A 108055-nucleotide genomic window follows, 5' to 3' on the forward strand; every position below is an offset into this window, starting at 1 on the left:
GCGCTTGAGCAGGATGCCGCCTACCCGCGGACGTATTTCAACCTCTTTGGCGCCTTCGGTCTGGGCCACCGCTTCCGCGCTGATTGGCACACTGGTCGGCTGAACCTCGACTACGCTTACAGGAAGCGGCATGCCCGCGGGAGGCTGGGCGGACGCATGTTCGTTTTTGCTGCATGCGCTTAGCGCAGCGCATATAATAATGACCCAAGTTGTCGCCCAGCGGGACCTGATTCGGCCACGGTGGTTATTTTTATATCGTCTGGCACCTGACATCTCGGCTCCATAATTAAAACTAAAACGAGCAATTCGAACAAACCTGTTGCATACATTCACGTATGTATGTAAATTATTAATCAAAAAATGGTACATGTAAATAGGAAGAGAAACTATCTCTGACGATGGTACGGAAAACAAAGGAAAATGCGGAATTAACCCGCCAGCGTCTCATCGACGCGGCGCGGCAGGTGTTCCTTGCCCGCGGAGTCAGCCGTACGACCATGGAACACGTGGCCCTTCAGGCGGGCGTTACGTGCGGTGCAATTTACTGGCATTTCAACAATAAACTCGATCTGTTTCAGGCGATGCGGCAGCAGGTATTTTTACCACTGATTGATCGCATGGACGATACGCTGTTGGTTGAGGGCTCCGGGGATCCGCTTACCTGTATCGAAAATTTTTTATGCGGGACTATACAAGTGCTGGCGGATAGTGTCGAAACGCGCGAAATCTACGAAATCATGATGATCAAGTGTGAATACGTGGACGAGTTCGGAACAGTTCTGCAGCAAATCCTTTCGAATTGCTCAGGTATTTTTCAAAAGCTGCGGCTGGTTTACGAGCGCGCCAAGGTTCAAAACCAGTTGCACCCTTCACACGATCCATCCCAGTTGGCGATAGACACACATCTCTTCTTTATTGGTCTGTTGCATATGTGGGTGAAAGACACGCGCGGAGATCAGTTTCGGTATCAGGCGATTGAACTGGTAAAAGCCCATATGGGGCTGCGTCGTCAGGACCGGCGCGATTCCGCAGCGCTGCGCTGAGCGCAATATATACCTCTTCCTGCAAGCAACGTTCCTGAGGGGATACTCTCCCGGCGTCCGCGGCTTCCGGCGTCTTTGCTCTCCCGACGACCCGTTATAGTTGACTAAATCTATCAAGTATCTTATAGTTGACTAAATCAGTCATGTATTGGTATTGGCGGAGCTGGTTTAGGACGATGTTCTCTATTTCAACGAAATCACGATAGTAAGAGGAAGGAGTTTATTATGAGGCTAACAACGAAAGGACGGTTTGCAGTAACGGCGCTGTTGGACCTGGCCATGCAACGGAGCACCCGTCCGGTGACACTGGCCGAAATCAGTCAGCGTCAGCAAATCTCGCTATCCTATCTTGAGCAACTGTTCGCCAAGTTGCGGCAGCGTGGGCTTGTCGACAGCGTGCGTGGCCCTGGCGGCGGGTATTACATCGCCAAGGATCTTGCGCAGGTATCTATCGCCGAGATCATCCTCGCCGTAGACGAGCCGATCGATTCAACCCAATGCAGTGGCAAGGAGAATTGCCACAACGACAAGAAATGCATGACGCACGATCTGTGGATAAAGCTAAACGATCTTATTTTCGATCATCTTGGTGCGGTGAGTTTGAGACAACTTGTCGACGAACAAAAAGCAAGACATGAGGAACGAAAAGCGAAGGAGAAGGGTGTCGTCCAGATGCTGGACATGCGAACAGTAATGTCAGACAAGACCTTGTCCGAAAAGGTTATGCCTGAACGTGAACGTGCGGTAATTTCAGCCTGAGAATCGAATAATTGGATCTGCGCAAAACTTTTACGTCATTTTGGTCGTCCTAATAAGGATGGAAACCGGGGAACAATGATGGCGATAACATTGACCGAAGCCGCGGCAAACCAAATCCGCAAACAACTTGCCAAACGAGGCAAGGGGCTGGCGTTACGAATCGGTGTGAAGAAGGTGGGGTGCTCAGGGTTCGCCTACACCTTCGATTATGCTGACGAGGTCCGTCAGGGTGATGAGATTTTTGCGTTTCATGATGCCAGTCTAGTGGTTGATGCCGATAGTCTGCCGTTTCTTGATGGCTCGCGTGTCGACTATATACGGGAAGGTCTGAACGATTCATTCCGACTTCATAATCCCAACGTTGGCGATACGTGTGGTTGTGGTGAAAGCTTCAGCTTGAAGGAGCCAGCAAAGGTTTAGCCATATCTGGAATAACAAAGGGCGAACTCGAAATGCTTTCAGATAAGGTACAGTTACCATAACCGTCTTCGACGTGAACGATATTGGAGCAAGCTAATGAGTGCAGTATTACAAAATCTGGTCAATCAGCCTTACAAACACGGTTTTGTCACTGAAATCGAGTCGGATATCGCGCCGAAAGGATTAAACGAAGATATCATAAAACTCATTTCGGCAAAAAAAGGCGAGCCCGCGTGGATGCTGGATTTTCGTCTCAAGGCCTATTACCAGTGGCTCAAGATGGATGAGCCGAAATGGCCCAATGTTAAATATCCGAAAATCGATTTTCAGGCAATCAGTTATTACGCAGCCCCAAAGCCAAAAAAGAAGCTGAGCAGCATGGATGAAGTCGACCCTGAGCTGCTGCGCACGTTCGAGAAACTCGGTGTGCCCATGCACGAGCGGGCCGCGCTTGCCGGAGTCGCGGTTGACGTGATCTTCGACAGTGTGTCAGTTGCAACGACTTACAAGCAAAAGCTGGCAGAGGTGGGTATTATCTTCTGCTCGATTTCCGAAGCGGTTCAGATGCATCCGGAACTGGTGAGGCAGTACCTGGGCACGGTCGTGCCAGTGGGGGATAATTATTACGCTGCGCTCAACTCGGCGGTCTTCACGGATGGGACGTTTTGTTTCATTCCCAAAGGCGTCCAGTGCCCGATGGATCTCTCCACCTATTTTCGCATCAACACCGAAGAATCGGGGCAGTTCGAGCGTACCTTGATCGTTGCCGAGGAGGGCGCGTCGGTGTCATACCTGGAAGGATGCACCGCCCCAAAATTCGACACGAATCAGCTCCACGCCGCGGTGGTCGAGCTGGTTGCGCTCGATAACGCTGATATCAAGTACTCGACGGTTCAGAACTGGTACGCCGGCGATGAAAACGGCCTGGGCGGAATCTATAACTTTGTTACCAAGCGCGGGCTTGCCAAAGGCACCAACTCACGTATTTCCTGGACCCAAGTCGAAACAGGTTCTGCAATTACGTGGAAGTACCCTTCCTGCATTCTGCAGGGAGACAACTCAGTCGGGGAGTTCTATTCGGTCGCGGTCACCAACAATTACCAGCAGGCGGACACCGGCACCAAAATGATCCATATCGGAAAAAACACGCGCAGCACGATCGTCAGCAAGGGTATTTCTTCCGGGCATTCGAATAACAGCTATCGGGGGCTCGTCAGGATTGCGCCGACCGCCGCAGGGGCACGTAATTATTCGCAATGCGACTCCATGTTGATCGGCGACAAATGTGGCGCGCACACATTTCCCTATATTCAGGTTCGCAACCAGGAGGCCAAGGTCGAGCATGAGGCATCCACGTCCAAGATTGGCGAGGACCAGCTGTTCTACTTTGCCCAGCGCGGTATCGGCAGTGAGGAAGCGGTATCGATGATCATCAATGGATTCTGCAAAGATGTATTTCAACAATTGCCGATGGAGTTCGCGGTCGAGGCGACCAAGCTGCTCGGATTCAAACTCGAAGGGAGCGTTGGATGATACGCGAGGGCAGCAGGATTTTGCTGGAAGTACGCGGGCTGCGTGCCGTAGTCAACGGCATTGAGATCCTCAAGGGTATTGACCTTACCGTGAGAAGCGGGGAGGTCCACGCCATCATGGGCACCAATGGTTCGGGCAAAAGCACTTTCGCCAAAGTGCTTGCCGGACACAGCGCCTATCAAGTGACCGGGGGCTCGGTATTATTCGAAGGCCGCGATCTGTTCGATCTCTCACCGGAAGAGCGTGCGCGCGCGGGAGTATTTTTGGCGTTTCAATATCCGATTGAAATACCGGGTGTTGCTAATAGTCATTTTTTGCGTCTTGCTTATAACACCGTGCAGGCGCAGCGTGGCAAGGAAGAGCTGGATCCGCTTGAGTTTGAAGATTTCGTGCGCGATAAAATGAAATTACTGGAAATGAATCCGGAATTTCTTGACCGGGGCGTGAATGAAGGTTTCTCCGGCGGTGAGAAAAAGCGTAACGAGATTTTGCAAATGGCGCTGCTGGAGCCAAGGCTGGCAATTCTCGACGAGACCGATTCCGGCCTCGACATTGATGCACTCCGAATCGTAACCACCGGGGTGAACAAGCTGTCGACGGCCGACAATGCAATCATATTGGTGACGCATTACCAGCGGATGCTTAACTATATTGTGCCGGATTTCGTGCACGTGATGCGCGCGGGTCAGATCATCAAGACGGGCGGCAAGGAGCTGGCGCTCGATCTCGAGACCCGCGGTTATGATTGGGTCGGCGCCGAGCAGCCAGCCATGGCTGGTGCATGAGCATGAGCATGGTGGTCAGCAACAGTTATCTCGACAGCATTCTTAAGGGGCAGCCGCAGCTGCCGCCCAGTTCAACGACGTGGTTTAACCAGTTGCGGGCCCATGCACTTGAGCAGGCCGGCACGCTACAGGTTCCGACCACTCGCGACGAGGAGTGGCGCTTTACTGACATATCTCCACTTACCAGGTTGCCGTTGCGCCCATCACACGCGATATCCGCCCCGCAAGTGACGGATGTCAAGCGTTTCCAGTTGGATGACACGACGATAAGGCTGGTGTTTGTCGACGGTGCGTTTATGCCGCACTTGTCTAGCCGACTCGAGGGAAGCGAACACGAAGGCCTGGTTGTTACCGATCTTTCCGTGGCTGTGGCGACGCATGCTTCTGTAATCGAGCCGCATCTCGGCCGACTGGCGGGTTTCGAGAACAACTTATTTGCTGCGCTCAATACTGCCTATCTGCATCACGGTGCACTGATCATTGTGTCGCGCAATGCGAAGATACAGAAGCCGGTGCACGTATTATTCATCGCCACGCAGGCGGGGACGGCAATACACCCCCGCTGCCTATTGATTGCCCAAGGGGGAAGCGAGGTAACACTGGTCGAGGATTACGTTGCCTTGCAGGACGAGGCTTATGTCACCAACGCGGTGACCGAGATTGCGCTTGAGAATAATGCCCGGGTCAACCATGTCCGGGTCCAGCGCGACAGCATGGAGGCATTTCATATCGCAAACTGCGCGGTATCGGTCGCGCACGCAAGCTGCTATCGCTCGGTTAGCGTCGCGCTTGGCGGGCGTATTTCGCGCTACGACCTGAATGCAAGGCTTGAGGCCGAGGGAGCGGAGTGCTTCATCGACGGGCTTGCCTTAATTAAAGGACGCCAACTTGCGGATACTCACACCTGTATCGATCATGCCAAACCGCCCGGGACCAGCCGTCAGTCACATAAGTGCATCGTGGACGGCGCCGCGCACGCGGTATTTAATGGCAAGATCCTTGTACGCGCAGGTGCTTTGCGTACTGATTCCGCGCAGTCGAGCCGCAACCTGCTCCTGAGTGCCAGGGCGCGTGTCGATACAAAGCCGCAGCTCGAAATTTTTGCGGATGACGTAAAATGTGCGCACGGCGCAACCGTGGGGCAACTGGATCACGAGGAATTGTTCTATCTCAGGAGCCGCGGCCTCGCCGAGACTGCGGCCCGGAATCTGCTGACTTATGCTTTTGGCGCGGAAATAATTGATCGGATTCCCATCGCGTCTCTTAAGTATCAGCTCGAGCAGATCGTGCTCGAACAAACTGAAAAAACTGGACCATGAAGCTCATCGACTCTGCTTTGAAACCGGAATTCACTTCAATGTTTGACGTTGAACACATCCGCGCTGATTTTCCGATTCTTAAGCTCCAGGTCGAAGGAAAGCCGCTGGTTTATCTTGATAACGCGGCGTCAAGCCAGATGCCGCAGCAAGTAATCGACCGGCTGGTGCGTTACCAGACGAGCGAACACGCGAATATCAATCGCGGCGTCCATTACTTATCTGAAACGGCTACAGCCGAATACGAGAGCGCGCGCCGCAGGTTGCAGCATTTCATTAATGCGCGCGAAGACCGGGAAGTCGTTTTTACTAGCGGGACAACCGATTCCATCAACCTAGTCATGCACGGTTACGGCCGCAAATATATCCGCGCAGGCGATGAAATCATTCTGACGACGCTTGAGCATCATTCGAATATCGTGCCCTGGCAGATGTTGGCTGAAGAGAAGGGCGCCAAGATTCGTGTAGTGCCTATCAGCGACGCCGGGGAACTTCTAGTCGACGAATACGAGAAGCTTTTTAATGCGCGTACCAAATTCGTCGGTGTGTTGCACGTCTCGAATGCTCTTGGCACCATTAACCCTGTCAAGGAAATGATTGCATTTGCGCACGCGCGGGGCGTGCCCGTACTGGTTGATGGCGCGCAGGCCGCACCCCACATGGCAGTGGACGTTCAGGATCTGGATTGTGATTTCTACGCTTTTTCGGGCCACAAGCTGTGCGGGCCCACGGGCATCGGCGTGCTTTACGGAAAGGCCGAGCTGCTTGAGCGAATGCAGCCGTTCAAGGGCGGCGGAGATATGATTTTGTCGGTAACGTTCGAAAAGACGACATACAATTCAATCCCGCACAAGTTCGAGGCTGGCACACCGCCAATAGCAGCCGCGATCGGCCTCGGTGCGGCGGTCGATTATCTGTCGGCAATCGGACTCGATACGATTTCCGCATATGAATTGAAGCTGCTGAACTACGCGACGGAACAAATATCCAATTTACCGGGTGTGCGCGTTATCGGGACCGCTGCAAGGAAAACAGCGGTACTTTCATTTGTGATGGAAGGAGTGCATCCACACGACATCGGCACGTTGTTGAATCATGAGGGCGTTGCTGTTCGTACGGGACACCACTGCGTACAACCCGTAATGCTGCGCCTCAGGGTTCCGGCGACGGCTCGCGCTTCGTTTGCGTTTTACAATACCATGGCAGAGGTCGACACATTAATCTCGGGCATTCGAACTGTGCAGAAGGTTTTTACGTAATGAACTCCAAATCTCTTTATCAAGAGGTCATTCTCGATCACAATAAAAAGCCGCGCAATTATGGCACGCTCGATAAGGCAAGCCATCACGCCGTCGGCCATAATCCGCTGTGTGGCGATCATCTCGACATCGAACTCAATCTGGATGGGGAACGTATCGACAACATCGCTTTCCACGGTGAATCATGCGCCATCTGCAAGGCGTCCGCCTCTATGATGACCACCGTCGTGAAGGGCAAGACCCGTGCCGACGCGGAGACATTGATAAAGGAATTTCGCGAGATGTCCACAGGTACGCTCAACCTTAATGAAGATCATCACTTGGGACGGCTCACGGTATTCGCCGGTGTGCGCGACCTGCCGACGCGCGTGAAATGCGCTATTTTACCGTGGCATACGCTGCATGCGGCGCTGAACTCGGTTACAACCACCTCGACCGAGGCGGAGGATGACCCCATGCACGCGGCGATAGGTGATGCCTAAAAATTTGTGACGAGTCCTGTAGCGCTTGTTCGGGCTCCTCTAAAGGAACGTGAAATGCCTAAAATCGCTGAAATCGAAGGTACTCCAAACCGGAACGCATTAAAATTCATTCTAAAGGAGCCGCTTACCTGGGGAGTGACGCGTTCGTATGACAATGCCGAGCAGGCGCAGGGCGATGCGCTTGCCGAGGCGCTGTTCGATATTGATCATGTCACGAATGTATTTTATGTTGATCGCTGGATTACAATCACCCAGGACGGAGAGGCAGACTGGCAGGATCTCGCCCGCGCAGTGGCCGATCCGATCCGTGCTGCCCCCGCAGCAGACGCGCACTCAGCCGCTACGGTCGCCGCGGCCGGCACCGCGATCGCGGGGTTGAGTCCCGAGGATCAGAAGCGCCTCGATGCAATAAACGAAATGCTCGACGACGAGATACGCCCCTACCTGCAAAACGATGGCGGTGATCTTCATGTGCTGGGTCTCGCCGGCAACAAGCTCAGCGTTCATTATCAGGGCGCGTGCGGCACCTGTCCAAGTTCGATTTCAGGCACCCTCAGGGGCATTCAGAATATGCTCAGGTCGATTGAGCCAGAAATCGAGGTTGAGGCGATGTAACTGCTGTTTCGCTGCCTGCTCGCGCCGCTCTATCGACTGCTCCCAGTGTTTTTTAAACTGGCCGGACATCACTGGATGAGTTGGCGGAGGCTGCAGAGCGCGGCATGAGCATTACCGAGCTTTGCCGCATGCTGCCCGGCCCAGCCGGCAAGCGTATAATTCCGATGTTGTTAGCCCTCCCACCCCTTCAGCTTTGATGGGTTAGCGGCTGACCGACGCGTACAGGTGCGCCTGAGCTCCGCTTGCCGGCGCTTCCGACAGGCAGTCGGATAAATTTACCAGTCTTGCTCACATAACCGGATGCTCTGGGTCAAATCCTTCCATATTATTTTTGTCGTGGCTTGGTTTGCGGGCCTGTTTTATTTACCACGGCTGTTTGTCTATCACGCGATGACCACGGATTTGCCAGGTATAGAGCGTTTCAAGGTAATGGAGCGCAAACTCTACTATGGCATAATGACGCCAAGTGCGGTCCTGGCGGTGATTTTTGGTCTGTGGCTATGGCTGGGTTATGGTATTACCGGTGGCTGGCTGCATGCCAAGCTCGTGCTGGTATTGATGCTTATTGCATATCACCTGTACTGCCAAAGACTGCTCGCCGATTTCAAGCATGATCGCAACCGCCATAGTCACGTTTATTACCGGTGGTTTAACGAAATACCGGTGCTGATTCTGATCGCGGTGGTGATATTGGTGGTGGTGAAGCCGTAAAAATTTTTTTTATCCATCCGGGCTTCGCCAAGCACCAACGCTGCGGAGCCAATCCGGTTCGCACCATGAAGACGATTACGGTTAACCTTACCCCCACCTTGAACGAGCGGAGCTACCCGATCCTTATCGGTAGCGGTCTGCTCAGTCACCCTGAATTTATCTTGCGCCATCTGACCCAGCAACGCGTAGCGATCATATCCAATACCACGGTTGCGCCCCTCTATATGGAAAAGCTACGCAGCAAGCTGGAGACAAAAGGGGTTGCGTCGTTTCCGATTATCCTTCCCGATGGGGAAGAATACAAAAACTGGCAAACGCTGAACCTCATATTTGACGCTCTTCTGGCGAATCGATGTGAGCGCAGCACTGCGGTCTTGGCTCTAGGCGGCGGTGTCGTCGGTGATTTGACCGGATTCGCCGCTGCAACATATCTGCGCGGTGTTCCCTTTATCCAGATCCCAACCACGCTTCTGGCGCAGGTTGACTCGTCGGTGGGGGGCAAGACGGGTATCAATCATCCGCTTGGCAAGAATATGATCGGCGCTTTTTATCAGCCGCGCACAGTCCTGGCAGACATCGAAACGCTGGATACCTTACCGGACCGGGAATTGCGGGCTGGCATTGCCGAGATCATCAAGTACGGCCTCATCCGCGACCTGGTCTTCCTGGATTGGATCGAGCGTAATATTCAAGGGATGTTAGCGCGGGATGCCGCGATTCTGACGGAAGCGATCGAGCGCAGCTGCGCGAACAAGGCCGACGTCGTGGCAGCGGATGAGCGTGAAAGCGGTGTCCGCGCATTACTGAACCTGGGGCATACCTTTGGCCATGCGGTCGAGAACGCGATGGGGTATGGTGTCTGGCTCCATGGCGAAGCCGTGGCTGCAGGCACAGTGCTTGCGGCGGACCTGTCGCATCGACTGGGCATGATCGGACGCGAAGATGTGCAGCGAATCAGGGACCTTTACGTTCGGGCCGGGCTTCCCGTGGCTGCCCCGAATCTGGGTGCGGAAACTTATCTACGTTTGATGGGGCTGGATAAGAAAGTAGAGGGAGGGAAGCTTCGTTTTGTGTTACTCAAGCACATCGGAGAGGCCGTGGTTCGGGCTGACGTTCCGCGGGACATGCTAATTGATACGCTTACTGAATGCACAGTCCATGCATGAGTTGGCGCCCTATGCAGTATCGGAGAAAAACTCGCGCGGTCGCCGTGTTTCGGAAGAGCTGTCTCCAGGACGGACATCTTTTCAACGTGATCGCGATCGTATCATTCATTCGACTGCCTTCCGCCGGCTTGAGTACAAGACCCAGGTTTTCGTCAATCACGAGGGAGATTTATTCCGCACGCGGCTGACGCACAGCCTGGAAGTGGCCCAGATTGGCCGCTCCATAGCCCGAAACTTACGCCTTAACGAGGATTTGGTGGAGGCCATCGCGCTCGCTCATGACCTTGGACACACTCCGTTCGGCCATGCGGGGCAGGACGCGCTGAACGAATGCATGAAAGAGCATGGAGGTTTTGAACACAACCTTCAGTCCCTGCGAGTGGTGGACGTGCTGGAAGAGCATTACGGGGGGTTCGACGGCTTGAATTTGTGCTTTGAAACCCGTGAAGGCATTCTTAAACATTGCGCCAGAAAAAAAGCCCGTCAGCTCGGCGACGTAGGTGAACGTTTTATCGCCGACCGGCGTCCGTCGCTTGAGGCGCAACTCGCCAATCTTGCGGACGAAATAGCGTACAACAATCACGACGTCGATGATGGTCTGCGCTCCGGCCTCATAACCCAGGAACAGCTCGGAGAAGTGGAAATATTCTCGCGCCATTTAGCCATGGCTAAAAATGCTTATCCTGGAATCTCGGGTCGGCGGCTCATACATGAGACCGTGCGGCGCATGATCAATACACTGGTTTCCGATCTGACCGGACAAAGCGCAAAAAATATTGAAGACGCTGCCCCGGTAACCTTGTCCATGGTGCGAGAAGCGCCCGCCCTGATTGGTTTCAGCAAGAAGATCCACCAGGAGCAGCAGGAATTGAAAAAATTCCTGCGCGACCATCTTTATCGGCACTATCAAGTGGCGCGCATGAGCGCAAAGGCGCGCCACACCATTGAAATGCTTTTTAAGGCATTTCATTCTGATACGCGGGTGCTTCCTCCCGCATTTCAATCGAAATATGCTCAGGATGGGTATCAGGCGATTGCGGACTATATTGCAGGCATGACCGACCGCTATGCCATCCGTGAATACCGAAAGCTGTTCATAATTGAAGAGCGCTGAACGCACGGATGCGGTGTCTGTGATTCGGATGGATTCCGAAAGAGGCCGGCGGCGCAGTTCAGGGGCAGCATGGATCGGGAATCGGCGTCGGCGTTGCCAGCCGATGAGCATATACCTGAGTGTCAATCGCTGGTAATATTGTAGGTTCGGCCCGTCCATCATGGTCGGTTTCCCTGCCCGGGTTACGATTCGGCGCAGCGCAAAGGGGAAAATGCCGAATCTCTTTCTCTGCGGTTGGATGAGCAAATGACAAAATTAAAAAACGATACGCTGTTGCGGGCCCTCCTGCGCCAGCCGACGGATTACACCCCTGTGTGGCTGATGCGCCAAGCCGGTCGCTATTTGCCCGAGTATAACCAGACCCGTAGCCGCGCTGGCAGTTTTCTCGCTCTGTGCAAGAATCCGGATTACGCTACCGAAGTTACGATGCAACCGCTGTCACGATTTCCGCTCGACGCCGCGATACTGTTCTCGGACATTCTAACGATACCCGATGCGATGGGGTTGGGTCTTTATTTTTCCGAAGGGGAAGGACCCAAGTTTGAGCGTCCCCTGCGCGAGGAATGGGAGATTCGCGCGCTCGCGGTACCAGATCCGGAGACGCATCTCCGCTATGTGCTGGACGCGGTGACCCAAATTCGCAGGACGCTGGATAACAGAATTCCCCTGATCGGGTTTTCGGGCAGTCCGTTTACCTTGGCCTGTTATATGGTGGAAGGCTGCGGCGGGACCGATTTTCGCCAGATCAAAACGATGCTGTATCAGCGACCTGATCTGCTGCATCACATCCTCAATATTAACGCACAGGCTGTCACCGCCTATCTGAATGCTCAGATCGAATGTGGGGCTCAAGCGGTAATGATCTTCGATACCTGGGGCGGAGCCTTGTCTCATGCCGCGTATCGGGAATTCTCCTTACGGTATATGAGCCAGATCCTGGCTGGATTAAAGCGCGAGCATGGCGGTGAGCGCATTCCAAACATTGTTTTTACCAAGGGCGGGGGGCTGTGGCTCGAAAGTATTGCTGACAGCGGATGTGATGCGGTTGGGCTCGACTGGACCGTGGATATTGCCGACGCCCGCCAGCGAATTGGCCATAAGGTTGCTCTGCAGGGAAATCTCGACCCGGCCGTGCTGTTCGCTTCGCCCGAGGTGATTACGGCTGAAGTGGAAAAAATCCTCTCAGGTTACGGTAATGGTAGCGGCCACATCTTCAATCTGGGGCATGGCATTTCGCAGTACACGCCTCCGGAGAATGCTCTGATGCTGGTCGAGGCGGTCCACAGTAACAGTCGGAAATATCACCAGCAGTAGAGCAGGTTTATAGCGCGATGTTAGTTGCGACAACCGATACAAAGATGTGCTAAATTCTCGTTTTAACCGAACAGGCCAGTTATGAAACCAGATACTGGCCCATCCTGAATATGGCCAACTTTTCGATGCAATTAGGTGAAAAACGGGTAAACTCAAGTGGTTCAGTTAGAACAAACCTAACGAAATTGCCAGTGCATATACTTATTATCGAAGACGATCCCGCGATCGCCACCAACCTCTACGATTTTCTCGAAGCACGCGGTCACAGTGTCGACGCTGCGGCGGATGGCATCACAGGTCTGCATCTTGCGGTAACGCAGAAATTCGATGGAATTCTGCTTGATCTCGGGCTGCCCGGCATGGATGGCATTACATTGTGCAGGAAACTTCGCAAGGAAGCCGATATCGATACGCCGGTACTGATGCTTACGGCGCGAGACACGCTGGACGATAAGCTTAAGGGGTTCGATTGCGGCGCCGACGATTATCTGGTCAAGCCATTTGCGCTTAAGGAAGTTGAGGCGCGCCTGGTCGCGATGCATAAGCGTCACGGCGGCAAAGTCACGAGCCGCATGCTCGAAACGGGTGATTTGTCTTTTGATCCAAAAACACTATCTATCCAGTTTGCCGGTGCAAGCGTCAAGCTGCCCCCCAAATGTATTCGGCTACTTGCCATTATGATGGGCGAACCGGGCCGGGTGTTCAGCCGCAGGGAATTGGAATCGGAAGTCTGGGGCGATGAGCAGGGCACGAGCGATACCTTGCGTAGCCATATGCACGAACTTCGCCGCGCGCTGAGCCGGGCCGGAGGATATGATCCAATCGAGACAGTTCACGGCCTTGGTTATCGCCTGATTTCTCGTGCCAGGAGTTAAGCGCGGTTTACGCCTGCGTGTTGCACTGGCATTTGCAATATTCTGCATTGTTGTCGTTGGAACCGTTGGTATCAGCCTCTACATCGCCTCGGATGATATTGAACAGGCGCATATCGAGCAGATTCTCGAAGCCGAGATGGATTATCTCGTGCAGCGCTATAGCGAGAGCAGCGATTTTGTTCCGCAGGTAGGTTCCAATCTCGAGAAATATATCGTCCGCGATGCTGCGGATGAATCGCATCTGCCAACATACCTCCAAGGATTGAATTACAGGCGCCATAAAGTGTTTCGTGGCCCGGAAGAAATCCGGGTCGCGGTACGGCACGCCAATGGCGTCAAGTTTCTCGTTGCATATGAGATTGGACTTCACGATCTGCGGCAGCAGGAACTCCGGCTCCTTATCGTTTTATCGCTCTTGTCGGTTGTTGGGGTAGCCTTGGTGGTTGGATATTTACTCGCCGGCGTGCTCGTCAGACAGGTCACTGATCTAGCCGAGCGGGTGCGGCATCTTGCGCCGGGCGACGTGCAAGGCGCCACAATGATACAGCCAGGGCAGGACGAGGAGGTCGCGCAGCTTGCGCATGCGTTGGACGACTACCAGAACCGCATTACGCGTATGTTGCGGCGCGAGCAGGAATTTACCGCCAACGTCAGCCATGAGTTGCGTACGCCAATCACCACCATTTTGACAAGCTGTGAGCTTCTGGCGACGGAGCCAAGCCTGCCAGAGCGGGCACGCGGAAGAATCGGGATGATCGAGAGTGCGGCCACCCGTATGGGTGAGCAATTACAGGCCTTGCTATTCCTCGCCCGTGAGCAGGCGCTAGGGATCATGGAGCCGGTCGCACTTGCGGAATGCGTTTACGACGCGGTGGAACCGGTATGTACGGAGATATATCGCAAGCGGCTTAATTTCGAGGTCGCAATCGAGCCAAAGGCGGTTCTTACGCTAAATCCACAGGCACTGCATACGGCTCTCGTGAATCTGCTCCGAAATGCGGTGCAGTATACCGAGCGCGGTTTCATTCGCGTCAGTTTTAACCGGAACCGTCTTTCGATCTCGGATTCGGGTATTGGCATCGAGCCGTTTTACCTGCCACTTCTCTATGAGCGTTTCTTCCGCGGAACATCTCAAGGCGAGGGTTTAGGCATAGGGCTTGCTATCGTCAAACGGATTTGCGATCACTACGGCTGGACCATTGATGTCGATAGTACCCCTGGAAAAGGTACCACGTTTCACATCACATTTCCTTGAAGGCCAAACTGAGCGGCTGGACAGTGTGCTTCTTCTGTACGCAGCCTATCCAAACTCACTTCCATAAAAAAATCTCCTGGCTCAACCTCTTCACGCTCTCAAAAATAGTGAGGCGATATCGTTCGCTGCTTGGTAGCTTGGTAGTAATGCCTGAGTGATGAACAGGCCTCACGCCGCGAACCCGTCCCCCGTTTCAAATCAGCCCTACCCCGGTCCCCTTGCGGTTTTGTTATACGATACGTAGGAAGGCCTGGTGATTGTGCTCTGTTGTCACCTTCACCTGTTGCCAAATTCCTAAGCCTCTCCGTCCACCCGCTCCTTTGGAGGCTGCTAAGCTGGCGGCCCGTTAGCGACACCTTATCCGTTTAACTCCACAGCTGCGCCAGATCGTTCGCCTCCTTCCAAGCTCAACGACCGCCTGTAAGAACTTCTGAACAGGTAAGCGTCCATCGGGGCAACAGGGATGTCTTGTGATTATCGCCATTTTTCGGTAGGCGATGCCCTGGCGGGGCCTATCTTGAAATTCTTTCGTTATGGTGATTCGCTCTGAGCCGCGACGGTCGTTTTCATGTCGACCGTATCGACTTGGATATTCTTGAAAAGCGCGCCGCGCCATAAACCCGGGAGCGATGCTAGTAATCCTCGCAGGGTGGGAAATAAATATTGCTCACTAAGATACTTTACTCAAATGAAATAGCGCTGGCTTGTTTTCAGGAAGAATTAAGACTTTTTTAAAATATTTTTATTTAGTTGGCCCGATTCACAAATTAATCACAGATACGAAATCTTTTCTTCACACCCACTGTGTTAATTTTTTATTAACACGCAATTCGAATCCCTTATAACACGCTTGTTTAATAATTATTAAAAATGATTAATATTAATCAACGCATTACAGAAATCTGTTTCTCAGTAGGCACCCGAGGGGGATTTAATTGAAAGCTAATTACTCGCGTAACCCCCGGCATGTGGAAGGAAGCGTGCTCGCGTTAAACTAATCAAAAATATGACGGCTGTGAATAGGGGTGGGTTTGTGGCGAAAGGCGTGGACTTAATTTGGATTCGGATAATTGTCCCCGTCTCAAAGAAAAATATGACCATGGATTATACAGGAATTAGAAGCTAATGAATGCGATCGCTTTTGGGGGTTGTTCTCCCGAAACGGCCAGAGTTGGAGCCAGAGCGATTGGCCCTCCAGTCCCTCGCGCTGAGCCAATGGAGCGAATTGAGACGCGTCCGCCGCGATAGAAATGACATGGCGTGCGCCAGGTAGATAAACGCTTTCTGGGGGGTAAAAAATGAATCAACAACTGAGGAGTATAAGGTTACACAGCAGGGACTGCAACACAACAGATCTAACGTGCACGTCGTTAGGACAACTAATAATCACAATAGGAGGATGACGCAATGTCCACCATACAACCTGTAGTGCTGTTCTTCGTTCTGGGGGTTTTGGCCGGAGTGATGAAATCCGACCTCAAGATCCCCGAGGCTTTATACAAGAGCCTGAGCATCTTCCTGTTGATTGCCATCGGCTTCAAGGGAGGGGTATCGATGGCCAAGTACGAAATCATGGAGGTGCTGCCCATCGCCCTGTCGATGGTTGTACTCGCGGCGCTGGTGCCACTGACAGCCTATCCGATATTGAGGAAGCTCGGAAAATTCAGTCAGGCCGATGCTGGCGCTATTTCCGCCCACTATGGTTCGGTGAGCGCGGTGACCTTTGCGGTAGGTATCGCCTTCCTGGAGGGGGTCAAGGAGACGTCCGAAGGCTACATGGTCCTCATCATGGCGCTGATGGAGATACCGGCGTTGGTAACCGGCACCGTTTTGGCGCGGGCTGGAGCAAAGGGTACGACCCAGTGGGGGAAGCTATTGCACGAGATCCTGACCGGCACCAGTATTTTCCTGATGGTGGGTGGGGTCATCGTCGGTTACTACGCCGGGATGGTAAAACTTGTATCGCCGCTGGATAAGATGTTCATGGACCTGTTCATGGGTGTGCTCGCGTTGTTCCTGCTGGAAATGGGCTTGCTCGCGTCAGCGCGGTTGCAGGTAATCAAGGCAAAAGGCCCGTTCCTGATCGGGTTTGGCATACTGTTTCCATTGACAGCCGGGGCTTTTGGCGCCTTTCTCGGCGCGGCATTCGGTTTATCCCTGGGCGGTGCCATGATGCTGGCCGTGCTGTACGCCAGTTGCTCTTACATCGCGGCCCCCGCGGCCATGCGCATCGCGGTACCCGAAGCCGACCCGGCGGTGTCGATCGGTGCCTCCCTGGGGATTACCTTCCCGTTTAACATCTTCGTCGGAGTGCCCATTTACTATGAGATGGCGAAGTTCTTTAAAGGCATGGTGGCATAAGGTTGCAGGAGAGGATAGACGTACTATCACCGGAGGGGTGGCGTTAAATAGCAAAGATCTTTTCCGAGGTGGCAGTACGTTTAATGAAGTCACATCAATAGCAAGTGCCGTTATCCGACAGTCTTCACTTTCTAGGGGGAAATCATGGATTCCGCAATCGCAATGAAGAGAATAGAAATCGTAATCGATGAGGAAAAACTCAAAGAACTGATTGGCATATTGAATGATTTAGGCGTACGGGGATACACGTTCATAAAGTCCGCTGGCGGCCTGGGGTCAAGGGGTACAAGGCGTCCTGACGACATCTTCTTCGAGCAAAACAATGCCATGCTGATTCTTGCTTGCCAGGAGTCTCAGGCACAGAAGGTGGCCACCGCACTTCGGCCCAAGCTGAAGGAGTTCGGCGGAATGTGTCTGGTTTCGGACTGCTACTGGATCGAGGGACCGCCAGTTTCGTATTAAACATCGATTCTATTTCCATGGGGACATTCCTTGGGTTGTGGCTGGTTCATTATAAACGCCCTGGAGCATACAGAATTTCACGGGTTCCAGCTTGTTTGCAGTCATGAGGGTTGATCACCGGTCACTTATCCAAGGAGTGGGCAATGTTACAACCCCATTTGTTTCACGATTCATTTTCGGCAGTGAGTTGCTGTTGATTTGTCATCGACACCGGCCGTACCTGCGGGCGCGAGCTAAGCGTGGTTTTCATCCAACCTCGCTTAGGGTCAGGCACCTGTCTCAGGCAAGCTGAAGCAAAAATTCTTTCGACGTAGAGAGAATGAAGCCTTGCCGAAGGTACGCTCGGACATTTAACGACATTTTTATGAATCGGTGCTCCTGAGTCCGGTATCAGGTGCTCTGAATAGATTTGACGGACGGGTATGACGACAATTGAGGTCAGCAGTCCGTTAACTTGGTCGGGCGTCCCATTCAGTCAAGTCGTTGACCTGAGTATGGGAGAAGGGGGCTCACTAAAAGACGGAAGAGATAGAGCCAGACGGGGGAGTTTAACGTTCAGTACGTATGTCTCATTAACCTAATTGAGAGCGCCATGGCAAGACCTGCGACGGGACGGGAGTTTGTGGAAACCGCAAAGGCAAGAATCGCATCGGCCAAAACCGTAGATGCATTGCGTGCCGCCCAGGCATTACTGCTTCCGCTGGAGTTTGGGCTCTCGCTCGAGCAAACAGCGATCGTGATTGGATTATCCAAGAGCCGGACGGGAAAACTGAGGACTCGATTTCAGCGAATTGAATGCGGCGTTGAGCAGGTTAAAACCAAGAAAGGATTACGTAACCATGCACGGATGAGCCTGGATGAAGAGGTAAAATTTCTTGCTCCCTTCATTGCGCAGGGTCACGATACAGGTGTGTTGCCGGTTCCTCAACTAAAAGCCGAGCTTGAGCGACGTATTGGAAGAAAAGTTTCAACGTCAACCGTTTATCAGTTACTGCGCCGCCATGGGTGGTCGAAGTTCGCACAGCAGCATCGCGCGGAGCAAAAGGGGGTAAAATCGAGCAGTCCCGCGAGGCAAAAAAAGGATGACAACTGATGGAGAGCGTCTTCGACGCTAATCGTTTATGAATACTCGCGCGGGGCAGGCGGTAAGGGAAAGGGTGGAAAGGGTGCTTTCGGAAAGTATTTCTGCTTTTCGACGCTGCTCGAACGAGCTGCGTTTTGTTTTTGTGTTATTCCCATCCAAGGATTTGCCGCCTCCTGGGTGAAACCATAGTTGCTATTTCCGCGGAGCGCCCTTGTTCGATGTAAGCCATCGCAGCGGGACGACGGCTTACATCAGATAGTACTCAATCTGCTTTGACTTCTTCCCAAGTGCCATCGAGCTTGATGTAAAACAGCTTAGGCTCAAACCCAAGTGAACGGGCTGTTTCTGCAGCCTTGAGCAGATCCTCCTTCTTGGCGCCGGCCCCGCAATCCTCATGCACGGAAAGCACCGCCGTGCTGCTATCATGCAGTTTTTTTGAAAGCCCCAAGTGTGTTTTAAGCTGGTCGGCATTTGCCGCGCCACCTGCGCACGTCACGCGGTCAAATGATCCTTGAGGAATATTCAGGTGCTCAAGCAAGTTGTCCACCGTTTTTTGTATCCGAAAGTCCATACATCCGACAACAGCGTGGCTACAGGTATGCATAAATTTGTCCTTTCTGGGTTATATGTCGTGTAAAGCCAATGTGATGATTCCATGATGATTGTGCCTCCCGCCGCCCCTACGCGTCAAGTAGAGTTTCAGACCGGCGGCGCCAGTGCGCAACAAGTACGAGTCGCGAATATCGCGCTTGAGTTGCTGTCACCGGATTATCGTGGTTGAAATGGCGCCGGGCGGGTAGAGACGACGTGGTCGATAAAAGCTTGTATTCGGGATCCACCGGTATTGCATCTTCAATTCGTGCTTGCCGTACTGTGATTTGGGTAAGAAGGGGCTCGTTTTGTTTCTCCCGTTCTAATCGGATCCCCGTCCGCCGCGGTACGCACCTCGCACTGCTACCCTTTATCTCCGATCTCCTCAACTCCGACAACAAGCGGTGGTGATGCAGCGGTTACTGCTGCGCCTTGCCTCTTCCATCTAACACAAAAACTTCACAAACGTCATTGTTATTTGAAAGAGGGTTTTTAAGCTAATCTCGAATAAACCTGCAATGTACAACATTATCCCTTGTATTTACGTGTAAATTATTAAAGTGACTCGTGGCAGGATATTTCCGTTACAAAAATGTGTGAAGAACTAATGATTAGACTTCACAATTTCTTCACATTTCCTAAACATCGACTTCACATTCCCAGTGGTATGTTAGCGCCGTCTTTAAAGCTTGAAGAAGTTAGGGATATTTTCGTGTCACAAACCCATGACCAGATGGTGTCCTGAGCTGCGGCTGGGGTGCTGTCGACGGGGCCGTGGATAAGCTTTTAAAGGGACGTGAAGTGACTCTATATAGCGATTTTTCATCATCCAGCATGAGGAACCACAGCGGGAGTTCCACATTTTGTGCATGGGGAAAATTTTTTATATCAAATTTTTAACAAGGAAGGACAAGCGACATGAGTTCATTAACTTCAGATAAGCCTATTTCACCCCCCGATGACCATGCACCGAGCAGTACACCGGAGCCGGTAGTTGCTCCTGGATCGGCGGGTTTTCAAGCCAAATACGTAGCCCGGGACATCCAGGCCGGAATTATATGCGGAGCGATGGCGATACCGCTCAGCACAGGTATTGCGATGATGTCGGAATACCCGATCAAGGTGGCGCTGGCCACGGTGGTGTTCGCGTGTTTTATCGGGTGGATCAACTCGTTCTTCAAGCCGGGTAACTACATTGGGGTGCCGGGCGTTGCCGCAGGTCTTGCGCCCGCTCTGGCCTTGGGCGTTCAGTCGTTCGGCGTTGAAAATATGGCGTTCTGTATTTTCCTTACCGCGGCCATACAGGCCGTGGTTTGGAAGTACAACTGGCAACGGTACATAATCCTTGCGGTGCCGGTATACCTGGTGGAAGGGCTGCTCGCCGGGATAGGGTTGAAAATCGCGCTTAAGTTCGTGACCTTTACTTATGAGCTCCCCGCTGGCGCGGAAGATGCTGACGCGTTCTGGAACGGCGCCCGGATACAGATAGTCCTTCTATCCTTGGTTGGGTTCGCCGGTTTTGTATATCTGTTCTCCAAGTTCAAGGATACAAAGCCAGCTGTGCCTTACTTCCTTTTAATAGCGGCAAGCGTAGTAGTTGCTCAGTTCGTGGCGGTTCCCATGCTGCATGTGGATGATGTGGATCTCCAGCTGGCCCTCCCAATACCCCATGTCGAAAACGCGATGATGTGGGTCTATATGATCGGGTTCTGCTTCATGCTTGCAACGATAGATGTGATTGAACAGGTAATGAGCAACGCTGCGATCGAAAAAATCGATCCCCTGGGTCGCAAGTGCAATACCAACAATAGCTTGTTCGCTATCTGGATCGCCAATATGGGTTCCAGTTTCTTTGGCGGCATGACAAACCTCGACGGCTTGGCCAAGAGCACCACCAACAAGCTGGCAGGGGCATATACAAAGTTTTCAAACCTCGTCGTAGGCTCGGTTATTGCCTTCTTCGTCTTGAATACTCATTACCTCGAGTTTCTGCCGAAGTTTTCGTTGGCGGCTATTATGATTTTCTCCGGCTGGAAGATGATCATGGGATTGTGGCATGTCGCGCACTACGGCCAATATGCATTGATACTCGCGACCGTTACCGGTTTACTGGTGTTTAAAATAGGTATCTTCGAGGGAATGATCGTTGCTCTCGCGGTGCATGGCCTCATTAATTACATTGTCTTCAAGCAGGCCGGCAAGATCCCTGGGAAGGTTATTGTCAAAAAGTATTTTGAGAAATTTTCCACGGGTGGGGGCGCTGATTAAAGTTTGGCGATAGACTCAAACCGGCGGGCGCCTTTACGCGCGCCCGCCATTTTTCATTGAATCACCACTCTAATACGGGAGTTCGCAATGTATAAGAAGGTCATGGCGGCTATCGCCGACGATGAGATTTCCTGGAATGCTCTGCAAGAAGCTATCCATATCGCCAGCGCAGATGGGGCCAAACTTTGCATCGTCCATGCGGTGGCAACAGCTAACGACGACGAGGAAAACCGCCGCAACAGGCAAGCCGGAACGGATTTGCTGGAGCGGGCCGGGGCCAGGGCTGCCGGAAAACTGGACGTCGAAAGCCGGTTGCTGGAAGCGGAGGGGGAATATGGTCTAAAGGGTATTTCAGAAGCAATCGCGCATGCTGCGGAAGAGTGGGGCGCTGACTTGCTGGTTGTTGGAACTAAAGGTCGCCGAGGCCTGGAGCGTTTGGTGATCGGATCTGTGGCCGAGCAGCTCGTCAGTACCGTAGCCGCCTCGGTTTTGCTTTCGCGTTTACGCTGACCTAACCGTTTAGTCGCAAAAATTTTTTGCCCCAAATGTGAAGAATATGTGTACAAAGCATGAAAAACTTGTGAAATTGTGAAAAATGTGTATAATCTATGTTAAGGAATTGTGAAGTACCTCTCACCCTACTCACAGGGTGGTTTTTTTTAAACGAACGTTTGGAGATCTACCGTGAAAACTATTTTCGCATTGGTCTTGCCGCTTAGTCTCGCTTTACTCTGGGCTGTGCCCATTTTTACGTCGGGCGAATTCAGTCTAGGTTGGGGTTGGTTCGTTGTCGATTTCCTGGTCGTCGCGGCAACATACCTTATGCTTGCTTACCCTGGCTTGTTTAAAGCAATAGCTCGTCGGCACAAATCCTTTTCTAGCCGCGCTTTGGCGTAATAGAGATTCGGGCGGAACGAATGATTCTGCTCCGCCCGTTTTCGAATTAGCTTGAATTGGTTTTTTGTGGTGTTAAGTAGCTCCCGAATAAAGAGTTTTGTTCAGGGTTCTCCGCTGTTCTGTTCGTGTATTGTGAAATCCAAATGAGAAATATCGTCATTCAAGTACTTCTGTCTATTAGCGTGCTACTTGCCAGTTCTTCTGTTTTTGCGCAGCAAGGGACCAGCAAGGCGCCGCGAGACGCAGATATCTCCTGCATTCAAAACATAATCGACGAACGCGACACGTCGCTGGCGAATATGACCACTGGCTGGTCGTCGTCCGTTAAAGGAGCACTTGAAGCACGGCGGGACGCGGAAAAGGCCAGTTGGAATATTTCTGACTACAAGGAACGGCGTGTCGCGCAAAGAAAGGCATGGAGCGACTATGACAAGATTCTTCGCACTGCGAACAAGGCAAAAACCAAAGAACGCGTTCAGGCATGGAAAAAGTTTGATAACGACCGGCAACAATGTGAGGTTTATTCCCCTGAGATGGTCGCAGGTAGCACACACGATAAAAATCTCTAAATAGGGAATGATTTTTCAACAATCGGTCGGGTATGGGGCAAGAGTAACTGCCCAAGCTTCACGGTTTAACTGAACCAAATAATTAAAAGTAGGGAAGAAATGTTAGGAAAGGTTACCTGAACGACGTTTCAGCGGATTGTGCGTTGAGTGGTTGATCGGGGCCAGGGGTGAAGGCGTAACCTTATTCTAATTTGGAAGCTGACTTAACTTACGTCCGGGCGTTACCAACATATATTTATCAACCTCTTTCTACCACTTACCTATCATGCTAAAAACATCTAATTCATCCAGCACCTTCCTGTATTTCGCGTACGGGGCAAATATGTTATCCAGGAGACTTACCGCTCCGAACAGAGCTCCCTCCGCTGTTGCCATAGACATTGGCTTCGTCGAGGGTCGGCGGTTTTCATTTGGCAAAGTGAGCCGCGATAAATCTGGCAAGTCCCATCTTGAAGCGACGGGCAATCCGTTGGATCGCGCTTATGGTGTTCTCTTTAAAGTAAATGTAAAAGATAAGCCAACTCTCGATATTGCCGAAGGACTCGGTATCGGGTATAGCGAGACGAATATCCAAGTTGTAACTGCAACTGGTGTCTACACGGCGCAAACCTATGTTGCCAGCTTTAGGGAAGATCCGCTTTTGCCGTATCAATGGTATAAAGCATCCGTCGTAGCAGGCGCCGTTGAGCATGATCTACCCTTTGAGTATATCGAATGGCTACGCACCTTCGAGTCTCAACCCGACGCGAATGCGAGGCGCGGCACCGAAAGGGAAGCGTTGATCTTCGGTGATCTGCCATTGCATCGGTTCGAGTTCGAAAGGGGCAGGCGCCCGGCGGCAGTTAACGAGGCCTAGGAAAAAAGTCAGGCTTTCCAGACTTAAATAACAGCGGGTGGAAATGAGGCAAATTCCGCCCGCTGTTATTCATCTCAATTAAGATCCAGGCCTATTAGAGCCTGCGACGGGCTCACGGAAGCCAGGACTGGCTACTGGGAACCGCCAATTTCTGATAAAAAGCAAAGCGGCGCGCATTAATCTTACCTTCTCGCATTGCCTGCGAGAGAGCGCAGCCAGGTTCGCACCCGTGGCGGCAATTGTTAAATTTGCATAGCCCAAGGTAAGGGCGAAACTCAATAAATCCCCACGCCAGTTCCTCGCAATTCAAGTGATGTAGACCAAACGCTTGCACGCCAGGGGAATCAATTAGCCCAGTATCCTCCTCGAGATAATAGAGCCGCGCATGAGTCGTGGTATGCCGTCCGGAGTCCAGCGCGAGGGAAATATCGGCCGTAGCACGCTCTGCAGCGGGAACGAGCGCATTAAGCAGAGTAGACTTACCCATGCCCGATTGACCAATGAGAATACTGAGATGGCCGTGCAGGTACGATAACAGCGGCGAGCTGTCGGTTTTTGCGCTGAGCTGCAATACGTTATAGCCTAGCTCCCGGTAAAGAGCCAGGGTGGCTAACGCCAGACGGGACGGCACCACCAAGTCGGACTTATTGCACACGAGCAGCACCTTGAGCTGCTGTTGTTCAGCCGCAGCAATGCAGCGATTAATCAATTCTTCGCTGAAAGTCGGTATCGCCGCGATGACGATAACCAGCTGGCTGACGTTGGCGGCGATGAGTTTTTGTCGAGCCGCGTCGCTGCGATACAGCAGCGAGGTGCGAGGCAGGATATCCTCGATTACCCCTTGGCCGTCCCCAGCCACGCTGATGTTTACCCTGTCACCGCATGCTGCCCCGCCTTTTTTGCCACGCATGACGCAAGATAAGTCGGTTCCATTAACCGTTTTAACGAGAAAATTTCTTCCAAACGCGGCAATTATCTGCCCCGAAATAAGCGGTACGGAGGAGGTAGGATGAAACCGGCTCAAATCTTAAATAGCGTATCTACTTTAGCGGCGCAGATAAAATCATTCTCCGATAACCCGCCGATCGCGTGCGTGGTGTACTCCACGGTGCAATGATTGTAGCCCACGGTCAAATCGGGATGATGATCTTCTCGATGCGAGATCCAGGCGACCGCATTGACAAAGGCGGTAGTCTGATAATAATTCTTGAATTGAAAGTCTTTCCGGATCATTTTCTCCAGGAACTCCCATCCTTCGAGCTGTTCCATCAGTATGGCCACTTCACTGGATGAGAGTGGTGGCATGACACCCTCGCAGGGTCTGCATTTCTTATGGGCAAGCTCACCGATATCGCTCATTTTCATTCCTCATGGTTATTAGAATAAGGTTCTGGGCGCGTATTCAAGCGTTATTTCGCGCAAGGCTCTGAAGGCGCGCTACTCTCTGCGCTGCTGGCGGATGTGAGTCGTAAAATGCCGAATGTAACGGATCTGGGGTAAGTGTCGATGCATTGTCCTGGTAGAGCTTTACCAGCGCCCGAGTGAGATCAGTAGCGGAAGCATTGCGCGCGGCGTACTCATCGGCTTCGAATTCATGTTTGCGGGAATATAGGCTCGACACCGGCTGGAACAGGAACGTGAACGCGGGCATGACGATAAAAAACAATAACAGGGCGATTGCCGGCGACGGGACCGATGAGACGGAAACCCCCAGGCCTTCGTAAAACCAGTTTTTCTGCATCAGGTAGCCGAGTCCCCATAAAAATAACAGGCTCATGGAAAAACTCAACGCGATGCGCTTGATAACGTGGTGGCGCTTGAAGTGCCCCAGCTCATGCGCAAGCACTGCTTCGATTTCCGAAATGTCCAGACGCGAAAGCAGCGTATCAAAAAAAACGATCCGTTTGGTTTTGCCGAAACCGGTGAAATAAGCGTTCCCGTGGTTGCTACGGCGCGAGCCATCCATCACAAAAAGACCACTGGATTTGAAACCACATTTTCGCATCAGCTGTTCAATGCGCGTTTTGAGCGACGGGTCAGCAAGGGGCGTAAATTTGTTGAAAATCGGCGCGATCCAGGTCGGGAATATTGCAAGTAATATGATATTGAACGCCATCCATGCAAGCCACGCATAAAACCACCAGTTCGCCCCCATTCCCTCCATCAGCCACAGCATGCCCAGGAGCAGCGGCATGCCAAGCAGGACCGCCAATATGCCCTGTTTAGCCAAGTCAAGAAAAAACATTTGGGGAGTCATTTTGTTGAACCCGAACTGCTCTTCAATAACGAATGTCCGGTAGTAACTTACAGGAATTCCAACAGCACTCATCAGCAAAACCGTACTGATAATGAGGGCCGCACCATGGGTGATAGGATCGCTAAACCAACTCGACCACAAACCGGCCAGCAAATTTAATCCCCCCCCTAAAGTAAGTATCATCAAAACGATGACTTCCAGGAACATACTGACATACCCCAGTCGCGTCCTGGCGCATGTGTAATCAGCGGCCTTCTGGTGGGCTTCCAGCGTAATCTGGGAAGAAAACTCCGTCGGCACGCGATCCCGATGGGCCTGAATATGGCGGATATGGCGCGTTGCCAGCCATATTCGGGTACCCAGGGTAAGGATCAGGGCGGCAAGAAAGATAGCGGTAAAAGGTTGCATGGTCAAAATGTGGGTTCGACGCTTTCTAGTCAAAAAGTGACGGCTCAGTAGCGTTATGACACAATTACATATTGAAAATTCCGCAAGGGATGGCCCATTATGGCACAAGATATCAACAACCTCATCTGGATAGATATGGAAATGAGCGGGCTTAGCCCGCAGACTGATCGTATTCTGGAAATTGCTTTGGTGATCACGAATTCCGAGCTGGATACCATCGCCGAGGCGCCGGTGCTGGTGATATTCCAGCCGGAGGCAGTGCTGGATGCCATGGACAGCTGGAATAAATCAACCCATTCAAAATCGGGCCTGATTGACAAGGTGAGATCCTCCGTCCTGGCGGAGGAGGCGGTGGAAGAACGCATGATCGCGTTCCTGCAAGATCACGTTCCCCCGGGGATTTCTCCCATGTGCGGCAATTCGATCTGCCAGGACCGCCGTTTTCTCGCGCGGTGGATGCCCCAACTGGAAGAATATTTCCATTATCGAAATCTGGACGTAAGTACGCTGAAGGAACTGGCGAAACGCTGGAAGCCCGATATTCTGGCCGGCCTCGTCAAACAGGGCAAGCATGAGGCGCTTGCGGACATATATGACTCCATTGCCGAAATGAAATATTATCGGCAAAAGTTTCTCAACGCATAGGCCGTTGAATAGCTCAACGTAGCACGAAATACACCCCGGTTGAGTTTGCTTCACTCCTACACGCTTTCAAGGAAAACTAACCCATGCCACACGCAACCCCATTCACCCTCGCGGTCAACCCCAAGATACCGCAGAGATTGGCTCGCCTTGAGGAACTCGCCAACGACCTCTGGTACAGCTGGGATCGCTCAACGCGTTCGCTGTTCTCGCGTCTGCACCCAGGACTTTGGGGCGCTGTCGGTCACAACCCCAAGGCTTTCCTTAAACGGGTGGATGAATCGTTGCTGTTGAAAGCCGCGGAGGATCAGGTGTTCCTCGCTAATTACAACAGCATCCTCTCTGCCTACGATTCCTATCATGGGGAACCCGTACGGACCGAGACGCCTGGGGGGTTAAACCCGTACGACGAGGTGGCGTATTTTTGTTTTGAGTTCGGGTTCCATGAAAGCTTCCCAATTTACTCGGGGGGGCTTGGCATCCTGGCAGGTGATCATTGCAAGGCCGCCAGCGATCTACGTTTGCCGCTGATCGGTGTTGGCCTGCTCTACCGTCAGGGATATTTCTTTCAGACTATCGATAATCATGGAAATCAGCAGGTCACGTATACCAGTTCGGATTTCGAAGACCTGCCCGTCGTACCCGTACTGAACGCCAATGGTTCGGAAGTCCGGATCGTGGTGGACCTGCCGCAACGTAAAGTGATGGTGAAAGTCTGGCGGGCCAAAATAGGCCACGTCACGCTTTATCTGCTGGATACCGATTTGCAGGAAAATTCAGCAGATGACCGCGATATTACTCATCAGCTATACGGTGGAGACGGGACAAATCGGATTGAGCAGGAAATCATTCTGGGCATTGGCGGCGTCCGGGCATTGCGTGAGCTTGGAATCAAGCCGACGATATGGCATATCAATGAGGGCCATGCGGCATTCATGATGCTGGAACGGATGCGTGGTCTGGTACAGCAAGGATTGGATTTCCCGAGTGCGCTGGAGGCAGTGGCGGCAAACACAGTATTCACTACGCATACGGCGGTTCCCGCAGGGCACGATCACTTCAGCGCGGACATGATGTCCACATATTTTTCCAGTTTCCATCATGAACTTGGAGCAACCCGGGAAGAGTTCATGGGGCTCGGCTGGGATCCCGATACCCACGATTTCAACATGACCGACCTGGCTGTCCGCGTTTCACGCTTTCATAATGGGGTGAGTAAAATCCACGGCAGCGTGTCCGCACACATATGCAGGGATCTATGGCCGCATATAGAGCCGGAAGAGAATCCGATGGCCTACATTACCAACGGCGTGCATGTTCCCACCTTTCTCGCGCAAGAATGGGCCGATTTATTCGACCGCTATCTTGGTTACGAATGGCGCAACAATATGAGCGACCCGGAGTTCTGGCTCCGCATCGACGCTATCCCGGACCATTTATTCTGGAGCGTGCGTCAGTCGCTGAAGTCGCAGATGCTTTATGGCATACGCGCGCGGCTCGCCAAACAGAATCTGCGCAACCGGGGCTCCGAAGCGCATCTCGACCGTTTGCTCAAATTTACCGATCCGCTTAACCCCAATATGCTGACGCTCGGGTTTGCCCGTCGCTTCGCTACCTACAAGCGCGCAACGCTGCTTTTCGAGGATCTCGACTGGCTGCGCAGGATCGTGCTCGATCAGGAACGTCCGGTGATGATCATCTTTTCGGGCAAAGCCCACCCCGCCGATGTACCGGGTCAGGATCTTATTCGGCGCATCAGCGAGGTGGAGCGCATGCCCGAGTTCGAAGGGCAGATTCTTCTGGTGGAGGATTATGACCTGCGGCTTGCCCGGCGACTGGTGGCCGGAGTGGACGTCTGGCTTAACAGCCCTGTTTATCCCTTGGAGGCGAGCGGTACCTCAGGCATGAAAGCCGGGATCAATGGGACCCTGAACCTGAGCGTACTCGACGGCTGGTGGGGAGAGGGCTATAACGGCAAAAATGGCTGGGCTATCAAGCCCGGACTGGAGAACATGGCTTCCGCACAACGCGATAAGGAAGAAAGCAAAGAATTCTACGAAACGCTGCAGGATCATGTGGTGCCCCTTTATTATGCCCGGGATAAGCTGGGTTATTCACCTGGTTGGGTGAAAATGGCCAAGAATTCCATGATGTCACTGCTGCCGCGCTACAATGCCGCTCGCATGGTGGGCGAGTATGCAGCCAAATTTTATGTGTCGGCCAGCAGACAGGGAACCCGTTATGCTGATAACGACTTTAACGGCGCTAAACGGGTGGCTGCCTGGAAGGCATACGTGAGGAAAGTCTGGGGGGGTGTCGCAATTCGCCGCCTGGATACGCCACTCAAACGCATCAGTTTTGGCGAGGGCTTAAAGTTGCAGGTCGCGGCCAAGCTGAACGGACTGCAGCCCGAGGACGTGGTGGTGGAACTCTTGATTTGCCGAAAGATAAAATCCGCCACGCTATGCGAGTTCAAGCATTTTCGCTTCGGGTTCACGGGCGTCACGCAATCCGATGAGCATCTGTTTGCGCTGGATCTCACTCCCGATTTATGCGGCAAGCTTGACTATTATATTCGCCTGTATCCGTATCAGCCGTTGCTGACGCATCCGTTTGAAATGGGGATGATGATATGGTTGTAAATTTCATCTGATTTCTTATCGGTCGCAGCATGATCGCTGCGCGTGGCATGATTCCGGAGGGATCAGGTCAGGAGCGAAAGATAGACGTTTCGATAGCCCGCAGCGCTGGCGCGCCAGCTGAAATCCTTCATCATGCCATTGTGCATCAGGCTGCGCCAGACCGGTTTATCTTGATACGCAGCCCTGACGCGGAGGATGGCATCGAGAAAACTGCTGGCAGTCATATCCGTGAACAAGAAACCACTCGCGCTGCCGTCTGCCAGCGTGGCGGGAGTGCAGTCCACTACCGTGTCCAACAGACCGCCGGTGGCGTGAACCACGGGAGGGGTGCCATAGCGCTGGCTATACATTTGATTAAGCCCGCAGGGTTCGAACCTGGAAGGCATTAAAAAGCTATCGGCGCCGGCTTCGATCAAGTGCGCGAGTTTTTCGTCAAAGCCAACACGAACCGAGACTTTACCTGGATGCTGCCGGGCTATACTGGTCAACTCCTGCTCCAGCGCAGGATCCCCGCTGCCCAGCACGATCAGCTGAGCGGGTAGATCAGTTAACCGAGTCGCGATTTGAAGCAACAGGTCGTAACCCTTCTGATAAGTAAATCGGCTGACAGCGCCAAATAACGGAATGTGAGGTGCCACGGCCAAACCCATACGCCGCTGCAGTGCCATTTTATTGGCAGCCTTTACCGATAGGCTGGCAGCAGCATAGTTGCGTACAAGCGCCCGATCGCTGGAGGGGTTCCATTCTGCAGTGTCGATGCCGTTGACAATGCCGCTGATATGCGCGCATCGTGCAGCCAGCAAGCCTTCCATGCCAAATCCAAGCGGCGCAGTCTGGATTTCCCTGGCGTAGGTCGGGCTTACGGTGGTGATATGGTCGGAATAATATAGTCCCGCCTTTAGAAAGGACAGGCCGCCAAAATATTCAACACCATTTATTCCAAAGCTTCGAAGCGGCAGGCCCAATTGAGCGACGGTATCCGGCGGGTAGAAGCCCTGGAAAGCGAGATTATGGATTGTCATCAGGGAAACCGCTTTCTCGCCCGGATGGAAGTGCAAGTATGCCGGTACGAGGCCGCTTTGCCAGTCATTGCAATGGGCAATTTCCGGGCGCCATGAAAGGGGGCTGGCATCACTCGCGAGGATCGCGCCGATTTTTGAGAGCAAGCCAAAACGTACGGCGTTATCGGGCCAGTCGCGTCCACGAGCATCGACATAAGGACTGCCGTCACGCTGGTAAAGCGCAGGGCAATCGACGATGAAGATTGGAACCGACGCAGGTGAGTTTGAAGATAGCAGCCTCGCCGCCGGGAACGGAGGCTGAGCAGCGAATTGCGCGATTGTTTGCTCGTCTCGGAGTCCGGCTAATACAGAAGGATATCCGGGAATAAGCACGCGAACATCCACATTCAATTCGCGTAACGCCCGGGGCAATGCTGCGCTGACGTCGCCAAGGCCGCCAGTTTTAATCAGAGGATGAAGTTCAGGTGTGATGAATAACACACGAGGGGTGGAATGCGGTGAAGCGGGCGCCATGAATAAACCGAATGTTGTTGTTTGTATCGTTCGCTCGGCTACTGCCAGCCTAGAGAGAATCAGCTTGAAAATTGATGGGCCCGGCTTCGCCACCGACCCTGACACATGCGGTAATCAGCATGATGTCAGGCGGACTGTGGAGAAAGAATAATTCCTGCAAGAGGCGGCAGCGTAATGACCACCGAATGGCTCCGCCCCATCCACGGGTGGTCGGTAGCATTTATATACCCCATGTTTCCAAGGTTGCTGCCGCCGTAGTGGTGGGAATCGCTATTGAATATCTCATGATAATTTCCGCCCTCAGGTACGCCGAGGCGGTAATGAGTACGGGGCACTGGCGTAAAATTCAGAACGACGAGCACAAACGAGCCATCGCATGCATAACGTAAATAGCTGATGACCGAGTTGTCCGCATCGTGGCAGTCCACCCAGGAGAAGCCGGTGGCCGCGAAATCGAGCTGATGTAATGCGGGCAGCATGCGGTAGAGACGGTTGAGATCGCGCGATGCGGTGTGTATGCCTCTGTGCTGTTCGTGTCCTAGTTGCTCCCAATTCAGTTCCCGTCCCGAGTTCCATTCGCGTCCCTGCGCAAACTCGTTGCCCATGAAATTGAGCTTCTTCCCGGGATACGTTATTTGATAAGTAACCAGGAGGCGCAGATTGGCGAACTGCTGCCACTCATCTCCCGGCATTTTCCCTAACAGGGACGCTTTGCCATGAACCACCTCATCGTGCGATAACGGCAACACAAAATTCTCTGTATACGCATACAATTGACCAAAGGTAAGCTGGTCTTGATGGAAGCGGCGGAATACAGGATCAATACTCATATAAGAAAGTGTATCGTTCATCCACCCCATGTTCCATTTCATGGAAAAGCCCAAGCCCCCGACATAAGTCGGGTGCGATACGGCTGGCCATGCCGTGGACTCTTCAGCCAGTGTCAGCGCGCCGGGAAACTCCTCGTGTACCATGATATTCAATTCGCGCAAAAAATCGATGGCTTCAAGATTTTCCCTGCCGCCAAATTTGTTCGGTAACCATTCGCCAGGATCGCGGGAGTAGTCGAGATAGAGCATGGAGGCGACGGCATCCACCCGCAATCCGTCCAGGTGAAATTCGGCAAGCCAGTAGTGGGCGCTCGACAGGAGAAACGATTTCACCTCGTTACGTCCATAGTTGAAAATGCACGTGCCCCAATCCCGATGGAGACCCAAACGGGGATCTTCATGTTCATACAGGGCACTGCCGTCGAATCGGGCCAGGGCGAACGCATCCTGTGGGAAGTGCGCCGGCACCCAGTCGAGAATGACGCCGATTCCTTCTCGATGACAGGCGTTAACGAAAAATTTCAAGTCATCCGGTGAACCATAACGACTGGTAGGGGCAAAATATCCGGTGGTTTGATAGCCCCACGATTCGTCCAGCGGGTGTTCTGAAACAGGGAGCAGTTCGACGTGGGTGTATCCCATTTCCTGTACATACGGGATCAGATGAAGGGCGAGTTCCCGATAGGAATAAAAACGGCCGTCACGATGCCGTTTCCACGAACCAGGGTGGATTTCGTAGATGTTGAGCGGGGCGTGCAACCAATCCCATATCGCCCTGCGCGCGATCCATTCGGAGTCCTGCCAGATCGCTTCGCTGCCGTGCGGGGTGAGGGCAGCGGTGTGCGGCCGTAATTCATATTGCATTGCATAAGGATCCGTCTTAAGCAGGATTTCGCCGCTGTCGCGGTTGCGGATTTCATATTTGTATAGCGAATTCGACGCTAGTCCCGGAATGAATAATTTCCAGACGCCGCTGAGGCCCTCCACTGCCATCTGATGTACTCGCCCATCCCATCGGTTAAATTCGCCGACCACGCTAACTCGCCCGGCATTAGGAGCCCATACGGAAAAAAGAACACCTGCAACTCCATTGATCTCCACGCTGTGAGAACCTAAAGTGCGATAAGCCTGTCTCAGCTTCCCTTCATTAAACAGATGAAGATCATACTCGGGAATTTGCGGCGCAAAGCCATACGCGTCATACGTTTCATGGATCAGAGGGGCGGGAAGTGCTGCACTGCTGTCCTCGACACGCAAAAGATAGGGCATGGGCGGCATGGAGCTGCCCCGCCATTCAAAAACCCCGGCGGGATGGATCCGCGTCATGGCGGTGAAAGTGCCGCCTGTATCTATCCACACCCGGCTGACGTAAGGATAGAAAACCCGTACCAGACTATAATCATATTCTGTGCGGGCCCCGAGATAGTTGAACGGATCGTGGAGCCTTGCTGTCAATAGTGCTTCAACAAGCAGGCTAGACCGTGAGGAAGTGTCGAGATTCAGGTTGGATGGCATGAAGGGGATTATAGCTTGCCCGGGGATACTCTGGGCAGCGTACATGAGTTGGTCAATGATTGCTGCGTAAAGGCTCAACAACTGCAATAATATATCCCGCGCAGCCTCTCAAGCTACCGACAAATCGGCCTTGCGTGCTACCTGTATAATCAGAGTGGCGTGGTACCCTTCTGAAGAGTGGGTGCAAGAGGGCTGCCAAGAGGGCTGCCAAGAGGGCTGCCAAGAGGGCTGCCAAGGGAGCTGCCTTAAGGCTCTCGTTCCTATGAGATTGGAAAACCCGGGGCTCAAGTTAGCTCGTGGCGCACGTTACCAGGCTCGTGAACGCATTCGCGTATGCGCGTGCATATTAAAAATATACTCGCTTCAGGCTCTATCTAGAGCAGCTGGAATTACAGAAAGGGTGGAATAAATGCGTGTTCCGAAATTTATAAAGAAGGATTTCCGATGAAGCGGGATGCTGACGCGCGTTTTTACAGCCATCTTACGCGTAATTCGATGGCTATCATACTCGCCGGCGGACGCGGCAGCCGGCTACGGCAGTTGACGGATTGGCGCGCAAAGCCAGCGGTCCCCTTCGGCGGCAAATTTAGGATAATAGATTTCCCGCTTTCCAACTGTGTTAATTCCGGCATCCGCCGTATTGGGGTCGCGACTCAATACAAATCACAGAGTCTGATCAGCCATATTCAGCAGGGATGGGGCTTTCTTGATGGGCGTTTTGAGGAATTTGTGGAATTGCTGCCGGCCCAGCAGCGTATCGAGGAAACCTGGTATCAGGGCACCGCTGATGCCGTGTATCAGAATATCGACATACTTCGAGTTTATAATCCCGATCACGTGCTCATCCTGGGCGGGGACCACGTGTATAAAATGGACTACAGCAAACTGCTCGCCTGGCACGTGGAGAAATCCGCAGACATGACTGTCGCGTGCGTTGGTGTCCCGGTAGGGGAAGCCAGCGGGTTTGGTGTCATGGGCGTAGACGAGGACTGGCGTGTCATCAGTTTTGACGAGAAACCAGCCCACCCTGCCTCGATGCCTGGCCAGCCTGGGTATGCGCTTTCAAACATGGGTGTCTATGTCTTCAACGCCCAATTCCTGTTCGAGCAGGTGATTCGCGATCATGACGACCCGCACTCGTCTCATGATTTTGGTAAGGATGTGATTCCACACCTGGTACCTCGCCGCCGGGTATTTGCTCACCGCTTTGCGGACAGCTGCGTCAACATGGTGTCAGGTGTGCCATACTGGCGGGACGTCGGGACGGTGGACGCATACTGGGAAGCGAATCTTGACCTTACCCACGTCACGCCGGACCTCAACCTATATGACAAGGATTGGCCAATCTGGACTCACCAGGAACAATTGCCTCCCGCCAAATTCGTTTTCGACGACGAGGATCGGCGGGGGCAGGCGCTGGATTCGATGGTTTCCGGCGGTTGTATTATCAGTGGGGCGACGGTACGCAGGTCATTATTATTCTCCAATGTGCAGGTACGCAGTTACAGCAGCATCGAAGACTCGGTGATACTGCCAAATGTGGATATTGGCCGCCATGTGCGCCTGAGACGGGTTGTGGTGGACAAGAGCTGCATCATTCCTCCCGGACTGGAGGTAGGATTTAATCTACAGGAAGACCAGAAGCGATTTTACGTCACCGATAATGGCGTTACGCTCATCACGCCGGAAATGCTGGGGCAAAAGATACATTATGTCAGATGAGAACGAATCCTAGCGAGGGAACACGGTAGCGCACGCGGCGTTTTTGGAGAGGGTTTCAGGCTCCTTTCATCAGGTTTGAATCGAAATGCAACAATTACACTTTGTCTTGCTTTGGCACATGCACCAGCCGGATTACCGAAACTACGAAACCGGTGAGTTCATGCTGCCCTGGGTTTACTTGCACGCCATCAAGGATTACAGTGATATGGCTGCCCATCTCGAAGCACATCCGTCGATTAAGGCGGTTGTTAATTTCGTGCCTGTCCTCCTGGACCAACTGGAGGATTACGCCGCACAGTTCGTGTCCGGGCAGTTGCGGGATCCGCTCCTGCGCATGCTCGCCACCCCCGATCTAGACAAGATTTCCACCGAGGATCGCCTGCGCACGTTCGATAGCTGCTTTCGCAGTAATCATTCGACCATGATGCAACCGTATCCGGCCTACAAGCGCCTGCATGAGATGCACGAAACGCTGCGCCAGCGGGGCGAGGCCGAGTTGACTTATCTTTCCGGGCAGTATCTGGCCGACTTGCTCGTGTGGTATCACTTGGCATGGACGGGTGAGAGCGTCCGCCGAAGCAATGAGACCGTGGTACGGTTAATGACGCAAGGTCGGGGTTTCAGTTATTCGGACCGGAGTCAGTTACTTGCCGTCATTGGGGAACTGATCCAAGGATTGATCCCCCGCTATCGCAAGTTGGCCGAGTCCGGCCAGATCGAATTGTCCACTACGCCGCATTACCATCCGCTGGCGCCATTACTAATCGATTTTTCTTCTGCGCGTGACAGCATGCCTAGCGCCAATTTGCCGGCGGAAAATAATTACCCGGGCGGCCGCAGTCGCGTTGCGTGGCACTTATCTTCCGCGATCGAGAGCCACACGCGGCGTTTTGGCATCAGGCCCAGCGGGGTATGGCCGGCCGAGGGCGCCATTTCAAGTCCGCTATTGGAAATTCTGGGTGAGCAACACTGCCACTGGAGCGCAAGCGGCGAAGGGGTGCTCGCCAACAGCCTGCGCAAATCGTTTCCGAGCGGCTCGTTGCCAGAAAGGAACCGTTATCTTTACCGGCCGTATCGGCTTGAAGGGCGGGCCGAAAGCGTTACCTGCTTCTTCCGCGATGAGAGACTTTCGGACATGATCGGCTTCGAGTATTCGAAATGGTTCGGCCGCGACGCCGCTGAGCATCTTGTACACTCGCTCGAAGATATTGGCCGGAATGCGGCTCCCGACGAGAATCCAGTTGTCAGCATCATACTTGATGGCGAAAATGCCTGGGAATACTATCCCTACAACGGATATTATTTTCTCAATGATCTCTACGAAATTCTGGAGAACCACCATTCAATTCGGGTCACCACTTACCGCGACTATATTTCTTCGCTCCATCCTGGAGAGATTACAGCTCTGCCTGTTCTCTCCGCGGGCAGCTGGGTCTACGGCACATTTTCCACCTGGATCGGCGATCCGGATAAAAACCGGGCGTGGGACCTGCTCTGCGCGGCCAAGCATAGCTATGATCTGGTAATGCAAAGCGGACGCCTGACTGACGAGGAAAAGCAGAAAGCTGAACGGCAGCTGGCCTCCTGCGAAAGCTCTGACTGGTTCTGGTGGCTGGGAGACTACAACTCTCCCTACGTGGTCGCGAGCTTTGACCGTTTGTTCCGTGATAACCTCGCCAATCTGTACAGCTTGCTCAGACTTCCGGTGCCGGAATCCGTACATGAGCCGATCAGTCAGGGTTGCGTCGAGGTATCTGAATCGGGGGGCACGATGAGACGGGCGTCCTAAGGAAGGACTTCATCGAGACACCGCCTCATAAGTGGCGGCTGGGTCGATATCTGCGGTCTCGCTTTCCTCACGCTGCTCCCACAGCCTCATGCTGCGATTCCGGCTGAGAAATCGGCCCAATTCAAATGGCCACTTCGAATAGTTGGGAGATGTGCCTGTTGTCTGGGACTTATCGAAGCGTTTTGACAAACGGACAGCGGCGGAGGTTAGACGCGCGAGTTTGCCGTTAAACGTTTTTCTTATTTCGCCGTTAAACGTTCTTCAACTTGAGGAACTTGATGTCCCAACCCGTTTCTCTGCTTTTCGGCGTTCACGCACACCAGCCCGTCGGCAATTTTCCCGAAGTGCTCGCAGATGCACATCGACGCTGTTACAAACCCTTTCTTGAAGTACTTTACCGCTATCCGCGGTTTCGTTTTGCGTTGCACATTTCCGGCTGGCTACTGGACTATCTGAGTGATCATTATCCCGAAGATATTGCGTTGCTGCGGGAAATGGTGACGCGGGATCAGGTCGAGTTATTCGGCGCAGGCGATACCGAGCCGGTCCTTGCGGCAATTCCGAACCGCGATCGCATCGGCCAAATTGAGACGTTTTCGAATAAGCTGGAAATGAAGCTCGGCAGGCGGCCAGAAGGCGCGTGGTTAACCGAGCGCGTATGGGAATCGACAGTCGTGCCGGCGTTGGCCGACTGCGGAATTCGCTACGTAATCGTGGACGATTATCATTTTCTCTGCGCCGGCAAAACTACAGCCGAATTGACCGGCTATTTCACTACCGAGGAGGATGGGCGCGTACTCGACCTTTTTCCTATTTCAGAAGCGTTGCGTTACAGGTTGCCGTTTTCTCCGCCTCATGAAGTCGTAGCCCACATCGAGTCCCAGGCTAACGCCATTGGAGGGGGCCGCAGTATGGCTGCCATTTATTTCGATGACATCGAGAAATTTGGCATCTGGCCGGAGACCTACCACTGGGTCTACGAAAAAGGCTGGCTCGACAATTTCATTCAAGGCGTTCTGGCCTCGCCCCTGATCCGCACCCAGCACTATAGAGACTATCACGCCGCCGAAAAAACGAGGGGCGTTGTATATCTGCCGACTACTTCCTATATTGAAATGAACGAGTGGACGCTTCCCGCCCAGCCGGCCAATATTTATGCCAGCCTCGTGCGGCAGGCAAAGACGGCAGGATGGTATGAGGGGAACCGGGCATTTCTGCGGGGCGGCATCTGGAAAAATTTCTTTTCCCGTTATCCTGAATCCAACTGGATGCACAAACGCATGCTGGGTCTTTCGTCGCGCCTGTCCATGCTCCGGGACCGGACGCATGATGAAACCATGACGCGCAAGCTCTACGAGGCGCAAGCCAATGATGCGTACTGGCACGGGTTGTTTGGCGGGCTATATTTACCCCATCTGCGGCGCGCGGTATTCAGGGCCATGATCGAATTGGAAGCGATGCTGGACGCATGTGAGGGACGCGCGGCACAATTCGTGGAAGATACCGATCTCGACGGCATCGAGGAGCTGTATCTCCAAAACGGCCTTATTCAGGCAGTGCTTAAACTGGACGGTAGCGGCAGTATCTTCGAACTGGATTCTTATGCGCTGAAGCATAATTTTGGCGATACGTTGAAGCGTCAGGTGGAGCATTATTACGAGCGGATTTTTCGAAGCGGAAGTGGATCGCAGCACAGTGGGGACGGCATCGCATCCGCCCACGAGAGGGTCAGTTTCAAGCATACAATTGGCGCCGCCGACCTGGAAGCTGATGATCATGCGCGAAGTTTATTTGTCGATCGGCTGAACGGCGGTTATGTAGCTTACCCGCATCCGAGCGTTCCTGCTGAGGGACGAGGATCGAGCGTGGAGCTGTTATCGGAGCATGTTGGGAAAAATATCGAGCTCGCCGGCAACGGAATTTATGTATCGTATCGCTTCCCCTCTGGAGCCAGCGGTGTATTTAGCACGGAAATCAATATCGCGATGCCTAGTTGCGACGGATGGGGTGGACGCTATATCCATGAGGGCGCAATCCTTTGCGGTTTCGGACAACTGCTTGAACTTTCGGCGATGGATGGTCTGACACTGGATGATAATGTGCTGGGGGGGAGTGTCAAGCTGACGACTTCATCTCCAGTGGCACTAATTGCCAAGCCGTGCTATTCGGTTTCGCAGTCTGAAGGAGGGTTTGAAAAAATCATGCAGGCTGTGACCCTCACTCTGGAGTGGCCACTAAGATCGGCTGACATGGTCGTTTCCCTTGAAGTTAGCACGAGTCAGGACATCGCCGTTCCCGTCTGACATGATGGGAACCATCTGCCCCACTTCAGCTCGAAGCAGCATGAGCGCACGATATCGAGGCCGGTCCTAGTCGTAGAGTTATAGCGGCGCTTTAGAAATTTCTGGTAAAATCGCAAATTCTCAAAAGAGCTCAGCAAGGATCTGTCATGACTTACGTAGTAACTGAAAGTTGTATCAAATGCAAATACACTGATTGTGTGGATGTGTGCCCGGTGGATTGTTTTCGTGAAGGGCCCAATTTTCTAGTGATTGATCCCGATGAATGCATTGATTGCACCCTATGCGTCGCTGAGTGTCCGGTAGAGGCGATTTTCTCCGAGGATGACGTGCCAGCAGACCAACAGCATTTTACCACGCTGAACGCCGAACTATCCAAGGCCTGGAAACCCATTATCGAGAAAAAGGACGCCCTGCCCGAGGCTGATGAATGGGCGAAAGTAACAGAGAAGCTGGAACAGCTGGAACGCTGACCGGACGACGATAGCCCACCGCCGCATGCGGTCCCTTCTGAATTTTCCGAAAGTCCTTCCTAACGAAGTTTTTATACACCTTGCCGCCGGCTTGAAGGCCGGCGTCTCGGTCATTACGCCCAATCGGCGACTCGCGACGGCGCTCAAGCGCGAGTTTGATGGATTTCAAGCTGCAAGAGGAGTATTGGTCTGGGATTCCGCCGACATCCTGCCGATCTCGGCCTTCATGGTTCGCCTCTATGAGGATGCGCTTTACTCCGATCAAGGAGGACATTTACCGACGCTCTTGACGTCTGCCCAGGAGCAGGTCGTGTGGGAGAACGTGATCTCGCATTCGGATGAGGGCGCAGCGCTGCTCTCAGTCCCGGAAACCGCACAGCTTGCGCGCGAGGCATGGGAGATTGCCCACGCATGGCGCCTCATCCCCAGGCTCCGGAATTCGCCCCTCAACGAAGACTGCAAGGCATTCCAGGATTGGTCCGGGCGCTATGAAAAAATTACCGGTGGCGGGCGGCAAATAGATATTGCGCGGCTTGGCGATCTCGCCGCAGGTTTCTATGCGAGCACAGAAGTAAGCAAACCCGCGCGACTGATCTGCTATGGGTTCGATATCGTTACACCACAACAGGCGCGGTTTTTGGTCTCCCTGGCCGAGACCGGTTGTGAGGTGATGCTGTCAGAACCTCAACCGCAACTCGAGTACTGGGGCCGCAACCTGCGGCGTGTCGAAAGCCCGGACCGCGAAGATGAGGTTTACCGGGCAGCGGTATGGGCACGCGCGCGCATCGAGGGCAACGGCGCCGCCCGTGTCGGAATCGTTGTTCCCGCATTGTCCGAGTATAGAAGTGTTGTCATGCGTGTCTTTGGTTCCGTAATGGAGCCTGACGTGCGCCAATCACTACCGGGAGCACCCAGGCGCACTTTACCCTTCAACGCGTCGCTTGGTCACCCTCTTCTCTCCTACCCGCTCGTCAGTGCTGTATTCCTGATACTCGAACTTGGCGCAGGGGAAGTTGAATTCGAACGGGTGAGCCTGCTGCTGCGATCGCCTTTCCTGGCTGGCGGGGAAACTGAAATGGGCGGTCGTGCCCGGCTTGATGCGAACTTGCGAAAACGCGCCGAGCCAACAATTTCGCTTGAAGCACTGCTCACCCTGCTCGAGCTGGAGGATGCGGGTAAACATTGCCCGGTTCTTGCGCAGAGCCTGTCAGCCTATGCGAAGTTCCGCAAAGCACAACTTTTACGCTCGCAAGCCCCTTCCCAGCTCGCGAGAGCAATTTCCGAAGCGCTGCGGGTGATCGGATTCCCAGGTGAGCGTGAGCTCGATTCCGCCGAATATCAGGCGTTGAAAAAGTGGCAGGAAGTGCTGGCAAATTTTGCCAGCCTCGACCTCGTGTTGTCCCGCAGCAGCTACAAGGCAGCGATACCCCGCCTTCGCCGCATGACGAGTGAAACGATGTTCCAGCCCGAGACGCCCGATGTTCCTATCCAGGTTCTGGGTGTCCTGGAGGCTGCCGGTATGACGTTCGATTGCCTGTGGGTCATGGGTTTATCGGCTGAAGTTTGGCCGCCCCAACCACGACCCAACCCTTTCCTCCCCGCTGAACTACAACGTGCCGCCGAGTTGCCGCAAGGTTCTGCCGCTGCCACATTCGCGCTTGCGCATCGTCTTACCAATGCATGGTTCTCGTCCGCGAACGAGGTTATTCTGAGCCACGCGCGACACTTTGGGGGCTCAGATGCGAGAGACTCCCCCCCCAGCCCGCTGATCGCAAATATCGCTATTGGCGAGCTTGCGTTACCCGATTATCCTGATTACGGCCGCCTTATTCATTACGCGCGCCAATTGGAGCGCATAGAAGATCATACCGCGCCGGCATACGTCCCCTTGCAAGGCGAAATTGAAGTGGCCGGGGGCATCGCGGTAATAAAAGATTACGTTACCTGCCCATTCCGCGCGTTATCTTTGCATCGTTTCGGTATTGAACGAATTCGTATGCCTCACGCGGGGCTCAATGCCATGGAGCGCGGCACATTGCTCCATTACATACTGGCGCAAGCATGGAGCCAGCTCAAGACTAAAAGCGGCCTCGATTCCATCAGTGAGAAAGACCTTGAAGCGATACTCATGCACGGCGCGGCAGAGGCGGTGGCGCGTATCCGGCGGCAGCGTCCGGGCCTGGCATGGGGACGATTCGCAGAAATAGAGCAGGGTCGACTCATCCGCTTAACGCTGGGATGGCTGAAGGAGGATAGAAAGCGGAGCAACTTCACGGTTGTTGCGATCGAGGCCAGGCGCAAGGTGGCAATTGGTGGGCTTACGTTGACGACGCGCCTTGACCGGGTCGACGAGCTCGATGATGGACGGCGCATTATTATCGATTACAAGACGAGAGCGCCTTCCGTAACCACCATGCTTGGCGATGGGCCAGAGGAACCGCAATTGCCTTTATATCTCGTCACGGCCGAGCCCGATGCTGTGGCCCTTGCGTTTGCCCAGGTCAAGGCCGGCGATATGCGTTTCGCGGCAGTTGCACGTGACAACGATTTACTCCCGGGGGGAAAGGCGCTGAGCGAGTCGCGTTACCGTGACTGGTACGGTTCATGGGAAGATCTGGTCGCCGCGTGGCGTATTAATCTGGAGCGATTCGTCGCTGGCTTCATGAGCGGGAGCGCGAAAATCGAGCCGAGAAAATACCCCGATACCTGTCGCAATTGTGATGCTAGACCGTTATGTCGGGTGTACGAGCGCATGGAGAGCGGGGTTGTGGACAAGGCGGGCGAAGATTGAGGAACGAATCGACATCGCCGGATAGGCCAACTGCCAAGACACCGTACACCGATACCCCGGACTTGGCCGAGCGCCTTCGTGTCCTTGATCCCGGCGAGTCTTTTATTGTTCAGGCACCCGCCGGGTCGGGAAAAACGGGACTTCTGATCCAACGCTATCTCAGGCTGCTCGCGTGCGTCAACGAACCCGAGGAAATTGTAGCGATCACATTCACACGCAAAGCCGCTGCGGAGATGCGCGAGCGCCTGATGAAGGCGCTGGTACAGTCCCGCATCACATCTCACCCGACCGGAATTGCTGAAACCGGATATGAAAAAACCACGCGCGAAGCGGCAAGCGCCGTGCTGCATCGCGACATCGAGGCAAGTTGGCATATCCTCGAAAACCCGGCCCGATTGCGCATTCAGACTTTTGATTCGTTATGCGCCTGGCTGACACGCCAGATGCCCGTGCTATCCGGGTTCGGCTCGCAGCCGGAAACCGTGGAGGATGCGACCGACTTATATCTTGAGGCGGCGCGCGCGATCGTTCGTCTTGTAGAGGGCGAAGCGGTCGAGGAGGGGGTGGCGCACGATACCGGGCGCTTGCTCGAGCATCTTGATAACGACGTCGAGCGGCTGGAAAAACTCCTCATTGGAATGCTGGCGCGCCGCGACCACTGGCTGCGCCATATCCACGGCAGGGAGCGGGACGAGCTGGAAGCGGCGTTGAGGAATACGCGGCATGAGGTACTCCGGCGCGTATGCGGATTGTATCCTGTCGCGGCCCGGGATGAACTGACCGCGCTGATACGATATGCAACCGATAACCTCGCTGCCGCTGGCAGAGACTCCCCTATCGTTGCGTATGAGCAATGTGGGGACCTCACGGCATTTCCGGGCGATGACGAGCAGGATACGTCCCGCTGGCAGGCAGTGGCCGCTCTGCTGCTTACAAGAGAAGGCGCCTGGCGCAAGCAGTTTACCGAGAGAGAGGGTTTTCCCTCCGAGCCCCCAGCTCGTAAAAACGTAGCTGCATCATGGAAGGAGCGGGCGCGCGTACTGGTTTCGCTATTGGCTGAAAAGGATACCGGTTCGCTGCGTGAGGCATTGGATGAGGTTCTTCACCTGCCGCCATCCACCTACACGGACGCCCAGTGGGAAGTACTCAGATCGATCACCCGGCTGCTGCCCCATGCCGTTGCGCAGCTCAAGCTTGTGTTTCAATCACGTAACCAAGTGGATTTCACGGAAGTCGCACAAGGCGCGTTGCGGGCGCTCGGTGACCTTCACGCGCCTACCGATCTTGCGCTTGCGCTCGATTATCGCATCCACCATTTACTCGTAGATGAGTTTCAGGATACGTCTATCAGCCAATATGAATTGATCGAAAAGTTGACTGCCGGATGGGAGTCAGGGGACGGGCGCAGTGTGCTGGCGGTGGGAGACCCCATGCAGTCCATCTATCGCTTTCGCGAGGCTGAGGTTGGTTTGTTTCTTCGCGCCCGTGCTGCGGGAATCGGAAACATTTCGTTGCAGCCGGTTACGCTTTCCGCCAATTTCCGGTCGCAACGAGGAGTCGTGGACTGGGTGAACGCTGCCTTCTCCCAGGTAATGCCAAGGCGAGAGAACATCACCATCGGTGCGGTATCCTATACTGATTCGATCGCCACGCATGACCTGCTGACGGGGAGCGCGGTCAGCTTGCATCCTTTTTTTAATGATGACCGCGTGGCGGAGGCAGCCAAAGTGGTGGAGATTGCCGCACAAGCGCGAAATGAACGGGCAGCGACCACGGCGATTCTGGTACGTAACCGTAGTCATCTCATAGACATCATCCCTCGGCTAAGAGAAGCAGGTTTGCGTTTTCGCGCAATCGAAATCGAGGGGCTGGGTCACAGGCCTGTGGTTCAGGATCTGCTGGCGCTGACCCGGGCACTAGCACATCCCGCAGACAGTTCAGCATGGCTCGCATTGCTGCGAGCGCCATGGTGCGGCCTTTTGCTGGCCGATATTTATGCGCTCGCCTCGCCGAACACCGTATTGAGTTCTGATCGCAGCGATGTGCTCCAGGAGGAAGGCGCAAGCGCGCCCGAAGGCAACCCATCTGTACGTGCTGGCATCGTCTGGGAGTGGCTCAGCGATGAGACTCGTCTGAACTCAATCTCGGCCGATGGCCGCCACCGGTTGCTGAGAGTGCGTGACGTGCTCCAGGCGTGCTTGAACAATCGCGGCCGGCAATCTTTACGGTCGACAGTTGAAGCAGCGTGGCTCGCGCTAGGTGGACCCGCCGCTATTGAAGATCCGACCGACTTTGAAGATGCGGCGGTTTATCTCGATTATCTTGAAAAGCAAGAGGATGCCGGCGATATTCCCAGCGTTGCGGCGCTGGAGGAAGGACTCGGCCACCTCTTTGCCTTGCCGGACGTGAAGGCGGACGACAGGCTACAAGTGATGACCATACACAAAGCAAAGGGACTCGAGTTTGATTGGGTAATCGTGCCCGGCCTGGGGCGGTCGCCCCGCAGTAACGATAAGAAACTGTTCATGTGGATGGAGACCGTTCGGTCGGCATCGGGAGTGCGCGGCGCAGGGGGCGGGAACGATCTGTTGCTGGCCCCAATCCAGGAAACGGGGGCGGATGAAGATTCGATCTATTTATGGCTGGAAAAACTCGAAGGCGAAAAAGAACGCCTGGAGGATGGGCGCCTGCTGTACGTTGCCGCCACTCGTGCGAGGCAGCGTCTGCATTTGCTTGGCAGCACCAGCGCCGCGCTGGCAAAAGACGGAGGACTTGAGCTGAAGCCGCCACCCAGCCGGTCGCTGCTGAGCAGGATTTGGCCAGTGGTGGCGCCGGAGTATGCGCAAGCCGCGGCACGGGCGATATCCTTGGGTTTCGTGTTTCAGCGCGGTGGCGGAGACGGAGCAGGAAATTGCATCGATCAGTCATTGCGTCGCTTCGTCTCCGGTTGGGTGTTACCGCCTCCGCCGCCACCAGTGCGGTGGCTGGCCCGGCCGCACACGGCTTCCGCACAGGGCAGCGTTGAATATTCCTGGGCGGGAGAAACTGCGCGTGTTATCGGCAATGTCGTGCACCGCTGGCTGCAGCGCATCGCAACCGAAGGTATTGAAAAATGGGATGTAGCGCGCATCCGGGTTTTTCGGAATACTTTCAGGCACCAACTGGTTGCATGCGGCATGATCCTCCACGGAGGGGAGATGGATATGGCTCTAGAACGCGTGTTAACGGCTCTTACCCACGCAGTGACCGATCCGCGCGGCCGCTGGCTGCTCGGGCCGCAGCAAGATGCCCGCAGCGAGTTGCGCATGACCACGGTTGCCGGCGGGGAATATTTCGATCATGTCATTGACCGTACTTTTCGTGATGCAAACGGACAACGCTGGGTTGTGGACTACAAAACCAGCAGTCATGAAGGCGCGGATATCGAGGGTTTTCTCAATCGTGAGCAAGAGCGTTATCATGTTCAACTCGATCGTTATGCAAATCTTATGCACTTGGTCGACGGCCAGGCGGTAAGGCGAGGTTTATACTTTCCACTACTGAAGGGTTGGCGGGAATGGGGCGATGACGGCTAAAGAACAAAGGCGTGTGCCTTTTCCTGATCGGAGGATTATGCGATTTCTCATGTATATGTTGGGCCTGCTTGCGCTTGCCGGATGTGCGTCAGCATCGACGACAGCGCCAGTGGCGCCGATGCGGCCCGACATTGAGGCCTTTATCGCCGAAATGGTGGAAAGGCATGGATTCGGGCGGGCCGAGCTTGAAGGCACCCTTCGCATGGCACAGTTTCAGCCGGCGATTATCAAAGCAATTTCACAGCCTGCTACGGCGAAGCCATGGTATGAGTTTCGTCCTCTCCTCGTCAGTCCGCAGCGCGTGGCAGATGGCGTCGCATTCTGGAATAATCATGCTGCCACGCTGGAGCGGGCACGCAGGGAGTTCGGCATCCCGGAGGAGATCGTAGCGGCGGTGATCGGGGTGGAAACGAATTACGGCATGCAGAGCGGCAGGCATCGCATCCTGGACGCGTTGACCACCTTGGCCTTCGACTATCCTAAGCGCGCGGGATTCTTTCGGGCGGAACTGGAGCAATATCTGTTGTTGAGTCGGGAGCAGGGTATGGATGTGCTCGGCGTCAGGGGATCGCATGCGGGGGCTATCGGCATACCCCAATTCATGCCCAGCAGTTACCGGCGGTACGCGATAGATTTTGACAGTGATGGCAAAGTCGACTTATCCGGGAGCCCAGCGGACGCGATCGGTAGTGTGGCGAATTATCTCAAGAGCTACGGCTGGGAAGCCGGCCAAGCGGCCGTCTTCCCAGCCCTGGTGAATGGTACCGACTACCGCGGTGCCTTGTTCACGGGGACGAAGTCGTTTTATCCCTTGAGCGAACTGCGGGAACGAGGCGTCATTCCCTACGGGGAATCGCCTGGTAATCTTCCGGCTACATTGATCGAACTGGAGAATGACGGCGGAAACGAGTATTGGCTGGGTTTCAATAATTTCTTCGTCATAACGCGTTACAATCGCAGTGTGAATTACGCGATGTCGGTATTGCAGCTGGCCGATGAAATCCGGGCAGCAAGAAATTCAAATTTCCAATAAGCACGAATCATCCTTTTTCCGCATCGACTGCGCAGATTGCGAGACTGCGGAACGGTTCTCTTAGCACAGATGCCGTCGCGGTGAGCTCAGACCTGCCGGCTGAATGCCACCACGTGATCTGCTTCCAGCCTGATGCCGATTTTCTCGCCGATAGGGTGATTGTGATGGCTGGGCACGAGCGATAGCGCGGTGCTTCCGCCGGGGAGGCGCAAAGTGTAGAGGATGTCAGCTCCCCGGAAGGCCTTTTGCATGACGACGGCTCTAACGGGGCTGGCGTCGTCATGCACGATATCATCCGGACGGATGAGCACGTCCACGCTACCACCGCTGCGGCACAGTTGGCACTCAGGACCGCAACGATGTGCAACCTCGCCCTGGAGAACGCCCAGTTCTATTTCCACCTGGTTGGGGCCAAGTATCTTGCCCGGGACAAATACGCCTTCGCCGATGAAATCCGCCACAAACCGGTTAGCGGGCTTATGGTACAAGTTATATGCGGTGTCCCACTGCTGGATTTGGCCTTGATGCATCACGCCAATCTCATCGGCGATGGCAAAAGCCTCTTCCTGGTCGTGCGTCACCAAGATAGCGGTAGCGTTTTGATTCTTGAGAATATCACGCACTTCGAGGCTTAAGCGCGCACGCAGGGTAACGTCTAGGTTCGAAAAAGGCTCATCCAGCAAAAGCAGATCGGGGCGGGGCGCCAGGGCACGCGCCAAGGCAACCCGCTGCTGCTGTCCGCCCGACAGTTGATGAGGATATTTTTCCGCATCATGTGTGAGACCCACCGTTTGGAGCATATCGGTGATGCGTTGGGCCCGCTCAGCCTTTCCCACCCGATGCAGACCAAAGCCCACATTGCCGCGAACGGTTAAATGAGGAAACAGCGCATAATCCTGGAATACCATGCCGATATGGCGTTGTTCCGGGGGAAGGCAGAAGCTCGGGCTGCTTATTACCACGCCGTTCAGCCAAATTTCACCGGCGGAAATGGGCTCGAATCCTGCGATGCTACGGAGTACCGTGGTTTTGCCGCATCCGCTTGGACCCAGCAGGCAGCCGATTGTCCCTTTTCTCAGGGTGAGTGAAAGATCCTCTACTACTGTTTGCTGCCCATAGGCATGCCGGATATTCTTGAGCTCAAGCAGCGTGTTCATGGAGCGGCATTCTATTATTTTTCAGCTTGCCGCATAAGAAAGATAATGGGAAGCAGGCCGGCGAGCACCAACGTCACCGCGGGAAGCGCGGCCTGTTCCCATTCACCCTCTGAAGTCATTTCGAATATCCTCACCGCCAGAGTGTCCCAGCCGAAGGGCCGGGTCATCAGGGTAATGGGCATTTCCTTCATCACGTCCACGAATACGAGCGATGCGGCGGTAAAAATTCCTCCTTTCAAAATAGGCAGGTGCACACGCCGCAGTGCCGCCCATCCGGTTAAGCCAAATCCCCTGACGGCTTCATCGATGCTGGGGGTGATACGGTGCATGGCACTATCTATCGGGTTATAACTGACCGCCAGGAAACGCGTCAGGTAAGCGATCAGCATGGTGAGAAGGGTGCCTTGCAGAATCAGCCCGCTATGGAAATCAAATAATCGCAGAGCCATTTCGCTCAACTGGTTATCCAGCCAGGCGACCGGAATGAAAATCCCAACTGCCAGCACTGCGCCAGGCAAGGCGTAGCCTATGGTGGAAATGCGAACCGCGGCGCCTGTAATCCGATCAGGATGGCGCCGGGCTGCATAAACCATGAGTAGTGCGACACCACAGGTAAGCGCGGCCGCCACAGCGGAAAGCAGCAATGAGTGCCAGAGAAATTCGAGGTAGCGCTGATCGAAATCACTGGCAAAAACACCCGCCGCCCAAATGCTCAACTGACTTACTGGCAAGATGAACGCAAGGAACAGGGTGCCTGATGCGAGGGCGGCGATAGACCATGCGCGCCACCCCGAGAGCGGAATGCGGTCAATTCTCGCGCTTTGCCTGCTTTCGGCATAACGCATACCGGACCGCATTCGCTGCTCTACTATGATTACGACGAAGACAATCACAATCAGTACCGAGGCAAGCTGGGAGGCCGCAGACAACGAAAACATGCCAAACCAGGCTTTGTAAATGGCGGTGGTGAAGGTATCGTAATTGAAGACGGCAACGGTGCCAAAATCTGCAAGCGTTTCCATCAACGCCAGCATCACGCCGCCTGCGATCCAAGGCCGGGCCATCGGCAGCGATAGTTTGACGAACCCATGGGTGCGGTCGAAACCCAACGATTGTGCCGCTTCAAGCGTACGTTTCCCCTGAGTGAGGAAGGCGTTTCGCGCCAGCAGATAGACATAGGGATAAAATGCCAGAATCATGACAACGATAACGCCCAGTCTGCCGCGCACGTTGGGAAACCAGGCCAAGTCCGATTGCAGCCACGCACGCAGCGCGGTTTGGACCGGACCGACATAATCAAACAGACCAAGTGCAACGAATGCGATGACATAAGCTGGGATGGCGAGCGGCAGAAGCAGGGCCCAGGAAAAAAATCCCCTTCCCGGAAAATCACATACCGCAGTAAACCATGCCAGGCTCACTCCCAACAACGCGGTGCCGAGAGACACCCCTAAAGCGAGCCAAAAGGTATTCGCAACTAGCTCGGCCAGTGTCGTTTCGACCAGATGTTGCCATACATCGCCCGCCGGCGCGAAAAGCGAGGAGACGACCGTACCGACGGGTATCAGTACAAGCGTGGCGATGAAAACAGGAATCAGGCGCCAGCCGACGGAAGTACGCACGGCGCGGATTGACGAGCTGTAGAAAGAGCTGCCGGTATTTACGTTCGAGTCAGTGCCGGCGGATTGCAGCGCCTCGCCATTCGAAGCCTTCATCCTTATCGATAGCCTGCCCGATCCATCAACTTGACTGCTTCGGCCTGCAACTCTCCGGCTTTGTTAACGTTTATGGTGTTCTGTTTGAACGTACCCCAGGCAGCGACAGCAGGGTCAGGTTTCACTCTGGGATTGACCGGGTATTCCATATTCACATCGGCAAACAGGTTTTGCGCTTTCTCCGATGACAGGAATTCCAGCAACCGGATCGCAGCTGGCGCATTGTGTGCATACCGGGTAACACCCCCCCCTGAGATGTTTACGTGAACCCCGTTGCTCTCCTGGTTGGGCCAGAAAATCCCAAGCGGCAGCGCAGGGTTTTTTTCCATCAGACGCCCGTAATAATATGTGTTGGCAATGGTGACATCACATTTTCCCGCCGCGACGAATTCCATCGCCCTGGTATCATCGGACAATGGATCAGTGGCCAGATTCGCAACCCAACCTTTCACAATTTTCTCGGCTGTGCTCTCGCCATGCTCGGCAATCATCATTGCTACAAGTGACTGGTTGTATACCTTCTTTGACGTGCGTAGACACAACCGTCCCTTCCACTTGGGGTCTGCGAGTGCTTCGTAGGTCGAAAGATCGGAGGGCTTTACTTTTTGTGTGTTATAAATGATAGTGCGGGCACGCACCGACAGACCGAACCATTGATTGCCGGGATCGCGAAGATGAGCGGGAACATTGGACTCCAGCGTTTTGGACTCGACCGGTCTTAATAGACCTTCGCGCGCGGCTTCCCATAAGTTGCCCGCATCGGCGGTAATAAGCACATCGGCAGGCGTGTTTTTTCCTTCCGCCTTCAGACGCGCGAGCAGCGCGCCTTCTTTGTCGGTAATGAATTTAACCGTTGTACCGGTCTCCTTAGAGAACGCGTCGAACATCGGCTTGATTAATTGCTCGATGCGGGCTGAATAGACGACGACCTGGTCGGCATGAGATGTGCTGGCGGCAAACAGCGTGACACAAGAGAACATTACGGTAAGATAGCGGTTAAGATCTTTCAGAATAGTGCCCTCTCGGGAATGATGGCCGAAGCGGGGAGCGGGACGGATGGGATGGGTAGCGGAAGACCGGAGCAACGGTTCAGCTCGCGGAGCTGCATTGTCAGCGGCTTGGCACTGCAACCGGCCTGTCACGCCCCTGAAGCCCCATCTCATACGGTTTGTTGTAAAATCAGCTACTCGCGTTGCACTCCTATGCAGCGCCCTGAACGTAGACGCGCAAACTAGGACCTTCGTCGTGCGGCTTGCGTTTACCCTGGTTTTGCCAGCTCGTTTTCGAACGGAGCACTCCACGGGGATGTTGTTCATCGGTTCCTTGACGCAGGAATTCAACATTTTATTCTCTCCGTATCTAAATAGCATGGCCGGTCGTCGCCATATTATAAATGATAACAATTATCAGTAAAGCTTCGTATTAATATATCATGGATAAACCAGAACCGATCCCGTCTTCCGGCAGACTGAAGGAGCTTCTCGCCATTCCTGAGAGACAGCGTACCGAAGCGCAATGGGACGAAATCAACGAGCTTGAAATTACACTGACGCCTGTAAATCGAGTTGTAACGCCCGACCGCACGGTCCGGCGGCAAGCCCCAGCTTCCCCCGATCAGCTCAAGCAGCGGGATCATACGCAGGGAAAGCGGTCTTTGAAGAAGTTGCGTAAAAGACCGAAACCGGGCGCTGTATGAGAAAATTACGCGGTTGAGCGGCGACAAAAGCCAAGGCATTGTGCATCGGATGAAGGACTCCCGCTGGCAAGGGGCTGTGACCGGTAGACGGCGAATATCAGGGGAATCATCCAATTTGTGTCTTATTAACCAACCGACAGCACAGGGGGAAGAATATGGAATTAACGACTACGCCAAACATAGAGGGAAAGCGCGTGACGAAGTACCTCGGCATCGTCGCGGGCGAGGCTATCCTGGGCGCCAATTTGTTCAAGGATCTTTTCGCCGGGATCCGTGACCTTGTGGGGGGCCGTTCGGCGACTTACGAGAAAGAGTTGCAGCGCGCACGCGATATTGCGCTTGAGGAGCTACGCCAGCGCGCGCAGGACCTGGGTGCAAATGCAGTCGTTGGGATCGATATCGATTACGAAATAATGGGTAAGGAGAACGGCATGCTGATGGTTTCTGCCAGCGGCACTGCCGTAACCGTTGAGTGAGAGGGCTGGTCGGGAGGAGATTCCGTCCCTTTCTACCACGGTATCGCTTTTCCATCAAAAGAGATGAACCTGCCCGAGTCTTCGATAGTGAGACGGCTGATGACCTCGCGCATTCCCGACACGCTCTGCATGCTTGAAATCAATGCGTGCGGTCCTCCCATATCAGTTTTCACCCATCCGGGATGTAATACCAGGGCGATGACACCCGCAGGTTTCAAGTCTATTGCCAGCGTCTTGACGACCATATTTACCGCCGCCTTGCTGGACCGGTACATATAGCTTCCACCGCTGCTGTTGTCCGCAATGCTGCCCATTTTGCTGCTGATCGTCACCACGGTTTTTTTATCGCTACGAACGATATGGGCACGAAATGCCCGAACCATTTTAAAGGTCGCCATTGTATTGACCAGAAAAGCGCGCATCCAGGCTTCATAATCGCTGTTATTTGAAGGGCCGGCATGAGGATCGGTATAAATACCCGCATTATTGATCAGCAGGTCGATCGATTGATCAGCAAGCGATACCGCTAGCTGATCAATCTCCGGATGATCGGCCACGTCCAGTCGATGTACCGAGAGTTGACCGGGATATTGGGCAGCCAGTGTATTGAGGGCATCAGATTTTTCCGGATTACGGGCGCACGCCAGCACACGCCAGCCATCCGCAGCATACTGTCTGGAGAATTCCAGTCCGATGCCGCGATTCGCTCCGGTGATCAATGTCGTGTTCATACCCTTCTCCTAATGGGAACGACGGTATTGCCCAAGCCTGACAATACCGTCGAGTATAAATGATCAGATCACGTTAATGCCAAGTTCTGCTTTTGCCAGCTTGCTCCGCAATTATGAATAAAAAGCGGGACGAAGTGAAACGATAAAAAGGAGCGAGACATGACTGAGCGAATTGCACTCGTAACCGGGGCATCCAGCGGTATTGGGAGGGCGACGGCTGAACTGCTTGCCCGGAACGGCTATTACGTATTCGCCGCAGCACGGCGTATGTATAGGCTGGAACAGATACGTTCCCATCACATTGAGCCTGTTGAACTGGATGTGACTGACGAGGAAGCCATTCACCGAGTGGTAGGCCATGTCATGTCAACGAAAGGGCGCATCGATGTACTGGTGAATAACGCCGCATACGCCCAGCTGGGTGCGATTGAATGTGTTTCGATGGAAGCTGCGCATCATCAGTTCGAGGTGAACGTATTCGGCTACGCCCGGTTCATGCAATCCGTCGTCCCGCACATGCGGACGCAGAAGTCGGGGTGCATTGTCAACATTACCTCGGCCCTGGGGAAGATGACGATACCGGGATTTGGCTGGTACACCGCTTCCAAACATGCCTTGGAGGCGCTCTCCGAAACCCTTCGTGGTGAGGTAATGGAGTTTGGGATCAACGTCGTGGTTATTGCGCCTGGATTGATAAAGACGGAATTCGTTCCCAACCAGTTGCGCTTACTGGATACAATCGCGCATCCAGCGGCCTATGAAAAGCTGGTCGCGGGCGCGCATCAGATTGTGTCGCACGAACCGAGATGTCCCGGACCGGAGATCATCGCCCAGGCCGTACTCGATGCCATCACAACCTCAAACCCGCCGTTGCGGCATGCGTTGCCGCTCGACTCGAAGATGGCCGTGGTGGCCAGGTGGCTGCTGGGCCCGCGTTTATTTGAGTGGGCGGTGCGGCAGCAGATGAAACCGTGGAAACCCTGAGACGTACGTTTCATCAACCCGCAGTTTCGTTTACACCTGTTCATTTTTGGAAGAGGAAAAGATATCCCAGGCAGCGATGAATAATGCTGCAATGACCGGGCCAATGACGAATCCGTTAAGACCGAAGAGAACCAGGCCGCCGAGAGTGGAGATGAGTACGACGTAATCGGGAATTTTTGTATCCCTGCCGACAAGTATGGGCCGAAGCACGTTATCCACCATCCCGATCACCAAGACACCAAACAGGATCAGGGTGATGCCCTGCACCAAAGCACCGGTAAGCAGGAAATAGATGGCTACCGGCGCCCAGATGAGGCCGGCGCCAATTGCTGGCAACAGAGAAAGCAGGGCCATCACCGATCCCCACAGCAATGCGCCTTGTATGCCCAGGAACGAAAACATCGCGCCACCCAGCGCTCCCTGTATCGCGGCCACAGCAATGTTGCCTTTTACAGTCGCGCGTACCACAGTAGTGAATTTGCTGAGCAGATGGCGCTTGTGCTCCAGGCTGAGCGGAATCGCCTGGTTTATCTTGGAGGTTAAGATTGTGCCATCCCTCAGCAGAAAAAACAGGAGGTAAAGCATGATACCGAAACTGATAATAAATTCGAATGTGTTCTGTCCAATATTGAGGGCCTCAGCTGCGATGAGCTGACTTCCCTGTAAGGCACTGTCTGAGAGCGCGTCCCTTATGCCGGAAATATCCGAGAGACCGAGACGGTCGAGGAGGTTGGCCAGCCATTGCGGCAACGCAGCCATGATTTGCTGGAAATAGGTGCCGAAATTCAGTTGCCCCGAGCGGATTCTCTCGTACACGGTCAGTCCCTCCTGTAGCAACGAACCCGCAAGGACCGTAAACGGCAGAATGACGATAAGCAGGCAGAACAACAGTGTCGTGAGCGCGGCGAGGTTGCGGCGCTGGTTCACCATCACCAATAACCGTCGGTGAAGAGGGGCAAATATGATCGCGAGCACAGACGCCCAAAATACCGTGCCATAGAAGGGCAGCAGTATCCATACAAACGCCACCGAAACGATGATCAACAGCAACAGGAAGGTCTTTTGTTGAAGCTCCGGGGAATTCATGTGATTCAGTATTCCAGAGGAAATGCAATAGGGCGACAGCCTCATCCTACCCTAACTCATCCCCAAGTGGGAGAGGCAGGAAGTTCAGGGCCACGGCAACAGATGACAGAAGCGCGAAGCTGAAACCGTTCAGGTGCGTAGACTGGGAAGGGGACAGGTCGAAAAAAGTGGGATGAACGCGGCGGCGTTAATGATTTCCGGAAACGTATTCTATGGTCTCTACTTCAACTGGATGAGGCCAAAAGTCAGAGATTCCCCGGCAAAGCATTCAGTCCGGCTTGTGCAACCTGCGCATCCTCATTCGACCTTACGCCGCTTACGCCCACGGCGCCAATGAACTCACCCTCCACTACAACAGGCAATCCGCCCTCGATCGGCAGTGTTCCAGGCAAGCCGAGATAGCGCAGCCGACCTTCACCCACGTGTTCATCCCATACTTTCGTAGGCCGGCGAAAGGCGATAGCTGCGCGGGCTTTCTGGATCGCTACTTCAATGCTGCCGAATTGGGTGTTGTCGCGGCGCAGAAGATGAATGAGGTGACCGCCTTCATCAACAATTGCAATGACAACTGCCCATCCGTTGCGACTGGCCTCCGCTTCCGCGGCAGCGGCAATATTTTTGGCATCGCTGAGCGTGAGTGAACGAGTGTTATTCATGACTATACGGGGAGCTAGTTACGAAATCGAAACAATGTGCCAGCCCATTCGCTTCGTTCAAAACGAAGCACGCCGGATAGTTCCGGCGTGCTTTGAACGTTCAGGATTTATATTAGCGGCACGATGAGCAGGGCAACAATATTCATGATCTTGATGAGCGGGTTGATCGCAGGGCCCGCCGTGTCTTTGTAAGGATCGCCGACCGTATCCCCGGTTACCGCAGCCTTATGCGCCTCCGAGCCCTTGCCGCCGAAATGGCCATCCTCGATGTATTTTTTAGCGTTATCCCAGGCCCCGCCCCCTGCGGTCATGGAGATGGCTACGAAAATGCCGGTGATGATGGCACCGATCAGGACGCCACCCAAGGCTACGGGCCCAAGGATAAGACCGACGAGTACGGGCACAGCCACCGGCAGCAATGAAGGAACAATCATCTCCTTGATGGCCGCCTTCGTTACCATATCCACTGCTCTGGAATAGTCCGGCTTGGCGGTGCCTTCCATGATACCCGGAATCTCCCTGAACTGGCGGCGCACTTCCACAACCACCGAACCCGCGGCGCGGCCGACGGCTTCCATCGCCATAGCGCCGAACAGATAGGGCACCATGCCCCCGAGAAACAAGCCGATGATTACCATATGATCGGATAAATCGAAGTTCACGATTTTTCCGCCGCTGGAAAGCGCGTGCGTGTAATCGGCAAACAGGACTAGCGCGGCGAGGCCAGCCGAGCCGATGGCATAACCTTTCGTCACTGCCTTTGTAGTGTTTCCCACCGCATCCAGCGGGTCGGTGATATCGCGCACCTCGGGTGGCAGGCCCGCCATTTCCGCGATCCCACCGGCGTTATCCGTGATCGGGCCATATGCATCAAGCGCCACGATGATGCCGGCCATTGACAGCATAGAGGTCGCAGCAATAGCAATGCCGTACAGTCCCGCCAGTTCAAATGTGCACCAGATCGAGAGGCAGACGACGATCACGGGCGCGGCGGTAGATTTCATGGAAACGCCGAGTCCGGCGATTACGTTGGTGCCATGACCGGTGCTCGACGCTTCGGCGATATGCTGCACGGGCTTATATTCAGTAGAGGTATAGTATTCGGTAATCCATACCATCGCGGCGGTCAGCACTAGACCTACCAATCCGGACAAGTATAGATTCATCGAGGACACCAGCTTGCCTTCAATCATTACGCCATCACCAAGCATAATGGTAGTGATGGGATAGAAGGCAACCGCCGCCAGTCCACCAGCAACCGCCAAACCACGGTAAAGCGCATTCATGATTTTGCCGCCTTCGCGCGCTTTTACGAAGTAGCAGCCGATAATGGACGCAATAATGGATATTCCGCCGAGTACCAGCGGATAGAGCACGGCATTAGGACCCGCATCGGTGATAAGCAGGCCGCCGAGCAACATCGTGGCGATTATGGTCACCGCGTAAGTTTCGAACAGGTCAGCTGCCATTCCGGCACAATCGCCTACGTTATCGCCCACATTGTCGGCTATGACTGCAGGGTTACGGGGGTCATCCTCGGGAATACCCGCTTCGACTTTTCCCACCAGATCGGCGCCAACGTCCGCGCCCTTCGTGAATATGCCGCCGCCAAGCCGGGCAAAAATGGAAATTAGCGAACTACCAAAGGCTACGCCTACGAGAGCATGCGTTGCTTCGGATTCGGTTGCGCCCATGCCGGTAAGAACAGCAAAGTAGCCGGCGACACCCAGCAGGCCCAACCCCACCACCAGCATGCCGGTGATGGCGCCGCCTCTAAAGGCCACATCCAGGGCGGCGTTAAGGCCATGTCTGGCAGCTTCCGCCGTGCGAACGTTGGCGCGCACCGACACGTTCATGCCGATGTAGCCGGTCAGACCCGATAGAAATGCGCCGAGAGCGAAGCCGACAGCGGTTTGCCAGCCCAAAGCCATGAAGATCGCTACCAGGAGGATAACGCCCACGATGCTGATCGTGGTGTATTGACGATTGAGGTAAGCGGAAGCGCCTTGCTGAATTGCGGCAGCGATCTCGCGCATGCGTTCGTTGCCTGTGGGCAACGCCACGATCCATTTTATCGAAATTACTCCGTACAGGAGTGCGGCCATTGCGCAACCGATTGCTATGATCAAACCAGTAGCCATTTAAATCTCCATTGAAGCGTTATTCACCCAAAAACGAAAACAATACGTTTGCATTAAATATCGGTTGGCAAACCCGAACGAAAATCAAGCCGCTACGACACCTCCATCTTCCAAGACGTCCGGGATGACCTCAAATCGTAAAATCGCTCAATTTTTTTGTGACTGCCAAATTTTTCAACCGTACGTAGGTCGGTAGACCATCCTTATACGGCGGATAGTCCTCGCCCATAATGAGCGGCGCAAGGTACTCGCGGCATTTATCAGTGATGCCGAAGCCGTCCTGGCTGATGAAATCCTTGGGCATCATTTTTTCCACATTTGCCACACTGGACAGTTGCGCCATGCCGACTTTCCATTGATAGGGCGCATCAGAAAGGCGCTCGATGGTGGGCATTACAGAGTTATGGCCTTGGACGGCAAACTCAACGGCGGCCTTACCCATCGCATACGCCTGCTCAACATCGGTTTTGGACGCGATGTGACGCGCTGCGCGCTGAAGGTAATCCGCAACCCCCCAATGATATTTAAGGCCGAGGCCCTCCCTGACGATATTTGCGACGACAGGCGCAACACCACCCAGCTGGGCGTGGCCAAAGGCATCGCGTATTCCCTGATCGGAGAGAAACTTGCCATCTTCCCCTTTTACGCCTTCCGATACCACAACCGAGCAATAGCCGAATTTCTGGACATTACTGTTCACCTTGGCGAGAAATTTCGCTTTGTTAAACGGGATCTCGGGAAACAGGATGACGATCGGGATTTCGCGGTCGCTCGTCGATGCGAGGCCACCCGCGGCCGCAATCCAGCCGGCATGTCGTCCCATCACTTCCAGAACGAACACCTTGGTGGATGTTTTTGACATGCTGGCGACGTCAAAGCTGGCTTCGAGCGTCGAAACGGCAATATATTTCGCCACCGAGCCATATCCCGGGCAGCAGTCGGTGATCGGAAGGTCATTATCCACTGTTTTCGGCACATGGATGGCCTGTATGGGATAGCCCAGCGTGTCGGCGAGTTGCGATACCTTCAGGCAGGTATCCGCGGAATCACCCCCTCCGTTGTAAAAGAAATAGCCGATGTTATGCGCTTTAAATACCTCGATCAGGCGCTCGTACTCACGCCGGTTTTGCTCGAGACTTTTCAATTTGTAGCGGCACGAACCAAACGCGCCAGATGGCGTGTAGCGCAAAGCCCTGATGGCCTCGATCGAGTCCTTGCCGGTATCGATCAGATCTTCCGTCAAGGCGCCGATGATTCCGTTACGGCCCGCATATATTTCTCCTATCGTTTCCTTTTGCTGGCGGGCGGTTTCAATTAGTCCGGCGGCTGATGCGTTGATGACGGCGGTGACACCGCCCGACTGAGCATAAAAAGCATTTTTTGCTGCCATGTATCTCCCCCTTGATTTTTCGAATCTTTTGTCAAATCTCCAGTGCACGTGGCGACCGGCGCCTCTAGACGCGTCCCCACCGATCTGGCGCACCATAGTACACCAGCAGTGGACAATGATGCCGCTGCGGTATTGCTCGGTTCTCGGATTAAAGCGGCGGCGATACCGTAATGCGTAAGCCGCCAGGGATCTTGACTGAGGTTATTTCAGCGACGCGAAAATGGCGTCCCGGATATTTTCCACTGATCCAGCTCCCGCGATTTTCACATACTTGGGAGCTCCCCTTCCGCCATAAGCTGACCATTTCGCATAGTATTCTACCAATGGTTTAGTCTGGGCGTGATAGATTTCGAGCCGTTTTTTCACGGTTTCCTCTTTATCATCATCGCGCTGTACCAGCGGTTCGCCAGTCACGTCATCCCTATTATCGATTTTAGGCGGGTTGAACATGACATGATAGACGCGGCCCGAAGCCGGGTGCAGGCGCCGGCCGGACAACCGTCGGATGATCTCTTCATCGGACACGTCAATTTCGACGACGAAGTTGATGGGTACACCAGCGGCCTTCATTGCGTCCGCTTGAGGAATGGTGCGGGGAAAACCGTCGAACAGGAAGCCTTTATTGCAGTCCGGCTGGGCGATGCGGGCCTTGACCAGATTGATGATAATGTCATCAGGGACCAGCCCGCCGGCATCCATGATTTTCTTTGCCATGATTCCCAGCTCGGTGCCAGCCTGGACCGCCGAACGCAGCATATCGCCGGTGGAAATCTGTGGAATGCCGAACCGTTCCTTGATGTAATTGGCCTGTGTGCCCTTTCCCGCCCCTGGGCCGCCTAACAATATAATAATGATTGTTCCTCCTTTTTTTCTAAACTCCGATCGTCGCCGCGCCGGAAGAGGATGTTATTCGCCCTTTTGGGCGATGATTATAGCGCAGCCTGACTGATGTTGGATTGTTTACTCCGATTCACGATTTCAGCTTGTGCAACTGCTCCTTCAGTTTATCCAGCGTTGCGCCGAAACCGGCAAGCCGGCATTTTTCCTGCTCGACCACGTTGCCAGGGGCGCGCTTGAGGAAATTATTATTCGCAAGCTTCGTTTCCGCTTTAGCGATCTCCGCTTCTATCCTCGCGATTTCCCTCCCAAGGCGCTCGCGTTCGGCAGCGATATCCACTTCAATTTTCAGCATCAACCTGAATTCCCCTACGATCGCCACTGGGGCTTCGGCATCAGGTAATCCCTCTGGCATAATTTCGACACCCGAAAGCTTGGCTAAGGCCACCAGATAGGGAGAAAAATCGGAAAGTGTTTCCGAATCACCTGTTGCGAGCAACGGAACTCTTATTGCGGGGGACAGATTCATTTCCCCTCTCAACGCGCGGCAGGCAGTGACGATGTCCCTGAGCGCATGGATGCGGCCGAGTGTGTTTTCGTTGATTTTTGCCGGATTGGCCTGGGGATACGGTTGTAGCATAATGCTGACCCCTTCCACCCCGGCGAGCGGTGCGACTTTCTGCCAAAGTTCCTCGGTAATGAAAGGGATAATGGGATGGGCGAGTCGTAGGGCAGCTTCCAGCACCCGTGTTAGCGTGCGACGGGTTGCGCGTTGTACTGCGTCGTCTCCATTGCTCAACTGTACTTTCGCGAACTCAAGGTACCAGTCGCAATACTCATCCCAGACAAATTCATAAATTTGACGCGCCGCCAGGTCAAAGCGATAGTCGTGAAAAGCCTGCTCTACAGCGCTTTCCGCCACTTGCAGGCGGCTGACGATCCACCTGTCCGCATCAGAATAGGCAAATGGCTGCGAATCATTCAACCCAGTGTCGTTTCCTTCGCAGTTAATCAGCACATAGCGAGTGGCATTCCACAGCTTGTTGCAGAAATTCCGGTATCCTTCACAGCGCTGCATATCAAACTTGATGTCGCGGCCGTGAGAGGCGAGACTGGCGAAAGTAAAACGCAACGCGTCGGCGCCGAACGCAGGAATGCCCGCAGGGAAATGCTTGCGAGTGTTTTTTGCGATGGACTCGGCCTGTCTCGGATTCATCAGGCCCGTGGTCCGCTTGGCGACGAGATCCGGTAGCGTGATGCCATCGATCAGATCCAGGGGGTCCAGCACGTTACCTTTCGATTTGCTCATCTTGTGCCCTTCGGCGTCGCGTATGAGCCCCGTGATGTAAACTTCGCGGAAGGGAATTCTGCCGGTGAAATGCAGCGACATCATTACCATGCGCGCCACCCAGAAAAAGATGATATCGAAGCCGGTGATCAGAACCGAAGTGGGCAGGAAGGTCTTGAGTTCCGGTGTGTCGTCCGGCCATCCCAATGTGGAAAATGGCCACAGCGCGGACGAGAACCAGGTGTCGAGAACGTCTTCGTCCTGAATCAGGATGCGCTCACCTGCGAGCTGTTGCGCCTCATCCAGACTATGTGCAACAAAGATATTGTTATCTTCATCGTACCAGGCCGGAATGCGGTGACCCCACCACAATTGGCGCGAAATGCACCAGTCCTGTATGTTTTCGAGCCACTGGTCATAGACGTGACGCCAGTTTTCCGGGGTGAATTTGATATCCCCGTTTGCTACTGCCTCAAGCCCGCGCTTGGCCAGGCCCTCCATCGCCACATACCACTGATCGGTCAGCATCGGTTCGATTACCGTATGCGTCCGGTCGCCTCTGGGCACCATCAGTTTATGCGGTTTGGTATCTACCAGAAGCCCCTGATACTCCAGCTCCGAGACGATTTTTTTCCTGGCGTCGAAACGGTCCAGACCCTGATACTCGGTAGGTCCGCACTCGTTTATTTTTCCATCCAACGCGAGAATACTGAGCGGGACGAGCTTGTGCCGCTGGCCTATCTGATAGTCGTTAAAATCATGCGCCGGAGTTATTTTGACGCAGCCGGTCCCGAACTGTGGATCGACAAAGGCATCGGCAATCACTGGAATGCGCCGCTCGCATATCGGTAGCCGCACGTGGCGCCCGATCAGATGGCGGTAACGCGCGTCGTCTGGATGCACGGCGACAGCCACATCGCCAAGCATTGTTTCCGGACGGGTGGTGGCGACGATGAGTCCGCCTGGGCTTTCTTCATCCACATTCCTTCCGTCTTCTTTTTCAAATGGGTAAAGAATGTGCCAGAGAAATCCTTCTTCTTCTACCGAGACCACTTCCAGGTCAGAAACAGCGGTTTGCAATACCGGATCCCAGTTCACCAGCCGTTTCCCGCGGTATATCAGGCCTTCGCGATAAAGCCGCACGAAAACTTCGGTAACTGCCCGGGACAACCCCGGGTCCATGGTAAAACGCTCGCGCGACCAGTCGCACGAAGCGCCCATTCGTCTCATCTGGCGGCTGATGATGGAGCCGGACTCTTCCTTCCATTGCCACACGCGCTGCACGAACACCTCGCGTCCGAGATCCCGCCGGTCGATATCTTGCTGATCCAGTTGTCTCTCGACCACGATCTGGGTAGCGATTCCAGCATGATCCGTGCCGGGTTGCCATAGCGTATTATCGCCTCGCATCCGTTGATAACGGGTGAGCGCGTCCATTAACGTGTGCTGGAAAGCGTGGCCCATATGCAGCGTACCGGTTACGTTCGGCGGTGGCAGCATGATGCAGTAGGCAGGGGTTGTTTCACTTGTGTCGCCAGGCGTGGGTCTGAAAAAACCCGACGATTCCCAGTACGCATACCAACGGCTTTCGATTTGGCGGGGGTTAAAGCTTTTTTCGAGTTCCATGAACAGAAGCCGTAGTGGCAAAAATGGGCAATTATAACGGAAGGCGTCGGTACAACGCCGGCTGTTACCAAAAGCGGGAGGCTTCTATCCGACCATGACCTTCGTGTCCCGAAATGGGTTCCTCCTCGGGTCCGTAGCGCACGGGAACAAGTGGGCCTATTGATGCTATCGGTTGAAGGACTACGCTCCGGGCAGGATCAGAGGCCGAATAACTTTGACTCCAGTGCTTGAACCAGGGCCGCGCGTGCTCGCGCATCGAGGGCGGTGCCCGCATCCTTGAGCGCGGAGTCCACGATTTGGCCTATAAGGGATGTGATGCTGCTGCATGGTGCGAGCATTGCGGGCGCAAGATGCACCGTCTCGGTGAGAGTGGGAATGTTATCGGCTGCCGTTAACGGTACCTGTTCTGATCTTCGGCCCAAGACCGAATTCGACAGGAAGTCCGCTGCCGCGTTTGCATCAGTTCGAGCTGAAACGGATGATTTGCCTTGATGCCTGCTTAACAAGGTGTCCAGCTTACGCAAGATTTCGTCGTACTCGGCTTCTGACGCTGTTTTATCGCGGATATTTGTCATAATAGCCCCCGGAGCGTGGGAAAGAGTGGATAGGTAGGCGGGAGAGAAGTGGGAAGGAGCTGGAATTGTTTCTGAATCGTTGATTAAACGGTTCCCAGCTTGTGATGGCGGATCTCATATCCGCGATCCTGATAAAAGCGGTAGCGCTTTCTGGCTGCCTGTGTGTCTTCTGACGTTGTTCCGGTGATTTCAATCAAACGGTGAAAGCGGCTGAAGAAGGCGGGGGTATCAACGTCCAGGTTTAGCAATACCTCGTCATGTGGCAGCTTATTTGCGCTATGGCTGAGTATGACAGGCGTTACGTCGGCCAGTTTATCGTCAGCGCGGCAGTGGGGAACGAAATCCGTGGGAGCGAACGTCCACAGCAGTTTGTCAATCCGGTCCATCATCGCCGCGTCTGAGGTATAGATCAGTACTTTCAGGCCTTTGCGGATTGCCTTTGCAACGAGGCGGCAGGCGATGGGCAACCTGTCGCCGCCCGAATAGAAGTCTATTTCAGTCATTCCTCTTTAGGTCGGCCGGGGATGTTTTCAACGCCCGTCCGATAATGAATTGTGTCAGCAATGGTATTGGACGGCCGGTGGCGCCTTTTTCCTTGCCAGACTTCCACGCCGTACCCGCTATGTCGAGGTGAGCCCATCGATATTTCTTGGTGAAACGCGACAGGAAGCAAGCGGCGGTGATGGTGCCAGCCGCACGTCCGCCAATATTAGCCATATCGGCAAAATTACTCTTCAACTGCTCCTGATATTCATCCCATAACGGCAGGCGCCAGGCGGGATCTGCCGCCCGTTCCGCCGCACCCAGCAATTCTGCAGCCAGACCGTCGTCATTGCTGAGCAAACCCGATGCGACATGTCCCAGCGCAATGACGCAGGCACCGGTCAAGGTCGCAATATCAACGATCGCTTCTGGCTGATAGCGTTCGGCATAAGTCAGCGCATCGCAAAGGATCAGCCGTCCCTCGGCATCTGTGTTAAGAATTTCTATTGTCTGTCCCGACATGCTTGTGATCACGTCCCCCGGCCTTGTAGCATTCCCGCCAGGCATATTTTCAGTAGTCGGTATGATGCCGATCAGGTTTACGGGAAGCCCCAATTTCGCGACTGCCGTTAGGGTGCCTAACACACTGGCTGCGCCACACATGTCATACTTCATCTCGTCCATTTCCGCTGCGGGCTTCAGTGAAATACCGCCAGTATCAAAGGTGATGCCCTTGCCCACCAGTACAACCGGCTTTTCTTTCTCCGCGCCCCCCCAGTATTCCAATGCGATCAGCTTGGCAGGCTGGCGACTGCCGCGCGCCACCGCCAGCAATGCGCCCATCCCGAGTTTTTCCATGTCCTTCTGCTCCAGGACGGTAACCTTGAGCTTATGCGCTTTGGCAATGTCACGAGCCTGCTCCGCGAGGTAGGTCGGGGTGCAGAGGTTGGGCGCAAGGTTGCCCAGATCTTTGGCGAGCTTCATGCCATCCGCGATGGCGAGACCCTGTTGCAGTGCTTCCTCTCCAGCAGCCAACTCCGGTTGCAGCCCGTTTAGGACGCCGAGCGTGACTTTGCGCAGATGCGGTTTTTTCTCCTCGGCCTTGCTTTTAAGCTGATCAAAGCGGTAGATGCTTTCCATCGCCACGATTGCGGTCTGGCTGACTTTCCAGGCGATATCACGGTTATTTACCGACACGTCATTTAAGAACACTGCCGCGTCGGCGGCGCCCGTTCCGTTCAGAACCTTGAAAGCGGCCCGGATGGAATCTCGGTACTCCTTGTCGCCGAGTTCTTTTTCCTTGCCGAGTCCCACCAGCAATATTCGCTCGCACAGGGTGTTGGGCACCTTGTGCAGCATCAGTGTCGTACCCGCCTTCCCCTCCATGTCGCCGTTCCGCAACAGGGTGCTGATATACCCTTCGGCGAGCTTGTCCATCGCTTTTGCGGCGTCTGTCAATCGACGAGGCTCAAATATGCCCACGACTAGGCAGGCGCTGCGCTGTTTCTCGGGATTTACGCTTTTTATGCTGAATTTCACTGCGCGCTCCTTTGCATGGGTCTTGCCGGCGGATTGCCGAGGCCGGATAATGCGGGGATTATCGCCGGACTTCACGCATAAAGTCAAAGCGGACGGCGCGCTTCAACGCCGTTTACATGATCCCGTCGTGCTCGGGATTTGGATGCGCAACGGCGACTGCGAGGGCGACGCGGCTGACCAGAAAATACTGCCATGAGCAAACAAAAGCTTGTTCGAAAACCGGGAGCAACAGTTGATTTTCAGGCAAAACTTGCCGCGCCCTTTGCGGTTCTTGGTATCCGCATAGAGGAAGACTGGTTGACAGATATCGAGTATTTGCCCCTTGACACGCCTACGCTTGCACCCCGAACTTCTCTTGCCAGGGAGGTATGCAATCAATTGCAAGCGTATCTCGCTGATCCTGACTTTATATTCGATTTGTCTTTGCACATTGGCGGCACCGTACACCAGAAACGTGTATGGCGTGCGATTCAGGATATTCCCAGCGGTAAAACGTGCAGTTACGCCGATATCGCGACCCAACTCCACTCCGCGCCACGCGCGGTGGGACAGGCCTGTGGCGCCAACCGGCTTCCCATAGTCATTCCTTGCCATCGCGTGATTGCGAAAAGCGGTGGGCTCGGCGGTTTTATGAACGCAAGCGATGGTATGCCGCTCGACATCAAGCGCTGGCTGCTAAGCCATGAGCGCGGCTGAGCTCAACGCAGGCTTGCTGGATGCTTTTTCTGACGCTTTATGGCTGGAGGACGGCCTGTCCCGTAACACGCTCGAAAGCTATCGTAGCGATCTGGAGCAATTCGGGGCCTGGCTGACAAAACACAGGCATCAGGACAATGGTCTCATCACGGCAACCCATTCCGATCTGCTGGCCTTTATTGCATATAAGTTTTCCGCCAGGGTCAAGGCCAGCACGACGTGTCGCGAGCTTTCGAGTTTAAAGCGGTTCTATCGTTTCCTGTTGCGCGAAGGCAAAATTCAAGTCGATCCCAGCCTAAATATTGATGCGCCCAAGCTTCCCCGAAGCTTGCCTGCAAGCCTGACGGAAGCCGATATCGAGGGTCTTCTTAACGCGCCCGATATTCACGTTCCGTTGGGATTGCGCGATCGCGCCATGCTCGAGGTCCTTTATGCCAGCGGTTTACGGGTGTCCGAGCTGGTCAGTTTGGACAGCGCCCAGATTAGCCTGAACATGGGCATAATCAGAGTGATGGGCAAGGGTGGCAAAGAGCGCCTGACGCCCTTGGGCGAGGAGGCGCTGGAATGGGTTTCGCGGTACGTCACGGGGGTTCGTCGGATACTGCTTGGCGAGAGCTCGAGCAACGCGCTATTCATCACTTCCCGTGGTTCAGCCATGACACGCCAGGCTTTCTGGTATCTGATCAAACGCTACGCGCGCCAAGCGGGAATAGCCAAGCCGCTCTCCCCGCATACTTTGCGCCATGCCTTCGCAACTCACTTGCTTAACCATGGCGCCGACTTGCGAGTCGTGCAATTGTTGCTCGGGCACGCCGATATTTCCACGACGCAAATTTATACGCATGTGGCACGCGAGCGACTGAAACGGCTTCATGCTCTGCATCATCCGAGAGGGTGATGGTGCCGCATTTCGGGAGCGTGGGCGCGGAAGTAAACCTAGCTTTTACCTATAACGCCGCGGGCGGTTAACGCGAGCCCGTGGCAGCGAATGACAATCCCGAAAATATTGCAAGAACGCCGCGTGGAAATCTTTGTGGCAGAACCAAAGGAGGAGGGGCCTTCGGTGAGGCTGCCCTCGGTAACCTGTTGGGCTCGTCTAGGCATCCGTCTCCTTGTCCCGTACAGGGATGCGCCAGATAAATGCAGCCAGAATAATGCCAAGCACACCCAGCATGACCTTCTGCCAAAGGGTTGGCATCATCAGGATAGAACTGCTGAACGACAGCGCCAGCAGGAAATATACCCAGCGTTTCACTTGGCGCCGAATGCTGCGGTATTGAACCCAGTCGCGAATAATAGGACCCGCAATACGGTGGGCAAGAAGTTTCTCGTGAAAGTGTTTAGAACTGCGCGCAAAGCAAGCCGCGGCCAGCAGCACAAAAGGTGTGGTCGGTAGAATCGGCAGCAGTACACCCGCCGCAGCCAGTATCAGGGCCACAAACCCGGCGGCCAGATACACGGACCGGACGAAACGGGAATCGTGCAACTGTACCGCCTGTCTCTGCGAGCACTCTTTGCCTAACTCTTCGTTCAGGTGTTCCTGCATCGCATAATCCTGTTCAAGGTAAACTGATGCGAAGGCGACGTTTTACCCGCTTCAGTCTGGGTGTATGTAATCGATGGAATCCGACAGTAATAGCGCCAATGAAAAACTCATGCACGGGTTCTATGCGTATAATAGGAAATTACGAAAGCGAGTGATCAGCAAGTCTATACCGATATTTGGGCTGCCTGCAGCGCCAGGCGAGGAGCAGGGCTAGCTTAAACCAAGATCAGCAGATGCAGCCGGAAGTTTGCGCCATCAGATAAATGTTCGTATTCCTGCCCAACCATCCTGGGGCGAGAACGGATAGTTGGAATTGGATAATAAAGTCAAATTTGAGGTAAACGATGTCTCCTGTAAAAACACTGTTCAGTGCCTTTATATTAGGCGCCATTTTATTACCCCAGCTAGCATTTTCCCAAACCGGGCAAGGACAAGCCAGCGTGAATGAACTGATAAAGAAAGATACCAAAGTGGGAGCCGGAGAGGAAGCGACTGTCGGCAAGGCCGTGGAAGTTCATTACACCGGCTGGCTTTACGATCCGAATGCTCCTGATAAAAAGGGAACGAAGTTCGATAGTTCTCGCGATCGCGCGGCCCCCTTCTCATTTCTGCTGGGGGCGGGGCGCGTCATCAAAGGCTGGGACCGCGGTGTTGCCGGCATGAAAGTCGGGGGGCAGCGAACGTTAATCATTCCGCCCGAAATGGCATATGGCGCGCAAGGCGCGGGTAAGGTCATTCCTCCGAACGCCACGTTAATTTTTGACGTTGAACTCCTGGGCTTACGTCAGGGATCGACACACTGACGTTTTGTGTAAGGAATCCCTGGAGAACGTCGGAACAAAATCCTGCCCTAGATGGCGCTCGAGTTTCGGCGGTCAGCAGGGGATGCAGCCTTGCCGCGATCTGCGTTGTCGTGCTATAGCAGGACCAGCGAATGGAGTCGTCGCCTCCTGTCGTTTATTCCATCCCGCGAAATCTACTGTGCTCCCGCGTGGACTTACTTGTTAACATATTCAGAGGTCCCTCAACTTCGGCAATAAAGCCGACTCTCACCGCTCCGTCGAATAAGTGCACACAGCCTTAAATGCACGTTGACTTATCGACGTAAAGCATTCACAATTAGCAGTTTCGTTTGGAGGGGTTCCCGAGCGGTCAAAGGGATCAGACTGTAAATCTGACGGCTCTGCCTTCGAAGGTTCGAATCCTTCCCCCTCCACCAAATCAGGCGGCTGTAAAAATCGGCTCGGCCATGGCCAGGCTGCTGGTGGCCGCGAATGGGTTTAGATGAGAGGTGTGGTGCGACGCGCTTGATGGCTTTTCTGTGATGAGTTGGCGGATCGTCTCGATCCCGATCGTCAGATGATGCGGGTGTAGCTCAATGGTAGAGCAGAAGCCTTCCAAGCTTACGACGAGGGTTCGATTCCCTTCACCCGCTCCAGTTCGCCGAAGAAAAGCTGGGCTTGAAGTATTGGTAAGGTCAAAGTTGTTGCAACGTGTTGTTTAGGCAGAACGCTGCCCATGTAGCTCAGTGGCAGAGCACTCCCTTGGTAAGGGAGAGGTCGCCAGTTCAATCCTGGCCATGGGCTCCATAGGGCATCGATTAAAAACCTGGATAGAAAAAAGTGCTTTAAAAAAGGGGACCCATCATGGCAAAGAGTAAATTTGAGCGGACGAAGCCGCACGTGAACGTTGGGACGATTGGGCATGTGGATCATGGCAAGACCACATTGACGGCGGCGATCACGATGGTATTGGCGAAGAAATTTGGAGGCGAAGCGAAGAGTTACGCGCAGATTGACTCGGCTCCGGAAGAGAAGGCGCGCGGGATCACGATCAACACGGCGCACGTTGAGTATGAGACCACTGCACGGCATTACGCGCACGTTGACTGTCCTGGGCACGCCGACTATGTAAAGAACATGATTACTGGTGCAGCGCAGATGGACGGGGCGATTCTGGTGGTATCAGCTGCGGATGGGCCGATGCCGCAGACCCGGGAGCACATATTGCTTGCGCGCCAGGTTGGGGTTCCCTACATCGTGGTGTACATGAACAAAGCGGACATGGTTGACGATGCCGAGCTGCTAGAGCTGGTGGAGATGGAAGTTCGCGAACTGCTGTCCAAATACAACTTTCCCGGGGATGACACTCCGATTGTGATTGGTTCTGCGCTGAAGGCGCTGGAAGGCGACCAGAGCGACATAGGCGAGCCGTCCATATTCAAGCTGGCGGATGCGCTGGACAGTTACATACCGGAGCCGGTACGCGCGGTGGATGGTACCTTCCTGATGCCGGTGGAAGACGTATTTTCCATATCCGGGCGTGGCACGGTCGTGACTGGTCGGGTTGAGCGGGGTGTAGTCAAGGTTGGGGAAGAAATCGAGATCGTGGGACTGAGGCCTACGATCAAGACCGTGTGCACCGGGGTTGAAATGTTTCGGAAGCTGCTGGATCAGGGGCAGGCTGGCGACAACGTTGGGGTGTTGCTGCGCGGCACCAAGCGCGAGGAAGTCGAGCGCGGACAGGTTCTGGCCAAGCCGGGGAGCATTACCCCGCACACGAAGTTCAGCGCGGAGATTTACGTTCTAAGCAAAGAAGAAGGTGGGCGGCACACCCCGTTTTTCCAGGGTTACCGGCCGCAATTCTACTTTCGCACCACTGACGTGACAGGTGCGATTGAACTGCCGGCAGGGACTGAGATGGTGATGCCGGGAGACAATGTTTCGGTGACGGTGAACCTGATTGCCCCGATTGCGATGGAAGAAGGGCTGCGTTTTGCCATCCGCGAGGGTGGAAGAACAGTCGGCGCCGGCGTCGTGGCAAAGGTTATTGAATAAACGCGGACGCTCCCCGGGAATTGAATAATTTCTCATTCTTGATATTCGGTGAGTCTCCTGCTTTTCTATCTGCTGTCTATGCTGTCTCAAAGGAAATACAGGCCAGTAGCTCAATTGGCAGAGCGTCGGTCTCCAAAACCGAAGGTTGGGGGTTCGATGCCCTCCTGGCCTGCCAAGATAGAAAATGTCGTTGAATCACTTACTAGCCAGCGGAAGCTAAGCTTCATCAATTAACTACCATACGTTGCGTTGAATTATGGGCTGAGGGTTGTGCTTGCATGAATCAGTCCCTGCACCGCTTCATTTACTGAAAAAGCATTAAAGGCAGAGTGGGATAAAGCAGTGGATAAGATCAAGTTGGGATTCGCGCTACTGCTGTTGATTGCGGGTATTGCCGGTTTTTATTACCTGCGGGAAAGCGCGATGGTTCTTCGCGTAATCTCGGTGCTCTCGGGCATTGTTCTGGCGGTGGTGGTGGTCTGGTTTACTTCTCCGGGAAAACAGTTTTATGCATTTGCCAGGGAATCATCTGACGAAACCCGAAAGGTGGTATGGCCGAGCCGCAAGGAGACACTGCAGACCACCGGCATCGTGTTTGCATTTGTTCTGGTGATGGCCATTTTTTTATGGATGGTCGATGCGGGATTATTGCTGGCAGTGAGGTATCTCATGGGACAGGAGGGGTGATGGAGAAGAAATGGTTTGTGGTTCACGCCTACTCCGGATTCGAAAAGAGCGTGCAGCGCGCGCTGAAGGAACGAATCAATCGCGCCGGAATGCAGGACAAGTTCGGGCAGATACTGGTTCCAGTTGAAGAAGTAATTGAAATGAAAGGTGGTCAGAAGAATCTTAGCGAGCGCAAGTTTTTTCCCGGTTATGTTCTGGTCGAAATGGAGATGACCGACGAAACTTGGCATTTGGTAAAAAACACCGCTAAGGTCACCGGCTTTATTGGTGGTTCGGCTACAAAGCCGACCCCGATCAGCGAGAAGGAAGTGCAGAATATTCTCCACCAGATACAGGAGGGGGTGGAGAAGCCCAAACCGAAGGTTCTTTTCGAGGCGGGCGAGGCTGTCCGGGTCAAGGAGGGTCCATTCACGGACTTTCATGGCAATGTGGAAGATGTCAATTATGACAAAAGCAAGATCAGGGTGTCGGTTTCCATTTTTGGCCGCCCCACCCCTGTGGAACTGGATTTTAGCCAGGTCGAAAAAGCTTGAAGGATAGAGGCGGGACCTTTTCAGTGTTGCGGGTCCCGTGTGTTGTCAACTGGGGAGAGCGCGGTAGCGTTCGCATGTACCCGAGAGGAGGACTATCGTGGCAAAAAAAATAGTCGGTTATATCAAGCTGCAGGTGCCGGCAGGCAAGGCCAACCCCAGCCCGCCAATTGGCCCCGCGCTGGGGCAGCGCGGACTCAACATCATGGAGTTCTGCAAGGCATTCAATGCCGCCACCCAGAAAATGGAGGTTGGGTTGCCGGTGCCGGTTGTCATTACCGCGTACGCCGACAAGAGCTTTACCTTCACCATGAAAACGACGCCTGCGACTGTGCTGATCAAGAAGGCGGCGGGCGTAGGCAAGGGCAGTCCCAAACCGCATACGGACAAAGTTGGGAGGTTGACACGCAAGCAGGCGGAAGAAATCGCCCAGTTAAAAATGCCGGATTTGACAGCGGCCGACATGGATGCGGCCGTTCGGACTGTTGCGGGCAGCGCCCGGAGCATGGGCGTAGAAGTGGAGGGGATGTAAATGGCGCATATTTCCAAGCGTCTTAAGGCGATAGCCAGCAAGGCGGACCGTAGCAAATTCTATCCACTTGCCGATGCTCTCAATATCATCAAGGAAACAGCTACGGCAAAATTCGATGAGTCGGTTGACGTGGCTGTCAATCTCGGGATTGATGCCAAAAAGTCCGATCAGGCGGTGCGTGGTTCTGTCGTTCTGCCCGCTGGTACGGGCAAATCTGCGCGGGTCGCAGTGTTTGCCCAAGGGGACAAGGCCAAGGAGGCGCTTGCAGCCGGCGCGGATATTGTGGGATTCGATGATCTCGCCGAACAGATCAAGGCAGGCAATATAGATTTTGACGTGGCTATCGCCAGCCCGGACGCCATGCGTATCGTTGGCCAGTTGGGCCAGATACTCGGCCCGCGTGGCCTGATGCCTAATCCCAAGGTTGGGACAGTTACGCCGGATGTTGCGGGAGCGGTAAGGAATGCCAAAGCGGGTCAGGTGCAATATCGGGCTGACAAGGGGGGCATTGTCCAGTGCACGATAGGCCGTGCATCGTTTGGCGTGGACGCACTGACGCAAAATTTAATGGCATTGATAGATGCGCTCAACAAGTCCAAGCCTGCCACTTCCAAAGGAATTTATCTGAGAAAAATCTCGGTCTCCAGCACGATGGGGATAGGGGTGCGGGTGGATCAGACGAGCATGCGGTAACAATTATGGATTTGTAAGACTTTGGGCCGCTGGAAAGACAGATCGTGTCGATCCGGCGGGTTATCAAAGACCGCTGGGGTTCTCGGCAATGCCGGACAGTAGAAGGATCGTTGTACAGGATTTATTTACTGAACGTACTGGGCCAGAGAACTTAATTGCAGAATAGTAGATATGGATGGAAAGGATGGGGCGAAGGATTCATGTCGCCTTGCCCTTGCTTTCGCTCTTCTCTTACCCAGCGCAGATGGCGTGCCCAAACCAGGAATGATTTTACTCCTGATTTAAGGTCGCCGGTTCGCGGTGCTTCGGTTTAGGTGGCGTGGTTTTAAGCTTTAAGTTTCGCTTCTCGCCACTGGTCGGTGCCGTATTTTAACTGATGGAGAATGCACCTTGAGTCTAAATTTGGAAGAAAAAAAAGCGGTGGTTGCCGAAGTCAGCGCCGAGTTGGCGACGGCTCAGGCGATTATCATCGCGGAGTACCGCGGGCTTGAGGTCGGACACATGACGCAGTTGCGGGCGAAGGCGCGCCAATCAGGGATCTATTTCCGGGTGCTCAAAAACACGCTTGCGCGCCGCGCTATTTCGGATACGCCGTTCACCGGCCTTTCCGAACATATGGTGGGTCCGCTGGCCTATGGAATCGGCAAGGACCCGGTTGCGGCGGCGAAAGTACTCTACGAGTTTTCGAAGGGCAACGACAAATTTGTGATCAAGGGCGGCGCGATGCCGAATTTGGTCATGTCGGGCAAGGAGATTGCAAGTCTTGCCGCGCTCCCGAGCCGTGAGGAGTTGCTTTCCAAATTGTTGGGTACGATGCAGGCGCCTATCGCAAGCTTTGTACGCACACTCAACGAAGTGCCGACCCGTTTTGCCCGCGGTCTCGCTGCTGTCCGCGATCAGAAAGCTACCTAGTTGGATTCAAGCGGTTGTTTGAATCCATAAATACAAATTAATTATCAGGAGAGAATCATGGCTGTAGCTAAAGCAGAAATTTTAGATGCGATCGCGAATATGACGGTACTCGAGCTTTCGCAACTGATCAAGGAAATGGAAGAAAAATTCGGTGTTTCGGCTGCGGCTGCCGCTGTCGCAGCGCCGGCGCCCGCGGCTGGTGCTGCCGCCGCTCCTGCCGAAGAGCAGACAGAATTCACCGTTATGCTGACGGCCGTGGGTGAAAGCAAGGTGAACGTCATCAAAGTGGTGCGAGCGATTACCGGGCTTGGTCTGAAAGAGGCAAAAGATCTCGTGGACGGGGCGCCGAAAGCGGTCAAGGAAGGCATTGCCAAAGCGGATGCCGAAGCTATTCAGAAGCAGCTTGCTGAAGCTGGGGCCACGGCCGAGGTCAAGTAACAGTAAGGCAGCAATACCGGCTGGCGGCGTGCAAGACGCCGCCAGTTTCCGGCTTTTTTTGACGTCGGATTCCCGCACCTTATGTGCGGCAGAACACTCAGCACGGTAGCTAAAATCAGGTACTCTGCTCCTATTTTCTGTCCTTCTGTCCTCTGACCTTCCGGAGAGATTCCATGAGCTATTCGTTTACCGAGAAAAAACGTATTCGTAAGAGTTTTGCAAAGCGCGCCAGCGTGCTGCCGATTCCATTTCTTCTCGCTACCCAAATCGAATCTTACGCCGCCTTCCTGCAAGCTCAGGTCGAGCCCGACCACCGTGCCAACGAGGGTTTGCAGGCAGCGTTCACGTCGATTTTTCCAATCGAGAGCCATTCCAAGAATGCGCGCCTCGACTTCGTCAATTATGTGCTGGGTTTACCTCCTTTCGATGTCAAGGAATGCCAGCAGCGCGGGTTGACTTATGCCTCCCCGTTGCGCGCAAAGGTGCGGCTGACGATCATGGACAAGGAAGCTTCCAAGCCGACGATTAGGGAAGTGAAGGAACAGGAAGTGTACATGGGGGAGATTCCCCTGATGACCAACACCGGCTCGTTTGTCATCAACGGCACCGAGCGTGTGATCGTGTCTCAGTTGCATCGCTCGCCCGGGGTATTTTTCGAGCACGATCGCGGCAAAACGCATTCTTCCGGTAAGCTGCTTTTCTCCGCCCGTATTATTCCTTATCGTGGTTCCTGGCTCGATTTCGAGTTCGATCCCAAGGATTATCTCTATTTCCGCGTTGACCGCCGCCGGAAGATGCCCATTACGGTATTGCTGAAAGCAATCGGTTACACGCCGGAACAGATTCTGAAGCAGTTTTTTTCATTCGATACGTTTCATCTGTCAAACACCGGCATTCTGTTTGAATTGATCCCGGAACGTTTGCGCGGTGACATGGCGCGTTTTGATATCGTAAATAAAAGCGGCAAGGTTATTGTCCAGAAAGATAAGCGGATAACGGTTAAGCATGTTCGCGAAATGCAACAGGCGGGGATAGATAAGCTCGAGGTGCCGGAAGACTTCCTGTTGGGGCGGGTGTTGGCCCACAACGTCGTGGACAAGGAAACCGGGGAAGTGCTGGCGTTGGCGAACGATGAGATTACCGAGGTGGTGCTCGCCAAACTGCGCGAAGCCAATATCGAACAGATCCAGACTATATACACCAACGATCTTGATCAGGGCGCATACATATCCCAAACCCTGAGAATTGACGAAACAGTCGACCAGATGGCGGCGCAGATCGCCATCTACCGCATGATGCGGCCGGGTGAACCGCCGACCGAGGAGGCAGTCAAAGCTTTGTTCAACGGGTTGTTCTACGCGCCCGAACGCTATGACCTTTCGGTCGTGGGCCGAATGAAATTCAATCGCCGCGTGGGTAAAACCGAATTGGGCGGCGAAACCACGCTTTCGAATGACGACATCATCGCGGTGATCCGGATTCTCGTCGAGCTGCGCAACGGCCGCGGAGAAATCGATGATATCGATCATTTGGGCAACCGCCGCGTCCGCTCGGTTGGAGAACTGGCGGAGAATCAGTTCCGTTCCGGGTTGGTGCGGGTTGAGAGAGCGGTGAAGGAGCGGCTCAGCCAGGCGGAGTCGGAGAATCTGATGCCGCATGACTTGATCAATGCAAAACCGGTGTCGGCCGCGGTGCGGGAGTTCTTCGGTTCCAGCCAGTTGTCGCAGTTCATGGATCAGACCAATCCGCTGTCCGAGATTACTCACAAGCGGCGTGTGTCCGCGCTCGGTCCCGGCGGCTTGACGCGCGAACGCGCAGGGTTCGAAGTGCGCGACGTGCACCCGACCCACTATGGTCGGGTCTGTCCAATTGAAACGCCGGAAGGCCCCAATATCGGGTTGATCAATTCGTTGGCCCTCTACGCCCGTACCAATGAATACGGTTTCATGGAAACGCCATACCGTAAGGTAAAAAACGGCCAGGTAACCGATGAAATTGATTATCTGTCGGCGATTGAGGAAGGGCAATACGTCATTGCCCAGGCAAATGCGGAGCTGGATCGCAGCGGCAAGTTTACTAACGAGATCGTGTCGTGTCGGCATAAAAATGAATTTACGTTGGCGACCCCTGATCGCATCGAGTATATGGATGTGGCCCCCGCACAGATCGTGTCGGTAGCGGCATCGCTGATTCCCTTCCTGGAGCACGATGATGCCAATCGCGCACTGATGGGTTCTAACATGCAACGTCAGGCGGTGCCGTGTCTTCGTGCCGAGAAGCCATTGGTTGGCACAGGTATCGAACGCGTTGTGGCCGTCGACTCGGGGACGGCCGTGCAGGCGGTGCGAGGCGGTATAGTTGATTACGTGGATTCAAGCCGTATCGTTGTCCGCGTTCACGATACTGAAACGCGCGCTGGCGAAGTGGGTGTGGATATTTACAACCTGATCAAATACACGCGTTCTAACCAGAACACCAATATCAATCAGCGTCCTCTGCTAGAAGTGGGCGACGTCATCGCGCGCGGGGATGTCGTGGCGGACGGAGCTTCCACGGACAAGGGCGAGCTGGCCCTGGGGCAAAACATGCTTGTAGCATTCATGCCCTGGAACGGATTCAATTTCGAAGATTCAATTCTCATTTCCGAGCGTATTGTTGCTGATGACCGTTTCACCTCTATCCACATTGAAGAGCTATCGGTAGTCAGTCGCGATACCAAGCTGGGAACGGAAGAGATAACCGGCGATATCTCCAACCTGTCAGAAGTGCAACTGGGACGGCTGGATGCCTCGGGTATTGTTCATATTGGCGCCGAGGTGGAAGCGGGCGATGTACTGGTCGGAAAAGTTACCCCGAAAGGGGAGACTCAGTTGACGCCAGAAGAAAAGCTTTTGCGGGCCATTTTTGGCGAGAAAGCCTCGGACGTGAAGGATACATCGCTACGCGTACCGTCCGGTATTTCGGGAACCGTAATTGATGTGCAGGTCTTTACGCGAGAAGGCATCGAGCGCGACAAGCGTGCCCAGCAGATCATTGACGATGAGCTAAAGCGCTACAAAAAAGACCTGACTGATCAAATGCGGATCGTGGAGTCCGATGCGTTTGAGCGTATCGAACGCTTGCTCAAGGGTAAAGTGGCGACCGGTGGGCCCAAGAAGCTCGCCAAAGGCGCCGAAATCACAAAGGAATACCTGGACAGTATTGACCCGCACCATTGGTTTGATATTCGGCTTTCCGATGAGGAAACGAGCGTGCAACTCGAACAAATCGAGGAAGGCTTGTCGCAGAAGCGTAAGGCCTTCGATGACGCTTTTGAGGAAAAGAAAAAGAAACTTACCCAGGGCGATGAGCTACCCCCGGGCGTTCAGAAAATGGTCAAGGTTTATGTTGCGGTGAAACGGCGTTTGCAGCCCGGGGATAAAATGGCGGGGCGTCACGGCAATAAGGGGGTGATCTCCAAGATTGTGCCTGTGGAAGACATGCCGTATATGGCGGATGGAACGCCGGTTGATGTCGTGTTGAATCCCTTGGGCGTACCCTCGCGCATGAACGTGGGCCAGATTCTGGAAACCCATCTCGGGTGGGCTGCAAAGGGGTTGGGAAAAAAGATTGGCGAACTGCTTCGTGCCCACCAGCAGTCAGCGGAAATTCGACAGTTGCTGGAAAACATATACAACACCAGTGGTAAACATGAGGATATCGTTTCGCTAAGCGATAAGGAAGTTCTGGATCTGGCCGAAAATCTAAAGGACGGCGTGCCTTTCGCGACGCCCGTGTTCGATGGAGCCACGGAGCACGAGATCAAGGATATGCTGGAGCTTGCCGGTCTTCCTCGTTCAGGCCAGGTGACGCTTTATGACGGACGAACTGGCGAGGCGTTCGATCGTCCCGTTACAGTCGGTTATATGCATGTGCTGAAGCTGCATCATCTGGTGGACGACAAGATGCATGCGCGTTCAACCGGTCCCTATAGCCTCGTGACTCAACAGCCTCTCGGAGGCAAGGCCCAGTTCGGCGGCCAGCGCTTCGGCGAAATGGAAGTGTGGGCATTGGAGGCCTACGGCGCCGCATACACGCTGCAGGAGATGTTGACAGTCAAGTCTGATGACGTCAACGGACGCACGAAAGTGTATGAAAGCATAGTCAAGGGTGATCACAAGATCGATGCGGGGATGCCGGAATCATTCAACGTGCTGGTGAAGGAAATCCGCTCACTCGCGATGGATATTGACCTGGACCGGCACTAAACGTGGCAACTTTATGTAGACGTGCGGAGGATGGGAATCTATTCGTTTCCGTGGTTTTGCCGGAAAACTTTTTGTATCGACCCCTGATCAACAGGAGTGACAAATGAAAGCACTGCTTGATTTATTCAAACAGGTTACACAGAAAGAAGAGTTCGACTCGATCAAGATCGGTTTGGCCTCTCCTGAAAAAATACGTTCCTGGTCCTACGGCGAAGTGAAGAAGCCGGAAACGATCAATTACCGTACCTTCAAACCTGAACGGGACGGCTTGTTCTGCGCAAAAATTTTCGGCCCGGTCAAGGATTATGAATGCCTGTGCGGAAAATATAAGCGCCTGAAGCACCGTGGTGTGATTTGTGAAAAATGCGGCGTTGAAGTCACACTGTCGAAGGTTCGGCGTGAGCGCATGGGGCACATCGAGCTCGCCTCACCGGTTGCCCACATCTGGTTTTTGAAATCGTTGCCGTCACGCCTGGGCATGGTACTGGACATGACCTTGCGTGATATTGAGCGTGTCCTTTATTTTGAAGCTTACGTCGTAACGGACCCCGGCATGACGCCGCTCCAGAGATGCCAGTTGCTGACCGATGATGACTATCGCGCTAAAACCGAAGAATACGGCGATGATTTCCGCGCCAGTATGGGAGCCGAAGGTATCCGCGACTTGTTGGGCAACCTGAACATCCGAGTAGAAATCGACAATCTACGGCGTGAGATGGGTACCACGGGTTCTGAAACAAAGATGAAAAAAATCGCCAAGCGCCTGAAGGTGCTGGAGGCGTTTAATAAGTCGGGGATCAAACCTGAGTGGATGGTATTAGCGGTGCTGCCGGTACTTCCACCCGAGTTGCGACCCCTGGTTCCGCTGGATGGCGGACGCTTCGCAACTTCCGATTTGAATGATTTGTATCGCCGCGTCATCAACCGGAACAACCGGCTGAAGCGGCTGCTTGAGCTGAAAGCGCCCGAGATCATCGTGCGTAACGAGAAGCGCATGCTGCAGGAAGCGGTGGATTCGCTGTTGGACAATGGCCGTCGTGGAAAAGCCATGACTGGCGCAAACAAGCGGCCCCTGAAGTCGCTTGCCGATATGATCAAAGGCAAGGGCGGACGGTTTCGCCAGAATCTGCTGGGGAAACGGGTCGACTATTCCGGGCGCTCAGTGATTGTGGTGGGCCCGCAGCTTAAGCTGCATCAGTGTGGCTTGCCAAAGAAAATGGCGCTGGAGTTATTCAAGCCGTTCATATTCAACAAGCTCGAAATCATGGGCATCGCCAGCACCATCAAGGCGGCCAAGCGCGAAGTCGAAAATGAAACCCCCGTGGTCTGGGACATCCTTGAGGATGTCATTCGCGAACATCCGGTAATGCTGAACCGGGCTCCGACGCTGCACCGACTTGGCATTCAGGCTTTTGAACCGGTGCTGATCGAAGGCAAAGCGATACAGCAGCATCCGCTGGTATGCGCGGCATTCAACGCCGACTTCGATGGTGACCAGATGGCGGTGCATGTGCCGTTGTCGCTCGAAGCGCAAATGGAGTGCCGGACGCTGATGATGTCCACGAATAACGTTTTGTCGCCAGCGAACGGAGAACCGATTATCGTTCCTTCGCAGGACATCGTTCTGGGGCTTTATTACACAACTCGTGAAAAAATCAACGCTCGCGGCGAGGGGTTGATGTTCGCCAACATTAGCGAGGTTTCCCGTGCTTATGAAAGCCGCATAATCGAGCTGAACGCGAAAATTACGGTAAGGATCAAGGAATATGACGTAGACGCCGATGGCGAACGCCGTGAAAAAATCACGCGATACGAAACTACGGTAGGGCGCGCCCTGCTGTCCGAGATTCTTCCCGCAGGCTTACCGTTTCCCCTAATCAACAAGGTGCTTAAGAAAAAGGAGATTTCTCGGCTCATAAACGCCAGTTTCCGCCGTTGCGGATTACGCGAGACCGTGATTTTTGCCGACAAGCTGATGTACGCGGGCTTCACCTATGCGACTCGTGCAGGGATTTCCATCTGCCTGGACGATATGCTCACGCCGGTACAGAAGGACGAGATTATTGGAGCATCTGAGAAGGAGGTGCAGGAAATCGAGATGCAATACACTTCCGGCCTGGTTACTCAAGGTGAACGTTACAACAAGGTTGTGGATATTTGGGGCCGTGCGGGCGACCAGGTAGCGAAGGCCATGATGGATCAACTTGGCGTCGAGCCGATACTTGACCCCGTGACCGGAGAAGTTACGAAGGACAAGAAAGGCAAAGCGTTGACGCAGGAATCGTTTAACTCGATTTACATGATGGCAGACTCAGGGGCGCGTGGCTCGGCCGCACAGATTCGTCAATTAGCCGGGATGCGTGGCCTGATGGCAAAGCCGGATGGATCTATCATCGAAACCCCTATCACGGCAAATTTTCGCGAGGGGTTGAACGTGCTGCAGTACTTTATCTCCACCCACGGAGCGCGGAAGGGTCTGGCGGATACAGCATTAAAAACTGCCAATTCCGGCTATCTGACGCGCCGTTTGGTCGATGTGACCCAGGATCTGGTGGTGACCCAGGATGATTGCGGTACGAGTAATGGCGTGCTAATGAAGGCCCTGATTGAAGGCGGAGAGGTGATTGAGGCGCTGCGCGAACGCATACTTGGACGCGTAGTGGCGAGTGATATCGTTAATCCGGAGCATCAGGAGGTTATCTATGAGGCTGGAGCTCTGCTTGACGAATACGCCGTCGATTCCATTGAAGCGCTAGGAATAGACGAAGTAAAAGTGCGTACGCCGCTCACCTGTGAAACGCGTTATGGTCTGTGCGCCAAGTGCTACGGGCGTGACCTGGGACGCGGTACGCCGGTAAACGTAGGCGAAGCCGTGGGCGTGATCGCCGCTCAGTCCATTGGTGAGCCAGGAACACAGCTAACGATGCGCACGTTCCATATTGGTGGCGCGGCCTCCAGAACGGCGGTGGCAAGCCAGGTTGAAAGCAAGTCCAATGGTATCGTGCATTATTCGGCGACCATGCGCTACGTAACCAATGCGCGAAGCGAACTCGTCGCCATCTCCCGCAGCGGTGAAGTCGTGATACACGACGATAACGGCCGCGAGCGCGAACGTCATAAAGCGCCGTACGGAGCCACGCTACTGATACGTGATGGTGAAGTCGTCAAGGCAGGTCAGATCCTGGCCACCTGGGATCCACATACTCGCCCCATCATCACAGAATATGCCGGCAGGGTACGCTTCGAAAACGTGGAAGAAGGCGTAACGGTAGCGAAGCAAATTGATGAGGTAACCGGTTTGTCCACGCTGGTCGTAATCGATCCAAAAAGGCGTGGCGTGGCGCAAACGAAGGGCTTGCGCCCTCTGGTAAAACTGCTGGATGACGAGGGTAAGGAAGTGCGCCTCGCAGGTAGCAATCTGCCCGTCAATATCACCTTCCAGGTTGGTTCCATTATTACCGTTAGGGATGGACAGCAGGTGAGCGTTGGGGAAGTACTGGCGCGGATTCCTCAGGAGACTTCGAAAACACGTGACATTACCGGTGGGTTGCCTCGTGTTGCTGAATTGTTTGAAGCCCGCTCTCCCAAGGACGCGGGTGTGCTGGCCGAGGTTACCGGTATCGTGTCGTTCGGCAAGGATACCAAAGGTAAGCAACGATTGGTGATTACCGATCTGGATGGCGTTTCGCATGAATATCTTATTCCAAAGGACAAGCACGTCACGGCACATGACGGCCAAGTCGTCAACAAGGGTGAGAGCATCGTCGATGGGCCGGCCGATCCACACGATATTCTACGTTTGTTGGGAGTGGAGGCGCTTGCACGCTACATAACTGACGAGGTCCAGGATGTGTACCGCCTCCAAGGTGTCAAGATCAATGACAAGCACATAGAGGTAATCGTGCGGCAGATGCTACGCCGTGTCCAAATCGTCGACCCGGGCCACACGCGGTTTATTCCGGGTGAGCAGGTGGAGCGCGCTGACTTGCTGGCTGAAAACGAACTGGTACTGGCCGAGGACAAAATCCCCGCGACCTATGAGTTCATGTTGTTGGGTATTACAAAAGCATCGCTGTCGACGGATTCCTTCATTTCCGCCGCTTCGTTCCAGGAAACCACCCGTGTATTGACCGAAGCAGCGATTATGGGCAAGAAGGATGATCTGCGTGGACTCAAAGAAAATGTTATTGTCGGACGGCTTATCCCCGCGGGGACCGGCCTGACTTTCCACACTACCCGGAAAAAACAGAGGTTGCTGTTGAACGCCGGCGAAACGGCCGTTGTTGGTGAGGAAGATGCGGGGGAAACACGCAACAGTGGCTATGCGGTCTGAAGCACCCATCGGGAAAATCTGAATTATGCCAATTGATATCAACGCCATCATTGCCGAGACTCGTGGCAAGAACTTCGAGCTCTACGAGGACCACGTCAATCCGGTGTTCGTCAAGGTTTTGCGGATGCTCGGTTTCAATCGCACCTGGGTTCGAGGCGAAGGCCCCTATCTTTGGGACGATACTGGCACCCGTTACCTGGATTTTCTTACCAACTGGGGTGTATTCAATTTCGGACGCCGTCATCCCGCTATTCGCGGGGCATTGCAGCAAGTCCTGGACTCCGATTTTCCTGGGTGGGTAGGTTTCGACGCACCCCCCCTCGCGGCGGCGCTGGCTCGTGAATTAGTCAAGCGCATGACGCCCGGCCTGGATACTGTTTACTTCAGTAATTCCGGTACCGAAGCTATCGAGGCTGCAATCAAGTTTGCCCGTGCGTATACCGGCCGACCTTCCACTGCACATCTCGCCAAAGCCTTCCATGGCCTCACCATGGGCTCTTTGTCGCTGAATGGAGAAGCCAGTTTTCGCCGGGGATTCGAGCCCATGCTCCCCGGCAGCTCAGAAGTGAAGCTCGGCGACCTGGATGGCCTGGAGGCGCGCCTGAAACTGGGCGATGTAGCCGCCTTTGTTTTTGAGCCTATCCAGGGTAAAGGCGTAAATATCGCCAGTGCAGAATATCTCCTAGGCGCGCAGGAATTGTGCCGAAAGTATGGCACGTTAATGGTCTGCGACGAGGTTCAATCGGGAATGGGGCGCACGGGGCGTTTCCTGGCTAGCCAATGGATCGAAGGCTTTCGACCTGATGTTATTTGCCTGTCGAAGGCACTTTCGGGTGGCTATATTCCTGTTGGCGCGACAATCACGCGGCGCGCGGTCTATGACAGCGTTTACGATAGCATGCACCGCGCGATCGTTCATGCCTCAACCTTTGGAATGGGTAACATGGCCATGGCTGCCGGACTAGCGTCCCTTAGCGTGCTCGATGACGAGAAACTGCCTGAGCGCGCTATTGAACTCGGCACCCGTTTCCGCAAGGGTATCGAGGCGATGGTGCCACGCTTCGAATTCCTCAAGGGGGTTCGCCAGCGTGGTCTGATGATTGCAATCGAATTTGGCCAGCCTGAGTCGATGACGCTGAGAGCAGCCTGGGCAATGGTCAACAAGATGGATGAAAATCTGTTCGCGCAGGCAATTGTTCTCCCGCTTCTTGACGATCACCATATCCTTACGCAGGTGGCGGGCCACGCCATGCCAATCGTGAAAATACTTCCACCCCTGAATATAAGTGAATCCGACGTGGATTGGTTCCTGGATGCGCTTGAGGATGTGATGATAAAACTCCACAAGTTTCCTGGCCCGGCTTGGGAGGTGTTGAAGAAGCTCGGTAACCACGCCCTGACCTCGAAGCGCCGCGAGGGGCGCGTCTCCACCGTCACATAAGCGTTATTCGTCCCCGCTGGCAAGGACGGAGCGCGGTAGCCGCGATGGGTTGCGCTGGGTCGCGTCGAGGCTGTTCCTTCAACGGAATCAGATCGTAGCGCTGCCTGAAGGCACGACTTGGCTTGACACAATCGATAGAACCCCCTAAAATTCGCTGTTTTTCAGCTCGCCCTCTTTAAATAATATAAGGAGGGTGCAGCGAATATCCAGATATTCACGTTGCCAGTGGGATGCTTTATCGCATCCCTGTTTTTTAGGAAATAAGATGCCGACAATCAGTCAGTTAGTTCGTAAGCCGCGCGCGGCAAAGCGAGTAAAGAGCAAGGTTCCGGCGCTGGGGAACAGTCCGCAGAAGCGGGGGGTTTGCACCCGTGTCTATACCACTACGCCAAAGAAACCGAACTCAGCTTTGCGAAAAGTCGCGCGCGTGCGCCTGACGAATGGTTTTGAGGTATCCAGTTATATTGGCGGGGAAGGTCATAACCTCCAGGAGCACTCCGTAGTGCTCATCCGCGGCGGTCGGGTAAAAGATCTGCCGGGTGTCCGCTATCATACGGTCCGCGGTAGTCTGGATACCGCCGGGGTAAAAGATCGCAAGCAGGCCCGTTCCAAGTACGGTGCAAAAAGGCCCAAATAGGGCTGAGCGCAGTTAAGCGCCACGATGCCGACCAAGATCTACCCAAATGTTTGTTACTTAAGCTAAATAATTACGCCAAGGTCAGAGAATGCCAAGACGGAGAGAAGTCCCAAAACGCGAAATATTGCCGGACCCGAAATACCATAACACCGAGGTGGCGAAATTCGTCAATGTACTGATGACACGTGGCAAGAAGTCAGTAGCCGAACGGATCATCTATGGTGCCATGACGCAGATTCAGAAGAAGACGGGTAAGGATCCGGTAGACGTGTTTACGCAGGCGCTGTCCAACGTGCGTCCCATGGTCGAAGTAAAAAGCCGACGTGTGGGCGGGGCCAACTACCAGGTTCCGGTGGAGGTGCGGTCGATTTGCCGGAATGCACTGGCGATGCGCTGGCTCCGCGATGCGGCGCGCAAAAGATCTGAAAAATCGATGGGTGCGCGTCTGGCAGGCGAATTGGCGGAGGCGGCAGAAGGCCGCGGGGGCGCAGTAAAGAAGCGTGAGGAAGTGCATCGTATGGCGGAGGCCAATAAGGCGTTCGCGCATTATCGGTTCTGATAGCAACCATGGGGGTTCGCTATTACGGCTTTGGGACTATTCGTCCGAACTGAAGAGTCGTATCTATCCGCGTCCCGCCCTTACCGGGCCGGACAGGTCAAATTTTAAGGTTTAACGACTGTGGCACGAAAAACACCTATCGAACGTTATCGGAATATCGGCGTGATGGCGCATATAGACGCCGGAAAAACCACGACCACCGAACGCATCCTGTTCTATACCGGCGTTTCGCATAAGCTTGGCGAAGTCCATGACGGTGCGGCGACCATGGACTGGATGGAGCAAGAGCAGGAGCGCGGTATTACGATTACTTCTGCTGCGACGACATGTTTTTGGAAAGGGATGGAAAATAACTATCCCGATCATCGCATCAACATTATTGATACCCCCGGCCACGTTGACTTTACCATCGAGGTCGAGCGCTCACTGCGGGTTCTGGACGGGGCTTGTACCGTATTCTGTGCGGTTGGCGGGGTGCAGCCTCAAACCGAAACCGTATGGCGCCAGGCGAACAAATACAAAGTTCCGCGTCTTGCTTTTGTCAACAAGATGGACCGGGCGGGCGCCAATTTCATGCGCGTCTACGAGCAGATTCAAAGTCGCCTGAAAGCTCATCCAGTGCCCATCCAATTACCGATTGGTGCGGAAGACAAGTTTGAGGGCGTAGTGGATCTGGTCAAGATGAGGGCCATCTATTGGGATGATGCCAGTCAGGGGATGAGATTCGAGGAGCGCGACATACCTGCGGACTTGGCCGACAGCGCAAAATCCTGGCGCGAGAAAATGGTCGAGACAGCGGCCGAGGCCAACGAAGAGCTGATGGACAAATACCTTGAAGAAGGTGATTTATCAGTCGCCGATATCAAGAAGGGTTTGCGCATCCGTACACTTGCTAACGAAATCGTTCCCATGCTTTGCGGGTCTGCATTCAAGAATAAAGGCGTCCAGGCGATGCTGGATGGCGTGCTCGATTATTTGCCCTCTCCTGTGGACATTAAGGCGATCAATGGCGAAAAGGAGAACGGTGAGCCTGACGAGCGCCATGCGAACGACGAGGAGCCTTTCGCGGGGTTGGCATTCAAGATTGCCACGGATCCCTATGTTGGCCAGCTGATCTTTTTCCGCGTTTACTCCGGAGTCGTGACGTCGGGTGACACCGTCTACAACCCTGTCAAGGGGCGGAAAGAACGGATTGGCCGCTTGCTGCAGATGCACGCAAATCAACGTGAAGAAATCAAGGAAGTCCGCGCGGGTGACATTGCCGCTGCGGTCGGGCTGAAAGAGGCCGTCACGGGCGACACGTTGTGTGATCCAAGTGATGTTATCACCCTGGAACGCATGATTTTCCCGGAGCCCGTTATTCACGTCGCGGTGGAGCCGAAGACCAAGGCAGATCAGGAAAAAATGGGCATCGCGCTTAATCGCCTGGCCCAGGAGGATCCTTCCTTTCGTGTACGTACAGACGAGGAGTCTGGACAAACCATTATTTCCGGTATGGGCGAACTTCATCTTGAAATTATCGTTGACCGGATGAAGCGGGAATTTGGCGTGGAAGCCAATGTCGGCGCTCCCCAGGTGGCCTATCGCGAGGCAATCAAGAAGCCGGTCGAGGTTGAGGGCAAGTTCATCAAGCAATCCGGCGGTCGAGGACAGTATGGGCATGTTTGGATCAAGATGGAGCCGAACGAAGCCGGAAAGGGTTTTCAGTTTGTGGACGCGATTAAAGGCGGAACTGTCCCGCGCGAATATATCCCCGCCGTGGAGAAGGGTTTGAACGAGACCCTCCCTAACGGTGTACTGGCGGGCTTCCCCGTGGTTGACGTCAAGGTGACCCTGTTCGACGGTTCTTACCATGATGTCGACTCTAACGAGAACGCATTCAAGATGGCAGCCTCAATCGCATTCAAGGACGGCATGCGCAAGGCCACTCCGGTTCTGTTGGAGCCGATGATGGCGGTGGAGGTGGAAACTCCGGCTGACTTCATGGGCAATGTCGTAGGGGATCTCTCTTCACGTCGCGGCATGATCCAGGGCATGGACGACCTGCCGGGACTCAAAGTGATACGGGCGGAAGTTCCGCTGGCGGAAATGTTTGGTTATGCAACCTCGTTACGTTCCGCAACCCAGGGGCGTGCGACATATACCATGGAATTCAAGCATTATTCCGAAGCACCAAAAAACGTAGCGGAAGCAATCATCAACAAAAAGTAATCGTCATCAAGTAAAGGACCATCATGGCAAAGAGTAAATTTGAGCGGACGAAGCCGCACGTGAACGTTGGGACGATTGGGCATGTGGATCATGGCAAGACCACATTGACGGCGGCGATCACGATGGTATTGGCGAAGAAATTTGGAGGCGAAGCGAAGAGTTACGCGCAGATTGACTCGGCTCCGGAAGAGAAGGCGCGCGGGATCACGATCAACACGGCGCACGTTGAGTATGAGACCACTGCACGGCATTACGCGCACGTTGACTGTCCTGGGCACGCCGACTATGTAAAGAACATGATTACTGGTGCAGCGCAGATGGACGGGGCGATTCTGGTGGTATCAGCTGCGGATGGGCCGATGCCGCAGACCCGGGAGCACATATTGCTTGCGCGCCAGGTTGGGGTTCCCTACATCGTGGTGTACATGAACAAAGCGGACATGGTTGACGATGCCGAGCTGCTAGAGCTGGTGGAGATGGAAGTTCGCGAACTGCTGTCCAAATACAACTTTCCCGGGGATGACACTCCGATTGTGATTGGTTCTGCGCTGAAGGCGCTGGAAGGCGACCAGAGCGACATAGGCGAGCCGTCCATATTCAAGCTGGCGGATGCGCTGGACAGTTACATACCGGAGCCGGTACGCGCGGTGGATGGTACCTTCCTGATGCCGGTGGAAGACGTATTTTCCATATCCGGGCGTGGCACGGTCGTGACTGGTCGGGTTGAGCGGGGTGTAGTCAAGGTTGGGGAAGAAATCGAGATCGTGGGACTGAGGCCTACGATCAAGACCGTGTGCACCGGGGTTGAAATGTTTCGGAAGCTGCTGGATCAGGGGCAGGCTGGCGACAACGTTGGGGTGTTGCTGCGCGGCACCAAGCGCGAGGAAGTCGAGCGCGGACAGGTTCTGGCCAAGCCGGGGAGCATTACCCCGCACACGAAGTTCAGCGCGGAGATTTACGTTCTAAGCAAAGAAGAAGGTGGGCGGCACACCCCGTTTTTCCAGGGTTACCGGCCGCAATTCTACTTTCGCACCACTGACGTGACAGGTGCGATTGAACTGCCGGCAGGGACTGAGATGGTGATGCCGGGAGACAATGTTTCGGTGACGGTGAACCTGATTGCCCCGATTGCGATGGAAGAAGGGCTGCGTTTTGCCATCCGCGAGGGTGGAAGAACAGTCGGCGCCGGCGTCGTGGCAAAGGTTATTGAATAAAAACAGGATCCAGGATAGGATTTAGGGTTTTTTGCCAACGGCATCAGATCATCAATTCGAAATCCAAATCCTCAACCTGAGGTTTGATTATGCAAAGCCAGAAAATTCGTATTCGCCTTAAGGCGTTTGATTATAGGTTGATAGACAAATCGGCCATGGAAATCGTTGAAACCGCCAAACGTACGGGTGCTGTTGTGAAGGGTCCCGTACCATTGCCGACGCGTATCGAGCGTTTCGATGTACTGCGCTCGCCGCATGTTAATAAAACCTCACGAGATCAATTCGAGATTCGGACCCATTTGCGGCTGATGGACATCATGGATCCCACCGATAAGACGGTGGACGCGCTGATGAAGCTCGACCTCCCCGCTGGCGTGGATGTGGAAATAAAATTGTAGGCCGTGCAGCGAAGCCTCGTTGTGCGTGTTGTGACGGATGACGCCGGTTTTCCTGATCAAAAAAACAGAGCGAACTGCCGGTCAATTGTAATCGGCGCCTTTTCATAAGGGTAACTAAAATGAGTTTAGGACTCGTCGGCCGAAAGGTCGGCATGACCCGTATTTTTACCGATGACGGCGATAGTCAACCGGTAACGGTGCTTGATGTATCGAACAATCGTGTCACGCAAATCAAAACGCCAGGCAAGGACGGATATTCGGCCGTACAGGTTACGTTTGGAAAGCGTCGCGCCATTCGCGTTAACAAGCCCTCAGCCGGACATTTCGCCAAGGCGGCGGTAGAAGCCGGTCATGTACTAAAAGAGTTTCGCGTAACCGAGGAAGCGCTCGACAGCCTCAAACCGGGGGTGGTCGTTGGCCTGGATCTTTTTCAGGTCGGACAGAAAGTGGACGTGACTGGCACCTCGATCGGCAAAGGCTACGCCGGAGTCATAAAACGCCACGGATTTTCCTCCAACCGGGCGAGTCACGGTAATTCCAAATCGCATAATGTACCAGGTTCCATCGGTATGGCGCAGGACCCGGGTCGCGTGTTCCCCGGCAAGCGCATGTCCGGGCATTTGGGGAACGTGCGGCGTACGACGCAGAATTTGGAAGTGCTACGCATCGATACGGAGCGTGGTCTGTTACTGATTAGAGGTGCGATCCCGGGGTCGAAAGGTGGTGACGTGGTGGTACAGCCGAGCGTCAAAACCAGCAGGAGTGCAAATTCTGCAGCCGGAAACAACGCCAAGACAGCGGCAAAAGGCGGTAAAAAGGCGGGGGCATAATGGAACTTAAGCTAATCGACGACAAAGGTCAGTCAGCCGCAAGCATACCCGCCGCGGATGCGTTGTTTGCACGCGAATATAACGAAGCGCTTGTGCATCAGGTGGTAACAGCGTACCTCGCCAATGCGCGCAGTGCGAATCGCGCTCAGAAGGGGCGCTCGGATGTCGCTAAAACGACTCACAAACCCTGGCGACAAAAGGGCACGGGCCGCGCGCGCGCGGGGATGGCATCCAGCCCATTGTGGCGGGGGGGTGGCAAAACCTTTCCAAATAGCCCGGAAGAAAATTTCAGTCACAAGGTCAATCGGAAGATGTACAGGGCCGGTATCGGCGCTATCCTGTCCCAGCTTGTTCGCGAAGACCGCCTCTCGGTGGTGGAAAATTTCAACGTGGATGGCCCGAAGACCAAGGTGCTGGCACAGAAACTGAAAGATATGGGACTTGCTGAGGTGATGATTATCACCGATGAGGTGGATGAGAACCTCTACCTGTCATCGCGTAATCTGCCGCTGGTAAAGGTAGTAGAAGCGGGTCATGCCGATCCGGTTAGTCTTATGCGCTTTGAGAAGGTGCTGGTCACGCGGGGCGCGTTGACGAAAATGGAGGAGATGCTGGTATGAGTGCGCAAACTTTCAACGCAGAACGTCTGATGCAGGTGATACTGGCGCCGCAGGTATCGGAAAAGGCCACTTATATAGCGGAGAAACATAATCACGTTATATTTCGTGTCGCTCAGGATGCAACCAAGTCCGAGATCAAAGCGGCTGTCGAGTTAATGTGGAAACCCCAAAACATCGAAGTAAAAAGTGTGCAGATTGCCAACGTCAAGGGAAAGAAAAAGCGTTTTGGCCGTTTCATCGGACGTCGCAGTAATTGGAAGAAGGCTTATGTCAGCATTCAGTCTGGTCAGGAAATCAATTTTTCTGATATCGCACAAGGAGAAGTCAAGTAATGGCACTGGTTAAAGTCAAACCAACTTCTCCCGGTCGTCGCGCGGTTGTCAAAGTCGTCAGTCGCGATTTGCACAAGGGCGCGCCGTACGCCAAGCTGATCGAAAAACAGAACCACTCGGCCGGGCGCAACAATAGAGGGATAATTACGACTCGTCACATGGGAGGCGGTCATAAACAGCACTATCGTATGGTCGATTTCCGGCGGAACAAAGATGGTGTCGTTGCCAAGGTCGAGCGACTGGAATACGACCCGAATCGAAGCGCGCATCTGGCACTGCTTTGCTACGCCGATGGAGAGCGGCGCTACATCATCGCCCCCAATGGCGTGAGCACCGGAGCCCAGTTGATGAGTGGTGCGGATGCGCCGATCAAGAATGGAAATGCGTTGCCCCTGCGCAACATCCCTGTAGGCAGCACGATCCATTGTGTGGAAATGATGCCCGGGAAAGGTGCGCAACTTGCCCGTTCTGCTGGCACGTCGGTACAGCTACTTGCAAGGGAAGGTGATTACGCGCAGTTGCGCCTGCGTTCCGGCGAGATCCGGAAAGTACATGTGAACTGCCGAGCCACGATAGGCGAGGTCGGAAACGAGGAGCATAACTTGCGGTCAATCGGTAAAGCCGGTGCACAGCGTTGGCGCGGTATCAGGCCAACCGTTCGCGGTGTCGTCATGAATCCAATAGATCATCCGCATGGTGGAGGAGAAGGCAAAACCGCAGCGGGACGTCATCCGGTGAGTCCATGGGGAACGCCCGCCAAGGGTTTCCGCACCCGGGCCAACAAACGTACGGATGGGATGATCGTGCGGCGTCGTTATTCAAATAAAGGATGATGAATCATGCCACGTTCTATTAAAAAAGGCCCATTTGTTGACTTGCACCTTATTGCCAAGGTGGAGGCCGCGCGGGCGACAAACGACAAGCGCCCGATTAAGACATGGTCGCGTCGCTCAACGGTGCTGCCGGATTTTATCGGTCTGACGATCGCCGTTCATAACGGGAAACAGCATATTCCTGTCTATGTTACCGAGAACATGGTAGGGCACAAGCTTGGGGAATTTTCCCACACTCGTACTTTCAAGGGGCACTCAGGCGACAGGAAGGCTGTGGCTGGGTCGAGGAAATAGGAATATCGAATATGCAAACAACAGCTATATTGCGCGGAGTCCGATTATCGGAGCAAAAAGGCCGCCTGGTAGCCGATCAAATTCGCGGGTTACCTGTCGATCGAGCGCTGAATCTGCTCGCATTCAGTCCCAAGAAAGCAGCCGTCATTATTCGCAAATTGCTTGAATCAGCCATTGCGAATGCAGAACATAATGATGGGGCGGACATAGACGAATTGAAGGTATCGACGATATATGTGGACAGGGGAACGTCCATGATGCGTACCAGTGCCCGGGCCAAGGGACGGGGTAATCGGATTGTCAAGCCGACCTGCCACATTCATCTTACCGTTGGCGACAAAGCCGGCAAGAAAAAGTAAAGGGCGTAGCAATATATGGGACAAAAAATAAATCCGACGGGTTTTCGACTTTCAGTATTAAAAAACTGGTCATCGAAATGGTATGCCAATAGCAAAAATTTTCCTGGAATGCTGAACGAGGATATCAAGGTTCGGGGATATCTGAAAAAGAAATTGGCGCATGCGTCCGTCGGCCGGGTAATCATCGAAAGGCCATCCAAGAATGCGCGCATCACGATTTATAGTTCCCGGCCCGGGGTGGTAATAGGAAAAAAAGGTGAAGATATTGAGGTTCTGCGTGGCGCGTTGCAGAAACTCATGGGTGTTCCGGTACATGTAAATATTGAAGAAATCCGCAAACCGGAAATTGATGCGCAACTGATCGCCGACAATATTGCGCAGCAGCTGGAGAAGCGCATCATGTTCCGTCGCGCGATGAAGCGTGCGATGCAGAACGCCATGCGTCTGGGCGCTCAGGGGATCAAGATCATGAGCTCGGGTCGGTTGAACGGTATTGAAATTGCTCGTACCGAATGGTACCGGGAAGGCCGCGTGCCACTCCATACGTTGCGTGCTGACCTCGATTACGGCGTTTCCGAGGCGAAGACGACTTATGGGGTAATCGGTATTAAGGTGTGGGTCTTCAAGGGCGAGGTGATCGGTCGAGGCGACCAGCCGGGTGTATCTCCGCAGATGCAACCCGCGGCGGGAGAACCGGAAGCCAAACGCCCGGCACGCAAGCCCGCGATAAAGACTGATTCCAGGGGCGACGTGAAACCCGGCGAAAGAAAAGCGCCGCGCAAGACCGAGGCCGGGGTTGAAGACGCCGCGGGCAAGCCAGCAGTCAAAAAGATAGTGACGCCAGGAGCGAACGATGCAGCAACCAGCTAGAACTAAATACCGTAAGCAACAAAAAGGCCGCAACAAGGGGGTTGCGACGCGCGGGGCCAAGGTCAGTTTTGGTGAATACGGGCTTAAGGCGGTGGGTCGCGGTCGCTTGACAGCGAGACAGATTGAGGCTGCCAGGCGCGCCATGACGCGGCATATAAAACGCGGAGGACGTATCTGGATTCGTATATTCCCCGATAAGCCGATTTCCCATAAGCCGGCTGAGGTGCGGATGGGTAACGGAAAGGGTAACCCGGAATACTTTGTGGCTGAAATCCAGCCAGGAAAGATGTTGTACGAAATGGACGGTGTTGATGAGGTGCTGGCGAGACAGGCGTTTCGGCTCGCCGCCGCCAAACTGCCGATCCAGACTACGTTTGTTATCCGACAAGTAGGCGCGTAATTATGAAATCGAAGGCGAAGGAATTAAGGACTAAGAATATCGCGGAACTGCAATCCGAGGTATTGGAGCTCGTGAAGGCAAAATTTGGTCTGCGCATGCAGCATGCGACCCAGCAGCTAGGTAACACAGCTCAATTACGGAACATCCGCCGCGATATTGCGCGCGCCAAAACTATTCTCGGCGAGAAGGTGAAACAGTCATGAGCGAATCCAGTCTAAACCGTATCCTAAGCGGCAAAGTGGTAAGCGATAAAATGGACAAGACGATCACCGTTCTGATCGAACGCAAGGTGAAACATCCGCTCTATGGAAAAATTGTCGTTCGCTCTAAAAAGTATCACGTCCATGACGAAAATAATGAGTTCCATACAGGCGATACCGTAACGATCGAGGAGTGCCGGCCTTATTCGAAAACGAAGGCTTGGCGAGTGGTCCAGGCTCTGGAGAAAGCTGAGCAGCTAGGCTGATCAGCGGGAAAAACAGGCAAAAAATTCTCTGCCTTGTTTTTATGGTCGAATTGCTCTATAATTTCGCCTTTTTGTTTTCAGCCTTTAATTTTCCTGCAGCCGGTTAGTTCCTGCTGCACCACAACCCAAACGGGTTCCAATACTATCCATGTCGCGGTCCGGGCTGGAAAAGTTGGAGAGAGTGAGTAAATAATGATTCAAATGCAATCTATCCTCCAAGTAGCCGACAACACGGGCGCACGTTCAATCATGTGCATAAAGGTATTGGGTGGCTCGAAGCGGCGTTATGCCGGCATTGGCGATGTTATCAAGGTCAGCGTAAAGGATGTGGCCCCACGGGGACGTGTGAAAAAAGGCGAGGTTTATAACGCGGTGGTGGTTCGCACCGCGAAAGGGGTTCGCCGTGCCGATGGCTCCATGATCAGGTTTGATAACAATGCCGCAGTACTGCTGAATGCGAAGCTGGAGCCCATTGGTACGCGTATTTTCGGACCGGTAACACGTGAATTACGCAATGCACGCTTCATGAAAATTGTTTCGCTTGCGCCAGAGGTTTTGTAAGCGCGCGCGCCAGGAGAGTCAGTATGCGAAAAATAAAGAAGGGCGATGATGTGATTGTCATCACCGGCAAGGATAAAGGTAAACGGGGAACCGTGTTGCGCATGGTCGATGACGCCTTGGTGGTCGTCGAGGGCGCTAATAAGGTCAAGAAGCATCAGCGGCCCAATCCGAATAAAGGTACAACCGGTGGAATCGTCGAGATGGAGATGCCCTTGCAAGTTTCAAATATAGCAATCTACAATCCGGCCACGCAGAAAGCCGACCGGGTAGGATTCAAAATTGTGGAAGGCAAGGGCAAAGTCCGTTATTTCAAATCGAACGGCGAGCTGCTCGACGCCTGAGAAGGGAAGACATATGGCTCGTTTACAAGAGTACTATCGCAATACCGTTGTGACTCAGTTGGTCGAGCAATTCGGCTACAAGTCTGTTATGGAAGTGCCTCGTATCAGCAAAATCACCCTGAATATGGGTGTAGGCGAAGCGGTGGCGGATAAAAAGATCATGGACCATGCTGTCGGCGACATGCAGAAGATAGCAGGACAAAAGCCAGTCGTAACCAAGGCAAAAAAATCGATTGCCACATTCAAGGTACGGGACGGTTATCCCGTAGGCTGCATGGTGACGTTGCGCAGCATACGCATGTACGAGTTCCTGGATAGGTTGGTTAACGTGGCGATCCCGCGTATTCGGGATTTTCGCGGTATTTCCGGCAAGGCTTTCGACGGACGGGGAAATTATAATATGGGTATAAAGGAGCAGATTATTTTCCCGGAAATAGAGTATGACAAGATCGATGCGCTGCGCGGAATGAATATTACGATTACGACCACGGCCAAAACGGATGCGGAGGCTAAGGCATTGCTCGCAGCATTTAAATTTCCATTTAAAAATTGAGAATAGTATGGCGAAAGTAGCTGTAATCAACCGCGATCTTAAGCGCCGCGAAACGGTCAAGAAATATGCGGCGCGGCGTGCTGAATTGATGGCAATCATCAATGACGCCAATCTAGGCGATGAAGATAGGCAGTCGGCCAGGATCAAGTTGCAGATGCTGCCGAGGAATTCAAGTCCGGTCCGGCTCCGTAACCGCTGTGCATTGACGGGCAGACCCCGCGGTGTCTACAGCAAATTTGGGCTCGGCCGTGGCAAGCTGCGCGACATCGCCATGAGCGGTGAAATTCCGGGCATGATCAAGGCGAGCTGGTGAACGCCACCTCATGTTTTCATCGGGCGTTTGAATTGGCGCGGACAAACGATGCTCAATGTTACTTGAGAGAGCAGGTCCAGTATGGTTAACGTAAGTGTTCTCGGAAATGGCTTGTTGACCTGTTCCGGAATTTGGATTTCCAGAGGTACCCTTAGATGAGTATGAGTGACCCTATCGCGGATATGTTGACGCGTATTCGTAATGCGCAGCTTTCAGAAAAAACATCCGTTGCGATGCCTGCTTCGAAGCTTAAAGCAGCTATCGCTCAAGTATTGAAGGATGAAGGTTATGTTGAAGATTTTGTTGTTCACCAATCGAACGGAAAGCCGGTACTGGACATCAGTCTTAAATATTACGCGGGACGTCCGGTAATCGAGAAAATCGAGCGTGTAAGCCGCCCGGGTTTGAGAATTTACAAAGCCAGCGACAAGCTTCCGAACGTTATGAACGGTCTAGGTGTGGCGATAGTTTCAACCTCCAAAGGGGTAATGACTGAACGTAAGGCACGCGCCAGTGGGGTGGGCGGTGAAGTGTTATGTATAGTGGCCTAAGGAAAAAAAATGTCTCGAGTAGGTAAAAATCCCGTGGCGGTGCCGGCGAATGTCGAAGTAGCGCTGTCAATGAACGAGGTATCAGTCAAAGGTCCGCTGGGCACCTTGCACCGCACTCTTGTTTCGGACATTCGTGTCGAACGGGAGGGTGATAGTTTATTGATAAACCCGTCGAACGGTTCAAAGCAGGCAAATGCGATGTCTGGTACGATGCGCGCCCTGCTGGCAAATATGGTTAAAGGTGTCACCAGCGGTTTCGAAAAAAAATTGACTCTGGTAGGAGTCGGTTATCGCGCGCAGGCAGCGGGCGATATTCTTAACCTGACGTTAGGATTCTCTCATCCTGTTGCTCACAAGATGCCGGAAGGCGTAAAAGTTGAAACGCCGACTCAAACCGAGATCATCATCAAGGGGATAGACAAGCAACAGGTGGGGCAGGTCGCTGCAGACGTACGCGCTTATCGCAAACCTGAGCCTTATAAGGGTAAAGGCGTGCGTTATGCAGACGAGAAGATTGTGTTGAAGGAAACCAAGAAGAAATAATCGGGGTACATATGCTGAAATCAACAAAATCCCGTTTGCGCCGAGCTCGCCAAACCCGTGCCAAAATCGCCGAGTTGAAAGTGGTGCGTTTAGCGGTGCATCGTAGCAACTGCCACATTTACGCACAACTGATAGACGGTGCTGGCGGCAAGGTGCTAACGAGTGCATCAACTTTGGAGCCGGATCTGCGCAAGGAATTACCCAACGGAGGCACCGTGGGCGCGGCGGCTGCAGTCGGCAAGCGGGTCGCGGAAAAGGCCAAAAGCCTGGGCATCGAGTCGGTAGCATTCGACCGTTCGGGTTTCAAATATCACGGGCGCGTGAAGGCATTGGCCGAGGCGGCACGTGAACATGGCCTCAAATTCTAAATGAGGAAAGATAATGGCTAAGATGCAGGGACGAATGCAGGGGAAGGTGCCCCAAGGCGATGATCGTGGTGATGGACTCAAGGAAAAAATGGTTGCCATCAACCGCGTCACCAAGGTGGTAAAAGGGGGGCGCATACTTGGATTCGCGGCCTTGACCGTGGTTGGGAACGGCGATGGCGGCGTGGGCATGGGCAAAGGAAAATCCCGTGAAGTGCCCGTAGCGGTGCAAAAAGCGATGGACGAAGCGCGGCGCAAGATGATCAAGGTCAGCCTCAAGAATGGAACGTTGCATCATCCGGTGATTGGCAGGCATGGCGCCGCTACGGTGTATATGCAGCCTGCCTCCGAAGGTACCGGCATCATCGCCGGCGGCCCGATGCGAGCGATATTTGAGGTGATGGGCGTGCATAACATTCTTGCGAAGTGTATCGGTTCAACGAATCCGTATAATGTTGTGCGTGCAACTCTGAACGGTTTGAAGGAAATGAACACCCCGGCTGAAATTGCGGCAAAGCGGGGCAAGAGCGTTGAAGATATCCTTGGGTTGGCGAAATGAACGATAACGGAAAAAGGATCAAGGTGACCTTGATCAAAAGCCTTATTGGCGCGAAACGATCGCATCGGGCGACGGTGCGGGGATTGGGGCTTCGCGGAATCAACAGCAGCGTGGAACTGGAAGATACGCCAGCGGTGCGAGGGATGATCAATCATGTTTATTACCTCGTAAAAAGTGAGGCATAGATGCAGCTGAATACTATTAAACCCCCCGCGGGTGCAAAGCACGCGAGAAGACGCGTGGGGCGTGGAATCGGCTCCGGTCTCGGCAAGACGGCCGGGCGGGGTCATAAGGGACAAAAATCCCGCGCCGGCGGTTTTCATAAAGTTGGGTTCGAGGGGGGGCAGATGCCCCTGCAGCGCCGATTGCCGAAGCGGGGTTTTGTTTCGCTTACCCGTAAGGGCGGTGTGGAAGTGCGATTGTCAGCGTTGAGCCGGTTATCGGAAGAAACGATCGATGTTCTGACATTAAAGCAGGCAGGAATCATCCCGAATTCTGCCGTAACCGTCAAAGTGATACTTTCCGGGGGGATCGAACGCGCGGTCAGGTTACAGGGCGTTGCGGTAACGAAGGGTGCCAAGGCGGCTATTGAAGCAGCCGGCGGCAGCGTTGAATAAGCTCAAAAGGAGATAGATTGGCCGCTAGCGATTCCCTACGGGGGCTCTCCGGGAAGCTTGGAGACTTGAAACGTCGGTTATGGTTTTTGCTGTTCGCGTTGATTGTCTATCGCATCGGTGCGCATGTTCCGGTACCCGGTATTGATCCGGTGGTGTTGAAAGACTTGTTTGAGTCTCAGCAAGGCGGCATTCTTGGGATGTTCAATATGTTTTCCGGGGGTGCGCTTTCGCGTTTTTCGATCTTCGCGCTCGGTATCATGCCGTATATTTCGGCGTCCATCATTATGCAATTGGGTACCGTCGCATTCCCGTATCTGGAGGCTCTCAAGAAGGAAGGCGAATCCGGGCGCAGGAAAATAACGCAGTACACCCGATACGGCACGTTGGGGCTTGCGCTGGTGCAGGGATATGGTATTTCGATCGCATTGCAGTCGCAGGCCGGGTTGGTAATAGAACCTGGACCCATGTTCCTGTTGACCACGGTGATAACGTTGGTTACAGGTACAATATTCCTGATGTGGTTGGGCGAACAGATCACGGAGCGGGGTATCGGCAACGGGATTTCTCTCATTATATTTGCAGGAATTGCTGCAGGTCTGCCAAGCGCGATTGGTGGCACACTCGAGCTGGTTCGGACCGGTGCGATGCATTTTCTGGTGGCGTTAGGAATTTTTATCGCCGCAACGGTGGTTACGGGTTTTGTCGTCTTTGTTGAGCGGGGCCAGCGAAAAATACTGGTCAACTACGCGAAGCGGCAGGTCGGACGAAAGGTGTATGGTGGCCAGAGCTCTCATCTTCCACTTAAGCTTAATATGGCCGGCGTTATTCCACCGATCTTTGCTTCCAGCATCATCCTGTTCCCGGCTACCTTGGCAGGCTGGTTTTCCAGCGGCGAATCCATGAGCTGGCTGAAGGATATCAGCGGCGCGTTATCGCCCGGCCAACCGATTTACGTCATGCTGTATGCGGCAATGATTGTGTTTTTCTGTTTCTTTTATACCGCGCTTGTATTTAATCCCAAGGAGACGGCGGAGAATCTGAAAAAAAGCGGTGCGTTCATACCTGGAATTCGACCAGGCGACCAAACTGCCCGCTATATCGAACGCATCATGTTAAGACTCACGTTGGCCGGAGCCATTTATGTGACCCTCGTATGCCTGTTGCCTGAGTTTCTGATTTTGAAGTGGAACGTACCATTTTATTTTGGTGGCACTTCACTGCTGATTATTGTGGTTGTAACCATGGACTTCATGGCGCAGGTACAGGCTTACATCATGTCGCATCAATACGAGAGTCTCTTGAAGAAAACGAACTTCAAGGGCGGTGGCGGGTTACCGGCCAGATAGTTCACCCAAGGATAGGATGGCTAAGGAAGAAACTATTCAAATGCAGGGCGAGATACTGGAGACGTTGCCTAACGCGACGTTCCGGGTCAAGTTGGAGAACGGGCACGTGGTGCTGGGGCATATTTCGGGCAAAATGCGGATGCATTACATCCGTATTTTGCCGGGTGATAAGGTTACAGTAGATCTTACGCCCTATGATTTAAGTAGAGCGCGCATTACATTCCGCGCGAAGTAGCGGGAAGGAGAAGATATGAAAGTGTTGGCATCAGTAAAAAAGATTTGCCGCAATTGCAAGATTATTCGGCGCAATCGTGTCGTGCGCGTAATTTGCACAGATCCGAGGCACAAGCAGCGGCAGGGTTAAGCGGATAAGCGTGGTATGAATGTTATAATCGAAAATTTTCGTAGGAAAAGCGTATGGCCCGTATCGCTGGAGTAAATATCCCAAATCATCAGCATGCCGAGATTGCGTTGACGTCTATTTATGGCATAGGCCGCACCAGGGCGCGCGAGATTTGTGCTGCGGCCGGGATTGGCGCCTCTACCAAGATCAAAGACGTGACCGACGCCGAGATGGACAAACTTCGGGATCAAGTCGCGAAGTTAGCGGTCGAAGGTGATCTTCGGCGCGAAGTCTCGATGAATATCAAGAGGCTGATGGATCTCGGCTGTTATCGCGGACTTCGTCATCGGCGCGGCTTACCGGTGCGGGGTCAGCGGACGCGGACAAATGCGAGGACGCGGAAGGGTCCAAGGAAGGCAGTTCGTGCCTCCAGCGGAAAAGCGGCGGGAAAATAACGGAACTGTTTCAGTAGCTAACTGAACAGAAGGTCAAAGGATAAAATAATGGTAAAAGCAGCCACTCGGGTACGAAAAAAAGTCAAGAAGAACGTGGCGGAGGGAATCGCCCACGTTCATGCTTCGTTTAATAACACAGTTGTGACGATTACGGATCGTCAGGGCAATGCTCTGTCGTGGGCGACTTCGGGTGGCGCAGGTTTCAAGGGGTCGCGTAAAAGCACACCATTCGCCGCTCAGGTGGCAGCCGAGCAGGCGAGCAAGGTCGCGCAGGAATGCGGGGTGAAAAATCTCGAAGTGCGCATCAAGGGTCCCGGACCGGGACGTGAATCCGCAGTTCGGGCTTTGAATGCAGCCGGCTTCAAAATTACCAGTATTTCAGATGTGACGCCGGTACCTCATAACGGTTGCCGTCCGCCAAAGAAACGTCGTATTTAAGGAGTAAGACCGTGGCTAGAAATCTTGATCCCAAATGTCGGCAATGCCGCCGGGAAGGCGAAAAATTATTCCTGAAGGGAGAGAAGTGCTTTACTGACAAATGCGCGATAGAACGCAGAAACTATGCACCGGGTCAGCACGGTCAGAAAAGCTCGCGCCTATCTGACTATGGCGTACAGTTGCGCGAAAAGCAGAAGCTGCGCCGCATATATGGAATATTGGAACGCCAGTTTCATAACAATTATCAATTGGCAGACAAGCAACGTGGTATTACCGGCGAAAATTTGCTCCAGTTATTGGAGTGCCGGCTGGATACCGTTTCTTACCGCATGGGCTTTGGTGCATCGCGGTCGGAAGCACGCCAAATCGTGCGTCATAACGGAATTCTGGTCAATGGCCATAGGGTCAATATTCCATCCTATCAAGTCAAGCCGGGGGACGTGATAGAGGTTGCTGAAAAAGCAAAAAGTCATTTGCGGATCAAGGCGGCGGTGGAAGCAGCCGAACAGCGGAGCTTTCCCGACTGGATAGACATGGATGTCAAGGCGATGAAAGGTATATTTAAAACCAAACCGGAACGATCCGACCTGCCATCGAGCATAAACGAATCTTTAGTAATCGAACTGTATTCCAAGTAATCAACGCCCAGGCTTTCCGCAAAAGGATCAGCTATGCAAAGTAACACTTTTCTTACCCCGCGCATTATTGACGTTCAGAACGTTTCGCCGCTGCACGCCAAGATCACCATGGAACCGTTCGAACGCGGTTATGGGCACACCTTGGGCAACGCATTACGTCGAATTCTTCTGTCTTCCATGCCCGGATTTGCTCCAACTGAAGTCCAGATCAGCGGCGTAGTGCACGAGTATTCCGCATTAGATGGGGTGCAGGAGGATGTGGTCGATATTCTGCTTAACCTCAAAGGTATTGTACTCAAACTGCACAACCGCCCCGACGCTATCCTGATACTTAAGAAGAAGGGAGAAGGCACGGTAACCGCGGGCGATATCGAAACCTCGCATGATGTGGAAATCATCAACCCCGACCATGTTATCGCCCATCTCACAGCGGGTGGAAAGCTGGATATGCAAATAAAGGTCGAACAGGGGCGTGGTTATGTGCCGGGAACCGTGCGGCAATTGGCGAATGAAAGCCGCGCCATCGGCAGTATATTGCTGGATGCTTCCTTCAGCCCGGTGCGGCGAGTAAGTTATGCGGTCGAGAGCGCGCGCGTCGAGCAGCGTACCGATCTTGACAAGCTTATCATGGATATTGAGACCAACGGCGTCGTCGATCCGGAGGAAGCGATCCGTTACGCCGCAAAAGTACTGGTGGAGCAGCTCTCGGTATTTGCCGATCTCAAGGGTACACCAATGCCGGTGGAACAGCCAAAGCTGCCACAGATTGATCCGGTATTGCTCCGACCGGTAGATGATCTTGAGCTTACCGTGCGTTCCGCCAACTGTCTCAAAGCGGAAAACATTTACTATATTGGCGACTTAATTCAACGCACAGAAACAGAGTTGCTGAAGACGCCGAATCTTGGCAGGAAATCTCTAAATGAAATTAAAGAGGTATTGGCCTCTCGCGGATTGACGCTGGGAATGAAACTTGAGAGCTGGCCTCCTTCCACTCTGGATAAAGGTAAAAAGGAATCAAACCATGCGGCACCATAATGGACTCAGAAAGCTAAATCGTACAAGTAGCCATCGGCTGGCGATGTTGCGTAACATGACAAACTCATTGCTGCAGCACGAGGTGATTAAAACCACGCTGCCGAAGGCGAAGGAGCTGCGCCGAGTGATCGAGCCAATGATAACCCTCGGTAAAAAGCCCTCGCTCGCGAATAGACGCTTGGCATTTGACCGCCTGCGTGACCGCGATATGGTTGGGAAGTTATTCAATGAGCTTGGTCCACGCTATCAAGCGCGTAATGGCGGGTATATCCGGATTCTAAAATTTGGCTTCCGCAAAGGTGATAACGCGCCCATGGCTTTGGTTGAGTTGATGGATCGCCCTGAACAGGTCGCCACGCCATCGACGGGTAAAGCCGATACGTAGGGCTTTATCGTTTCCGAAGTGAGAGAGCCGGGCGCCCCCCGGCTTTTTTATGGAAATAGGATTTATAATCCAAGCGAGCGTTTAGGAGAGTTCATCGCATGAAATCGCTTAACACTGCTATTAAGCAGAGCCGATGTTTCCGATTTCGAAAGAAATATGAGATGGTAGACATTGGCGAGGATTAAGTTCAAATGGAGCTGTCCCGATGGATTTAGAAAGCTGGACTGACGCCGAACTTATTTCGGTGCGTGGGGAACTGCATGCATGGTGTCTTAAACGCAAGGCCCCCACTTGGGGAAATCGTTTCTGGGGTTGGACAGGTTATCTTGGCGCCTTCGCTTTTCTTACCGGTCTTACGGATATGTTTTTCGGGGGACCGACGCCGCACAATGCGGGCCTAACAGCGCTCGGAATAATTACCTGTTTCTCATGGTATAAGGGCGACAAGCAGCGTAAAAAAAATACTGACTTTCTCGAAAGATTGGAACATGAGCTCACACGTCGCGGGCTTAAGTATTGATCAAGACGTTGGCACGTCTCGCGCGTAGCCTCTCCCGATTGTCGAACCGGAGGCCAACGGGGCGAGCTGGTCGAACCGAGTTAGGAAGAGATTATGGCTAGGCGCCAGCGACCCATCGATTCTTATCAGGCAATATTAGTCCTTATGTCTTCGGGACCAGAAATAAATATACCCATCGTTGATAAGCATGACGCTGGACTTTTCACATCCCTCAGCCAATTCATGTGGGTCCAGGGGGAGCCGCTTCTTTTAGTGTATGAAATAGGGCACGAAATCTACACTACCCAAGGTATCGATTTACCAGCGTTACAACGGCTCGAGGCAGCCGGTTTGCTTAGTATGGATGCCGCTGGGTATGTAAAAAAATGGTTTGGAAAACATACGCGCCTGTTTTATTTTGGTAAGCCCACCAAAATTCAATTTCCTCAGGACGCCAGCAACCAACTTGATCTCGGCCATGTTATCTTGACCGAACAGGGAAAAGCGTTGGCGCGGGGTTTCGGCGGGACACGCAATCAAAAGTTCTACGAATATACAATCGAAACCTGGATCCGTCAGGGACTGGTTACGTCATCGATAGTGCCACCGGGCCGATCCATTTGAGCATTATGCACGGCATGAATCAGGACTGCCTTAAAATCTAGCTGAAGAGCGAGCTCTCCTGTTTTTACCGACCGCTGCTCGGCGGCATTGCCAAAATGCTTCTTAAGTTCTCATAACACATAGGTGTCGATTCCCGTCAGTAACAAATCGTATTGGGCTTCTACTATTTCCTTGATCATCATTGCGGGGATCCCATTCACTACGTTACCTTCAAGCGCCAGCCATCCCACCGCGTCCGCTGGCCCCAGGCTGACGACATAACCTAAATCGCGATGGAAGTAGGGCTCAAGCAATTTAAAAGTACCTGAGTGACGCAAAATATTTCTCGCGGCAAGCATTCCTTTGCGGACCGCCGATTGCGCAGTCATGGAATTGGAGCCGAAGGAATGATAGATGGAGCAATCCCCAGCGGTAAAAATGTTCTGTAGTGGCTGCTGCTGAATAACAACCTGACCGAATACATTCGCAGAGAGCGCTGTTGGGAGCGTTTTGCCAAGGAACAGGAGTGAGATCGCGGACGGCAGGCTGAAGCGCTTGCCGGTATCGCGATTTTCCAACATGATTTCATCAGCTTCTTGCCCACGAAAACGGGTACTGGCGTAGAAATCGATATCCAGGTGGCCCATACGGGCTTGGGTATAGGTGGAGAACCCCGCTGGGAAATGGTTTAGCACCCGATCTTCGCCATGAATTAAGCGCAGCTTGTACCCAGCTTGCCGGCGCTGGAGGAAATGAGCAAGTTCAAACAGGAATTGAATCCCGGTGGCACCGCCGCCTACCACTGAAATGATTCGGTCCTTCGCGTCGACCGCATCGAGGCGAGATTCGAGTAATCCGGAGCCAGGGGTGGAAAAGAAGTCCTTCAAATCCAGGACGTTGGGAGATTTAACCATCTGCTCGATAGGAGCACCTGAAGCGATCAACAAGTAATCGAATTCCAGTATCTCATCGTCAACCGTCATAAATCCATCATCGTGCCATTGCTGAAGAAGGCCTTCTTCAATCCTCAATTCCGCACCGACGTGGCGGCACCCAAAGCGGTTTTCCAACGTGGAAAAGGGTACCAAAAAGTCTTCGAGGGGATATCTGAATGTTTCGTGAAGATGGGTGATCTTGATGTGATGGATTGCCGGATCGACGATCGTAACGGAAGCCTCGGGCATATGCCGCAACAAGGTCACCAGTGCCGCGACGCCAGCATAACCCCCTCCGGCAATGATAATTTTGAGGCGCTTATGGCCAGAGATGTAAAACGGCAGAAAAGGCACGGTTTTTCCTTCGTGAAGGCCAGGCAGTTCTAAAACCCTAAAATAGGTAACTTCCGCGAGGAATTTTTCATAACCGCGGCCGGGTGGATGTAACAACAGTGCTGATGGTCTATCATAACAATCGCCAGCAGCAGCGTACATTGAATGTTTAGAAAGATATACGAGGGCCAAAGAAGCGTTCTTACGGAGCCGTCAATACGTTGCGCGGGATTCTCGCTGGCTGCCAATTCGCTATTGTCCACTTCCAAAATGACGCAAGCTCAGCGTCGACCAGCTCCGGAAGAGGCGTTTGGCCCAGGAGCCGTAGCGCCGTGATGAGTTGCGGGATTGGATTAGCGGCGTTTACCGGCGCAGCCCGCGTCTGTTTACTCAGCTTCTCGCCCTCCGCATTTACCACCACGGGAAGATGAAGATAATATGGGGTTGGATAATCCAACCGTCGTTGCAGATATATTTGGCGAGGCGTGGAATTCAGCAAATCCTCACCCCGGACTACATGAGTCACACCTTGCTCGGCATCGTCCACCACGACCGCCAACTGATAAGCGAATACACCGTCGGACCGACGCAAAACAAAATCGCCGATATCCTGTTGTAGCCGATGGCGGACTGGACCTTGCAACGAGTCGACGAACTCTATCGGCTTATTATCGGTGCGGATGCGCCAAGCTACCGGGGACGTTCGGCGATGGAGGTGCTCACGGCAGGTCCCTGGATACACGGGACCTTCTATGCCGCTGAGTGTCGAGTCCATTATTTCTTTTCGGCTACAACTGCAGGGGTAAATCAAACGCTGTTTTTCAAGCGTCGCAAGGGCTGCCCGATAACCTGCACTCCGCTGGCTCTGATAGACGACGGACCTGTCCCATTCCATCCCCAGTTTTTCGAGCACCTTCAAGATTTCCTCTGAGGCGCCCGAAACCTCGCGCATCGGATCGAGATTCTCTATCCGGAGCAGCCATTCTCCTTTATGAGACTTTGCCTCGACGTAACTTCCTACCGCCGCAACGAGAGAGCCTAGATGTAGTGGTCCTGAAGGAGTCGGAGCGAACCGCCCACGATAGACAGGAGGCGTTAATGGATGGAGATTCTGGCTCATCTGTCACTGGGCGAATTGGACAATGCGCTTAATTCGATTTTCTAATTCATGCCCCGGCATGTTTTCTTCGACCTCATCAGCTGCCCGCATGGTGCGGCTTGCCTCGGGAGCAGTTGGGTAGTGTGGAGGGGTGAAATTTATTTGAGATTTTCCCCTGACCTGGTCTAGTCCACACCACTCTAATTCCAGTATCACCTTATATTAAAGCGACTATCTGGGCAAGCCGCAACATATCGCGGGATCGAGTGAGGCTTAAGTCGCTAACAACACGAGAGAAAAAGTCAGCGACCGGTTTCCTATGCCCAGTCGACAATGCTCATACTATAACCTTCTTTAAAAAGTGGATTTATACTACAATGCTCGTCGTCAGGCAGACAACGAGTCTAAGAGACTTCCCGAGACTGAGCGCCGAAGTGTACATGGCGGACTTGCATCAAGCGACGCATATGTCGGGCCCGATATTGCTGAGTATTGTGGTCCTGACAAACTTCTTGACTTGGCTGATCTTCGCGGATAGTCTTTACAGGGTTGTGGGTATGTAAAGTATACGTAACATTGGTATTGGTATCGGTATTTCAAGGGGTATTTCGGGGCTATCGATACTTTAGTGTTGTTAATTTGGTAATAGTTCAGTATCAGGAAAGAGGGAAAGCGCTGCCTGGGAGGAAGAGGGGCGAGGCGGTTTCTTAAGTAAGCAGGCAGTACTCGATCAACGCAACAGGAGAAATTAAAAATGGCAACAACCTATGAAACGTCGAGCACGGCGAAGTCGGGTGGACGCGACTACGACATGTCGCTGTGGTACGACTCAAGGTGGTACAAATTTGGGCTGATCACCATGCTGGCGGTGGCGATATTCTGGGTCTGGTATCAGCGGACCTTTGCCTATTCGCACGGGATGGACTCGATGGAACCCGAGTTTGAGAAAGTCTGGATGGGATTATGGCGCGTGCACATGATCGTCATGCCCTTATTTG

General features: G+C 53.8%; 106 protein-coding genes, 4 tRNA genes and 1 pseudogene. 88 read left to right on the plus strand and 23 right to left on the minus strand.

Going from position 1 to position 108055, the window contains the following annotated elements:
- Nucleotides 1-273, minus strand: a pseudogene (locus BM022_RS16085) (efflux transporter periplasmic adaptor subunit); the annotation flags it as partial.
- 125 nt (nt 274-398) lie between these two features.
- Here BM022_RS16085 and BM022_RS10005 point away from each other — a divergent pair.
- The 18 genes from BM022_RS10005 to BM022_RS10090 all read left to right on the plus strand — a co-directional run bounded on the left by BM022_RS10005 (nt 399) and on the right by BM022_RS10090 (nt 18563).
- Nucleotides 399-1043: a TetR family transcriptional regulator gene (locus tag BM022_RS10005; RefSeq protein WP_091138980.1), complete on the plus strand. Its 645-nt coding sequence runs from the start codon at nt 399-401 to the stop codon at nt 1041-1043.
- A 225-nt stretch (nt 1044-1268) separates the two neighbouring features.
- The gene (locus tag BM022_RS10010; protein WP_091138982.1) at nt 1269-1802 is read left to right on the plus strand and encodes an Rrf2 family transcriptional regulator; all 534 of its coding nucleotides are present in this window, start codon (nt 1269-1271) and stop codon (nt 1800-1802) included.
- A gap of 78 nt (nt 1803-1880) precedes the next feature.
- The gene (locus tag BM022_RS10015) at nt 1881-2222 is read left to right on the plus strand and encodes a HesB/IscA family protein (RefSeq protein ID WP_091139130.1); all 342 of its coding nucleotides are present in this window, start codon (nt 1881-1883) and stop codon (nt 2220-2222) included.
- Between the two features lie 96 nt (nt 2223-2318).
- Nucleotides 2319-3755, plus strand: coding sequence for a Fe-S cluster assembly protein SufB (sufB, locus tag BM022_RS10020; protein WP_091138984.1), 1437 nt, complete (start codon nt 2319-2321; stop codon nt 3753-3755).
- Nucleotides 3752-4540: a Fe-S cluster assembly ATPase SufC gene (sufC, locus tag BM022_RS10025; RefSeq protein ID WP_091138986.1), complete on the plus strand. Its 789-nt coding sequence runs from the start codon at nt 3752-3754 to the stop codon at nt 4538-4540. The genes sufB and sufC overlap by 4 nt, the downstream gene beginning before the upstream one ends.
- Complete coding sequence (sufD, locus tag BM022_RS10030; protein WP_371264323.1) at nt 4537-5859, plus strand: Fe-S cluster assembly protein SufD; 1323 nt, start codon at nt 4537-4539, stop codon at nt 5857-5859. The genes sufC and sufD overlap by 4 nt, the downstream gene beginning before the upstream one ends.
- Nucleotides 5856-7115, plus strand: a complete 1260-nt coding sequence (locus tag BM022_RS10035) for a cysteine desulfurase (protein WP_091138987.1) — start codon at nt 5856-5858, stop codon at nt 7113-7115. The genes sufD and BM022_RS10035 overlap by 4 nt, the downstream gene beginning before the upstream one ends.
- Nucleotides 7115-7597, plus strand: coding sequence for a Fe-S cluster assembly sulfur transfer protein SufU (gene sufU, locus BM022_RS10040; protein ID WP_091138989.1), 483 nt, complete (start codon nt 7115-7117; stop codon nt 7595-7597). The genes BM022_RS10035 and sufU overlap by 1 nt, the downstream gene beginning before the upstream one ends.
- 54 nt (nt 7598-7651) lie before the next feature.
- Nucleotides 7652-8212 carry a NifU family protein gene (locus tag BM022_RS10045; RefSeq protein ID WP_091138990.1) on the plus strand — a complete coding sequence of 187 codons (561 nt, stop codon included), beginning with the start codon at nt 7652-7654 and terminating at the stop codon, nt 8210-8212.
- 300 nt (nt 8213-8512) lie between these two features.
- Complete coding sequence (gene hemJ / locus BM022_RS10050) at nt 8513-8923, plus strand: protoporphyrinogen oxidase HemJ (RefSeq protein ID WP_091138992.1); 411 nt, start codon at nt 8513-8515, stop codon at nt 8921-8923.
- Between the two features lie 65 nt (nt 8924-8988).
- On the plus strand, nt 8989-10089 hold the full coding sequence (aroB, locus tag BM022_RS10055) for a 3-dehydroquinate synthase (protein ID WP_091138994.1): 1101 nt from the start codon (nt 8989-8991) through the stop codon (nt 10087-10089).
- The gene (locus BM022_RS10060) at nt 10082-11203 is read left to right on the plus strand and encodes a deoxyguanosinetriphosphate triphosphohydrolase (RefSeq protein ID WP_091138996.1); all 1122 of its coding nucleotides are present in this window, start codon (nt 10082-10084) and stop codon (nt 11201-11203) included. The genes aroB and BM022_RS10060 overlap by 8 nt, the downstream gene beginning before the upstream one ends.
- A 246-nt stretch (nt 11204-11449) precedes the next feature.
- Complete coding sequence (gene hemE, locus BM022_RS10065) at nt 11450-12517, plus strand: uroporphyrinogen decarboxylase (RefSeq protein WP_091138997.1); 1068 nt, start codon at nt 11450-11452, stop codon at nt 12515-12517.
- A gap of 191 nt (nt 12518-12708) precedes the next feature.
- Nucleotides 12709-13392 carry a response regulator transcription factor gene (locus BM022_RS10070; protein WP_091138999.1) on the plus strand — a complete coding sequence of 228 codons (684 nt, stop codon included), beginning with the start codon at nt 12709-12711 and terminating at the stop codon, nt 13390-13392.
- Nucleotides 13379-14647: a sensor histidine kinase gene (locus BM022_RS10075; protein WP_091139000.1), complete on the plus strand. Its 1269-nt coding sequence runs from the start codon at nt 13379-13381 to the stop codon at nt 14645-14647. The genes BM022_RS10070 and BM022_RS10075 overlap by 14 nt, the downstream gene beginning before the upstream one ends.
- Nucleotides 14648-16054: 1407 nt before the next feature.
- Nucleotides 16055-17008: a sodium-dependent bicarbonate transport family permease gene (locus tag BM022_RS10080; RefSeq protein WP_091139002.1), complete on the plus strand. Its 954-nt coding sequence runs from the start codon at nt 16055-16057 to the stop codon at nt 17006-17008.
- A 144-nt stretch (nt 17009-17152) separates the two neighbouring features.
- Nucleotides 17153-17470 carry a P-II family nitrogen regulator gene (locus BM022_RS10085; protein ID WP_091139003.1) on the plus strand — a complete coding sequence of 106 codons (318 nt, stop codon included), beginning with the start codon at nt 17153-17155 and terminating at the stop codon, nt 17468-17470.
- A gap of 592 nt (nt 17471-18062) precedes the next feature.
- Entirely contained in the window at nt 18063-18563 is a 501-nt protein-coding gene (locus BM022_RS10090) for a winged helix-turn-helix domain-containing protein (protein ID WP_091139005.1), read from the plus strand.
- A 253-nt stretch (nt 18564-18816) separates the two neighbouring features.
- Here the strand turns inward: BM022_RS10090 and BM022_RS10095 are convergent, their stop codons facing one another.
- Nucleotides 18817-19158: a carbonic anhydrase gene (locus BM022_RS10095; RefSeq protein WP_143079570.1), complete on the minus strand. Its 342-nt coding sequence runs from the start codon at nt 19156-19158 to the stop codon at nt 18817-18819.
- A gap of 51 nt (nt 19159-19209) precedes the next feature.
- Between BM022_RS10095 and BM022_RS16090 the strand changes: the two genes are divergently transcribed.
- The 5 genes from BM022_RS16090 to BM022_RS10115 all read left to right on the plus strand — a co-directional run bounded on the left by BM022_RS16090 (nt 19210) and on the right by BM022_RS10115 (nt 23735).
- On the plus strand, nt 19210-19335 hold the full coding sequence (locus BM022_RS16090; protein ID WP_256209120.1) for a hypothetical protein: 126 nt from the start codon (nt 19210-19212) through the stop codon (nt 19333-19335).
- A gap of 728 nt (nt 19336-20063) precedes the next feature.
- Complete coding sequence (locus tag BM022_RS10100) at nt 20064-21413, plus strand: SulP family inorganic anion transporter (RefSeq protein WP_091139009.1); 1350 nt, start codon at nt 20064-20066, stop codon at nt 21411-21413.
- Between the two features lie 87 nt (nt 21414-21500).
- Nucleotides 21501-21923: a universal stress protein gene (locus tag BM022_RS10105; protein ID WP_091139010.1), complete on the plus strand. Its 423-nt coding sequence runs from the start codon at nt 21501-21503 to the stop codon at nt 21921-21923.
- Nucleotides 21924-22453: 530 nt separating this feature from the next.
- Nucleotides 22454-22879, plus strand: coding sequence for a hypothetical protein (locus BM022_RS10110; protein ID WP_091139012.1), 426 nt, complete (start codon nt 22454-22456; stop codon nt 22877-22879).
- A 322-nt stretch (nt 22880-23201) separates the two neighbouring features.
- On the plus strand, nt 23202-23735 hold the full coding sequence (locus BM022_RS10115; RefSeq protein WP_177191692.1) for a gamma-glutamylcyclotransferase: 534 nt from the start codon (nt 23202-23204) through the stop codon (nt 23733-23735).
- 112 nt (nt 23736-23847) lie between these two features.
- Here the strand turns inward: BM022_RS10115 and rsgA are convergent, their stop codons facing one another.
- The 3 genes from rsgA to BM022_RS10130 all read right to left on the minus strand — a co-directional run bounded on the left by rsgA (nt 23848) and on the right by BM022_RS10130 (nt 26400).
- On the minus strand, nt 23848-24645 hold the full coding sequence (rsgA, locus tag BM022_RS10120; protein WP_091139015.1) for a ribosome small subunit-dependent GTPase A: 798 nt from the start codon (nt 24643-24645) through the stop codon (nt 23848-23850).
- 110 nt (nt 24646-24755) lie between these two features.
- Entirely contained in the window at nt 24756-25094 is a 339-nt protein-coding gene (locus tag BM022_RS10125) for a 4a-hydroxytetrahydrobiopterin dehydratase (RefSeq protein ID WP_091139017.1), read from the minus strand.
- A 43-nt stretch (nt 25095-25137) separates the two neighbouring features.
- A complete protein-coding gene (locus BM022_RS10130) occupies nt 25138-26400 on the minus strand; it encodes a M48 family metallopeptidase (protein WP_091139018.1) in 1263 nt (420 codons plus the stop codon).
- Nucleotides 26401-26499: 99 nt separating this feature from the next.
- On the opposite strand from BM022_RS10130, the gene orn reads away from it, so the two are divergent.
- Nucleotides 26500-27045 carry an oligoribonuclease gene (gene orn / locus BM022_RS10135; protein WP_091139020.1) on the plus strand — a complete coding sequence of 182 codons (546 nt, stop codon included), beginning with the start codon at nt 26500-26502 and terminating at the stop codon, nt 27043-27045.
- A gap of 83 nt (nt 27046-27128) precedes the next feature.
- Nucleotides 27129-29684 carry an alpha-glucan family phosphorylase gene (gene glgP, locus BM022_RS10140; RefSeq protein WP_091139021.1) on the plus strand — a complete coding sequence of 852 codons (2556 nt, stop codon included), beginning with the start codon at nt 27129-27131 and terminating at the stop codon, nt 29682-29684.
- A gap of 62 nt (nt 29685-29746) precedes the next feature.
- Here glgP and glgA read toward each other — a convergent pair whose 3' ends face one another.
- Both glgA and glgB read right to left on the minus strand, forming a co-directional pair.
- On the minus strand, nt 29747-31219 hold the full coding sequence (gene glgA / locus BM022_RS10145) for a glycogen synthase GlgA (protein ID WP_091139023.1): 1473 nt from the start codon (nt 31217-31219) through the stop codon (nt 29747-29749).
- A gap of 125 nt (nt 31220-31344) precedes the next feature.
- The gene (gene glgB / locus BM022_RS10150; RefSeq protein ID WP_091139133.1) at nt 31345-33564 is read right to left on the minus strand and encodes a 1,4-alpha-glucan branching protein GlgB; all 2220 of its coding nucleotides are present in this window, start codon (nt 33562-33564) and stop codon (nt 31345-31347) included.
- A gap of 444 nt (nt 33565-34008) precedes the next feature.
- On the opposite strand from glgB, the gene glgC reads away from it, so the two are divergent.
- The 7 genes from glgC (at nt 34009) to mltB (ending at nt 47247) form a co-directional block, all read left to right on the plus strand.
- On the plus strand, nt 34009-35286 hold the full coding sequence (glgC, locus tag BM022_RS10155) for a glucose-1-phosphate adenylyltransferase (RefSeq protein WP_091139024.1): 1278 nt from the start codon (nt 34009-34011) through the stop codon (nt 35284-35286).
- 85 nt (nt 35287-35371) lie between these two features.
- A complete protein-coding gene (locus tag BM022_RS10160) occupies nt 35372-37075 on the plus strand; it encodes a glycoside hydrolase family 57 protein (protein ID WP_091139026.1) in 1704 nt (567 codons plus the stop codon).
- Nucleotides 37076-37353: 278 nt separating this feature from the next.
- Nucleotides 37354-39378, plus strand: coding sequence for an alpha-amylase/4-alpha-glucanotransferase domain-containing protein (locus BM022_RS10165; RefSeq protein WP_091139028.1), 2025 nt, complete (start codon nt 37354-37356; stop codon nt 39376-39378).
- 146 nt (nt 39379-39524) lie between these two features.
- Nucleotides 39525-39848, plus strand: a complete 324-nt coding sequence (gene fdxA, locus BM022_RS10170) for a ferredoxin FdxA (protein ID WP_091139030.1) — start codon at nt 39525-39527, stop codon at nt 39846-39848.
- A 25-nt stretch (nt 39849-39873) separates the two neighbouring features.
- The gene (locus tag BM022_RS10175; RefSeq protein WP_177191693.1) at nt 39874-42639 is read left to right on the plus strand and encodes a PD-(D/E)XK nuclease family protein; all 2766 of its coding nucleotides are present in this window, start codon (nt 39874-39876) and stop codon (nt 42637-42639) included.
- Nucleotides 42636-46214 carry a UvrD-helicase domain-containing protein gene (locus BM022_RS10180; protein WP_256209121.1) on the plus strand — a complete coding sequence of 1193 codons (3579 nt, stop codon included), beginning with the start codon at nt 42636-42638 and terminating at the stop codon, nt 46212-46214. Before BM022_RS10175 ends, BM022_RS10180 begins: the two co-directional genes overlap by 4 nt.
- A 37-nt stretch (nt 46215-46251) precedes the next feature.
- Nucleotides 46252-47247, plus strand: coding sequence for a lytic murein transglycosylase B (gene mltB, locus BM022_RS10185; RefSeq protein WP_091139136.1), 996 nt, complete (start codon nt 46252-46254; stop codon nt 47245-47247).
- An 86-nt stretch (nt 47248-47333) separates the two neighbouring features.
- Here the strand turns inward: mltB and BM022_RS10190 are convergent, their stop codons facing one another.
- From BM022_RS10190 to BM022_RS10200, 3 genes are read right to left on the minus strand one after another with little or no spacing between them, the layout of a single operon-like run.
- The gene (locus BM022_RS10190) at nt 47334-48404 is read right to left on the minus strand and encodes an ABC transporter ATP-binding protein (protein ID WP_091139033.1); all 1071 of its coding nucleotides are present in this window, start codon (nt 48402-48404) and stop codon (nt 47334-47336) included.
- Between the two features lie 14 nt (nt 48405-48418).
- Entirely contained in the window at nt 48419-50119 is a 1701-nt protein-coding gene (locus BM022_RS10195) for an ABC transporter permease (protein ID WP_091139035.1), read from the minus strand.
- Nucleotides 50120-50121: 2 nt separating this feature from the next.
- Complete coding sequence (locus BM022_RS10200) at nt 50122-51099, minus strand: Fe(3+) ABC transporter substrate-binding protein (protein ID WP_091139138.1); 978 nt, start codon at nt 51097-51099, stop codon at nt 50122-50124.
- 452 nt (nt 51100-51551) lie between these two features.
- On the opposite strand from BM022_RS10200, the gene BM022_RS10205 reads away from it, so the two are divergent.
- Together BM022_RS10205 and BM022_RS10210 are read left to right on the plus strand one after the other, a co-directional pair.
- Complete coding sequence (locus BM022_RS10205) at nt 51552-51815, plus strand: hypothetical protein (protein WP_091139037.1); 264 nt, start codon at nt 51552-51554, stop codon at nt 51813-51815.
- A gap of 155 nt (nt 51816-51970) precedes the next feature.
- On the plus strand, nt 51971-52291 hold the full coding sequence (locus BM022_RS10210) for a heavy metal-binding domain-containing protein (protein ID WP_091139038.1): 321 nt from the start codon (nt 51971-51973) through the stop codon (nt 52289-52291).
- 32 nt (nt 52292-52323) lie between these two features.
- On the opposite strand, the gene BM022_RS10215 is transcribed toward BM022_RS10210, so the two are convergent.
- Nucleotides 52324-53022, minus strand: coding sequence for an SDR family oxidoreductase (locus BM022_RS10215; RefSeq protein ID WP_091139040.1), 699 nt, complete (start codon nt 53020-53022; stop codon nt 52324-52326).
- Nucleotides 53023-53181: 159 nt separating this feature from the next.
- Between BM022_RS10215 and BM022_RS10220 the strand changes: the two genes are divergently transcribed.
- On the plus strand, nt 53182-54006 hold the full coding sequence (locus tag BM022_RS10220; protein WP_091139041.1) for an SDR family NAD(P)-dependent oxidoreductase: 825 nt from the start codon (nt 53182-53184) through the stop codon (nt 54004-54006).
- A gap of 30 nt (nt 54007-54036) precedes the next feature.
- On the opposite strand, the gene BM022_RS10225 is transcribed toward BM022_RS10220, so the two are convergent.
- The 9 genes from BM022_RS10225 to BM022_RS10265 form a co-directional block, all read right to left on the minus strand.
- A complete protein-coding gene (locus tag BM022_RS10225) occupies nt 54037-55092 on the minus strand; it encodes an AI-2E family transporter (RefSeq protein ID WP_091139043.1) in 1056 nt (351 codons plus the stop codon).
- Nucleotides 55093-55337: 245 nt separating this feature from the next.
- The gene (locus tag BM022_RS10230; protein WP_091139044.1) at nt 55338-55748 is read right to left on the minus strand and encodes a GlcG/HbpS family heme-binding protein; all 411 of its coding nucleotides are present in this window, start codon (nt 55746-55748) and stop codon (nt 55338-55340) included.
- Between the two features lie 107 nt (nt 55749-55855).
- Nucleotides 55856-57889: a sodium-translocating pyrophosphatase gene (locus tag BM022_RS10235; protein WP_091139045.1), complete on the minus strand. Its 2034-nt coding sequence runs from the start codon at nt 57887-57889 to the stop codon at nt 55856-55858.
- Nucleotides 57890-58019: 130 nt separating this feature from the next.
- Nucleotides 58020-59279, minus strand: a complete 1260-nt coding sequence (locus BM022_RS10240) for a 6-phosphofructokinase (protein WP_091139047.1) — start codon at nt 59277-59279, stop codon at nt 58020-58022.
- 201 nt (nt 59280-59480) lie between these two features.
- The gene (gene adk / locus BM022_RS10245; protein ID WP_091139048.1) at nt 59481-60134 is read right to left on the minus strand and encodes an adenylate kinase; all 654 of its coding nucleotides are present in this window, start codon (nt 60132-60134) and stop codon (nt 59481-59483) included.
- Nucleotides 60135-60249: 115 nt separating this feature from the next.
- Entirely contained in the window at nt 60250-63030 is a 2781-nt protein-coding gene (locus BM022_RS10250) for a valine--tRNA ligase (protein ID WP_091139050.1), read from the minus strand.
- A 197-nt stretch (nt 63031-63227) separates the two neighbouring features.
- Nucleotides 63228-63605 (minus strand): hypothetical protein, encoded by a 378-nt coding sequence (locus BM022_RS10255; RefSeq protein WP_091139051.1) that lies wholly within the window; start codon nt 63603-63605, stop codon nt 63228-63230.
- An 83-nt stretch (nt 63606-63688) separates the two neighbouring features.
- On the minus strand, nt 63689-64108 hold the full coding sequence (locus tag BM022_RS10260) for a DNA polymerase III subunit chi (RefSeq protein WP_091139053.1): 420 nt from the start codon (nt 64106-64108) through the stop codon (nt 63689-63691).
- Nucleotides 64101-65627 carry a leucyl aminopeptidase gene (locus BM022_RS10265; RefSeq protein WP_091139055.1) on the minus strand — a complete coding sequence of 509 codons (1527 nt, stop codon included), beginning with the start codon at nt 65625-65627 and terminating at the stop codon, nt 64101-64103. Before BM022_RS10265 ends, BM022_RS10260 begins: the two co-directional genes overlap by 8 nt.
- A 192-nt stretch (nt 65628-65819) precedes the next feature.
- Between BM022_RS10265 and BM022_RS10270 the strand changes: the two genes are divergently transcribed.
- Both BM022_RS10270 and xerD read left to right on the plus strand, forming a co-directional pair.
- Nucleotides 65820-66323, plus strand: coding sequence for a methylated-DNA--[protein]-cysteine S-methyltransferase (locus tag BM022_RS10270; RefSeq protein ID WP_091139056.1), 504 nt, complete (start codon nt 65820-65822; stop codon nt 66321-66323).
- The gene (gene xerD, locus BM022_RS10275; protein WP_091139058.1) at nt 66310-67221 is read left to right on the plus strand and encodes a site-specific tyrosine recombinase XerD; all 912 of its coding nucleotides are present in this window, start codon (nt 66310-66312) and stop codon (nt 67219-67221) included. Before BM022_RS10270 ends, xerD begins: the two co-directional genes overlap by 14 nt.
- 198 nt (nt 67222-67419) lie before the next feature.
- On the opposite strand, the gene BM022_RS10280 is transcribed toward xerD, so the two are convergent.
- Nucleotides 67420-67869 carry a YbaN family protein gene (locus BM022_RS10280; RefSeq protein ID WP_091139059.1) on the minus strand — a complete coding sequence of 150 codons (450 nt, stop codon included), beginning with the start codon at nt 67867-67869 and terminating at the stop codon, nt 67420-67422.
- 344 nt (nt 67870-68213) lie between these two features.
- Between BM022_RS10280 and BM022_RS10285 the strand changes: the two genes are divergently transcribed.
- The 50 genes from BM022_RS10285 (at nt 68214) to BM022_RS10530 (ending at nt 104711) form a co-directional block, all read left to right on the plus strand.
- A complete protein-coding gene (locus BM022_RS10285; protein WP_091139061.1) occupies nt 68214-68672 on the plus strand; it encodes an FKBP-type peptidyl-prolyl cis-trans isomerase in 459 nt (152 codons plus the stop codon).
- Between the two features lie 331 nt (nt 68673-69003).
- Nucleotides 69004-69088: transfer RNA gene (locus BM022_RS10290), tRNA-Tyr, on the plus strand.
- Between the two features lie 145 nt (nt 69089-69233).
- Nucleotides 69234-69307: transfer RNA gene (locus BM022_RS10295), tRNA-Gly, on the plus strand.
- Between the two features lie 76 nt (nt 69308-69383).
- Nucleotides 69384-69458, plus strand: a tRNA-Thr gene (locus BM022_RS10300).
- A 57-nt stretch (nt 69459-69515) separates the two neighbouring features.
- A complete protein-coding gene (tuf, locus tag BM022_RS10305; protein ID WP_091139063.1) occupies nt 69516-70706 on the plus strand; it encodes an elongation factor Tu in 1191 nt (396 codons plus the stop codon).
- A 99-nt stretch (nt 70707-70805) separates the two neighbouring features.
- A tRNA-Trp gene (locus BM022_RS10310) sits at nt 70806-70881 on the plus strand.
- A gap of 167 nt (nt 70882-71048) precedes the next feature.
- A complete protein-coding gene (gene secE, locus BM022_RS10315) occupies nt 71049-71393 on the plus strand; it encodes a preprotein translocase subunit SecE (protein WP_091139065.1) in 345 nt (114 codons plus the stop codon).
- The gene (gene nusG / locus BM022_RS10320) at nt 71393-71926 is read left to right on the plus strand and encodes a transcription termination/antitermination protein NusG (RefSeq protein WP_091139066.1); all 534 of its coding nucleotides are present in this window, start codon (nt 71393-71395) and stop codon (nt 71924-71926) included. Before secE ends, nusG begins: the two co-directional genes overlap by 1 nt.
- A 97-nt stretch (nt 71927-72023) precedes the next feature.
- Nucleotides 72024-72455 carry a 50S ribosomal protein L11 gene (gene rplK / locus BM022_RS10325; RefSeq protein ID WP_091139068.1) on the plus strand — a complete coding sequence of 144 codons (432 nt, stop codon included), beginning with the start codon at nt 72024-72026 and terminating at the stop codon, nt 72453-72455.
- Nucleotides 72456-73148: a 50S ribosomal protein L1 gene (gene rplA / locus BM022_RS10330; protein WP_091139069.1), complete on the plus strand. Its 693-nt coding sequence runs from the start codon at nt 72456-72458 to the stop codon at nt 73146-73148.
- Nucleotides 73149-73538: 390 nt separating this feature from the next.
- Entirely contained in the window at nt 73539-74060 is a 522-nt protein-coding gene (rplJ, locus tag BM022_RS10335) for a 50S ribosomal protein L10 (RefSeq protein WP_091139071.1), read from the plus strand.
- Between the two features lie 57 nt (nt 74061-74117).
- Nucleotides 74118-74498, plus strand: coding sequence for a 50S ribosomal protein L7/L12 (gene rplL, locus BM022_RS10340; RefSeq protein ID WP_091139072.1), 381 nt, complete (start codon nt 74118-74120; stop codon nt 74496-74498).
- A 173-nt stretch (nt 74499-74671) separates the two neighbouring features.
- Entirely contained in the window at nt 74672-78745 is a 4074-nt protein-coding gene (rpoB, locus tag BM022_RS10345) for a DNA-directed RNA polymerase subunit beta (RefSeq protein ID WP_091139074.1), read from the plus strand.
- 103 nt (nt 78746-78848) lie between these two features.
- Nucleotides 78849-83078, plus strand: a complete 4230-nt coding sequence (gene rpoC, locus BM022_RS10350) for a DNA-directed RNA polymerase subunit beta' (protein WP_091139075.1) — start codon at nt 78849-78851, stop codon at nt 83076-83078.
- Nucleotides 83079-83103: 25 nt separating this feature from the next.
- Nucleotides 83104-84519 (plus strand): aspartate aminotransferase family protein, encoded by a 1416-nt coding sequence (locus tag BM022_RS10355; protein WP_091139077.1) that lies wholly within the window; start codon nt 83104-83106, stop codon nt 84517-84519.
- A 265-nt stretch (nt 84520-84784) separates the two neighbouring features.
- Nucleotides 84785-85156 (plus strand): 30S ribosomal protein S12, encoded by a 372-nt coding sequence (rpsL, locus tag BM022_RS10360; RefSeq protein ID WP_091139078.1) that lies wholly within the window; start codon nt 84785-84787, stop codon nt 85154-85156.
- An 88-nt stretch (nt 85157-85244) separates the two neighbouring features.
- Entirely contained in the window at nt 85245-85715 is a 471-nt protein-coding gene (gene rpsG, locus BM022_RS10365; protein WP_091139080.1) for a 30S ribosomal protein S7, read from the plus strand.
- A gap of 120 nt (nt 85716-85835) precedes the next feature.
- Entirely contained in the window at nt 85836-87926 is a 2091-nt protein-coding gene (gene fusA / locus BM022_RS10370) for an elongation factor G (RefSeq protein WP_091139082.1), read from the plus strand.
- 23 nt (nt 87927-87949) lie between these two features.
- Complete coding sequence (tuf, locus tag BM022_RS10375) at nt 87950-89140, plus strand: elongation factor Tu (RefSeq protein WP_091139063.1); 1191 nt, start codon at nt 87950-87952, stop codon at nt 89138-89140.
- An 89-nt stretch (nt 89141-89229) separates the two neighbouring features.
- On the plus strand, nt 89230-89538 hold the full coding sequence (rpsJ, locus tag BM022_RS10380; protein WP_004180980.1) for a 30S ribosomal protein S10: 309 nt from the start codon (nt 89230-89232) through the stop codon (nt 89536-89538).
- A 119-nt stretch (nt 89539-89657) separates the two neighbouring features.
- Entirely contained in the window at nt 89658-90368 is a 711-nt protein-coding gene (gene rplC, locus BM022_RS10385; protein WP_091139083.1) for a 50S ribosomal protein L3, read from the plus strand.
- A complete protein-coding gene (rplD, locus tag BM022_RS10390) occupies nt 90368-90988 on the plus strand; it encodes a 50S ribosomal protein L4 (protein ID WP_091139085.1) in 621 nt (206 codons plus the stop codon). The genes rplC and rplD overlap by 1 nt, the downstream gene beginning before the upstream one ends.
- Nucleotides 90985-91320 (plus strand): 50S ribosomal protein L23, encoded by a 336-nt coding sequence (gene rplW, locus BM022_RS10395; RefSeq protein ID WP_091139087.1) that lies wholly within the window; start codon nt 90985-90987, stop codon nt 91318-91320. Before rplD ends, rplW begins: the two co-directional genes overlap by 4 nt.
- A complete protein-coding gene (gene rplB / locus BM022_RS10400) occupies nt 91320-92153 on the plus strand; it encodes a 50S ribosomal protein L2 (RefSeq protein WP_091139088.1) in 834 nt (277 codons plus the stop codon). The genes rplW and rplB overlap by 1 nt, the downstream gene beginning before the upstream one ends.
- Nucleotides 92154-92159: 6 nt before the next feature.
- Nucleotides 92160-92447, plus strand: a complete 288-nt coding sequence (rpsS, locus tag BM022_RS10405) for a 30S ribosomal protein S19 (protein WP_091139090.1) — start codon at nt 92160-92162, stop codon at nt 92445-92447.
- Nucleotides 92448-92458: 11 nt separating this feature from the next.
- A complete protein-coding gene (gene rplV, locus BM022_RS10410; RefSeq protein WP_091139092.1) occupies nt 92459-92806 on the plus strand; it encodes a 50S ribosomal protein L22 in 348 nt (115 codons plus the stop codon).
- 15 nt (nt 92807-92821) lie between these two features.
- On the plus strand, nt 92822-93676 hold the full coding sequence (gene rpsC, locus BM022_RS10415; RefSeq protein WP_091139093.1) for a 30S ribosomal protein S3: 855 nt from the start codon (nt 92822-92824) through the stop codon (nt 93674-93676).
- Nucleotides 93660-94076, plus strand: coding sequence for a 50S ribosomal protein L16 (gene rplP, locus BM022_RS10420; protein WP_091139095.1), 417 nt, complete (start codon nt 93660-93662; stop codon nt 94074-94076). Before rpsC ends, rplP begins: the two co-directional genes overlap by 17 nt.
- Nucleotides 94077-94078: 2 nt before the next feature.
- On the plus strand, nt 94079-94279 hold the full coding sequence (gene rpmC, locus BM022_RS10425) for a 50S ribosomal protein L29 (RefSeq protein ID WP_091139097.1): 201 nt from the start codon (nt 94079-94081) through the stop codon (nt 94277-94279).
- The gene (gene rpsQ / locus BM022_RS10430; RefSeq protein WP_091139099.1) at nt 94276-94542 is read left to right on the plus strand and encodes a 30S ribosomal protein S17; all 267 of its coding nucleotides are present in this window, start codon (nt 94276-94278) and stop codon (nt 94540-94542) included. The genes rpmC and rpsQ overlap by 4 nt, the downstream gene beginning before the upstream one ends.
- Before the next feature lie 192 nt (nt 94543-94734).
- A complete protein-coding gene (rplN, locus tag BM022_RS10435; protein ID WP_091139101.1) occupies nt 94735-95103 on the plus strand; it encodes a 50S ribosomal protein L14 in 369 nt (122 codons plus the stop codon).
- A 23-nt stretch (nt 95104-95126) separates the two neighbouring features.
- Nucleotides 95127-95444 (plus strand): 50S ribosomal protein L24, encoded by a 318-nt coding sequence (gene rplX / locus BM022_RS10440; protein ID WP_091139102.1) that lies wholly within the window; start codon nt 95127-95129, stop codon nt 95442-95444.
- Nucleotides 95445-95457: 13 nt separating this feature from the next.
- Nucleotides 95458-95997, plus strand: a complete 540-nt coding sequence (rplE, locus tag BM022_RS10445) for a 50S ribosomal protein L5 (RefSeq protein WP_091139104.1) — start codon at nt 95458-95460, stop codon at nt 95995-95997.
- Between the two features lie 7 nt (nt 95998-96004).
- Nucleotides 96005-96310, plus strand: a complete 306-nt coding sequence (rpsN, locus tag BM022_RS10450; RefSeq protein WP_091139105.1) for a 30S ribosomal protein S14 — start codon at nt 96005-96007, stop codon at nt 96308-96310.
- A gap of 155 nt (nt 96311-96465) precedes the next feature.
- A complete protein-coding gene (gene rpsH, locus BM022_RS10455) occupies nt 96466-96861 on the plus strand; it encodes a 30S ribosomal protein S8 (protein ID WP_091139107.1) in 396 nt (131 codons plus the stop codon).
- A gap of 9 nt (nt 96862-96870) precedes the next feature.
- Nucleotides 96871-97404, plus strand: coding sequence for a 50S ribosomal protein L6 (gene rplF / locus BM022_RS10460; protein ID WP_091139108.1), 534 nt, complete (start codon nt 96871-96873; stop codon nt 97402-97404).
- An 11-nt stretch (nt 97405-97415) separates the two neighbouring features.
- On the plus strand, nt 97416-97772 hold the full coding sequence (gene rplR / locus BM022_RS10465) for a 50S ribosomal protein L18 (RefSeq protein WP_371264324.1): 357 nt from the start codon (nt 97416-97418) through the stop codon (nt 97770-97772).
- A gap of 13 nt (nt 97773-97785) precedes the next feature.
- Nucleotides 97786-98328: a 30S ribosomal protein S5 gene (rpsE, locus tag BM022_RS10470; RefSeq protein WP_305728857.1), complete on the plus strand. Its 543-nt coding sequence runs from the start codon at nt 97786-97788 to the stop codon at nt 98326-98328.
- Entirely contained in the window at nt 98325-98513 is a 189-nt protein-coding gene (rpmD, locus tag BM022_RS10475) for a 50S ribosomal protein L30 (protein ID WP_091139110.1), read from the plus strand. The genes rpsE and rpmD overlap by 4 nt, the downstream gene beginning before the upstream one ends.
- A complete protein-coding gene (gene rplO / locus BM022_RS10480) occupies nt 98514-98945 on the plus strand; it encodes a 50S ribosomal protein L15 (protein ID WP_091139112.1) in 432 nt (143 codons plus the stop codon). It abuts the gene before it with no gap.
- 17 nt (nt 98946-98962) lie between these two features.
- On the plus strand, nt 98963-100291 hold the full coding sequence (secY, locus tag BM022_RS10485; protein WP_091139113.1) for a preprotein translocase subunit SecY: 1329 nt from the start codon (nt 98963-98965) through the stop codon (nt 100289-100291).
- 16 nt (nt 100292-100307) lie between these two features.
- A complete protein-coding gene (infA, locus tag BM022_RS10490) occupies nt 100308-100526 on the plus strand; it encodes a translation initiation factor IF-1 (RefSeq protein WP_004181006.1) in 219 nt (72 codons plus the stop codon).
- Between the two features lie 15 nt (nt 100527-100541).
- Complete coding sequence (gene rpmJ / locus BM022_RS10495; protein ID WP_074633734.1) at nt 100542-100655, plus strand: 50S ribosomal protein L36; 114 nt, start codon at nt 100542-100544, stop codon at nt 100653-100655.
- Nucleotides 100656-100708: 53 nt separating this feature from the next.
- Nucleotides 100709-101089, plus strand: coding sequence for a 30S ribosomal protein S13 (gene rpsM, locus BM022_RS10500; RefSeq protein ID WP_091139115.1), 381 nt, complete (start codon nt 100709-100711; stop codon nt 101087-101089).
- Nucleotides 101090-101137: 48 nt separating this feature from the next.
- Nucleotides 101138-101527, plus strand: a complete 390-nt coding sequence (rpsK, locus tag BM022_RS10505; protein WP_091139116.1) for a 30S ribosomal protein S11 — start codon at nt 101138-101140, stop codon at nt 101525-101527.
- A gap of 11 nt (nt 101528-101538) precedes the next feature.
- Nucleotides 101539-102165, plus strand: coding sequence for a 30S ribosomal protein S4 (gene rpsD / locus BM022_RS10510; protein ID WP_091139118.1), 627 nt, complete (start codon nt 101539-101541; stop codon nt 102163-102165).
- Between the two features lie 33 nt (nt 102166-102198).
- Entirely contained in the window at nt 102199-103203 is a 1005-nt protein-coding gene (gene rpoA / locus BM022_RS10515; protein ID WP_091139120.1) for a DNA-directed RNA polymerase subunit alpha, read from the plus strand.
- Nucleotides 103190-103588, plus strand: a complete 399-nt coding sequence (gene rplQ, locus BM022_RS10520) for a 50S ribosomal protein L17 (protein WP_091139121.1) — start codon at nt 103190-103192, stop codon at nt 103586-103588. Before rpoA ends, rplQ begins: the two co-directional genes overlap by 14 nt.
- Before the next feature lie 205 nt (nt 103589-103793).
- A complete protein-coding gene (locus tag BM022_RS10525; protein WP_091139123.1) occupies nt 103794-104108 on the plus strand; it encodes a hypothetical protein in 315 nt (104 codons plus the stop codon).
- 93 nt (nt 104109-104201) lie between these two features.
- On the plus strand, nt 104202-104711 hold the full coding sequence (locus BM022_RS10530) for a hypothetical protein (protein ID WP_256209122.1): 510 nt from the start codon (nt 104202-104204) through the stop codon (nt 104709-104711).
- Between the two features lie 110 nt (nt 104712-104821).
- Here the strand turns inward: BM022_RS10530 and BM022_RS10535 are convergent, their stop codons facing one another.
- A complete protein-coding gene (locus BM022_RS10535; protein WP_091139142.1) occupies nt 104822-105979 on the minus strand; it encodes an FAD-dependent oxidoreductase in 1158 nt (385 codons plus the stop codon).
- A 181-nt stretch (nt 105980-106160) separates the two neighbouring features.
- Nucleotides 106161-107078: a tRNA glutamyl-Q(34) synthetase GluQRS gene (gluQRS, locus tag BM022_RS10540; protein WP_091139126.1), complete on the minus strand. Its 918-nt coding sequence runs from the start codon at nt 107076-107078 to the stop codon at nt 106161-106163.
- A gap of 733 nt (nt 107079-107811) precedes the next feature.
- Here gluQRS and BM022_RS10550 point away from each other — a divergent pair.
- Nucleotides 107812-108055: methane monooxygenase/ammonia monooxygenase subunit C (locus tag BM022_RS10550; protein WP_218146873.1), on the plus strand; the 244-nt coding region annotated here is incomplete at its 3' end.

This window comes from Nitrosospira sp. Nsp14, from assembly GCF_900113575.1.
In the GTDB taxonomy this organism is placed as follows: Bacteria; Pseudomonadota; Gammaproteobacteria; order Burkholderiales; family Nitrosomonadaceae; genus Nitrosospira.

Coding starts and splice junctions, on each gene's coding strand:
- BM022_RS10005 (WP_091138980.1), top strand. CDS start 399: ATGGTACGGAAAACAAAGGAAAATGCGGAATTAACCCGCCAGCGTCTC.
- BM022_RS10010 (WP_091138982.1), top strand. CDS start 1,269: ATGAGGCTAACAACGAAAGGACGGTTTGCAGTAACGGCGCTGTTGGAC.
- BM022_RS10015 (WP_091139130.1), top strand. CDS start 1,881: ATGGCGATAACATTGACCGAAGCCGCGGCAAACCAAATCCGCAAACAA.
- sufB (WP_091138984.1), top strand. CDS start 2,319: ATGAGTGCAGTATTACAAAATCTGGTCAATCAGCCTTACAAACACGGT.
- sufC (WP_091138986.1), top strand. CDS start 3,752: ATGATACGCGAGGGCAGCAGGATTTTGCTGGAAGTACGCGGGCTGCGT.
- sufD (WP_371264323.1), top strand. CDS start 4,537: ATGAGCATGAGCATGGTGGTCAGCAACAGTTATCTCGACAGCATTCTT.
- BM022_RS10035 (WP_091138987.1), top strand. CDS start 5,856: ATGAAGCTCATCGACTCTGCTTTGAAACCGGAATTCACTTCAATGTTT.
- sufU (WP_091138989.1), top strand. CDS start 7,115: ATGAACTCCAAATCTCTTTATCAAGAGGTCATTCTCGATCACAATAAA.
- BM022_RS10045 (WP_091138990.1), top strand. CDS start 7,652: ATGCCTAAAATCGCTGAAATCGAAGGTACTCCAAACCGGAACGCATTA.
- hemJ (WP_091138992.1), top strand. CDS start 8,513: ATGCTCTGGGTCAAATCCTTCCATATTATTTTTGTCGTGGCTTGGTTT.
- aroB (WP_091138994.1), top strand. CDS start 8,989: ATGAAGACGATTACGGTTAACCTTACCCCCACCTTGAACGAGCGGAGC.
- BM022_RS10060 (WP_091138996.1), top strand. CDS start 10,082: ATGCATGAGTTGGCGCCCTATGCAGTATCGGAGAAAAACTCGCGCGGT.
- hemE (WP_091138997.1), top strand. CDS start 11,450: ATGACAAAATTAAAAAACGATACGCTGTTGCGGGCCCTCCTGCGCCAG.
- BM022_RS10080 (WP_091139002.1), top strand. CDS start 16,055: ATGTCCACCATACAACCTGTAGTGCTGTTCTTCGTTCTGGGGGTTTTG.
- BM022_RS10085 (WP_091139003.1), top strand. CDS start 17,153: ATGGATTCCGCAATCGCAATGAAGAGAATAGAAATCGTAATCGATGAG.
- BM022_RS10090 (WP_091139005.1), top strand. CDS start 18,063: ATGGCAAGACCTGCGACGGGACGGGAGTTTGTGGAAACCGCAAAGGCA.
- BM022_RS10095 (WP_143079570.1), bottom strand. CDS start 19,158: ATGCATACCTGTAGCCACGCTGTTGTCGGATGTATGGACTTTCGGATA.
- BM022_RS16090 (WP_256209120.1), top strand. CDS start 19,210: ATGATGATTGTGCCTCCCGCCGCCCCTACGCGTCAAGTAGAGTTTCAG.
- BM022_RS10100 (WP_091139009.1), top strand. CDS start 20,064: ATGAGTTCATTAACTTCAGATAAGCCTATTTCACCCCCCGATGACCAT.
- BM022_RS10105 (WP_091139010.1), top strand. CDS start 21,501: ATGTATAAGAAGGTCATGGCGGCTATCGCCGACGATGAGATTTCCTGG.
- BM022_RS10110 (WP_091139012.1), top strand. CDS start 22,454: ATGAGAAATATCGTCATTCAAGTACTTCTGTCTATTAGCGTGCTACTT.
- BM022_RS10115 (WP_177191692.1), top strand. CDS start 23,202: ATGTTATCCAGGAGACTTACCGCTCCGAACAGAGCTCCCTCCGCTGTT.
- rsgA (WP_091139015.1), bottom strand. CDS start 24,645: ATGCGTGGCAAAAAAGGCGGGGCAGCATGCGGTGACAGGGTAAACATC.
- BM022_RS10125 (WP_091139017.1), bottom strand. CDS start 25,094: ATGAGCGATATCGGTGAGCTTGCCCATAAGAAATGCAGACCCTGCGAG.
- BM022_RS10130 (WP_091139018.1), bottom strand. CDS start 26,400: ATGCAACCTTTTACCGCTATCTTTCTTGCCGCCCTGATCCTTACCCTG.
- orn (WP_091139020.1), top strand. CDS start 26,500: ATGGCACAAGATATCAACAACCTCATCTGGATAGATATGGAAATGAGC.
- glgP (WP_091139021.1), top strand. CDS start 27,129: ATGCCACACGCAACCCCATTCACCCTCGCGGTCAACCCCAAGATACCG.
- glgA (WP_091139023.1), bottom strand. CDS start 31,219: ATGGCGCCCGCTTCACCGCATTCCACCCCTCGTGTGTTATTCATCACA.
- glgB (WP_091139133.1), bottom strand. CDS start 33,564: ATGCCATCCAACCTGAATCTCGACACTTCCTCACGGTCTAGCCTGCTT.
- glgC (WP_091139024.1), top strand. CDS start 34,009: ATGAAGCGGGATGCTGACGCGCGTTTTTACAGCCATCTTACGCGTAAT.
- BM022_RS10160 (WP_091139026.1), top strand. CDS start 35,372: ATGCAACAATTACACTTTGTCTTGCTTTGGCACATGCACCAGCCGGAT.
- BM022_RS10165 (WP_091139028.1), top strand. CDS start 37,354: ATGTCCCAACCCGTTTCTCTGCTTTTCGGCGTTCACGCACACCAGCCC.
- fdxA (WP_091139030.1), top strand. CDS start 39,525: ATGACTTACGTAGTAACTGAAAGTTGTATCAAATGCAAATACACTGAT.
- BM022_RS10175 (WP_177191693.1), top strand. CDS start 39,874: ATGCGGTCCCTTCTGAATTTTCCGAAAGTCCTTCCTAACGAAGTTTTT.
- mltB (WP_091139136.1), top strand. CDS start 46,252: ATGCGATTTCTCATGTATATGTTGGGCCTGCTTGCGCTTGCCGGATGT.
- BM022_RS10190 (WP_091139033.1), bottom strand. CDS start 48,404: ATGAACACGCTGCTTGAGCTCAAGAATATCCGGCATGCCTATGGGCAG.
- BM022_RS10195 (WP_091139035.1), bottom strand. CDS start 50,119: ATGAAGGCTTCGAATGGCGAGGCGCTGCAATCCGCCGGCACTGACTCG.
- BM022_RS10200 (WP_091139138.1), bottom strand. CDS start 51,099: ATGTTCTCTTGTGTCACGCTGTTTGCCGCCAGCACATCTCATGCCGAC.
- BM022_RS10205 (WP_091139037.1), top strand. CDS start 51,552: ATGGATAAACCAGAACCGATCCCGTCTTCCGGCAGACTGAAGGAGCTT.
- BM022_RS10210 (WP_091139038.1), top strand. CDS start 51,971: ATGGAATTAACGACTACGCCAAACATAGAGGGAAAGCGCGTGACGAAG.
- BM022_RS10215 (WP_091139040.1), bottom strand. CDS start 53,022: ATGAACACGACATTGATCACCGGAGCGAATCGCGGCATCGGACTGGAA.
- BM022_RS10220 (WP_091139041.1), top strand. CDS start 53,182: ATGACTGAGCGAATTGCACTCGTAACCGGGGCATCCAGCGGTATTGGG.
- BM022_RS10225 (WP_091139043.1), bottom strand. CDS start 55,092: ATGAATTCCCCGGAGCTTCAACAAAAGACCTTCCTGTTGCTGTTGATC.
- BM022_RS10230 (WP_091139044.1), bottom strand. CDS start 55,748: ATGAATAACACTCGTTCACTCACGCTCAGCGATGCCAAAAATATTGCC.
- BM022_RS10235 (WP_091139045.1), bottom strand. CDS start 57,889: ATGGCTACTGGTTTGATCATAGCAATCGGTTGCGCAATGGCCGCACTC.
- BM022_RS10240 (WP_091139047.1), bottom strand. CDS start 59,279: ATGGCAGCAAAAAATGCTTTTTATGCTCAGTCGGGCGGTGTCACCGCC.
- BM022_RS10250 (WP_091139050.1), bottom strand. CDS start 63,030: ATGGAACTCGAAAAAAGCTTTAACCCCCGCCAAATCGAAAGCCGTTGG.
- BM022_RS10255 (WP_091139051.1), bottom strand. CDS start 63,605: ATGACAAATATCCGCGATAAAACAGCGTCAGAAGCCGAGTACGACGAA.
- BM022_RS10260 (WP_091139053.1), bottom strand. CDS start 64,108: ATGACTGAAATAGACTTCTATTCGGGCGGCGACAGGTTGCCCATCGCC.
- BM022_RS10270 (WP_091139056.1), top strand. CDS start 65,820: ATGAGCAAACAAAAGCTTGTTCGAAAACCGGGAGCAACAGTTGATTTT.
- xerD (WP_091139058.1), top strand. CDS start 66,310: ATGAGCGCGGCTGAGCTCAACGCAGGCTTGCTGGATGCTTTTTCTGAC.
- BM022_RS10280 (WP_091139059.1), bottom strand. CDS start 67,869: ATGCAGGAACACCTGAACGAAGAGTTAGGCAAAGAGTGCTCGCAGAGA.
- BM022_RS10285 (WP_091139061.1), top strand. CDS start 68,214: ATGTCTCCTGTAAAAACACTGTTCAGTGCCTTTATATTAGGCGCCATT.
- tuf (WP_091139063.1), top strand. CDS start 69,516: ATGGCAAAGAGTAAATTTGAGCGGACGAAGCCGCACGTGAACGTTGGG.
- nusG (WP_091139066.1), top strand. CDS start 71,393: ATGGAGAAGAAATGGTTTGTGGTTCACGCCTACTCCGGATTCGAAAAG.
- rplA (WP_091139069.1), top strand. CDS start 72,456: ATGGCGCATATTTCCAAGCGTCTTAAGGCGATAGCCAGCAAGGCGGAC.
- rplL (WP_091139072.1), top strand. CDS start 74,118: ATGGCTGTAGCTAAAGCAGAAATTTTAGATGCGATCGCGAATATGACG.
- rpoB (WP_091139074.1), top strand. CDS start 74,672: ATGAGCTATTCGTTTACCGAGAAAAAACGTATTCGTAAGAGTTTTGCA.
- rpoC (WP_091139075.1), top strand. CDS start 78,849: ATGAAAGCACTGCTTGATTTATTCAAACAGGTTACACAGAAAGAAGAG.
- BM022_RS10355 (WP_091139077.1), top strand. CDS start 83,104: ATGCCAATTGATATCAACGCCATCATTGCCGAGACTCGTGGCAAGAAC.
- rpsL (WP_091139078.1), top strand. CDS start 84,785: ATGCCGACAATCAGTCAGTTAGTTCGTAAGCCGCGCGCGGCAAAGCGA.
- rpsG (WP_091139080.1), top strand. CDS start 85,245: ATGCCAAGACGGAGAGAAGTCCCAAAACGCGAAATATTGCCGGACCCG.
- tuf (WP_091139063.1), top strand. CDS start 87,950: ATGGCAAAGAGTAAATTTGAGCGGACGAAGCCGCACGTGAACGTTGGG.
- rpsJ (WP_004180980.1), top strand. CDS start 89,230: ATGCAAAGCCAGAAAATTCGTATTCGCCTTAAGGCGTTTGATTATAGG.
- rplC (WP_091139083.1), top strand. CDS start 89,658: ATGAGTTTAGGACTCGTCGGCCGAAAGGTCGGCATGACCCGTATTTTT.
- rplD (WP_091139085.1), top strand. CDS start 90,368: ATGGAACTTAAGCTAATCGACGACAAAGGTCAGTCAGCCGCAAGCATA.
- rplW (WP_091139087.1), top strand. CDS start 90,985: ATGAGTGCGCAAACTTTCAACGCAGAACGTCTGATGCAGGTGATACTG.
- rplB (WP_091139088.1), top strand. CDS start 91,320: ATGGCACTGGTTAAAGTCAAACCAACTTCTCCCGGTCGTCGCGCGGTT.
- rpsS (WP_091139090.1), top strand. CDS start 92,160: ATGCCACGTTCTATTAAAAAAGGCCCATTTGTTGACTTGCACCTTATT.
- rplV (WP_091139092.1), top strand. CDS start 92,459: ATGCAAACAACAGCTATATTGCGCGGAGTCCGATTATCGGAGCAAAAA.
- rpsC (WP_091139093.1), top strand. CDS start 92,822: ATGGGACAAAAAATAAATCCGACGGGTTTTCGACTTTCAGTATTAAAA.
- rplP (WP_091139095.1), top strand. CDS start 93,660: ATGCAGCAACCAGCTAGAACTAAATACCGTAAGCAACAAAAAGGCCGC.
- rpmC (WP_091139097.1), top strand. CDS start 94,079: ATGAAATCGAAGGCGAAGGAATTAAGGACTAAGAATATCGCGGAACTG.
- rpsQ (WP_091139099.1), top strand. CDS start 94,276: ATGAGCGAATCCAGTCTAAACCGTATCCTAAGCGGCAAAGTGGTAAGC.
- rplN (WP_091139101.1), top strand. CDS start 94,735: ATGATTCAAATGCAATCTATCCTCCAAGTAGCCGACAACACGGGCGCA.
- rplX (WP_091139102.1), top strand. CDS start 95,127: ATGCGAAAAATAAAGAAGGGCGATGATGTGATTGTCATCACCGGCAAG.
- rplE (WP_091139104.1), top strand. CDS start 95,458: ATGGCTCGTTTACAAGAGTACTATCGCAATACCGTTGTGACTCAGTTG.
- rpsN (WP_091139105.1), top strand. CDS start 96,005: ATGGCGAAAGTAGCTGTAATCAACCGCGATCTTAAGCGCCGCGAAACG.
- rpsH (WP_091139107.1), top strand. CDS start 96,466: ATGAGTATGAGTGACCCTATCGCGGATATGTTGACGCGTATTCGTAAT.
- rplF (WP_091139108.1), top strand. CDS start 96,871: ATGTCTCGAGTAGGTAAAAATCCCGTGGCGGTGCCGGCGAATGTCGAA.
- rplR (WP_371264324.1), top strand. CDS start 97,416: ATGCTGAAATCAACAAAATCCCGTTTGCGCCGAGCTCGCCAAACCCGT.
- rpsE (WP_305728857.1), top strand. CDS start 97,786: ATGGCTAAGATGCAGGGACGAATGCAGGGGAAGGTGCCCCAAGGCGAT.
- rpmD (WP_091139110.1), top strand. CDS start 98,325: ATGAACGATAACGGAAAAAGGATCAAGGTGACCTTGATCAAAAGCCTT.
- rplO (WP_091139112.1), top strand. CDS start 98,514: ATGCAGCTGAATACTATTAAACCCCCCGCGGGTGCAAAGCACGCGAGA.
- infA (WP_004181006.1), top strand. CDS start 100,308: ATGGCTAAGGAAGAAACTATTCAAATGCAGGGCGAGATACTGGAGACG.
- rpmJ (WP_074633734.1), top strand. CDS start 100,542: ATGAAAGTGTTGGCATCAGTAAAAAAGATTTGCCGCAATTGCAAGATT.
- rpsM (WP_091139115.1), top strand. CDS start 100,709: ATGGCCCGTATCGCTGGAGTAAATATCCCAAATCATCAGCATGCCGAG.
- rpsK (WP_091139116.1), top strand. CDS start 101,138: ATGGTAAAAGCAGCCACTCGGGTACGAAAAAAAGTCAAGAAGAACGTG.
- rpoA (WP_091139120.1), top strand. CDS start 102,199: ATGCAAAGTAACACTTTTCTTACCCCGCGCATTATTGACGTTCAGAAC.
- rplQ (WP_091139121.1), top strand. CDS start 103,190: ATGCGGCACCATAATGGACTCAGAAAGCTAAATCGTACAAGTAGCCAT.
- BM022_RS10525 (WP_091139123.1), top strand. CDS start 103,794: ATGGATTTAGAAAGCTGGACTGACGCCGAACTTATTTCGGTGCGTGGG.
- BM022_RS10530 (WP_256209122.1), top strand. CDS start 104,202: ATGGCTAGGCGCCAGCGACCCATCGATTCTTATCAGGCAATATTAGTC.
- gluQRS (WP_091139126.1), bottom strand. CDS start 107,078: ATGAGCCAGAATCTCCATCCATTAACGCCTCCTGTCTATCGTGGGCGG.